Origin of the sequence: Pseudomonas putida (assembly GCF_050990305.1) — a bacterium.
Lineage (GTDB): Bacteria > Pseudomonadota > Gammaproteobacteria > Pseudomonadales > Pseudomonadaceae > Aquipseudomonas > Aquipseudomonas putida_AH.
This window is the reverse complement of the sequence record NZ_CP158817.1, coordinates 2,122,905-2,233,803: the sequence shown is the minus strand read 5'-3', so window position 1 is coordinate 2,233,803 and position 110,899 is coordinate 2,122,905. Positions and strand designations below refer to the sequence as shown.

Sequence of the window (110,899 nt, the reverse complement as noted above, 5' to 3'; positions counted from 1 at the left end):
TCTCAGGGTCGCGTCCGACGATAATGGTGTCGGTGTGGTGCCGGGCGTGGCTCCAGCGCCAGACATGGGGTTCGAACATGAACATGAAGCTCGACAACTGGTAGACCGCATCATTCATCCAACGGGTTTTGAATGCCGTTCCATGACCGGTTTCGTGCCAGCGGGCATTGGACGCCGTGCCATAGAGCAGGCCATAGGCGATGAAGAATGGGACGCAGGCCCAGGAGCCCCAGAACCAGTACCCGCCGAACCCGGTCACGACCATCGCCAGCAACCAGATCGCGGTATCGCGCAAGGCCGGGCCGTCGCGGCGCTGCATCAGTTCCTTCATGCGTTTACGGGAAATGGGCGATTGATACCAGTCCGCCGAGACCAGGCCTTTTTGCGCGGCCTTGGCAGCCTCGGGCCCCGTCAATCGATAATCCCGACGCTGGGGTTTATCGGGGTTTTCACATGCTGCGTTTTGTTCAGGCATTTTATTGTTCTCCGCAAGCTTGATGGTTTGAGGCACCTGCTTCGATGCGCGATCGCATCGTTGGAGAAAAGATAGAGAGCACGCAGATCACCCTCAATCCCTTGAATACATTCCCTATCAAGCTATCATCCAGGCCCATTGAAGCTTGATAGTTTTCTATCAAGGCACCGGGGGCTCGCCATGAACAAAACCAAACGCCCAACCATCGCCACTGTCGCCGAACAGGCTGGCTTGAGTGTCGCCACCGTAGATCGGGTGCTCAATGCCAGGGCCCCGGTGAACCCCGAAACCGCCGAGCAGGTATTCCAGGCCGCCGAGGCGGTGGGGTATTTCGCGGCCCGGCTGATCGGCCAGCGGATCAGGGAACGACGCCCCAGCTATCGCTTCGGCATCCTGTTGCTCGGCACCGCCCAGGCGTTCTATGCCAACGTTGCCGCCGCCATCACCGAGGCGGCGCAGCGCCAGACCGGCGCCAACCTCAGCTGCCAATTCGAGTACGTTTTCGATCGCTCACCCAACGCCATCATTGCCCAGATCGAGCAACTGGCGGTGCAGTGCGATGGCCTGGCCGTGGTCAGCTTCGCTCACCCGCTGATCAACGCCGCCATCGCCCAGATCAGGGAAGCGGGCGTACCCGTGATCGCACTGCTGTCGGACATCCACGAGGCGGCCAATGAGCCTTATGTCGGCCAGGATAATCATGAAGTCGGACGCACCATGGGATGGCTGCTGGCGCACACTTGCGGCGCCCGAAAAGGCAGTGTCGGAGTGCTGCTGGGCGGCCACCGCTTTCTCGGCCATCAGGCGCGGGTGGAAGGGCTGCACAGTTACCTGACGGAGCACGCGCCGGGGTTGAAGCTACTCGAAGCGGTGATCAATCTGGATAACTGTGACGTCACCGAAGAAGCCACGCTGGAACTGCTGGCGCGTCATGACGACTTGCGAGGGTTGTGTGTGGTCGGCGGTGGCGGCGACGGCATCATCAGTGCCCTGTCACAACTGCCCAGGCAACCCTCGCTGTGCAGCATCCTGATGGAATCGACGGAACTCTCGCGCCAAGCCCTCGCCCAGGGAATGATCAGCCTGGTCATCGACTCCCAGCCGCGGTTGCTGGCGGCAGCACTGGTCGACCTGCTGATCGAACTGCAAACCGCGCCGGACTTCGATCCTGCCCGGCATCGAATTCATATTCCGTTGCAGATCGTGACTTCAGAAAATGCACGCGGCTGAGGTGGGAACGTTTTTGCAGCGTTCGATCCGGACAAATCAACAGCGAGAACGCCCGGATCGCTCGCGCCCTTGTTCGGGAACCGCAGGAGTTTGACCATGCCAAAGAGACAACCCGACCCAACTCATGCAAGCGCTGCGGACATTGAGAAATCCATCCAGACCCTGAACAAAATGGCCGAACGTCTATGGGGAGATGGCCGGGAAGCGGAGGCAAAAGCCCTCCTCGATGCCCTGGATGCATTGAACCGGGCACTTGACCGGATCAGGATTGGCGAGAGTCGCAAGACGCTTCATTGAAGAAAGCAGTGGACTCATCGAACAGTGCATTTTTGGCCGACACCTCCTATTCCGGGCAGGCGATTCAGAGCGCTGGATTGTTCAATTCGAGCCGACCTGATGCCCGGCGAATTGTTTTTTGAACCAGTCCGAGAGCATGGCTTTCTCGGAGTAGAGCCTGTCACTTCTGTTAGCACGCCCCGGACGCTGGAGATAGAGCTGATCAATGACCCTGGCGTCGGCTTCGCTCACGATCTGGTCGTTTTGTTTGAGCACGTAATGGAGATCGATGCGCGGCCAGGTGATGTCGCGCATGAAGCGCACCTCATAAGCATTTGGCCTCCAGGGTTCGTAGCGACCGGCCAGGTCGATGTTGCGTATTTCAATTTGCAGCTGCTGGCCGGGTGGCAGGTAGCGCTCGCCGAGCTTTTGCAGGTAGCTGCCCAGCTCTTTCATGACATAAGGATCGGCACCCCGCTCGTAGCCTGGACTGTTCAGACTGGCATCGCTGAATTTTTCGGGGTTCTTGAACACGACTTCGACCGACGACGCTGCGGTGGCTGGTTGCGTTATAAACAGCGTCAGTAGTGCGATTGAAGTCCACGCGGGTATTGGGCGCATGACATCACCTCCAGGTGCAGCGTTTTTCAAGGCTTGCTGCACACTGCTTATTTTACGCCTGAGGTGCTCTTACATGATCTATCGCGCAATGCGTGAACCTCAGCATCCTTAGGCTCTGCGTGCGTACTGCTCTCCTACTTTGAGGCGACTCCGGAACTGGAGATCAGCGAAACCACTGGGACAGTTATGCGCTTTTTTCGCAGGCACAAAAAAGCCGATCTAGTTGATCGGCTTAAATGTCTGCCAACAAAAAAGCCTACCGGTGTATCGCGGGTGAGAACATCACTTATTCCTCTGCACCCATCCAACCACCAACAAAGTGCATCCCGAGACAAAAAAGGCAAAAGCCAAGTAACCGACACTCCGGCCCCACAGTAGTTGGTTCAGGCAAACGCCGAGTCCAACAATCGACATTAGAGCCCCGACGACGAACACGGTGTTTCGTAAAGCCCTTCGCATCATCACCCCCATTCAAATTCTGTTTGTTTAAACCATAGACCTGCTGGAGAACGGCGGGAGAGCAATCTCTATGTCCAATCGAAGCGTGGCACAGATCGCGCCAATCCCTCCACAGTTCATCCGGACCATGGATGCCCCCGGCTACCTCGGTATGTGCCAGGACGTATTCAATAAAACTGTCAGGCCCCACGTCAGGGAGCTCCGCCATTGGAAAACAGGGGGGTTGCCTTTGACAAGCTTGAGTTGGATGCCTGGGAGCACGCCTGCGTCGAAGCCAAGGCCATTGAAAGACCACCAATCAGGACACGCGGCGAGCGTCAAGACGGGCCGAAAGGAGCACGTCAATGGTAAAAAAAGCAATCACCGGCCTCCAGCAAATGCCGAACGGTATCTGGAAGATCGACAAAAGATACCGAGGAGAACGAATTCAAGAGAGTACTGGCACTTGTGACAGCGCCGAAGCGGAGCAGTACCTGATTCACAAGCTGGAGAAACTCCGCCAGCAGAAGGTATATGGCGTTCGACGGGGCAGGTCCTGGCGGGAAGCGGCAACTCGCCCCCTGCTGGAGGTCAAGGATCATGCCTCGATGTGAATTATTCCTGCTGATCTTGGCAACATTTCTTATTGTTGTTTTTCGGTCAAGCGATGGCGGCGTCCCGAGCTTGCAAAGTGCACGCTCGGGGTCATTTAGAACGCAGCGGGTAGCAACGACCTTCAGACATGCACAGAGAATGACAACGGCCCTCTCGTGGAGAACGCGCCGACAGCAGGAAGCTTGGATAAAGCTTCTCGATTAGGCAGGGCCAATAACGCCGAGGAACGCATAGCTTCTGCCTGCTGTAAAAAACGCCTTTGGCCGTATCGCCAAGGGAGTTGGGATCACTATTCAATCGGTTCGTAAGGGAGACCAACATAGTTTTCCGCAATGGTTTTACGGCCGGCTTCGGAGCCGACGAAGTATTCGAGTTCGGTCTGCTGCATACGCTGACTGAAAGCGTCCGTTCCAGGAAACTTGTGCAACATTGAGGTCATCCACCAGGAGAATCGCTCGGCTTTCCATACACGCTTGAGGCAGACCTGAGAGTAGCGCTCAAGCAAGTCGCCTCGACCTTCCCGGTACACCTTGAGAAGAATCTGGTAGAGGGTACTGACGTCACTCGCCGCCAGGTTCAAGCCCTTGGCACCCGTTGGAGGAACGATATGAGCGGCGTCACCTACGAGATACAGATGCCCATATTGCATAGGTTCAACAACGAAGCTTCGTAGCGGCGCGATACTTTTTTCAATCGATGGACCAGTAATCAGTCGTGCAGCAGTTACTTCGGGAAGGCGAGATTTCAGTTCCTCCCAAAAACGCTGATCGGACCAATCTTCGACCTTCTCCTCAGCCCCTACTTGCACGTAGTACCGGGTACGAGTGTGTGAGCGCATGCTGCACAATGCGAAACCCCGTTCGTGGTTCGCGTACATCAACTCTTCGTTGACGGGTGGCGTATCGGCGAGAACACCCAACCATCCGAACGGATAAACCCGCTCGTATTCGGTCAGCACGCCCTGTGGAATGGACTTGCGAGAAACACCATGGTAGCCATCGCACCCGGCGATATGGTCACAATCAAGTCTGAACTGCTCACCATTGTGAGTGAAGGTGACATACGGGTGCGCGCCCTTGAGATCATGCAACTCTACATCGGGGACTTCAAAGAAAGTGGTTGCACCACTGGCCGCTCGTGCAGCCATGAGATCCCGAGTGACCTCTGTTTGACCGTAAATCATCACTGATTTACCGCCAGTCATCTCCTTGAGGTCAATACGTTCGCGCCGACCGTCGAAGACCAATTCAAATCCATCATGAACCAGACCTTCTCGATCCATGCGTTCGCCAACGCCAGCCTCACGAAGAAGATCGGCCATGCCCTGCTCAAGCACTCCAGCCCGAATTCTACTCAATACATATTCTTGAGATTGACGCTCAATGATTATGTTTCCGATGCCTGCTTTTTGAAGTAACTGACCGAGCAGGAGACCTGATGGCCCGCCACCGATAATCGCAACCTGTGTTTTCATTTTATCTTCGACCTTATCTGTCGCAGGGTTTCACCAGCGATAGTCAAAACCACCACTGTGGGAAGAGCACTCGAGATACCTGCTGCCCGTCACTCATTTCGAACCCTGGTCCATTGACGGAAAGACCACGCCTACTCGCTTTGCATAGTTCTGCCAGGCGTCTTTCAATCGCTGTACGGTTTCAGGTTTTTCAGAGGCGATATCGTGGGTTTCACCTCGATCACTTGCGATATCAAACAGCTGCCATTTCAATGGCTCGGGCGGCGCATTAAATCCAACCTGCGGACGAAGCCCGAGCAACTTGAGGCTTCCTTCTCGGTAATAAGCATTACCAAACAGCTCACCGGCCAGAGGTGTATCAGCGTGAGGGCTGGCTTTGCCGGCAAGCATTGGGAGTAGTGATTGTCCGGTAATCGGATTTTTTCCCGGCTCGTCAGGTGTTGAAACTCCCGCGAGTTCGAGAAAGGTTGGAGCAAGGTCATCAACACGGGCTGCGCCGCGCTCGATCCCTTGGCGAGACAGCCCCTTAGGCAGGTGCAAAATCGCAGGAACACTGATTCCACCCTCAGCAGTACTTCCCTTGAACAAATGGAAGGGTGCAGCACTGACTTCCGCCCAGCGCAAGCCATAGTCGATCTGCGACCCGGGCTGGCCGAGGTTGGCGTAGCTGTTGTCTGTGCGCGGACCCGGTGGGTAGAACTGGGCGTGATTTTCACCGGCAGCGCCGTTGTCGGACATGAAAACGATCAACGTATTGTCGTACTGACCACTTTTACGCAGGTAATCGAGCACGCGACCAATGTTGTGGTCGAGGTTATCGACCATAGCCGCGTAGATCTCCATCTTCCGCGCCTCAACACGCTGCTGTTCAGGGCTCAACTGCTGCCAACCCGGCAACGTTGGATTGACCGCAAGCGGGGTCGCAGGCTGGGCGTCTTTCGCGATCACACCGAGACTTTTCATCCGGTCAATACGAGCCAGGCGCACGCTGTCATACCCCTGATCAAAACGTCCACGGTACTTGTCCAGATACTCCTTAGGCGCTTGCAAGGGCCAGTGGGGTGAGGTGTAGGCCGCGTAGGCAAAAAACGGCTTGTCGTTCTTCTGGTTGTTTTGCAGATAGCTGATCAGCTTGTCGGTGTAGTAATCCGAGGAATAGAAATTTTCTGGCAGCTCCACCGCTTTACCGTTTTCACGGTAATGCACCTGCTCGATTTTTGACGGGTCGGCACTGGAGGGTTTGAAGTGTGGAGCACCGCCCTCCAGCAGTGTGAAGGACTGCTCGAAACCCCGTTGATCCGGCCCCTGATCAGCTTCCAGGCCCAGGTGCCATTTGCCGACCATGAGGGTGTTGTACCCGCCCGCTTTCAACAACTCGGCGATCGAGTAAGAACGCTGATTCAGGTACCCCTCATAACCCGGTTTTCCTCGTTGAAACGGCTGCAATGCCTCGGCCATGGTGCCAAGCCCGGCGAGGTGATTGTCGGTACCGGACATCAACATGGAGCGCGTAATGGAGCAGGTTGGCGCGGCGTACATGCTGGTCAGTTGCAATCCTTGATGGGCGAGTTGATCCAGCGTGGGCGTATTGATTTCGCCGCCGTAACTGCCCAGGTCGGAATAACCCAGGTCGTCGGCCAAAATCAGCAGGATATTGGGCTGTTTCGCATCAGCACTGGCCGCCATGGCCAGACTGCTACCCAGAGTCAGAGCGCCGAAAACCAGCGCCAGCGGCATCCGCAAAAGAGGCATGTTTTCTCTCTTATTGTGTGTAATCGAAGATCATTGTTTTTGATACTGGCGCGGTACGTTGATCACTCTTCGAATATCGCGACTGCCCGCACGAATCCCGCCGACGCATGTTTGATCTTGTACGGGAAGCAGGAGACTACGAAGCCTTTGGCCGGCAGGGTTTCGAGGTTGGCCAGTTTTTCCATTTGCCCGTAACCGATATCGCGCCCGGCCTTGTGCCCTTCCCAAATGATCGAGGCGTCACCATCGGCAGCAAAACGCTCTCGGGTGTATTTGAAGGGCGCGTCCCAGCTCCAGGCATCTGTCCCTACGACCCGCACTCCGCGCTCCAGTAGATACAGGGTGGCTTCACGGCCGATTCCAACCCCGGCATCGAGGTAGCCCGGCTGGCCGAACAACTCACCGGCTCGGGTATTGATCAGCACGATGTCCAGGGGCTGCAACACATGTTCGATACGCGCCAACTCGGCTTCGATTTCGGCGGCCGTGACCACATGACCGTCCGCCATATGCCGGAAATCCAGTTTCACGCCTGGTTGCAGGCACCAGTCCAGCGGCAGCTCGTCGATACCGAATGCCGGCTGTCCGCCGTCGGTGGTCGACGCGTAATGCCAGGGCGCATCCATATGCGTTCCGCTGTGGGTGGTGATTTGCAGACGTTCTGCTGCCCACGACTCGTTGCCTGGCATTTGTTCGAGTTGCAGACCCGGGAACATCGCTGCCATCTCAGGCCAGCCTTGTTGATGGTCCATGTAGTCGATCTTCGGCAACAACGGCGGCGGGTCGGTATACGGGTTGTTTTCCAAGGTGACCGAAAGGTCCACCAGACGCCGCTTAGGCTGGGTTGGCTGTGACATGAGCTGTGTCTCCGGTGAGCGGTAAGTGCCGGGGTGTGGCAGGGTTCAGGGAGTTGCGAACCAGCGCGGCAGCATTGCCGTCATGGCTGAAACCAGCCGCACGCGCCTGAGGGGTTTTCAGGGGTGGCATTCGCCCGAACAAAGATTCAAGTGGGGCGTCGATGGCATAGCTGATGAGGCTGCGGCGTTCTTGTCCGTAGCTCGCCGCCAACGCGTCGACAACCTGGGCAATGGACAGATGCAGCACCGGCAATTGCCAAACCCGTTGTGTTCCAGGCAAGGAGCAGTCTATTTCTGCGGCGTGGATCAGGTTGTTCACGCAACAGCGGGAAGACATCCACCAGGCCGTAGCCTCTGGAGAAACAGGGCACACATAGGGTTCGCCGTCGGCAAACGCGCGCAGCAAGTCGCTCATGAATGCCGAGCGCAAGCCATTGGGTTCACGCGGGCGGGCGACGATACCCGGCAACCGCAGTACGCGGCCGTCTACTTCGGCGCGTCGGGCAAGGTCGGTAACGGCGCTTTCCACCATGGCCTTATGAGCGCCGTAAGACAGCTCCGGGCGGAGCTCGGCCTGCTCATTCATTCGCGCCGGCAAATGCCCCCCATACACCGCGACGCTACTGGCGTAAACCAGCACCGGCGGCCGCGTTGCATGGCGCAGTTGGTTGAGCAATTCCAGACTGGCCAGCAGGTTGACCTGATAACCCAACTCGTACTGATCCTCCGCCGCTCCGCCCGCAATACTCACCAGGTGGAAGACCACGTCGATGCCATCGGCCAGGACACGTCGCATCAAGGCTGCATCGGTCACGCTGCCGTAGTGACGGCGCAAGCGCGCGTCGGCCGGTAAATTATTCAGATCGGTGTCCAACACCAACAACGAGCCAATCACTTGCCCACGCAAACTGCCCCGCGCCAGCAAACAACGCACCAACTCACGACCGACAAAACCATTGGCACCGGTAATCAACACACGCATATCTCGCCCCTCAGCCTTGAGCCTGAACGACACGTTGGTCAATCGCACCGAATAACGACTGGCCATCGCTGCCCAAGACATCCATCTGCACGCGATCACCAAAGCGCATGAAGCCGGTTTGCGCGGCACCGTGCTCGATCATCTCGATCGCACGACGCTCGGCAATGCACGCAGAGCCTGCGCTGCGGTCGGTATTGGATACGGTGCCGGAACCGATCAGCGTGCCCGCCCCCAGCTTGCGAGTCAGCGCGGCATGGGCGATCAACTGGCCAAAGCCGAAATTCATCTGCCCACCGTGTGGATGACCGAACCACTGACCGTTCCAGTGGACCTGCAACGGCAAATGCACGCGCCCGTCGCGCCAGGCATCGCCCAGCTCATCCGGGGTGATGGCCAGCGGGGCGAAGCTTGATGAAGGCTTGGCCTGCAAAAAGCCGAAACCGGTGCGCATTTCCCGTGGGGCCAATGCCCGCAAACTCACGTCGTTGATCTGCAGAATCAGCTTGATGTGCTGCATCGCCTGCTCGGGAGAACAGCCCATTGGCACATCGTCCACCAACACGACAAACTCACCTTCGAAGTCGATGCCCTGCTGCTCGCTGGGCAGCACAATGTCGTCGCGCGAGCCAAGGAAATCGTCCCCGGCGCCCTGATACATCAGCGGCGTATGCTCGACGCCATCGATCGGTTCCAGATTGAATGCCTTCTGCATCAAGGCACCATGGCTCAAGAACGCCGAGCCGTCGCACCATTGGTAAGCACGCGGCAAAGGCGCCATGGCCTGGGCGGGATCAAAGGCAAAGGCATCGCTCGCCTGGCCCGCATCCAACTGGTTGGCCAACGCTTTCAGGCGTGGCTCGACGCGCTCCCAGTTCTCTATTGCCTGTTGCAAGGTCTGTGCAATGGAGCTGGCGTCCAGCGCCTGGGACAGGTCCCGCGAAACCACCACCAGTTGGCCGTCGCGGCTGCCGTTTTTCAGAGTCGCGAGTTTCATGCCGATACTCCCTGGCTATTGCTCAACTCAGCAGCAAAGCGTCCATCGAGAAGAATGAAAACCATGCGTGCCATGGCCTCCGTGCGGTTGCTCCAGGCGTGATTGGTGCCGCGTTGCACCACGACGTCGCCGCGCTTGAGGTGCACTTCGTCCTCATCCAGCACCAGCCACACCTCGCCCTCGGTGACGATTCCGTAGTCGAGGGTTTCGGTGCGGTGCATCAGCTTGTGCCGGGCGTTGGCCTGGCCAGTAGCGGCATGGGACTCACCGATTTCGGCAAACACCGCGGCGGCGTTTTCATCGCTGACCTGGTTCTGAACGCTGTCCGGTGGAATATCCACCACGCGAATCACACTGCCCTGTGGCCTGGGACTCAGTTGCAGCGGTTGGCTGCTTGGGTCGCTGGCGTTGTCCAGCGGTGCCGGGCTGGTGCTGCTGTTCCACAGCTCATGAAACACGGTGCCGGGCACTGCCAATAGCGCAAATACATTCGGCGTCGGCCCACTACTGGCCACTATCGCCTGGCCTTGCGCGTTGTGGCCGGTGACCACTCTTTTGAATTCAGGAAGCGCTTGCATGGAAATTCCTCGTTCAGTTTCTGTCGCCGATGGTGGTATCACCGGCAAGAACATTCGCATTCGCCCGCAGGCCACCGAGTCGGGGCACGGCCAGACAAAAGACTGCCACCAACAATTGCAGCCAACCCACGATGGCCAATGCATGGGGTAGCGCAGCGGCGACGCCACCCGTCATGCCAAGCACCGCCAAGGGACTGATGAATTCGCCGGCGAAGATCGCCGCAGTAAAACAACCCGCCGCCCGCCCCCGTTGATGAAAACCGACTTGCGCCATGATCCAGGTGATCAGCGTTGGCAGCATCAAGCCGATGCCCAGGCCATTGATCGTCACAGCGACCACGACCTGTACATGACTGACGGCGTCGGACATCAACAACCCACCGACACCCGCCAGCAAGAAAGCGATTAGCAACATGTGCTGCCCACGCATCCCGCTGAAGAAGCGAAAACTCAGGGCACCGACGAGTACCCCCAATTGATTCGCCCCCATGGTCATGCCGATTTGTTGTGGCGCATCCACGTGCAACAGATTGAGCAAATAGCCCGCCTGCACCGGCACAATGAACAGACTCAAGCCCGCCAGCAGTGCCAGCGCATACATGGGCGTCAACGCGCGCCAGGGAAATTTTTCTTTGTGCGCAGCAGGCTTCAGTGGCGCTATCTGGACGCGAGCCTGGGGTTCCCAAAGCTTCCAGGCCATCAGCGGCAGGAAGATCAAACCCACTGCGTACAACGCAAACGGGGTTCGCCAATCGTTCTGCCCAAGAAAGCCTCCTGCTGCGATAAACACCGCCGCGGACAGCGAGGTGGCAACCATCTGCAAGGCAAACAACCGTTCCCGTTTGGCACCGTTGAAGTAATCGCCTATCAGCGTCGTACAGCAGGTCATGATCCCAGCCTCGGCCAGGCCGATACCTGCGCGAGTGAGTACGATGGCCTGCAACGAGTCGAGCCACAGCGGCAACACGCCGCAAAGCACGTACAACCCCATGCTCATCAGCAGCAATGGCTTGCGCCCGAGACGGTCAGCGATCAACCCGGCAAATGGCGCCAACAGGGCAATCACCAGCGCCGGCAAGGTCAGTACGATGGGGACCAGCACTGTGCTGCCAGCCACGTCGACAAAATGCGCCTGCATGCGCGGCAACACGGGAGCCAGCAGCACTGCGCCCAAGACCGGCAAGCAACTCCCTAGAAGCAGCAACAGCGATTGCACTATTCCGGCTTGCCGGCCAGCATTTTCAACAGTGGATTCAGAGCCCATGGCAACGCTCCCTGGTGCGCAGGTGATGGGTGTCAGCCACCCCAGAGGTTGCAGGCACTGCCAGGTTGATCACGCTCTGCGGTGCAACCGCATCGGTCGCCGAGCGGCGGGCCGGCAACAGGAAGTACGCCAGTGCCGGCAGCAACACCAGGGCGCCGACCATGTTCCAGACGAACATGAAGGCCAGCAGCACACCCATGTCCGCCTGGAACTTGATCGGTGAAAAGATCCAGGTAGCTACGCCGATGGCCAGGGTAATGCCGGTCAGCATCACGACCTTGCCTGTGGAAACCAGGGCGCGGTAATAGGCTTCGGACAGGCTCGCGCCCTGGCGAAGATGGCCGAGCAGAATGCTCATCACGTACAGCGCGTAGTCGACACCGATGCCAACACCCAGGGCGATGACTGGCAGCGTGGCGACTTTCACCCCGATGTTCAGCCAGACCATCAGCGCTTCACAGAGAATGGAAGTGACCATCAGCGGTATCACCGCACAAACCGTCGCGCGCCAGGAGCGGAAGGTGATCAGGCACAGAACTATCACCGCGCTATACACCCAAAACAGCATTTCGCGGTTGGCCTGCTTGACCACAATATTGGTGGCGGCTTCGATGCCGGCATTACCTGCCGCCAGCAGGAACTTAACCTCCTCGGTGTTATTGGCCGCGGCAAACTTCTCCACGTGCTCGACCAGACGCGTCAACGTCTCAGCCTTGTGGTCGGTGAGATAGGCGTACAGCGTCAGCAGGCTGCAGTCTTCGTTGTACAACCCTCGTGGCGCGCTGGCGGTGATCATGTTGAGCATCGCTTGGTTATTTTGCAGCTCGTACCACTTCGGATTGCCTTCGCTGAGGCCGACCAACATGCGGCGGTTGAGCAGTGCCAGGGAGTTGGTTGAATCCACGCCCGGTAGAGAGCGCAGTTGCCAATCCAGGGCGTCGACTTTGGCAAGAATGTCGTAGCGCGCACAGCTGCTGGCCGGGGTTTTCACCATCACCGCGAACAAGTCGCTACTGGCACCGTAATGGCGGGTGAGAAAGGCATCGTCCTGGTTGTAGCGCGAGTCCGCCCGCAACTCCGGCGCACCCGCGTCGAGGTCGCCAATCTTCAGTTGCAGGCTGACCAGAAAACCGACTGCCGCCAGGGCGAGGCTGATAGCGATACACAGGCTCGCCCAACGGCGCCGGGTGAACAGATCCAGAAAGCGCCAGAAAGCATGACGCCGCTGACCGGCCTGCTCGGTCTGTTCGCTTTTAAGGCTCAATTGCGCCGCACGCGGCGTGACGCCGACGTAGGAGAGCAGCACGGGAAGCAGGATCAGATTGGTGAAGATCAGCACCGCCACGCCGATACTGGCGATCACTGCGAGGTCCTGAATGACCTGAATCTTGATCAGCATCAGCACTGCAAAACCCACGGCATCACAGAGCAGTGCCGTCAGCCCGGCCAGGAACAGGCGCCGAAAGGTGAAACGCGCGGCGACCACACGGTGCATGCCACGACCGATGTCCTGCATGATGCCGTTCATTTTCTGCGCACCGTGGCTCATGCCGATGGCAAACACCAAGAACGGCACCAGCACTGAGTACGGGTCCAGTTGATAGTTGAGCAATGGCAGCAACCCCAGCTGCCAGACCACTGCCACCAGCGAGCAAAACACCACCAGCAATGTGCTGCGCAGGCAGCGGGTGTACCAGAAAAGAACGGCAGTGGTGATCAGAATCGCGACAGCAAAAAACAGCAAAATCTGTCGCAAGCCAGCAATCAGGTCACCCACTTTTTTTGCAAATCCGGTGATGTGAATCTCGACGTTTTCGCTTTGATAGGTGCTGCGCAGCGATTCCAGCTGATCGGACAGTGTCGAGTAATTGAGCGGCTGACCATCCGAGGTGTTGGCCAGCAACGGCACGTAGATGATGCTGGATGTCTGGTCCAAAGCGACCAACTGACCGAGCTCGTTGGAGCGTTGCACATTACGCCGCAATGCCTCGAGGTTGGCTTGGGTGCCGCTGTAGTCATCGGGAATCACCGGACCGCCGTCCAGACCGTCTTCGGTCACGGCCACCCAGCGGGTGGCTGGCGTCCATAACGACTTCATGTACGCGCGATCGACACCTGGCAGCAGGTAAAGCTTGTCGCTCAGTGCTTGAAGCGTTTTCAGATACTCAGCGTTGTAAATATCGCCGTGCCGGTTAGCCACCACAATGCGCAAGGCATTTCCCAAGCCGCTAAGCTGCTTCTGGTGCTCAAGGTAATTGGCAATGTAGGGCTGCCGGGTCGGGATCATCTTCTCGAAACTGGCGTTCAACTCGATACGCGTCGCTTGATAACCCAGCACCAGGGTGGTCACCACGCAGACCAGCAACACCCACAGGCGATGGTTGAACAGCGTGCGTTCCACCACTGAACCGGAACGTGGATCGAAACTCGCCAGGCTTGCCTTGGCGTCTTCAAATGACTTCATAACCTCACTCCGAAGCAGTAGCGATTGGCGGCGAAACCCGCGCCAGACCGGTGAAGCCCGCCAGCACCAGCGTGCCGTCTGCGGCCTGAATCACGCTGGCAACAGGCATGCCCAACGGCTGGCCATAAGGCTTGAGCAATGCACCCGGCTGGTGGCTGGTGCGAAACAGTGCGCCGGCTTGATTGACCAGCAGCAACTGGCCGTCATCGGTGCGGATGGCATCACTAAAGGAAATAGGCATCGGAACCGGCGCGGGCTCGAAACTCTCGCCAAGGTCGTTGGAGACAAACGCATTGCCCTTCAAGCCGGCTGCCAACAACGTCCCATCGTCGCGGGTTTGCAGGGCAAAGAAGCTGCCCGCGTAAGGACTTTCGAGCGATGTGAACGACTGACCCGCATCATCGGAGCGTGCGAGATAACCCTGCTCGCCAGCGATAAACCAGTGCTCGCCCTGGCGCGCGATGGCATAGAGGTGCGCCCCCATTGGATTGTCGATATGACCTATCAATGATTGCCAGGTACGGCCTCCGTCGCCGGTCTGGAATGCCAAACCATAGGCACCGACAATCAAACCGTGTTTGTCATCGATGAACTTGAGCGCGAGGAAGGGCTTGTCCGGGCCTTCACTGACAAAACGTTCAGCGGTTTGCACCCGTGCGGCGGCTGCGTCCTGATCGGTCGCGGATACCTGTTGCTCCCTGGCAGCTTGCAACTCAAGCTGAGCGGCACGTTTTCCGTCCAGTTGCACGTTCCAGTGTTCTCCACCATCGTGAGTGACCAGCACGGCACCGGCATGCCCGACGGCCCAACCGGTATTGGCATCCACAAACTGCACGGCCGTCAGGCTGACCGAGACTGGCACCATGGCCTGACGCCAACTCATGCCGTTATCATCGGACAGCAGCACGATGCCCCGCTCCCCCACCGCCACCAGTCGCGCCCCGGCACGGGCCAGGTCCAGCAACACCGCATGTTGCGCCTGCGGTGCCAGCATCGCCGGGGTGTTCAGCGCGTCACCCACCGCAGCGGCCTGCGCCAGGCCCAAGGGCAACGCCAAAGGCAGTGCCATAAGCCATACCAGCCGACCCACCACCTGACAGATTCTGTTCATGACCCACCTCGAAACCTGTGAAATCGGATCACGATCCGAAGACCGTGATCCGGTCTGACTCAACGAACCCCGGCACCCGCCATCGCCGCAGGTGAAAACTCGGAAGCTTTGTAGCGATCCACCAAGCCGTACTGATCAGGCAGCCCGGTGTAGACGTTCTGGATAAACCAGGCGCCTGAGGTCAGGTCGTAGAAGCCCGAGGACAATTGCGCCTGGGCTGGCAGGTCCGGCAGCACTGCCGGCAATGACCACAGTGTCTTGGCCAATTGGCCGTTAGCGTCCCAGCGATCACCCAACATGGCTTGCCAGGTATCCTCGTCGAGGTAGTAACGGCCCTTCGGCAATTGGTGACGCTTGCCCGGCGCCAGGTTCGCTTCCACGACCCAGACTCGGTGCAACTCCCAACGCACAAAGTCCGGATTCATGTGATGCGCAAGGAACAGGTCTTCAGGTTTGCTGGCGGTTTGCACTTTGTTGGTGTTGTAAGGGATGTACATCTCCTGCTTGCCTACCAGCTTCCAGTCAAAGCGGTCCATACGGCCCGAGAACACGCTCAACTCGTCGAATGACATCACCCCGGCGGTTGCCGGTGTCGGTGTGTCGCAGCAAGCGTTCGGCAGTTTGCGAACACGGCGTTGGCCGGTCAGGTAAACGTGCGCCTGGGAAACGTCACCATTGATATTGGTGCGCCCCATGATTTGCTCGCCAGCACGCAGGGGTGGGCCGATGTTGAGCAGACGGAACAGCCAGTAGTCACCGGCGAAGGACTCCGGCGAACCCTCTTGGTAGTAATACGGCATTTCCTGAATGGCCTGGCCGTCGGTGGTCATCACCTGCTTGCCATCGGCGGTCATCAGGTAGTGACGAAAATGCATTGAAACCGAGGTGCCACGCCAGTTCAGCAGGTGGTTCCACATGGCTTCGGCGCCGTTGTTTGGCACCGGGAATGGAATGCCGCCAAAAGCGCCTTGCGGAACGGGGCCGGCACTGCTGTCGACCAACTTGGCGCGCGTGGCGTTTTTCAGCGTGTTGTCATACACCCACTGCGGCGCAGCAGCGGTGCGACGAGTCGGGTAGACATCGATGCGATAGGTTTCCGGGAAACGCTTGAACATCTCCTTGGTGCCGTCGCTGAGTTTGCCGGCGTATTGCGCGAGATTTTTCGAGGTGATGCTGAACAACGGTTTGTCCGCGGCAAACGGGTCGGAGCGCTTGCCACCTTCCTTGTACGAAGGATCAACCTTGGTGTAACCACCGTCCCAGGCGGGAATGGACCCGTCGGCATTGCCGGCGCGTTCGGCACCGAACGGCGTGAGGGATTTGGACAATTTCGCCGCATCTTCAGCCGTGGCGGCCATCGTCAGCTGGCTGCAAATGGCCAGGCTGCCCAGCAGTGCGAAACAAAGGGCTTTGAGCTTGAAGGCACAGGCTTTCTTGTTGTTGGTCATGCGCAAGTCCTCTTAAAACGTGGTCTTGACGGAGAAAGCCAGGTAGTCCCGGTCTTTCAGCGATTGCAGGTAAGTGAACTGGTTGGCAGCGTCGAGGTTGGTGCCCTCGGGGCCGTAGTAATGCGTGTAGGTCAAGCCCGCCGTCACTCGGTCCAGGTAGGTAGCCGTAATGCCGATGTTCATATCGCCGCCGTTATCCGGGCCGAAAGAGCTGACAACCGCCGATTTACCCATCGGGAAATAGCTCAGGCCCACCGGAATGCTGATATCGATGCCTGGGAAAAACTGGCGGTAGGTCGGCGTGTAAACCATCTTCATACCGACTCCATCGCGGGTGGCGTTGGGATCGAGGGCGGAGTGGTTCTTGGTGACACTGAGCAGGCGGCTCCAGGCGACCTCACCGACAAATGTCGATTCCTGCGCGAGGAAGTTCGGGCCGAAGGAGGCCAGGACATTGAGGTTGACGTGGGCAGTGCGGCCGACGGCGTACAACGGATTGCTGTCATTGTCCGCCTCTACGCCCGGCAGCACGGTCTGACCGTTGGAAACCAAAGGCATGTTCCAACGCATCGAGGCTTCACCGGCAAAGCTGTATTCATTGACCGTGGTCGAAAAGCTGGTGCCAAAGGCGCGGATGTCTTCCGGGTAGACCCAGTAGTAATCGCCAATTTGCCCGGTACTGAAGTTCGGTGCCCCGGTGCTGGGGCGCAGATACAACTTGGGCGTCTTGTCGTGGTACTGGATCGCGTAAAGGCCGTATTCAACGGTTTCTGCGTTGTATTTCAACTGCAGGCCGCCTTGCCCCGAACTTCTCGCCTCTTTGTCATTGCCGTGGAAGAAAGCCGCCGGGCTGCCTGGATTGCCACCGAGGAATGCAGGAAATGGCGCACCGACGATCAGGCGTTCGTTGCCTTCACCGATGGTGTCACTGACGGAGAAGTAACTTCCCGCGCCTGGCAGACGGGTCTGTTCCCATTCGAACTGATAGAACGCGCCAAGCGACACGTCATCGGTCATTTGGAAAGTGCCTGACAGCTGGCTGACGGGCATGGTGATTTCCTTGAACTGGGTGTTGGGCACGGACTGGGCTTTCACCACGTCGACCGGTGCCATGCCACCGGCAATGCCGTTGGCACCGAAGAACAGACTCTCACCCCAGATCAGCCCGTGACGACCGGCGCGTACCGATGTAGCGCGATCCGCCACTTCACCGTTCCAGTACACAAAGGCGTCAAGCAATTCGCCATTCCCACCGTGCAGGTGGCGGGTATCATCGGTAAATTCGTCGTACGCCACCGAGCGTGCGTTGGCACGCGTCGGGTCATCGTTATCGTTGTCTTGTTGATATTCAGTGTCGTACCAGGCGGCACCACTGAGGCGTGCGCCGACATTTTTGAACGACATATCCAGTTCGGAAAGGATGTCCATGCGGTTGGAGATCAGGCCTTTATTGAAGGCACGATCACCATCGTCCTGGTTGAGCGCGACCTGGCCCTCAGTCAATTTGTGGCTGGGATTCTGGGTTCGCCATGCAGCGCTGTATTTGACCGTGTTGTCCCAGCGCAGGTTGAAATCGGGGTTGCCGGTGTCCACCTGAAAAGCATGGGCGGCCTGGCTGCACAGCACCAACGCCGCGGCCAAACTGAAACCAAAGGGTGCAGACAAGCTGACCTGGCGGCGCGCGAGCGTCGCAGTCGTGGAGCTAACCATCGCGTTAACCTCTTGTTTTTATAGTGGTAACTGCTGTGGATGAACGGCTGTGTCAGATCAGATAGGTTCAGCCGTGCGCGCGAGCATCTGCTTGACCAGGCCGATGCGATCGAACTCACGGTCGTGCTGCATCTCCTTGTCGCCGGCCAGCACAGAGCTTTCGCTGATGTATTTGCAACGCTCGAAACGACGAGCCATGAAACGCTCGAGCTGCTGCTCGACATCGCCCTCACCGGTCAGCTCTTCACTGAGCACGATGGCATCTTCAATCGCCATGCCGGCGCCCTGGCCAAGGTGAGGTGTCGTGGCATGGGCGGCATCACCGATCAACAGGACGCGACCGCGATACCAAGGCTCGTCGACGAAAATCACTTCCATCGGTTTGTAAACCACCTGACTGCTGTCGGTGATCTGCTCACGCAGTTCGCCGATCAAGCCTGTGAACCCTTGCAAGCGCTGGCGCATTTGCTCGGCCAGGGTGGCCGGGTCCATCCAGGGATTGGACGGTTCGTGGGAGGTGAGGAACAGGTACATCAGATCGCCAGCCAGCGGCACCAGTCCGGCATTGCCATCGGCGCTCTGGTAGTTGGCGAGATGGTCGATTTGCGCAGCGCGTGGAAAGTTGTAGCGCCACACCGACTGACCGGTGAACCTTGGCTTATAGGTGTCGCCAAACAGCAGATCGCGAACCTTGGAAAACAAACCATCGGCGCCCACGACCAGGTCGTAACGACTGCGGTTGCCATCGGTAAACAGCACTTCAACGCTATCGCCCAGATCATTCAGGGATTCCACACTGAGTCCAAGGCGTACGTTGGCGCCCAGTTCCAGAGCGGTTTCACTCAGGACTTTATGCAGTGCCAGACGCGAGATGCCGACGTTCGCCGGATACTCAGGCCCTGCCAGTCGCTGGCCCGGGATACGTGCCAGTTGCTGACCGGCCGGGCCATAAATGGCGACGTCTTCAAAGGCATATGCCGCATCGAGATAACCGTCGAGCACGCCCAGCTTGGCCATCTCACGAACCACATTGCTCTGCTGGATGATACCGACACCGTAAACCGTCCACTGCGACTTGAGTTCGATCAGATCGACCTCTATGCCTTTACGTCGTAGCGCGATGGCTGCACACAAACCACCAATACCACCGCCCACGATCAGAACTTTGTTCACTGCACTCATGGCACTCTCACTTCTTATTCTTGTGTGTCGATGCAGTGCGGGCACTGCGTCGTTGGGTCCAGCTTCCGGGCAAAGCAGGGATTTGACTAATCGCGAGTAGGGATGCGATGTATCGCGCCACGCGATACCTCGTTTTGCCCCTGCGGCATCACCGAGTCAGGCATTTTCAACACCAGCCAGCCCTCCTCCAGATACCACTCCAGCGCCTCTAGCCTCTGGCCCAGACACGGGCCGTAGACGCATTCGCCGGTACTCGGTAAAAACTGCGCACCGTGGGCGTAACAGACAATCAACTGGCCGTCGGCGGAGAGGAAACGGTCTTTTCGGTACTCCAGGCGCACGTCCAGATGCGGACAGCTATTGCGATAAACCCGCACCTGAGCTTGATGCAGCAGTGCAAAAACACTGTCTCTGCCGCGCTGCAACGGATCGAATCCGCGTGCCTGCCCTTCCACCATTTCATCCAGTCGGCACAGGAAAAAGTCACCGTGGCCCATGGCTGAAACTCGCACTCAACCCTGTTTTGGTGGCGGGCCACCGGGCGCCCACTTTTCTTTCGAGGTGAACAGGAACAACTGCGAGTTATCCGCCGAAAGCGGCGCGCGGCGTGCCTCCCAGGCGTCATCGTGCTTGTCCATGTCGGCGTCGTATTCGATGTGGCAACCCAGTGGGCTGTTGAAGTACCAGAACCAATTGGAGCCAAAGAGGTGGCGGCCAGGACCCCAGAAGCTGGTCCAGCCTTTTTGCTCGAAGCGTGTACCGGCCAACAGCACCTCGGTACCGCTGCCCATGTGGAAGGTGAAGTGCTCGCAGCCCTTCATGTGCGGCGGCGTCTGAATCATGAACAGGCAATGATGATCATCGGAGCCCGCCGGGCGCATGAACGGCCCGGCGCCGATAAAGGTGTCGGTGGTTCGAAAGCCCAATCGTTCGGCGTAGAACGCTTCCGCCTTGGCCGCGTCGGGAACGAAATACACCACGTGGGACAAGGTGCGCGGTACGGCGCTCATGTCGGGCGTAATGCCTGGCTGGTTCAACGGGCGTTGCGGCGAATGGCCCGCGGCATTGGTCAAATCATCCGGAGCGCTGTATGGCTTGCGGACAGTGACCTGGAATGCGATTGCAAATCCCATGTCATCGACACTGTGCAACACCCCGTTCTCACGGGTGACCAATCGATCCCGCGCCAACTCGTCCTCAATAGCGTCGAGGTCCGCCGCGCTGGCAACGCCGTAAACGGTCTCCCGAATAGACGGTGCCGGACCAATGGCACCTGGCAAAGTCGGATCGGTCGAACGGCGGATGATCACGGCCGTGCCGTCCAGTGCTTCAAAGCGCCCGCCATTGTTGTCGACGTCAACAGGCGCGAGGCCATAATCACGCAAGCAATCGGTACAGGCTTGGATGTCATCGACGCCAAAGATCAGGGCATCAAGGCCAATGATGTTCATGGCTACCACTCCATTAAAATTATGATCCGGAGACCGCTGCCGAGGGGCTCGAAAGGCCGCCCGACCCTGCTTGGAATCCGGTGGTGGTGTCGGCAAGAGGTCCGACTGCGGCGAAGATTGACGCGAGGCATGAGAGCTGACTAATCGTGTCTCGGGATGCGACCTATCGGTAAACGCGATACCTGAGATCGCTGGTGTCAGGCATCCGGCGGGGTTGACGCGGCGATGTAATCGTCCGAATGTATCGCGAAAATAAATACAACAATGGACGTGCCTGATGCGTTTCAATCATCTGGATTTGAACCTGCTGGTGGCGCTCGACGTGCTGCTTGAAGAGCAGAACATCACTCGCGCTGCCGAACGCCTGCATATGACGCAATCAGCCACCAGCGGTGTGCTGGGTCGCCTGCGAACCTACTTCGAAGACGAACTGCTGGTGCAGGTGGGGCGAAAAATGCAGCCCACGCCTTACGCATTGGAACTGGGCAAACCCGTGCGCGAAGTGCTGTTGACGATTCAATCCTCAATTACCGCCAAACCCGTGTTCGCCCCTGCTGAAAGCAAACGGCATTTCCGTTTGGTGACGTCGGATTACTTGATCAGCGTACTGTTCGCCCAGGTCATTCAGAGGATTCACCAGGAGGCGCCCAACATCACTTTCGAGATGCTTGGCCCTGGCGACAACGCCGCTGAATTGCTGATTCGCGGGGAGGTCGATCTGATGATCGTGCCTGAGCGCTACATCATCGACGGGCATCCATCGCAGCTGCTCTTCGAGGAGGATCACGTCTGCGTGGTGTGGCAAGGCAACACGCAAGTCGGCGACAGCCTGACCCTGGAGCAGTACATGGAAATGGGTCATGTCTCTGTTGGTTTTGGTCGCAGCCGACACATGAGTATCGAAGAGTGGTTCATGAACCAGTACGGTTTCAACCGCCGGATTGAAGTCATTACCAACGACTTCAACACCCTGCCCCAGCTGGTGCTTGGCACCCAACGTATCGCCACCATGCACCAGCGCCTGGCGCGCTTGTACGCCGAGTACCTGCCGCTGCGTATCCTGCCACCACCAGTCAAGATCCCGGTCATGCGCGAGTTCATGCTCTGGCACCGCAGTGTGGATGGTGACCCGATGCATCGCTGGTTGCGCGAGCGCATCATCGAATTCATCCAGCATCTGGACCAGGCTCCCATCGCCGTTCGCGATACCTCCCATCCCGCGTCACGATTGGCCAAATAGTCGGGTCGTCCTTAACGTGCCTTGCAATCACCAAGGCAACCACAAGGACAACAATCATCATGTTCCGCTATTTCCCGACCAACTATGTGTGGAATCTTTCTGTCGACCTGGCCATCGAGATGGGCGCCCGCATGGGCGAAATCGAAGAGATGTGCGCACCGCTGCAAGACGCCGCCAAACAACCCGACGCCGCCGGTACCAAGGCGTTCCGCGAAACCTGGGCGAAGATGGCCGACAAACTCTGTGGCCTGGCCGAAGAAGACGAGGGTAATGGCCGGCTCCTCTCCGCGGGTGAAAAGTACAACCGTGCTGCCACTTACTACCTAACTTGCGAGCGCTTGCAAGCCCACGGCGCGCCAGGCCGTATTGAGCTGTACCAGCGTTTTTTGCAGACCTTCAAACGCGGTATCGAGCTGTCGCAAGAAAACTGTGAGCGGGTTGAAATCCCTTATGAGGGCAAGCACATTTCCGGCCTGCTGGTACGCGCCGAGGGCGTTAATGGCGCTGCACCGATCCTGGTCCAGGTCAATGGCCTGGACTCCACCAAAGAGATGAAATACCGCGTTGGCCTGCCCGCCTGGTTGGCTAAACGCGGCGTTTCGTCGTTGATCATCGATCAACCTGGAACCGGTGAAGCACTGCGCCTGCATCATCTGACTGCCCGTTACGACAGCGAGCACTGGGCCAGTCGCGTGGTCGACTGGCTGGAAACCCGCAGTGATGTGGATGCCAAGCGTATTGGCCTGGAAGGTGTGTCGCTGGGCGGTTACTACTGCCCGCGCGCAGTCGCCTTTGAGCCGCGTTTTGCCTGCGGTGTAGCGTGGGGTGCGAACCATGACTGGCGTGATGTGCAAAAGCGTCGCCTGGAAAAAGAAGGCAGCTTCCCCGTTCCGCACTATTGGTCGCACGTGTGCTGGGTGTGGGGCGCCAAAGATGTCGACGACTTCATGACCATCGCCGAGAACGTGCATCTTGATGGCGTGCTGGATCGGATCAAGGTGCCATTCCTGGTGACCCACGGCGAACAGGACTCGCAGATCCCGCTCAAGTGGGCACATCGTACTTACGAGCAACTGGTCAACAGCCCTAATCGTGAACTGAAAATATTCACCGAACGCGAAGGCGGTGTGCAGCACTCCAGCTTCGACAACAGCATCAACGCCGGGCAATACATCGCTGACTGGGTTGCCGAAAAACTGGGTGGCCGTACGGCCTGACCCTCGCACCACACACAGAAAACGCCGCATAGCCTTTGGGTTATCCGGCGTTTTTGCATTGACGGCCTGACAGTCTTCTCGAACACCGGATCCCTGTAGGAGCGAGCCTGCTCGCGATAAACCCGAGGGCGCCGCTGGGTGTCTGGTTTCACGCGTTATCGTTGACGACCATCGCGAGCAGGCTCGCTCCTACAGGGTATTGACGTCATCAATACACAGACATCGATGCAATCTGTTGGTAGACGCCCCCGCCGCACCCTAGCCTCGTTTCGCATAACAATCAGCGAAGTGAGCTCGCCATGAACGCCCTGCACCTGAAATGCCAAACCCTTTTCGACGGCACCGGTCTGGAAACTCGCCAGCAACAAACCCTGGTGGTCGAAAACGGCCTCTTGAGTTACGTCGGCCCTACAGCGTCAGCGCCTCAGCCTCGTCCGGGGGATACCGTACTAGATGCGGGCGATGACTTTGTCATGCCGGGACTGGTGGATGTGCATACCCACCTGGCGTTCGGCAATGCGCAAAGCGAGGAAGATATTGATATCTGGACCAGCGACGAATTCCGCGCCCTGCGCGGCATGTTTTTCGCGCAGCACGTACTGGCTGCCGGTGTCACCAGCATGGTCTGCCCCGGCGACAGCGGCCAGCTCAGCATCGCCGTACGCAATGCCATCGCGGCAGGCCTGTACGAAGGTCCGCGTATCGCGGCCAGCAGCCGGGTCATTACCAATCGCCAGAGCCTCAACGACTGGTTCCCGAGCCGCGTTGGTGCCCCGGAGTACTTCACCGCGCAACTGGTCACCAGTCGCAGCGACGCACTGGCGGAAATCCGCAAGCAGGCCAAGGACGGCGTAGACCTGATCAAGATCGCGATGGACGGCACACACCGCCGCCCAAATGGCGAAATCATCGCGGCATTCACGGCCGAAGAAACCTGTGAAATGGTTGAGGAAGCGCATCGCCTTGGCTGCAAAGTAGCGACTCACGCCTATGGCCGCGAATCGGTGATGTACGCCGCACGCGCCGGGGTTGATCTGGTGTTCCACGCCTTCTACATGGACGACGCTTGCATCGAAGCCCTGCTCGAAGCCGGCAGCATCCTGGCGCCCACCATGACCTTCCCACAGAACACCGTGGACTTCTGCCAACCCCACGATCCGGCCATCAGTACGGGTTACGCCGGCTACTGCGCACGCACGCTGGAAGTCGGTTCGGCGGTGCTCAAACGCGCCAAGGCCGCCGGGGTGCCTTTCGCCTGTGGCAGCGACAGCGGTTTTGCGGTGACGCCTTACGGTGAGTGGCATGCTCGGGAACTTGAGCTGCTGGTCACCCGGCTGGGCTTTACGCCTGCCGAGGCGCTCTATGCCGCCACCGCGGTGGGCGCACGTTGCATGCCCCGCGGTGAAACCCTTGGTTCTCTGGAGGTAGGCAAACAAGCGGATTTCCTGTTGCTCGACGGTTCGCCGTTGCACGACATCCGCATTCTCCAAGACCGCTCTCGCCTCAAGGCCGTATACAAGGCCGGTCAGCCCGTGCGCATGGAGCGCAGCCCCTACAACCCCAAACAAGTGTCCGATTTCAACTCGCTGAAATGGACTGACCTCTACACCCGCGACCGCGTTTCCCAACTCGGTAAGTGGGCACTATGAGTACCAACAGCATGCATGAACTGAATCTACTGACCGCCACAACCATCGCCGGCAACGCTATGGGTGTTGCACGGGAATCGGGCTTCAAGCCTCTGGCCGTCGCGGTGCTGGATGCCGCTGGCCACCCATTGGCGATCCTGCGCGATGAACACGCCAGTTTTCTTCGCCCACAAATTGCCACCGGCAAGGCACGCGGTTGCCTCGGGATGGGCTTTGGTGGACGTGAGCTGGCGCGGCGCGCGCAAGCGATGCCGGCGTTTTTTGATGCAATCAACAGCCTGACTGGCGGCGAGGTTATTCCCGTGGCGGGTGGTGTACTGATTCGCAATGCTACGGGGCAGATTCTCGGCGCCATCGGCATCAGCGGCGACACCTCGGACAATGACGAACACTGTGCGGTACAGGCCATCGCTCAGGCTGGATTGGTGGCCGATTGCGGTGATCCGGCCACTTGATCAATCTTCTGAAGATCAAGTCGCGCGGCCTGCTCCAGCAAGAGGCCGCGAAACCACCGCATCGCCGGATCATGATCTTGATAGGGATGCCATTGCAGCACTTGAACCGACTCGGGAAACGCCAGCGGGACCGGATGAATACGCAGTGGATAATACCGGGCAAATTGCTCTGCCTGCCGGCGGAAAACCGTGGCGATCCGCGCAGTACCGACGATGAATTCCGGCATCAGTACAAAGCTTTCAAGGGTCACCGCCACGCGCCTTTGAATACCCTGCTCATGCAGGTTCATCGCATCCATCGCCAGATTTCGCCCATCGGAAAACTCACGGACCACGTGGTCGGCAGCGCAGTAATCGGCCAAGGTCAAATGCTCGGCGTACTGCGTTTGCTGTGAGCAGACGATGCAACAGAGCTCGCCAGTCATGATCGGTACTTGGGGGTAAGCAGGGTTCAGCCGGCGCTGAGGCACGATCACACAATCGCTGCGACGATAGTCGAGCGCTTCGCTGACCACATCGCCGTCTCGCGGTACAGGCATGTCCCGCAGACTCAGGCGCACGCCGGGGGCGATGCGCGCCAACTCAAGGCTGACTGCCGGCATCAGTACCCCGGCCACGTAATCGGAAGCCACCACGGTGAAATGCCGCTTGCAGGAGGCTGGGTCGAAACTCACCGGCGCGTCGACTATCTCCCGCGTCAGTGCCAGGGCTTCACGTACCTTGGGAAGCAGTTCCAGTCCCAATGCCGTGGGCTCCAGACGCCGACCGACCTGAACCAGCAAGGGGTCATTGAAATGCTCACGCAAGCGTCCGAGCGCGGAACTGGTCGCCGACTGGCCCAGGCATAATCGTTCGGCTGCCCTACTCACACTGCACTCACTCAGTAGTGCATCCAGTGCAACCAACAGATTCAGGTCCAGGCGTCGATATCGCATGCTATTTCCGTTGCAGATTCATGCAGGAATGTTCGCTGGCACGCTCCCGGTTTCGTGTTCACAACTCAAACAACAAATCCAGATACCTGTCATCGTGCTTGGCGATACCTCCTAGCGAAAGTTGCGATTGGCCTGATTGGTGGTCAGCCCATTATCGTGTCCTGCATGCGCTAATCGATATCCACGACGCATAGATAAAAACAAGAGCGAGGCAGAGGCAGATGGGTACTAATGTGAATGCACCGATCAGTTTGGGGACCAAGGGCAAGCGAGTGGCAATCATCGGCGCGGGCCCAGGAGGCATTGCAGCCGGCGTGGCTCTGACCAAGGCAGGCTTCGACGTCAAGGTTTTCGAAAGGCATCCGGAACTGCGCCCTTTAGGTGGAGCAATCATCCTCAACGCCACCGGGATCGTCATCCTTCGTGGTTTGGGCGTACAGGTCGACGACATATTCGCTGCAGGCCTTCCCGAATTTCGCCGGCACGATGGTCGAGTGCGAGTCAACTTTGATATCGACATGGACCTGATGAAACAAGCCGGGGTTACCGGCTGGCAATCAGGAATGATGCGCAGCGAACTCTACGAGCGCCTGCTGGCAGCGGCTCCTGCCGACATGGTCAATCCCAGCCACACCTTCACCCACTATAAAGAACACAGCGATGGCGTGACGGTGCATTTTGCCGAGGGCCAGAGCTATGAAGCAGATCTGGTGATAGGCGCAGACGGTGTTCAGTCCAAAGTACGTGAGCAGCTTTGGGGGCCTTCAGAGCTTAAACACCTGGGTATCGCCGTATGGCTGGGCTGGTGTGAGCTAACAGGTCCAGAGCGCAAGAAAATCGTTATTCAGCACAACCACTCCTACCAAATGGGCTTTGCACCACTACGGTACAAAGGAAAGGATTGCTTCGAATGGTGGTTTGTGGAGAAGTGCGCTGAAAATCAGGCTGAACCCGCCAACCCGGCAGCCTACGTCCAGGAGCGAATCAAAGACTTTTCCTATCCGGTCCCACAAATTCTCGAGGCTACTGACACCTCGCATAACTTGTTCCGTTGGGTAGTGAAATATCGCGACCCACTCAAGCAATGGTCGAAGGGCCGTTTGACGATCATGGGCGACGCAGCTCACCCGACTTCCCCCTACGCGGCTTACGGTGCGGGCATGGCGATCGAGGATGCATTCTTCCTCGCCAAATACCTGCAAGGGCGCGATCTCAGCAATCTGCTGGCTCTCAATGGCGGGCTCAAGCGCTACGACGATCAACGTGTCGACTACACGAATCAGACCACGGCATTCGCGCGCTTTTTGGGCCGCCTGTACCACGGGGTGCCAGCCCCCTTGAATCGCCTGCGCGATCTGTTCCTGGATCACTCCAGCCTGCCAGGAAAGATGATCAGCAAAGGCGTGACAAGCGAAGCGCAAGCTTTGCTGCGGGCCGTGCTAAGCCCTGTAGATTAAGCCACGTAGATTAAGCCCCGTAGATTGAGTCCTTCGGGCGTCTCGAGGTATCCGCACTCCGGATACCTCGCATCCAGACAAACGATTGGTTAGCTCCCCCTCGCCTTCCTACTCTCGCACTTGCCACCCATCACTGTGCCGTCAGAAGACAGTCATGATTGGGCGGTGGACGTCATTTGAGGAATTACAACGATGCTAGAAGTCATTGTCGGCCATAAAAACAAAGAGGCCGAGGGCATTTACAGTTATGAATTAGTCGCTCTGGATGGAACGTCCTTGCCGCCTTTCAGCGCGGGATCCCATGTGGACGTTCATCTTCCAAACGGTTTGGTGCGCCAATACTCTCTCTGTAACTCCCCCGATGATCATCACCGCTACCAGATTGCCGTACTACTTGATCCTGCCTCCCGCGGTGGCTCGAGCGCCATGCATGACCTCGTTCAAACGGGAAGCAGCCTGAAAATCAGTGAGCCTCGAAACTTGTTCCCTCTGGAAGGCGCCGCAACCAAGTCGATCCTTTTTGCGGGAGGCATAGGCATCACCCCCATTCTTTGCATGGCAGAGCGATTGACTCAGGCAGGCGCGCGTTTCGAACTCCACTACTGTTCCCGCTCCGAAGACCGGACGGCCTTCGTCGAACGCCTTCGCAGCTCACCCTTTTCCGAGCATGTCCATCTCCATTTCGACGATGGTGATTCGGCCCAAAAACTCTCGACTGAAGCTGTCCTGGCCAGTGTTGATCCGCAGGACCACCTGTACGTGTGTGGACCCGGTGGTTTCATGGAGTTTGTGCTCAACGAGGCGCGCAGGTATGGCTGGGCAGAAAATCAGCTCCATCGCGAATATTTCAGCGCTGCCGTTACAGCCAAAGATGATGACGGCAGCTTTGAAGTAAAGCTCGCCAGCAGTGGTACTTCGTACTTCATTCCTGCAGATCGAAGCGTCGCTGAAGTACTCATCGAGGCGGGTATTGATATTCCGTTGTCCTGTGAACAGGGCATTTGCGGAACGTGCATGACCCGAGTCATCCAGGGTATTCCAGACCACCGCGACATGTTCATGACCGAGTCGGAACACGCCGTGAACAATCAATTCACACCCTGCTGCTCGCGCTCCAAAACGCCATTGCTGGTTCTGGATATCTGAACCCATAAACCCCAACGCTCCAACGCTTCTTACCCAGCAGCATTCATTCGCACTGGGTGGGGGCGAAATAATAAAAAAGGAGAACGATCGTGAAAGCAGTGCCTATTCAGCAGTTCGACCCCGAATACGCCTCTGAGCCCGCTGGCTTTCCAAAAGATCAATGGTATGTGGCTGGCTTCTCCTGGGAGCTGACAGACAAGCCCGTCGCTCGAACGCTCCTCAGCCAACCGCTGGTACTTTTCCGTGACAAAGAGGGTAAAGCCTCGGCCCTCGAAGACCGCTGCTGCCACCGCGCACTCCCCCTATCGCTTGGCACACTTGAAGATGGGGCGATTCGCTGCGGCTACCACGGCCTGCTCTTCAATGGCCAAGGCCAGTGCCTGGAGATTCCAGGCCAGGTGAAAGTGCCAGGGCAAGCGCGTGTGCAAGCATTCCATGTGGTTGAGCGCGACCAAATCATCTGGTTGTGGCATGGAAAAAACCCTGCGGACTTACCGTTGAGCCCGCCGCCAGAGTATCCGCATCACTCCAGTGGAAAGTACCTCTTCGGCGGCGACGTGTATCACTACCAGGCACCTTGGCAGCTCATCCACGACAACCTGCTGGACCTCAGTCATCTGGGTTACGTGCATCTGCAGACCATTGGTGGCAATGCGAAGATCCATATGAACGCACAGATGCAAGTGACGGGTGATGAAAGTGCCGTTCGTGTAGTGCGGTACATGCCCGACTCTGAACCGCCACCCACCTACACGGCGGCCTATCCATTCAAAGGTCGGATCGACCGCTGGCAAGAGATCGAATTTCACCTGTCACATCTCTTGATCTGGACAGGCGCGGTTGACGCTGGGAGCGAGCCGGTGACGGACCCAGACCGGGGCGGCTTTCACATGCGAGGGTTTCACGGAATCACCCCGGAAACCGAGACCACCTGCCACTACTTCTGGACGATGGCCACCAACCCGGTTTCGGATCCCGAAGAGACCAAACGTAAAGTCATTGAGCAGACCACCCTCACTTTCGATGAAGACAAGCAAATCATCGAAGCCCAATACGCAAACATGTGCCGCTTCGGCGCGAAACCGATGATTGATATTCACGTCGACGTGGGTCCCAACCGGGCACGACGTATCGTCGATCGACTGATGAAAGACAACCCGTAACCAATAATAAAAACTGTAGGTACGCCCATGTTTGCGAAGAACGCCTGGTATGTCGCCTGTACACCTGATGAGCTAGCCGTGAAGCCGTTAGGCCGACAAATCTGCGGCGAGAAAATTGTTTTCTACTATGGCCATGAAAACGAGGTGATGGCCGTCGAAGACTTTTGCCCCCACCGTGGAGCCCCGCTTTCACTCGGCTTTATCGAAAACGGAAACCTGGTATGTGGCTATCACGGACTGGTTATGGGGGGAGATGGCGTGACCGTCTCCATGCCCGGGCAGCGGGTGCGCGGCTTCCCCTGCAACAAGGCCTATGCAGTCGTCGAGCGCTATGGCTTTGTTTGGGTGTGGCCTGGCGATCAAGCCAAGGCTGATCCAAATCTCATCCATCACCTGGAGTGGGCGGATAGCGACGAATGGGCCTATGGCGGCGGCCTGTATCACATCAATTGTGAATACAGGCTCATGGTCGACAATCTCATGGATCTCACACATGAGACCTACGTCCATGCTTCCAGCATTGGGCAAAAAGAAATCGATGAGGCACCGCCAGTGACCACGGTTGAGGGCGATGTGGTTGTCACGGCCCGACACATGGAGAACATCTCGGCGCCACCGTTCTGGCGCATGGCCTTGCGTGGCAATGGCCTCGCCGACGATGTGCCAGTGGACCGCTGGCAGATCTGCAAATTCACCCCCCCAAGCCACGTGATGATCGAGGTAGGTGTCGCCCACGCGGGCAAAGGTGGCTATCACGCGGCCCCGCAACACAAAGCCGCCAGCATTGTCGTGGACTTCATCACTCCGGAGACGGAAACGTCCATCTGGTATTTCTGGGGCATGGCGAGAAGCTTCAAGCCCGACGACGATGAACTGACAGCGAGTATTCGGGAAGGGCAAGGAAAAATTTTTGCGGAAGACTTGGACATGCTGGAAATGCAGCAGAAAAATCTTATGGATCATCCGGACAGAAAGCTGCTGAAACTCAACATTGACACAGGGGGCGTACAGGCCCGTCGTGTGATTGAGAGGGTTCTTGCGCGCGAGCGTGAAAGTGAAAGCTCTCCATTGATCGCGACTCAAGCCGATTAATTCAACGAATCAGGGTGGCTGCCGGCTGCTCACCAGAAGGAGTCTTTACGCATGAAGCTCGAAATTTAAGCGATTAGTACGCGGATGCTTCGACCGGCTTCTATGTTCATTTTGCAGCAGGCCATCGTGGAAATTCATGTGCTCAGAATTCGAGCATCAGCGGGTCGAGTTCCTACCCCAACAAACGATTAGTAGTCTATGCAGTTGCGTCGCAACGCTCGAAGGCAATCGCAAGGTCGCGTAGCTCGCCTATATCCGTGAGATAGCCGCCTCACCAGGCCTGCTGCAGGCGCCGCACAATTCTTACGAAAAGATCACCTGCTTGGCATCAGCAAACTTGACGCCGTAGGGAACTAGCGGACTGAACGTCCGCTGAACGATTTAGCCAATCTGTTGCATCGAGCGGTTGAATCCACAGCCAAAAGCAGTCATTCAAAACTGTCTACATGAACGTCGATGATTTCGGCATGCGGTGTTCTGTGCACGAGTTGCAGACACCAATGAGGACGATTGTCCTCTGTTGATGCGTCATGCTGGGGAGTCGTCGACGATGATCATTTTTTCTGAGGAGGTAAGTGGCATTTCTTAATTTATATTCACAATTCGGGTCATTAACCGGTCAGATCGCCACAGTAGGACGCCTGCATTTTAGGTCTATCCAAGAGCGACAGCTCTCACTTAAACGTCGCGTGACGTCTTAGGTTGCGATGTCTTCCCTGGAACCTGAAGATGCAGGTGGCATGGACGCGGAACAAGCACACCACCTGAATACCGCTAGATCAGTTAACCATTCGCCGCTCCCGGCCAGCCGGCCTGATGCAAGGCTTTGAGCAGCGTCTTACAATCCAGTCCCGGCACGGTATGGCCGTTGCCTTCGGCGGTGTCAGCGGCTAACAACGCATTGATGATGGCTTCTTCCACCGCTTCGGTGGCGGCCAGAAACAACTCGCTGATGTGATCGTTGTTGACCATGCTTAGGTTGTCGGTGGTCGGCGCGCGCTTACTTTCGTAAGCGGCCGGCGGCACATGATTACCGGTGGAAAAGGCGATGAAGATGTCACCGCTGTGGTCTTCATTACCACCACCAGTGCGGGCGAGACCGAGGCTGGCGCGTTGCGCCAGGCGCGTACATTGGTGTGGCAGCAACGGCGCATCGGTCGCCAGGCAAACGACTATCGAACCCATGCCCGGGTGCGGCAGCGAAGCCTTGAGGAACGGCGAGTCGGCCTGTTCCATGTAGCGTCCGACCGGGTAGCCGTCGACGCGCAATTCGTTACGGATGCCGTGGTTCGCCTGGACGATGGCGCCAACAGTCCAGCCGCCCTGAGTGCTGCTCAGACGCCGCGAAGCGGTACCGATTCCGCCCTTAAATTCGTGGCAGATCATGCCGCTGCCGCCACCGACCGCGCCTTCGATAACGGGCCCACTCACCGCATTACTTAGAGCTTCGGCCACATGCTCGGGTTTCACATGGAAACCGTTGATGTCGTTGAGCAGGCCGTCATAGGTCTCCAGTACCACCGGCATGTTCCAGTAGAGACGGCCGTCATCCGGTTGTTGTTCACGGTCCAGCACAACCAGTGCATCGCGCACCACACCCAGGCTGTGGGTGTTGGTGAAGGCGATGGCACTGGTCAAAAGACCCGCTTCGCGAATCCACTCCAAACCGGTGGCGTCGCCGTTGCCGTTCAACACATGGACGCCCGCAAAGCACGGTTGCTGGCTGGTGGAACCGACACGCGGTTCGATGACCGTTACACCGGTCAGGACATCGCGGCCGTTGGCGGTGCGTCCTCGCACATTACTGTGACCGACCCGTACGCCCGGTACATCGGTGATGGCATTGAGGTGACCGGATTGCAGTTGGCCGAACTGAATGTTCAGGTCGCGGGCGCGTGGCTTCATTGTGTCTTTCATGATCTCTCTCTTGTTTTGTTTTGATTTGTTTCATGACTGGGGCTTGGCCAACCATCAGCAGAACCGAGTCTGCCAATCAATTGCCGGTCTTGACCGTGTTCCACGCGCGGGTTCGAATGCGCTCCATCTTCAGAGGGAGTGGTTCTAGCGGAAATAACGTGTCCAACACTTGCTTGGACGGATACACCCCTGGGTTGTCGCGGATTTTTTTCTCGACAAGCGCGGTGGCATCCTTGTTGGCGTTCGGATAGCTCAGGTAGTTGGATGACTCAGCGATGACTTCAGGACGCAACATATAGTTGATGAAGGCCAATCCTTGCTCCGGATTCGGCGCATCGTTGAGCTGCACCAGACTCTCCACCCACACCGGGGCACCTTCGCGTGGAATGCTGTAGACAAGGTTGCGATGGTTGCCAGCCAGCTCGGAGGCTTTTTGCGCATCGGCGACACCACCCGCCCAGCCCAGCACGACGCAGATGTTGCCATTGGCTAGATCAGAGATGAATTTGGAAGAATCGAAGTAAACGATATAGGGACGAAGTTTCAGCAGCAGTTCCTGGGCTTTTTTGTAATCGTCCGGGTTCTGGCTGTTGTATGGCAGTCCGAGGTAGTGCAATGCGATGGGAATAACCTCGCTTGGGGCGTCCAGCATGGCCACACCACATTGACTGAGTTTGGCCAGATTTTCCTCCTTGAAAATGAGGTCCCAGGAATTGACTGGCGCATCTGGGCCGAGTATCGATTTAACCTTGTCCGCGTCATAGCCTATGCCAGTGGTACCCCACAGATAAGGGGCCGCATAGCTGTTTCCGGGATCGTTGCTCTGCAATTTGGCGAGGATGTCGGGATCGAGATGGGACCAGTTGGGTAACTTTGAGCGATCCATTTTTTTCAGCACACTTGCTTTGATCAGGTTCGGTAGCAGGTCGGCACTGGCAACCACTACGTCATAGCCACTGCGGCCAGCCATCAGTTTGCTTTGCATGACGTCGCTGTTGTCGAACACATCGTACACAGCGCTGATGCCCGCTTCTTTCTGGAAGTCTTTCACCGTGTTCGGGGCAATGTAGTCATACCAGTTGTAGATATGAACACTGTGCTTTTCAGCTTCATCGGCCTCGGCGCAGACCAGGCCGAAACTGAACAGCGAGACCAGCGCGAATTGCATGTAACGAATTGGCTTCATGGGGATGCTCCAGAGCGTTAGTACTGAGTCCAGGGACACGAGCACTGCTCCTGCTAGTTTGTGAATTGTTGTTGTGGCAGGGGCGAGATCGGCGTTAAAGCGGAACAATCGCTGCGGTGTGGTTAAACCCCTCGCGCCTGATTCAGGGGATGAGTAGTTCACGGCGGCCATCACCGTGCTCAATTTGCTCGCCGGTCAGGAGCAGGCGGCGGTCACTGAGGTAGTCATAGTCGTGGCGGGCGGTGCGCAACAGGTCGAGATCCAGCTCCACCACCTGCCGGCACTCTGCGCGCCCCGCTTCAAATAGCGTGCGCCCGAAGGGATCGATTGCTGTACTCCCACCGGCAAAAACGAGGCCTTCATCGCCGTCGCCGACTCGATTTACCATCACCGCAAATGCCTGGTTTTCCTGAGCGCGAGCCATGATCGCGGTGCGGTGGACAGGGCCGTAGGGATCCATGTTTCCGTTAGTGACAAGGATCAACTCGGCACCGAGTTGGCCGAGTGCCCGAGCACTTTCCGGCAACTCAATGTCGTAGCAAATCAGGATGCCGACACGGATGCCCTTCCAGAGCGCAGTGGCATAGCGGTCTCCTGGTTGGAACAGTCCGCGTTCCGACGGCCAAAGGTGAGTCTTGCGATAACTCAAGGCGATCCCTTGTGGGGTTACCAGCAAGGATGTGTTGTAGAAAGTGCCGGAGTCGTTCTCAGCCAGACCAACCACCACTGCGACGTTCCGTTCGCGTACGGCGCGCTGCACGGCCTGCACACTTGGCCCGTTAACGGGTTCGGCGATTTCGGCGAGCTGTTGCGAGTTGGCAAATCCCATCAACTGCGTCTCTGGAAAAATCAGCAGATCGGTATCCACTGCGCAGGTAGCGATGGCCTGTAAGGTACGCTCTAGGTTATAAGCAGTATCGCCATCGCGACCGGTAAGTTGTACAAGCTCAATCTTCATCGGTGATCCTTTCACGTGTATGTGGACTCGCAATCGCCAAACTGAACAGCACCCGCCGGGGCTGAAATGGAGTATGGAGAGCCATAAAACGGAAAGTAATTACTTCGATGGGGTAACCCCGTATGGGTAGAAGCATGAGCATTACATTGCAGGACATGGCCTGGCACCAGGCGATTGGCAGGCTGATAGAAGCACTTGACCGTCCTAATTTCTGGCTGTCCCTGGTGCGTCTGTTGGATAGATACATTCCGGTGGACAGTTGGGTTGTGCTGATTTTCAGCAATGGCCGGCCGCAGGTGCTCGCAGAATGCCCAGGCAAGGACGGCGGGCCGGACCCACTCTTTCAGGATTACCTCAAAGGCCTGTATCTGCTCGACCCCTTTTACCTGGCCAACCGGGAAGCACCGCAGAACGGTTTGTTTTGGCTAGCCGACGTGGCGCCGGAGTGCTTCGAACAAACCGACTACTACCAACGCTACTTCCGTCTCAATGTCGTTGCCGACGAAGTACATATCAACGTCCAGCTCGACGCGGAACGCACCCTCAGCCTGTCGCTGGGAAATGAGTGTCTCTTCAGTGCAGAGCAGACCGCCCTGCTCACGCTCATCCAAACTTGGGTCGCCGCCCTGATGCGTCAGCGCATGGCATTCGAGCGGGAAGCGCTGGAGCAGAACACGTCGCCAACACCAAGCTGGCAGAGCTGGCTGGACTCCACTGACCAGCAGTTGGAAACGCCGCTCTCCGCCCGCGAACTGGAAGTCGGCCGGCTTATGCTCAGCGGCTGCTCGAACAAGGAGATCGCGCGCAAGCTGGCGATTTCCGTGGAGACTGTGAAGGTCCACCGCAAGCACATGTACAGCAAGCTCGGCATTAAATCTCAGTCCGAGCTGTTCTCACTGTTTCTGAACGCGCAGAGCTGAAGCCGTTGTTTCATGATGGCTTCAGTTCCCAAGACAATCGGCTTCGCCGCCACGCCTCCACATCAAGCGAATGCTTACCGGTCTCTCAAAGTCAGGCTTTAGTGCGCAAAACTGAATGACTGCATTGGGTCGCTTTCTGCCGGTCGTGGCCACGAAGCATGCAGGTGAAATCCGATATAAATGAGTGGTCAGATGGAACGCAAATGGATGGTCAGTCTGTCCGATTACCCATCGGAGGATGAGCGATCTGAGAGCGATTTCATAAAATTAATTTCAAGCGGCCCAGAAGCAGCCCAAACGGTATACGGAGACTGGTTAATTTCAGGCAACTTCGCTAACTCAAGTCTGAAAATGTCCAAGCGCTACATTGAGCGCACCGCTGACATGCTTCAGCTCCGATGTCGACGCCTGCAGCGATAGGCTTTGTCGCGAACTCTCTTCAGCTACCTCGCGTACTCTTGTCATACTGTTGTTGACCTCATCCGCCACCACGCTCTGTTGCTCAGCCGCCGTGGCGATCTGCTGGTTCATTCGCTCGATGGTCGCCACTGCCTTGGTAATGCGCTGCAACGCGACAGATGCCTGCCCCGCCAATCCTGCAGACTCGTCGGTTAAAACTCGGTTCTCCTGCAGCCGTGTGGCCGCCTGCTGCGCAACACTGCACAATCGATCAATGAGCGATTTGATCTCACCGGCAGAAGCCTGAGTACGTTTCGCTAACCCCCGCACCTCATCTGCGACTACTGCAAAACCTCGGCCGTGATCACCGGCACGCGCGGCTTCAATAGAAGCATTCAGCGCGAGCAGATTGGTTTGCTCGGCTACTCCTTGAATGACGTCCAGAACTCCGGTGATTGCTGAGCATTCGCCAAGCAGTTCGTGCATCACTTCAGCACACCCATTCATCTCTTGAGCCAGGAACTCGGCTCTATTGGCTGCCCGCTGCACCAACAGATTGCCATCCTGCGCCTGCTCGTTGGCGATAAGCACCGCATCGTTGGCTTCGGACGTATTTCGTGCCACCTCTCGTGCCGTGGCGCTCATCTGCTGCATAGACGCTACCGCAACTTCAGTCTCTTTACGTTGCTGCTCGACTCCTGCATGGGTATGGGAAATCACCATGGAAAGGCTACTCGTAGTGCCGTTCAACTGCTCAACACCTAGGCCGATGCGCTTTACCAATCCGCGCAAGCTGTCAATCATCCCTTCGAAGGCGTGCAATAGCAGGCCAAGCTCATCCTTACGCTCTATGGGCTGAAGAGCACCTGCCAGATCACCGTCAGCAATGCGCCGAGCCCAAGCCACCGCCTCTTGCAGCGGGTGCAAAATTAAGTGACGAATTAGCAAACTGGAGCCAATACCCAAGCTCAGCGCTAACAGAGTAATGATACCGAGTTGCCGGCTGGCACTGCTTCCGTCATGAGATATCGCCCTGCTCTGCTCCTGTTCCAGAGTGGACAGCAACTCACCAAGATGCTCGCTTTGCTCCTGCATACCGACCGAAGATTGGGCGATTACGTCTCGGCTGGTGGCGAACTGAACAAATGCCTGCCGATAATCTGCCAGCGCCTCACGCGCGTTTTTAAGAGATACCTGACCGTCCTTCCCCACTCTCAGCGCCAAAGTATCGATAGCAGCGAGTACATCACTCATTCCCATTTCCCAGTCGGAACGGCGGCTTTGGTCATCTTCCAGGCTATAAGCAAGCTCGCTATCCCTCACTTGCGCCAGTTTGTCACGCAATGCAGCGCTCTGCTCGAGTAAGGCAAACTGGTCTACTGCCGACCCGCCCTGCACATCAGTCCCAGCATTGAGCGCGTCAAGCTGATCAAGAAACACAGCGTTAAAGCTTTCTGCAGCGACACGCGCCACCCGCTGCATACGCATGCGGGCGTTGTGTACCTGGCGTAAAGAGTTTGCATACTGCTCGAATTGCCCGAGGTAAGTTTGCGCTGCCGAGGCGATCTCCTGACGAGCGGAATTGCTGTCGCCAGACAGTTCCTCATGCAGTTGCTCGGCAGTCATACGCACTTGCTTGGCAGCACGCTCATCCAAAACTAGCGCGAAGTCCTTTTCAGCGATACGCGCCTGCAGAACTCGCACCTGTACTTGCAAATCACCACGTAAGCGTTCGCTGTGCTGCTGCAAAGTTGCTATGGAGCTAAATGCCGTCACCGCGACACCAGCGGTTAGGAACAGAACCAGGCCAAAACCGACCCAAAGTTTGGCTCCTACAGAGAGGTTGGCCAATGAACTATTCAACTTGCTCATATCATGCCCCGTGAGCGGAAACACGGAGCAACAGGCACCGAGCGTCAATGTTGGCAGGTGTAAATAGGTTGGGAGCAGAAAACGCAAGCGGCAGTGTTAGCGAGAGCTTCATAAGACAGCCTTATTTATTTTTATGATGAGCGCACGCACGCTAGCGAACGTACAAGCCTCCTCGCCAATCGCTTTTACAGCTTTCAGGTATCGCGATGCGCAATGGACAATGAATAGCTCTCTACTGATCATTGATGCGACTTATGCTGATCAGTTCCACAGTAGCGCAGGCAGCAACCAGGCCCTCTGAGGGCTGACATCCAAAGACGATGATCAATCTTTTATCATGGAGGTAAGCTTGCTGGTTTCGTTTGAGCCCTGTCGGAGGGGGGACTCACTTTAATGGGTGGGCAAGGCTCCAGCGGCCACCAAGCCTTCATTCAATACTGATTAAAGCGATTTCGAGGCCCAAAAAAGATGGCCAGAAGACAAGCAGAACTTCGGAATATGCCTGACACCTCAATCAATTCCAAGATCGAGGCAATACAGTAGGCACAGCTAATTTTGACGCCCACACGTAAACTTGAACCCCGTGCGCGGCAAATTTTCGAGATGATTATGAGTATGCACCCAGTGACCATGTGGGGCGCCTATGATCTGCATTTGGCAACCGATTTGGCTGAGATCAATGCCCAGATCGAGTGGACTCAAGAGGTGTTAGTCGTTGAGGGTGATGTGCTAACCACTCGACTCGGAACGCCAATCATCAACCCTCGGGCGACCCACTGCGGCAACCTCAAACGCCAGGCGGTGACCTTTTTGCGGGCGCTGGGACTGTCAGCAGGTCAACGGCACTTGGGCGATGAGCCAAACCGTAAACGGGCGAGCAAGCATATGGATTTTCAACAGGCCGCACGCGATGCAGAAGACGATCCCCTCCTGGCATGACCATGAAGCATGTTTACCCCCGTGTTTACCCCTAATCCATAAATGAAAAAGCCCAACCTTTTCAGATTGGGCTAAGTCATTGAAAAATATGGTCGAGACGGAGTGATTCGAACACTCGACCCCTAGCACTCCATGTTGGGGACTGTAGCGAGTTAAGCTATTGTTTTACAACGGATACAACTCATTCTGAGAGCGGCAAAACATCCGCTTTTTTGAGATTTTGCAAACGGAAATACGCGGCCTCCAGAGGAGGTTTTGCGCACTTTCCCCGGCCCTCTGCCGACAACGATCCGTCCTGGAACGTCACCTCCCCACTCCTCTACAGATTCATACTTGAATAGCCCGATTGCGTACCACTCCTCCACCTCAGGCAGTGGTCCCGGGCGGCCTCCACGCACTCCAGCATTTCGGAAAACTGATCATCATCGATCTCACCACGCCGGCGAGCTGCGAATGCCATCTCGCTGAGCACGCCGCAATCGCGGGACAAGCCGTCATTGGTTCACTACCTCGCTTTAGAACCAGCCACTATTATCCTCCAGCTCCCCCCGACACTGCTTGAGCTGTGCGCCGTAGACCTTCGACTGCTGCTCAACCTTGCGTGCCACTTGCATCAGCCAGGGTTTGCTGCGGAAGGTGCCCCGGCTAAAACCACCGCGGCCTTCGTGATAGGCAAGATACTGGTTGTAGGTGTCCCACTTGGAGATGCCCAGCTGCTTTTGGGTACTGGCGGTGTACCACCCGATGAACATGATCGCGTCGTCGAAGTTATCTCGCGAGCCGCCATTGCCGGAGCCATCCTTGTATTCACTCCAGACTGGATCTTGGGCTTGTGCATAACCGTAGGCAGAGCTGACACGGCCCCAGGGAATTACCCACAGCAAGTAATCACGAGGTGGCAATGCATCGTGAACGAAGCTGCTTTCTTGCTTCATGATTGCCATCGCCACATGTTGCGGCGTGCCGTATTGCTGTTGCATCTCCAGCGAGTCTTCATACCAGTCGGGGTATTCGCGGAAGATATTGCACAGGTTGTTTTGATCTTTAGGTGGCGCAGTGGCGCAACCTGCCATGATCACGCACATCAGCATCAACGCCCAGAGTCGCCCTTGTTTCATCCATCGCCCCAGCAAAAAATGAGGGCTTATTGTGCCCTTCAAATACACGCAGAGCCTGACTCGAAGCAGCTTGCGGTGAAAAGGGCGTGATGGTGTCAGATTTTCTCAACCTCTGGTAGGTAGCGGCGCTGCGGCGAGGAGTGCCCCCCCTGAGCACCCCGTAGTCCTGTCACAGGGGTATATCTTTATCTGCGACAGGTATGAGTATGTGTATCACTACGGAGAGATATTCGTGGCATCACGTACTTTTACGCACAACGGCAAAACGTTTAACGCCAACCGATTCGCGTGGACCGGTCCTGACAATCTTGAAGAGGAAACAGGCGTGAAAAATCAAGGAGTCACGCAAAATTCACGCACATGAAAAAGGCCAATGCTGTGAACATTGGCCTAAGTCATTGAAAAATATGGTCGGGACGGAGTGATTCGAACACTCGACCCCTAGCACCCCATGCATGCAAGGGCCCTAAAAAGCTATACGGAACAGTCCTTTGGAACGGCGCCCACTGCAATCGATGCCGTACCGTGCTTTACCGTGATTCACGTTTCCCCGCAAAAGTCCCTACAGGCTTTCGATCAGAAAGCCCCTGTCCTGGCGTTCTGCCGACCGTTAACAACCCTTTGAATGCAATGCTACGCTTTCCTTACAACCGAGGACTCGCGATGCCAAACTCGGACCTGCTCCCTTCCCTGCTTTTCAAGATCAACGAGAACCAGCTCGCCCTCGAGGCGGCGATCATGGAATGGTCAGAATGGGTCGAGAGCCATGGCGGAACCGAAGTTGCCGACAACGTACGAGGCGCCATGGTCGCAATCGATCGCAATGAAGAGTTCATCAAGATGACGCTCGCAGTGATGATGACACCGGAGTGACAACAATCGGCTGTGGATTCAACCGGTCGATGCAACAGATTGGCAGAAATCGGTCAAAGGTAGTCTTTCGGTTGCACCATGATCATCGACAGATACCCTTGGCCATTATGTGCAAGAAGTTACGCACTCAAATATGGATAGATCGCAATGCTGCTCCGCTTAGATGAGCAGCAGTGCGATCATTCGGTCAAGGTTTTTACTTTTTTACCGCCGACGCAATCAAGAGGCCGAACGCACCGTACCTTGCGATACGTTGGTTGGTTGCAGCTTGAACGCATAGAACAACACAGTCAGCAGCACCAGGAATGCAGGCCCTACGTACAACGCAATACGGGTGTCCGGGAAGTAAGCCATCAGGCCAACCACAAGCCCCAGAAACGCCAGCGCGAGGTACGAGCTAACCGGGTAAAACCACATGCGATACTTGAGCCCTGCGCATTCAGCCGAGCTCAGACCTTTTCGGAACTTGAGCTGGGCCAACAGGATCATCGCCCAGGTCCAAATCGCACCGAAAGTCGCGATGGCGGTGACCCAGACAAAGACCTTTTCCGGCACCAGGTAGTTCAGCAGTACACCCAACAGCAATGCACCGATCGACAGCAGCAAGGCACGACGAGGTACGCCGTTGCTTGAGGTCTTGGCGAAGCCGGCGGGGGCTTGGTTATTCTGCGCCAAGCTGTAGAGCATGCGCCCGGTACTGAAGATGCCGCCATTGCAGGATGACAGCGCGGCCGTGATCACCACGAAGTTGATGATGCCGGCAGCGGTCTTGATGCCCAGACGTTCAAACGTCATCACGAACGGACTGCCCTGGGTGCCGATTTCGTTCCACGGATAGATCGACAGGATCACGAACAACGCACCGACGTAGAACAGCAGAATGCGCCAGAACACCGAGCCGATAGCATTCGGGATGGTCTTCTGCGGGTTCTTCGCTTCACCGGCGGTCAGGCCGATCATCTCCACCCCCAGGTAGGCAAACATCACCATTTGCAGGGACATCAGCACACCCTGCACGCCATTGGGCATGAAGCCACCGTGAGCCCACAGGTTGGAAATCCCCAGCGCGACACCATCGTTGCCGAAGCCGAAGGCAATGATGCCGATACCACCCAGTACCATGGCGATGATGGTGACAATCTTGATCAGGGCGAACCAGAATTCGAACTCACCGAACGCCTTGACGGCGATCAGGTTGATCGAACCCATGCTGACCAACGCCGCCAGCGCCCAGATCCAGCGCGGCACATCGGGGAACCAGATACCCATGTAAACCGCCACGGCGGTAATTTCCGCGACGCAGGTTACCAGCCACAGGAACCAGTAGTTCCAGCCGGTGAGAAAGCCCGCCAACGGGCCAAGGTAGTCTTGTGCGTAACGGCTGAACGAGCCCGCCACTGGGTTGTGCACAGCCATCTCACCCAGGGCACGCATGATCACCAGAATCGCCAAACCGCCGATGATGTAAGACAGCATAATTGCCGGGCCGGCCATTTCAATGGCCTTGGCCGAACCAAGGAACAGGCCAACACCGATACAGGCGCCGAGGGCCATCAAACGAATATGCCGTTCACCTAGTTCGCGCTTGAGCGGACCAGCTTGAGCGATCTCTCCGTGAGGCAGTTGGTTGTCAGCGAGCATAGGAATACAACCTCGTCTTATTATTGGATATGAACCACCGAGTACTAGAAGCTCTGACGGATAGCCAGGGCTAACTCAACCGGATCCACCTTTTGGCGGCGGCCCGTCTTGCAGGACAAGACCTACAAGATCGGCGGGACGTAAAGTATAAATAGCCAGCCTCAGGGTATTTCACTGTATAAGCCACTAACTTCAGAGATAAATATCGATAAAATTCGCATTCCACGAGGTTTACCACCTGGATTTTACCTCTTTATCAAGCAAAAAATGGCGCCGAATATTGCACGGTAATGTGGTGTAGCATCACGCCCCAAGCGACTTCGACCTTTCCTTTACAATGGCTCTACTCCAATACTTTTAACCATTTAAAACGGCTGCCAGCTTCCCGCATCACGCAAATGCCACTAGAACGACCTCCGTCGCCACGGCATAGCGTCTGACAAGTGGAAACTGCTTGAGGTGGTCCGAAAAACCCACATGGCTGGCCAAACCCGGGAGGTAATAGCGTCAGAAACGTTATGGGTATTGGCTGACCGAGGTTACTTCAAAAGCGAAGACATCCTGGCTTGTCACGATGCAGATATCACTGCCCATTTTGAGGTAAGCGTCCGGCTAACACACCTTGGGGCGACACTATTCGCTGGAAAGAAATTGATTAACGATCATCTCGACCGCTTGCACTGAAGAGGTCAGGGCTGTGTCTATGCAAAACGGAGCTTCGTCCCACGGCTCATATTCATGGCCCAGCACAGATTCCCAGGTTGGTGGCGTCAGCTCGGGAATATCAACTGTCCTTGTTTCTACCCGGCACTGATGTTCATTTGTATCGGAGCAAATCACTTGGATATTTACTAATCGAACGCCAGAGCTTGAGGCGATATCGCTCCACGTGATTCGGCTTTCTATTACAGGGTTGAAGCAATCAACGATGACGGTGCGGCCTATACGAAGATTGCTTAGCGCAAGCTCATTAGCGACCATGTAGCCACTACGCCCCACATCTTGTGCAAGAGCACCAGAGTTTCGAATCGCTTGCTCAATCGTATCAATCCGTAGATACACGGCACCTGTCGTAGCAGCGAGATCCTTGGCGATGGTCGTTTTTCCGGTGCCAGGAAGGCCGCTGAAATCGATTAGCATTTTATGTCCTTCGGTTCATGACTTAGCCCTGCTTCTCGTTAGTGAGGTAAGCCGCCACCTATGTCAAAAAAATCAATCAGAAAGTTGCTTCGTTCTCCAGCGGATCAAATCCACATTGCAGGAACTTGAAATATCTCCAGAGCCTGAGCCTCCCATCAACGAGTCGCCTTGCCATTGGCATTGTGCATCCTTGAACTTCTCGAAAGCATTCTGAGAAGCGAGCAGTGAGGCAAGGGCTTTGGCTGTCGCACTCGAATCTATCTCCTTTGTTATAGCTTCCAGTTTTTTGTAGGCAATATTCATTTGCGATGTAGCTTCACGAGTCTTAAGTGCAAGGCAAGGCTGCAACGCTGTCCGGGGCTTATCGCCAATGGCGTCGAAGCATTCGTCCAATGCTTCAGCTTGAGCATCGCTGTTCACTGGGTTGTTTATTGTGGTGGTCGCCGTGGCTGCAATATTGACCGCGCCGTCTATGATTGGATTCATATCTGATTTTACGGGTGCTTGAGCGAATGCCGTACCCATTGAAAATGAAGTCGCTACAACAATCGAAGAAACGAGTACTCTCATTTTGTCCATCCTTTAGCATGATTTTTCGAGGAGAGAAGTAGTTTTTATAATCGACTGATAGTTTGCTACGCACACAGTCTCAGTCACATTTGAGATTTAGTAACGCCCTGTTTGACCGTATTCAAGAGAGTTGTTCACTGCTAAAAAACCTGTATACCTCGAAGGGCTGCGCCGCCAGAAGTGGTCGCTAATTGCTTTTCAGCAAACCCGCTCAGATATGTTCCAAGCCCCGTCGTCAAACGTTGATTGATAGACTAATTTCGGCCCCTACGTTTGCGGTTTAGTTCCTTACTATATTGGTCACCACGGCCACTTACTAACCACTCCCGGCTAACACCGATCCGTTTTGCCAGCAACGACAACGATTGACTCGTTGGCATCGACTCCGCATTAAGCCAACAGCGTGGCGCATAATCACTTACGCCGACAAGCCCCGCCAAATAGCTAAGGCGTTCGGTTTCCTCAATGCCGCGCTCAGCCAACACCCCATTCAATCGGCATGAAAATGACAGGCGAATCTCCAAAAGTTTACCCACTTAAATAGACTTCCCAAAAAGTGCGTGAGCAAACCAGTGAGGGTAAAACTCAAGCTCAAACTTTAAACCAGGCCGTGATACGGACCGGCAGTTGGCCACATTGGGGCGACAAATTCGGCGGGCTAGAAAATCATCGATGGTCGCTTGGGTATCTCCGACAGCGCGGACTTTGCCTGGAGCATGGAACTGCTCAAGCGCTGAGCTCATTGCTACCCGCCCAATTATCAATCGGATCCTCCTGCCCCCGGCCCTTCTATTGAATTTAATTTGCTGCTGACTCGATCAACAATACGTTATATCGTATCACTTAATCCTTTATCCCACTTTTCACTAATTGAATCAATCGCGCAATCATTCACTCGTCATTTTTTTGGCGGCTGCACCAAATTGACCTAATTGGGAGATGTCACTAGCTCAACTGGCCTTTGGCATAGGCCTGGCAGGCAGCTAGTGCGATCAGTCCTTGGTCGCCGACGCCATGCTAATTTTCCCCGAGAGATCACAGAACGCGACCAAGCGTTAAGGATCGCCACCCGAATAGATATAGGACCTGTCCGAAAGTGACGCAGGGCTCGTCTTGCTTGCAGGTCGGAATTGCCCGCCCCTGAACTAGCCCGCCCTTTTCAGCGACCCTAACGCTAAGTCGGGAAGTAGCAGGTCCAAGGGCAGAACTGCCACTGACGAGTGCTATCTGCCGAGCAACAGCCGGGCGTTGCACCGTGATCCGTTAAAAAAAGTACCTAAACGGCTTTTTTCCACAGGTAGAGCCTTGTGGAAGCTGTGCGTACTCGGCAGTGTCCGTCCAAGTCAAAAGGTACAACGCCGAAAAGATCGCCCGTTTATGCTAATCGCATGACCGATCGCGCCCACCTGCTTTAGGCACTTATGTCGATAATGGAGCCATCACTTCTTGAGGAGTTCTCCTCGTGACACCAAGAGCTCAAAAAAGCCCGCCCAGTGCGGGCTTCGCTGCATCTGGGGCTTCACAAGTTGCTGAAGGCTGTTGTGGATTCATATGGATTCATACAGCGCTCAGCGACATTTCAGCAACATCCCTTCTCCGGCGTCCTGCCAACTACAAACCTTCCCTACGAAAGAACCTTCAACGCACGCTGATAGATCGACAACCGGTCGGCCTGGCCATTCAGCCCACCGTTGATGCGCCGGGTGATCTTTTCGAAGTCACCGGCATCGGCCAGGGTGTTCAGCCCTTTGGCGGCCCAGAACCACGCCGCCGACATCGCGGCATGCTGCGGCAGCTCCAGCAGCTCTGGCTGATTGACCAGGTCGACGCCCATCGCTTCGCCACAGGCGGCGTAGTTCGCCCGGCCAGTGATCTGGATCAGGCCGCGCCCGCGATACTTGAAACCATCGCCGGTCACGATGTTGCCTAGGTCTTTCCGGCCTTCATATCCGCGCTGGGCCGGGGTTGGTCCCCAGATCTCGCGGACGTAGACCAACTGGCCGGATTCGTGGCCGATCTGAGCGATGAACGCGGCAATGCGTTCGCGCCGACAATCTGGAAACGTTGCATGGCGGTGTTGAGGACAGGAACAAAAACGCCGACTTTGGTGCCGGCGTTCGGAAGAGTCTGCAGCAGTTGCTGCGATGTGATGGGCATACTTTTCTCCAGGCAAAAAAAAATACCCGCTCAGTGGCGGGGTACGGTGTTCGTCGAAGATCAGGCCGGGGCTACTGGCCAATCAATCGTGGCGGGATAGCCTAACTGCTCGGGCACCCGATTCAGCGCGACGCGATATTTTTTCCAGGCCTTCCACAGCAGAACTTCAGCATCTGTGGCCTCATCGATATCCACGGCATCCTGAAGCGGTGCAATGGCTTTATCGGCGACGGTTCGACATTTCGCATTCTCTGCTAAGGCGTCAACGAGCACTTGGTCATTCGCGGCCTGCTCTTTCATTGCTCTGGTGATCAGCTGACTCCAGTCGATGTTTGTGCTCATGCTTCGGCCTCCTGGATATCTGGCTCGGGGATCGGTGTTGGCTGCGGCAATATCACAGGCCCATCAGGAACGCTGAGCGAAGGCTCGGGGAATGCCAGCTCCTGGCTACAATTCGCAGGCAGAGGAAGAATTAGCGTTAGCTCAAGAACGCCGGCTACATTATCGACCTGTCCAGCGAACCACTCTGAAGATATAGCGGAAGCAGGAAGCGAGTCGCCATCGACCATCTGGGAGAAATCGAAAAGCTTGCCATTTATATTCAGTGCAGAGCCGGCGCGCGATACTTTAAGCGTGCCGTCTAGGCGCACCGGAGAAAGTTTAATAATCATCAGAACCACCTCCCGATAGCGAGCACATCGATGTAACCAGCGCCGTAAGATCCGGCGGAAAGAAGCTGGTAGTTTCCCCAGCTATTTTGTGTTGGGCTTGTGTAGCAGCCAGACCACATAGCGTTTACGTTGCCCGATGCGATGTAACCCGAATGCACGACTTTTGGAGCTTCGATGAACCCAGCCGGATATGGACCAGCACCGAATGCTCCACTGCCAAAAATCCCTCCAATAGGAGTGCTGGAGATATCTGTCGCGATCCGCTTCCAGCAAATCTGCGTCCCGTCTGCATATCGAACGTAGTCACCGTTTGAGTTGTTGCCTCGCTCGATGATTGCGCCAGATGGAACTCCACCCGACTGCGATGTCGTGCCGACAGCGTTTGACTTTCCGTATGCGCCTGCAGCCTGCAGAGCAGACAGAAGCGCGGCAATAGTCGCGACCCCCGTTCCTCCTTGTGCGACGCTAAGCGCATTGGTTAATCCGGCTAGCGATGTGATGTCGTTGTTCGAGCCAGACTTAGCGGCCCCAATGCCGGATCGCGCTCCAGCCTGGTCAGTCCCGCCAGTCCCGCCTTTGGTTACGGGCAATATGTCGTAGTTGCCGGTGGTTCCCAGTGCGGCCAATTTGGCACCGTACTGGTTTACCAGCGATCGTAGAGCGTCGGCCGAGTCTTTGACGTAGCCCTGCATCGGCGCCAGAGCGTAGATGCCGGCGGCATTGCTCGCACCCTGGTAGTTCGGCGAGATCGCCAAGGCCGTGTCGCTGGCGATGTTGGTCACTTCATACCAGGCGCCATCCGGCCCGCGAAAGGCATCGCCGACACGGGCGTTCGAAATAAATGCAGTGTTCGTGCCGATCACCGCATTGGAGTTTTGGACGACAGAAACCGTCCCGGTTTTGTACCAGAGCATAAATCATCTCCAGAAAATTTGAGCCTCAGGCCAGCAATTTGGCGCAGAGGAAAGGACGGTGCCCTTGGTCAGTCCAAGCCGTTGTGGCGAGGCTGTACATGAGGATGCGGCTATTGGCGTAATCGACGCCAAGCGCACAGCCGCCACCGGTTGAGGCGTTGTGGCAGTTCATAGCAAAGGGATTAAGGGATATGTATTCGCCTGCCCCAAGCAGTCTGCCGATGCTCCAGACGTAACGGCGTCCAACGGACAATTCCTCAGAGCCTAGGTAGGTCCAGTTTCCTGCGGCGAAGGTCACCACTACTGCCGGGGCCCCGCTGTCGTACACAAGCTTACCGCTCGGCCCCCACAAGGGCCTGAATCGGAAGCAGTGCCACGAAGCCATCGACAATCAGTTCGACGCTGCTCCTGCGACTGCTCAAAGATTACGACATCGATTATCCGAAGATGAAGCCGGCCTTTCGATGAGGCGCATCAACAACCAGGTGCGCCAGCGCCGACGGCAGACATGGCTGGATCTACCAGCCCACGGAATTGAAGAGGCAGGCCATGGCCGAGGAACAGCAAGAACTGACACCGGAAGCCATCAAGCAGCGCAAGAAGCGCGAGAAGGCAGCGGCCAAGAACGCAGCGCTGGGCATCGAGAAGTTCATGGTTGAGGTGGCTGGGGTGTTCAAGCCGGATCTGCAAAAAGTGATGAAAACCCACGGCATTAACAACCAGCAGGACATTCACCAACGGCTGCTGATCAACCTGATCGCCGCCGATTTTGAGACGCAGGCGAAGATGCTTCGCTGTGTCACGAACCCTTTTGCTATTACCGATGAGGTGTCACGCGAATTCCACAATCAAAGCCTGCGCGAACTGCGCAAAGACCCAGGTGACGAATACTTAGCGCCGAGTTGATTAGCCAGGCAGCTTGTCTCAGGGAACGAGCAACGCCTCATGGATTTCAATGGTGGGAATATCGGTGAGCTTACGCTTTTCCGTCAGCCAGTACCTCATTCGATTCACATCGAAAATCTGCCCCTGCTCCATGAGTGTTAAAACCAGCGCTCTGGAAATACGGTAGTGCCCACATGAAGGGCAATTGCGCTCTTCAAAGTCATCACCAACCTGGTAGCTTTCAGCAGTTCCGGCACAAATCAGGCAGCTCATGGCCACCTCCTTATTATTTTTATGAGGATAAGGTCTGCCAGATTCTGACTGCCAACCTTCGGAACTCGATGGACCTACGTTCTGCTAACTGGTTCACGCTGCCCCAATAAATTGCTCACTGTCGCATCCGGTCACGGAGGGCGGCGCCTGACTGGAGATAACCCATGCAAGCAGTCATCTATGCGGGCCTGCGTAACGGCGCCTGTGATCAGCAGATCCACGATGCGCTCATTTACAAGCATGTTTCTGAGGTCGCGGAGGAATTCAAACTCTCGCCGAACACCGTCCGAGCAGCCGCCAAGCGAATTGAAAAGGCTGTTGTGTTTGATTTGAAGCTGTTAGGGGGGGGCAGCCAATGGCGATCGAACAAGTCGCTGCGGACTGCTTTCGCAAGGCAGCCCTCGGCGCATACCGAAGCTATCACGGCACTTTCCGTAATCTTGAGCTGCCCTGCTGGGTGATTACCGACGGCACCCAGAAAATCGAGGTAACTGAACTTCGCAAGATCGATACCGGCGAAGTTTCGATCTAGCGCACCTGGTGCAGAATGGCCGGCTCATCTCCGTAGGCAATCACCCGCCAGCGCGCAAGCTCGGCGATCAGGCGCAGTCCTAGGCGAGCCTCAGTCTCAAGCCTGTCCTCAGGAAGGCTGAGCAACCGCACTACCTCTTCGCCGATCAGCCGTATCGCCTCCACATCGGTTTTTGAACTCATCGCAGTCACCGTCGGGTTTGCACCAGGTGCAAATCATCATCCCAATTTACGAATCACGCCAGTCGGCGAGGATCCCATATGCTCACAGCAGTTGACTTGTTCGCCGGTTTTGGCGGTTGGACAAAGGGCGGCCGCAACGCCGGCCTGAAGGTTCTTTGGGCTGCAAACCACTGGCCCGAGGCGGTCGAGTGGCACCCGAAACAACCCGGACACAATCCATGCGTGCCAAGACTTGCACCAGGCTGACTGGTCGCAGGTGCCGAAGCACGATGTGATGCTTGCCTCGCCATGTTGTCAAGGGCATACCAAGGCACGCGGTAAGGAGTCAGGTACTCCAAAGCATGACAACTCGCGCTCGACTGCCTGGGCACCGGTCGCCAATGCCGAGGTCAACCGGCCTGAATTCGCCGTGATCGAGAATGTTCCGGAGTTCATGGACTGGATTTTATATCCTGCGTGGGCCGACGCGATGCAGCGCCTGGGTTACGCATTGGCCCCGCACATCGTTGATTGCGCTGACCTCGGCGTCCCACAACACCGAGTAAGGCTGTTCATGGTCTGCTCACGCAGCAAGGCGCCGCTACATCTGCAACTGCCACGCTATCAGCACGTTCCGGCCAGCGAGATTATCGACTTCAACGCTGGCAAGTGGTCGCCAATCAATAAGCCGGGCCGTGCGACGTCGACGCTGACCCGTGTGAAGAATGGTCGCGAGCGCTTCGGCGACCGGTTCGTGATGCCGAATTACAGATCAGGTTCCGGCCTCACCGGCCGCAGCCTTGATCGACCGATAGGCACCATAACCACACTGGACCGCTGGGCAGTGGTAGACGGCGACATGATGCGTATGCTCCGCGCCGATGAAGCAATGGCTGCGCAGTCCTTCCCTGCTGACACCCTGCGACCGGATAACCACCGGCTGACCATGCACATGACTGGCAATGCGGTACCACCGCTGGCAGGGCAGCGAATCATCGAGGCACTGAAAGCCGCCGCCTAACTCCCTTCCCCTTCAAAGTCAGCCGCTATAGCGGCAAAGGAACAGTCATGCCTGAAGAAACGGTTTTGATCCAGCCTGTTGTCGTGGAACGGGATGAAGACGGCTGGTGGGATCATCCCGATATGCCCGACTTCGATGAAGACTACGCGGCCTTCAAGGCATGGATCGCGGAGCAGCACCTTGTGCTGCAGCAGTGGCATATGGACGCGGATATCGACGGCCATCACCCGTATGACGACGGTAAGTGTCACTGCCTCGGCTGGAATCCGGTTGCGCCTGGGCCAGAGTGGTTCCTCCTCGGGATATTCGATACCGAAGACGGACCTTGCGTGAGCTGGGCACGCCGCGAGGTGATGCCATGACCCGTGACGAGGCTCGATCCTTGTTCGAGAGTGCAAAGCTCGATTATTCGGTGATTACCCCGAAAAGCATTCAACGGCTACGCACGTTGATAAATCTTCGCATGAAGGAAAGCGGATGCATGCGAGGGGTTTTCCGCTGTCGTCAGCGCGCCGTAGTCCGTGAAGGCTATGCCGAGATCAAATGCAAGGCGTCCTACTTCGACGACAGGGAGGCAGTCACCTTCAACCGTGACGGATTTATCGGGTTCGCCGGCTGGGCGGATGACAAAAACATTCAGCCGGTTCTGGCTGGCTTCACTGATTGGGTTAGAGAGGTGACCCCATGATCGCCCTCGCCTGGTTCGCCTACGTGTATTGCTACAAGGGGCCGCGGTGATGATCGTCAGAATCGGATTTAACCCCGACAACCTGAAGGTAGAAGACGAAGCCTGGCCAGCCTTCAATGCTGGCGGCCTCACCCTCAAAATTTGGGCGCTTTACAAAAAGCACTTCGTCACCTCCCAACACTTCCACGAATCCTTAATACAGATGGCCGAGCTGTTTGAGCGGATGCTCGACATCGATGACCACGAAGTTCGGCCATACATGAACATCGACGAGTTCATGGGTTACCTCGGTGCCTGCGGGATTTACGGAACGGTGGTCGGGCCACGCCACAAAGAAATGGCCGAATGGGTGGTCAGGTACTGGGACTATTTCAATCTATCTACCCAGCGATCAGTGATGCTCCAGTTCAAGGTTGTGAAAGAAGTCGATGAGACTTTGACCGTATTCGGCTTCGGCCAGGCCACCACCGCCTAACCCCTACCCCACACAAGAGCCTGCCGGTGAACGGCGGGCGAGGATTCGTATGTCCGATTTTCAAACCGAAACCACGCCCACCGCCCGCAAGCATCACAAATGCTGTGAGTGCTATGGCGTTATTGGCCCGGGTCAGAAATACCAACTCATCACCGGCAGCTGGGATGGCGACATGGATGCCTTCAAAACCTGCATGCCCTGCATTGAGGCGCGTACCTGGGCCACCGCACAACCTGAATGGTGTGGCGACGGCGAACACCTCTACTACTTCGGTCGCCTCGATGAAGACCTGTCCGAGCTTGCGCCAGAGATCAGGTCAGAGGATGGCCGTCGATTCCGTGCATACCGACTGCAGGTGTTGATGACCCGGCGCCGTAACGCAGGCCGGGCGAACCGAGCAGCGGCATAAACCATCACCACCAACCGCCCCTTGGGCAAGGAAGTGCGCCATGACCATCACGAAGATCATCAAGGGCCCGCACCGCTTCGGCGGATTTTGGTGGGTGATCGCCGACTGCGGCGGAAAGATCCAACACATCTGCCGACGTACCGAACAACAGGCTCGCGAAATAGCCCCTGGGCAGGACAGCGTGACCATTCACTGAACACTCTGCCGCCGGCGGCGGCACGGAGACAGCTATGTCCAATCGAAGCGCGGCACAGGTCGCGCCAATCCTCCCGCGCTTTATCCGCGCCGGCGAGGCCTACGGATATCTCGGCATGTGCCGGGATGAGTTCAACAAGACGGTCAGGCCGAACGTGCGCGAATTCCCGATCGGGAAACAGGGTATCGGGTTCGACCGGCTTGAGCTTGACCAGTGGGCAGACGCTTACGTCGAGTCCATGGCAATTGAAAAAGCGGCGAATCAGGACAACAATCAGCCCCGCAGTGGGCGCCAAGGAGGTAATAAATGGCGCGAAAAACGATCTCCGGTCTCTACGAGAGAAACGGAATCTGGCACATCGACAAGGTCGTCAGAGGTAACCGACTTCAGGAAAGCACTGGAGCAAGCGAAAGGCAGGAAGCGGAGCAGTACCTGATTCACCGACTGGAAAAGCTCAGACAGGAAAAGGTCTACGGCGTGCGCCAGGTGCGAACCTGGCGTGAGGCAGCCACGCGATTCCTGGTTGAATTTAAGGATCAGGCGTCGATCGGCCTGTCCGCATCACACATTGAACAGCTGGACCCGTACATCGGGGATCTGCCGATCACCCATATAGATGACGGAACCCTGGCTGCTTTCAAGCGGGACAGGCAGAAGCCGACGAAGAACGAAAAGGGAAAGGTGAAGCCAGGCGTCTCAAACCGGACGGTCAACATCGCCTTACAGCGAATCGTACGGATCTTGAACCTGTGCCACAGGAAGTGGCGAGACGCAGAGAAACGGCCATGGCTGGATAGTGTGCCGATGATCTCGATGCTGGAGGAAAGGAAGTCGAGCAGGAAGCCCTACCCAATGTCATGGGCAGAGCAGTCGATGCTGTTCGCGGAAATCCCTGACCACCTGCTGAGGATGTCGCTCTACAAGGTGAACACGGGTTGCCGGGAACAGGAAGTCTGCAAGCTTCAATGGGATTGGGAAATCCGGGTACCGGAACTGGGAACGAGCGAGTTCCTGATCCCTGCTGACTTCGGCGGAAGGAGCGAAAAGTCTGGTGTGAAGAATGGCGACGAGAGGCTGGTGGTGCTGAACAAGGTGGCGATGTCGGTCATCGATGGGCAGCGCGGGCTGCATTCGAAGTATGTCTTTCCGTATGGGCAGCCGGACGAACACGGTCCGACTCCGATGCACCGGATGAATGACACAGCATGGAAGAAGGCCAGGGTGAGAGCGGCGGCGAAGTGGGAAATGGAGCACAAGTCACCGGCACACCCTGGGTTCAGATCGATCAGGATTCACGACCTCAAGCACACCTTTGGCAGAAGGCTACGTGCAGCGGGCGTGACACTGGAAGATCGGAAGGCGCTCTTGGGGCACAAGAATGGCAGCGTTACGAGCCACTATTCTACCGCAGAGCTTGAGCAGTTGATTGAGGCGGCAAACAAAGTATCAGCGACCGATTCGAGAGGACCGGCACTGACCATCTTGAGGAGGAAAACGGGATGCCCCCCCGCAAAAGTCCCTACGCATGAAAAAGCCGAACTGGTGAGAGTTCGGCTAAGTCATTGAAAAATATGGTCGGGACGGAGTGATTCGAACACTCGACCCCTAGCACCCCATGTTGGGGACTGTAGCCAGCTAAGTTATTGTTTTAAAACGAATAGAGCCAATTGTAGGTTCGGCAAAAAATCCGCTTTTTTGTAGTTTTGCAAACGAAAACACGCGGCCTCCAGCGGAGGTTTTGCGCACCTTTCTCCGGCGTCGAGCCAACTCATCCTGCACCTTAATCAAGGTACTTAATCACGGCGAACTTGGAGCTTGCACGATCGCCATGTCGATTAGATTCGCCATTCCAAATGACTGCATTGCCGCCTACCTCCTTGACCTTTAGAGCGACCGCGCCTTTCAAACCGTTCATGGTTACCGGATTGGCTAAACGAACATCATTGATAACTCCGAGCATCTTGAATTTTCGAGGCGGCTCCCCGTTTGTCCAAAAATCGATCCCATCAATGGTTTCTTTTGCACCACCCTGTCCTTCAAAGGTTCCGTTCTTCGATTCATACGGTTGAAAATCTGTAGTCGAGTAAAGGGAGCACCCAGAAACTAACGCGGCGGCAATCATTGCTACGAGGAAAAGCTTTTTCATTGGACGACCTTCTGGCGGTGGCATTGGCGCTCAACTTCCCAGTATGGCCAAAAATCACCCTAATGCTTGTGCATGGGGACCAGGAAACTAACTCAGGCTCTGGACTGGCCGGATAAACTTAGGCACCACTATGTCAAGGTGACCCAGAAACCTAGGCAAGCAATTGATACATAAGGAAAAATAGGTGATGTTAAAGAGGTGCAAAACCGCCACATCACCCTATAAAAATCAATAACTTAGCGTTGTATACTCCTACAGTAGCCTCCCTTCCCCGGCGTTCTGCCGACTGAACACAACCCCTCCTTTATATAGCCCGCTCAGTGAAATGGATGCACCGGACCACCGAGCACGCGAAACTTGTACTGCTGAACCGCCCCCATAAGCCATTCCGCCGTCAGACGCAGCCGCTCAACCTCCTCGGTTGGCAGGACGCCCTTCGCCTCATCGTACTTGAACACTGCTCACAGGGGGTGCTGCATCAATGGCACACCTGCAGAAATCTTCCCGCTAAGTCCTTCACTCACCAGCTCCTCCCACTATTTGATCAAGGTAGTATAGGCCGACTCAAAGACCAGGCTGGCTATCCTGGCTCGGCCAACGCTTTCGTCAGCCCCCCGATCGGGCATCAGCCTGTGCGAGCAGATCCGATAACACCATGGCGGCACGGTACCTTTATGGGAACCTCGACGCGCACGTGTGACCCTTCGACTAAATTCCGATTGCTAGGTTCAGCTAGTTTGAAGTGCCTAGCTAGTCTAGTATGTGCAAAAACTCCCTATATCAGAGCGCCACACTAGAAATGCGTATAACACAGGATAGTTTAAAAAAAATAATTTTCGGATCAATCGTCGCCATTCTGATAGCCATCATTCTTTTACCGTACTCAAAAAACGGTTTCTGGGCGGACGACGCCTTGAATAGCCAGACGTGGGGAATGATCAATCGATTCGATTCCAGCGTAATTGAATTTTCAAATATTGTTATTCAGGCATGGTTTGATAAATACGGTAGAATTCTTTTACCTTGGCCTTTCATTTACAGTTTTTTCTATATACTCAAAAGCGAACTTGCTGTCAGGCTGGCGGACATGGCAATGTTCATCACCCATGTAAGCCTTACAACTCTACTACTGCGTAGAATTGGAGTATCTTGGCGGACAATCGGCTTATTTATTTTGTCTTTATTGGCTTTACTGCAAATACGGGACTCGTGGGATCCATTGGCAGCATTCGCCGGCTTTAGCCAAGGCGTTGGGATCCTCCTTACGTCATCCCTCCTGATGCTTCACAAGTGGCACAAAACTAAATCCGTAGCATGGCTAGCCGCGTCTTCGTTAATAGCCGTTCTATCAATGACTTTCTATGAGACCAATATCGTCTACGCCCCGATTGCAATCGTGACAATACTTACCTCTAACCACTCAAGAAAAATTCGTAACACAGCCATAGTCTTCGTGCCATTGCTCATATTCATGACTGTAAGTCTCTATGTGAAGCAAATTGCCCTGACCCCTTATGCAGGCTCTGAAGTTGGAAGCTTAAGCGCTGTACCCGAGACATTCCTCAAACAGCTATTCGGGACGCTCCCATGGAGTTTTTACTTATCCGCAGGAAAAAACGAGTACCCTCCACACGAGCTTTTCAATGCAGCTTCCACAAGTACGCTCGCATGGGGAGTTATGCTCTTGTGGTCAGCTATAGCAATCATAGTGCTTAGGCGTGAACACACTAAACAGCCTGGGATGCTCATGTCTATTTTCGCAGCAGGTGTTCTTCTACTTTTGCCACCAGTGCTTATTTCTATCTCAGCCAAGTATCAATCAGGCTTGACCTGGGGGCACGCACACATTCCAGTCTATTACCAATGCTTCGGACTTGCGTTTCTTCTTGCAGCCGCTGTAGATCAGCTCGCACGGGGGGCAATGGCAAATTTGGCGATGGCCTGCGTTCCATTGGTTGGGCTTGGAGTTGCACTGAACTGGACGATGAACATGCACCAGTCGGCAGTGTGGGACTCCGTGCTGAGGGAGCCACGTGACTCCTTGGTTTCCGCCATGCAGAACGGTCTCTTCGATGAGGTCCGCGACGGCGATGTAGTACTGGTAGAAGGTCAACCAATGCATATAAACGGCAATCTGATATACCAAACCATCGAAAAGAATTTTTCTATTCCCAACGAGGCTGCGGTTTCAAAGTGGTTTGTGTCCCCGCCCAGGGCCGATGCTAAGGTTTATCGCTTAGTACGTAACCCAGCAGCCAACAATCAGTGGCAAGTGGTGGCACAATAATTCAGGGGTGCCTGAATACCGTTCAGCCCGCCCTGCGCGGGCTTCTACTCTCGAAATACGAAAACAACCCCATTCATTATTTAGCCTCGCTCAATTCCGACAAGCAGGCCCGAGTTATATATTGCTGCAGTGCTTTCAAGGCTGCCCGGTCGGCAATGATCCCGGCGCGGATATCGAAAACAGCTGATCCAGCAGTTGCAGTGAGTTCGACAGTTCCTGCATCGCCCAGGTCGGAGGCGCCGGCGGTAGCGGGCACATCCCAGCTACTGGCGCGACAACTTCCCGCTATGCGCAGCCGGCGAGCAGAGTCAGCAGCAGCGCGGCGAAGCCTTTCATTCTCGGCAAGGTCATTGGTCTTTTCCTTCTGGGCTTTCTGGTCGAGGTCGGCGAGCGCTTGTTCGGCCGCCTGTTGTTTCTCCAGCGCCTGACGGGCTTGCGCGGTACCGGCATTGGCGATTTTGGCGAGGTCAGCTTGCCGATTCGCTGCATTGGTGGCGATGATCTGGCCGTAGCTATTAGCCTGCCACATCCAGGCGCCGGCGGTACCGATCAGTACCGTGGCTATATAAGGAAGGATTCGCAGCAGAACCTTCATGCCAGCACCTCGGTGGCCTTCTCCAAGATCTTCAGTCGGTCAGCTTGGCCGTTGAGCCCGCCATTGATACGCCGAGTAATCTTTTCGAAATCACCGGCATCCGCCAGGGAGTTCAGCCCCTTCGTTGCCCAGAACCATGCCGCCGACAGGCAAGCGTACTGTGGCTGTTCCAACAGTTCCGGCTGATTGACCAGGTCCAGTCCCAGGGCTTCACCGCAGGCCGCGTAGTTCGCCCGGCCGGTGATCTGAATCAGACCCCGGCCACGGTACTTGAAGCCGTCACCGGCTATGGTATTGCCCAGGTCTTTCCGACCTTCGTACCCGCGCTGCGCCGGGGTAGGCCCCCAAATCTCACGGACGTAGCGCAGCTGGCCCGACTCATGACCGATCTGAGCAATGAATGCGGAAACCCGTTTGCTGCCAACGATCTGGTACCGCTGCATGGCTGTGTTGAGGGTAGGTACAAAAACGCCGGCTTTGGCGCCGGCGTTGGGGAGGATCTGAAGGAGTTGCTGCGATGTGATAGGCATCGATCATGCTCCAGATGCAGAAGACCCCGGGCATGCCGGGGTCTTGGTGTAGTGGGAGGCGCCGCCTATTCGAACGCCAATCCAGAACAGCGAGGCTCGCCAGCGCGCCACCCCTTCAGCGCGCAAGGCACGATAGAAAATGGCGTCGGCTTGCTTGCGACTGACGGCGCCGGTCGCGTATAGCCAGTCATGCACCGTAGCCGCGTAGTTGCCGTAGCCGGACACCAGCGCGAATAGTGCGAACAGGAAGGCATTGTGCAGAACCTTGATACTGGCGAAGTCCGTCGAGAAACCGGCCGGCACCGTGATGACGCGCTGGCTCTCATCGGCCAGCACCAACTCATCAAGGAGAATGTGCGTCCACTTGCCGATTTGCTCAGTTTTCAAGGTGGTAGTGAAACGGCTCATACCGGCCAACCCTCGTTGAGCATGGCTGTAGTGAAGGTGCCGTCGCCAACCGCTACCAGAAGATCGGCTTCACGATCGAAGCAGGCCTGGACAAAGTCCGCGACTGCATCGGCCATCACCAATACCTGGGCAGACGGCAGGTCAACGAACCCTTCCGGGGTTTTCCAGCGCAAGGTGTAGGCCGGGTTGCGCATGGCCTTGATGGCGGAACCATTAATCAAGGTCTTGGCGCGGTCGTCGGTATTGATGGCCATGCCGTCAACGGTGATGCCTGACGTTTCGACCTCGTAGCGCCGCTCAGCGATGCGCGCTACTTGCTGTTCCGCCGTCAACGGCATTTCCGCGTAAGGGCTGATAGCGCCGTGTGCGCCCGATATTAGAGATGCATACAGCTCGCGACCGAATTCATTATCGTCTTCTGGCGAGGCGGTAAAAGGTATCCAGCCAAGGTCTCCGTGCTCGACTTCGCAATCGATTGTGCCACGCTGATTGTAACGAGGGTTTCGAATATCCATTAGGAGATCCTCAGAAAGAGGGATGCATAACCTGCCGATGGACTTGCCCCTACAAAACCGGACACCAACTCCCCGTTAAATTGATGCCGCTGCCAAGCGCCTGAACTCCCTCGGTGAGCGATAGTTCAAAGCGCTGTGCGGATGCTGCTCATTGTAATGCTCGAAGGCAATTGCCAGGTTACGCAGCGCCGTTTCTCGATCCGGCTTGGGCATATGCGCTACGTAATCACGCTTGATTGTCTTTACGAAGCTCTCGGCCATGCCGTTGCTCTGTGGACTGCGCACTGGAGTGGTCACCGGCTGCAAGCCAATCTGCCGAGCAAACAGGCGTGTCTGTTCGGCGGTGTACGCCGAGCCGTTGTCGCTGAGCCATTGCACCGGTGTGGCGGGCAGTTGATCACCGAAGCGCTTTTCCACGCTTTCCAGCATCAGGTCGCGGATATCATCGCCGCTGTACCCGGTCGGGCTTGCGACCCAGCCGATGGCTTCGCGATCACAGCAGTCCAGGGCGAAGGTTACGCTCAGTTTGGCGCCGTCCTCGCAACGGAACTCAAAGCCGTCCGAGCACCAACGTGTATCGCTGGTTTGCACCGCAATACGGCCTTCGTGTCGACGCGGCACGCCGGGTTGTTTGATCCGGCGTTCAAGCAGCAGGTTGTGATCACGCATCACCCGGTAAACCCGCTTCACGTTGATCGCGGGTAGCGACTGGCTTTCACGGGCGCGACGCAGCAATCCCCAGACTCGACGGTAGCCATAGCTGGGCAGCTCACTGACCTGTCGCTGGATTTCAACTACCAGCTCAGCGTCGTTCACAGGTCTGATTCGCCGTGCTTTGGGCGATACCGATTGCTTGATTCGAACCGTTAATTGCGAGCGCGCCACACCGAGACATTCGCTGACCAGCTTCACTGGTCGTCCCCCGGCAACAAGGGTGAGTGCGCAATCCATTTTCGCGACTGGGCGATCTCCACGGCCTCTTTGAGGATTTCTGCTTCCATCGTTTTCTTGCCCAGCATCCGTTGCAGTTCACGGATCTGCTTGAGCGCATCGCTCAGCTCAGAGGCCGGCACCACGGCTTCACCGGCGCTGACTGCCGACAGGCTGCCGTCCTGATACAGCTTGCGCCACAGGAACAGCTGATTGGCATTGATGCCGTTGCGCCGAGCGACGACCGACACACTTTGCCCTGGCTCAAGGCTCTCGCGAACCATGGCCAGCTTTTGCTCTGGGCTCCAGCGGCGCCGCCGCTCCTGACCCAAAAGCTCCCCACTCTTATAGTTGCTGTTAGTCATAAACATAACCGTTTGCCTATCCCTTATCGTAAGGGGGAAACGGTGTCCTGTCTTTCATGGGGCTCGTTCATATCACTTCTTTAACCAATTCATCCAAGGCTGCAATTTCCTTTTCGCCGTAACCAGCCTTCCGTAATACCCCACTTCAACGAATCACGCCAGCCGGCGAGGCACGAAGAGTCGCGCTGGTGGAAGGTCACAATACGGGGTGGAGCAGAATTTCTCCTGTTCAGTGCGCTCTGCACAGAGAATTTGCGCAACGTCACTGACGTTCTGCAGTAAATACAAGGTAATTCGCTGCCCCTTGGCAACGGCGTCCGACATGCGCAAATGAACTGCTCGGAAAGCGTCGGGCTTGCCCTTTCGGTAAGGCCTCCCGGCCAAATGATTTACGACATTCCGCCGGTATTGAGTTAGCGGTCGACTCGCACCGCGCTCACTTTTTCCGACGTACCTATAAAGCACTTGGCCATTTTCATCCTCAATCTGCCACAAGTAGAGCAGCGGCTTGGTTTCATCGACGCCGCAGGTGAATACTTCGAAGTCCATTGCCGTTAGAGATTGTTCAGATCGCCCATAGGCAAGATCACGCCACCGCGCGAGGTCAGCAATAAGGCGAAGTCCTTCCCTAACCTCGGGCTCAAGCTTTTCCTCTGGAAGGCTGAGCAGCCGCACCACCTCTTCACCAATAAGTCGAATCGCTTCCACATCGGTTTTCGCACTCATCGCAACCACCATCAGGTTTGCGCCAGGTGCAAATCATTATCCCAATTTACGAATCACGCCAGCCGGCGAGGCAATCGGCTGTCTGGAGCAGTTATGAGTCCCTATCTGATCACGGGCCCGGCCCAGATCGGCATCAGTGGTGGCCGTACCAGCGCCCACATGGTCTACAAAATCCTCGAAGCGCACGGCGGTACTTTGCCGCCGGACGTGCACCTGTTCTTCCAGAACACCGGAAAAGAGCGTGAGGAGACACTGATCTTCATCGATCAAATCGCCAGGCGCTGGAACGTGAGCATCGTTTGGATGGAGTGGTGCCGCGTTTATGGCCAGCCGGATGACGCTCCCTGGTACCGGCTGGTGGACTTCGAAACAGCCAGTCGCAACGGCGAACCGTTCACGATGATGCTCGTGTACTACGCCGCGTACCGGAAGGCCGAAAAGAACCTGCCGCCGGTGCTGCCGAATTTCTCTAACAATATGTGCACCGCCTACCTGAAGGTGAAGATCGGCGAGAAGCACATGAGAGTCCTTGGCTACACCGAATGGGATTGTGTGGTCGGCATTCGCTACGACGAGCCGAAACGATATCACCGCATGATGGCCGCCAATGATCGCGGCGGCACCCGCTGGGACAACCTATGCCCCTCCTACACCGCTGGCGTCACGAAAGAGGATGTAGCGAACTTCTGGGCGTCGCAGCCTTTCGACCTGGGCATGGATTCAGATTTCGGCAACTGCGACCTGTGTTGGAAGAAGAACGAAGGGAAGCTCATCAAAACCATCATGCAAGACCCGTCTCGGGTCATCTGGTGGTCAGGTACGGAAGAACGGTTCGGCCAGGTATTCAGGCAGGATCGAGCCGACTACAAGACGATGGGCTGGTCTGCCGAGCAGCGCTCTCGGCAGACCGACCTCGATTTTGACTACCTCGTAGAAGATATCGACTGCTTCTGTGGTGACTAATGAATAGTCAAAAATATCGCTTAATTTTATTCTTCAAAGAAATAAAGAACGATGATGGGCCATGAAGGCTTGTAAGCTTATCCCGAAGGCGAGCAATTATATTTTCATCGAGCGAGCATTGAAACTCATCTCCGATTGAGGTGGACACCACAAATCGAATAGAACGTAGTTCCGATATCCAATCAACTTCAAAATTTGATGAAATTCTGGTGTACCAGTCGTCCCCACCAGCAATTGGAAATCGCCAATCAGCTGATTCGCCATGCGCGAGCTTTATGGGAAGCGCACTGCTTATTTCCCGGCTAAACATCTGCATGAACAGCTTCTTTTTTCGCCGGCGGCCCATACGCCACCCAATGGACACGACGTTGAATTCCCTATCACCTACATTCACTACTCGCAGTTGCACATAGTTTCCCTGCTCGGCTTGCCGCTCCAAATCTAGATCAACCATAACTATTGAGTTTGCTGACAACTTAGCTCTCGGCCTAGATCCGCTTCTTGCCAAATAAAGTGATACAGCAACCGCACTTATTGTACCAATTGCGGCAAGCCAATTAGCAAATCCGTTAATTATCTCCCACTGGCCTTTAGATAACCCAAGGAAAACAACATCCATTTTGTGCACCTGCTCTCGCATCAAGTTGAAACCGATAATGCCATCCTATTGAGGTTACCTCCATGCTCGATTTATTCTGGCGCCTGGTCGCCAAGTTGCTCACGCGCCCGGCATGGGTCAGCAAGCACTGCACTGCACTGCACTGCACTGCAACGTTCTACCGCGTGTGCAACGTCGTCGAGTACCAGCTTACCGCAAAGGATTTGTCGGATCGGGTGACGCCATGATCACCCTCGCCTGGTTCGCCTACGTCTACTGCGACAAGGGGCCGCGCCGATAAGGGCTCACCCCGCCAGCTACCTTCAGGGGAGAAAGCGTGTGCGCAACTGGCGAGGCGAACCAATAAACCATAGTTCAGCCATACAGACCGCCTAATACCCCCCATCTGATTTCAACAATCCTCCCCTACCCCCACCTTCTGCCGCCACGCGGCATTGAGCACTCCATGAAAAAAGAACTGATCAAGATCAGCGAGTTTCAGCGCCGACGCTGGGGCGAAGGCGGCACGCCGCAATGCCCGCAGGCTATCCGCAACCACATCCGGAACGGAATGGTACCCGGCGAGCAGATCGGAAAACTCTGGTACGTTGACTGGGCCGCATTCAGCCGCTCGAAAGGCAACGATCTGGTCGCAATGGTATTGAAAGGAGCAGCATGATGGTGCCACGGCCGCGCAACCCTGCTAACAAGGGACTGCCGCAGAACCTGTACTACGACGCGCGGCGCTCGACCTATCGCTATCGGCGGCCTACCGACGGGAAGTGGTTTCCGTTCGGCGCCGATCGGCTCAAAGCAATTGACGCAGCGAAACAGCTGAACCTTGAGTTTATGCGCGGCGCCGACCTTGTTGGTGCTGTGATGAACAACGCCTCGGAGGCATTTACCGGATTCCTCGATATCTACGAACGCGACGTCCTGCCACCCCGCGAGCTGGCCAAGGGTACCCTGGGCTTGTACGCGGTGCACTTCCGGCGCTTTCGGAAGCACTTCGAAGGCAAGGCCGTAGACCAGATCACGATCCGCATGATCGCTGAGATGCTGGATGCCCTCACCCCGCGCACGGCCAACCAGTGTCGGGCCCTACTGGTCGACATTTTCAACCACGCCGCAGCCAAAGGGCTGTGCCCGGACAATCCGGCCGCCAGCACCATCAATCGCATCGAGAAGAAGCAACGCAAGCGCCACACCGTGGAGGGTCTGAAAGCCATCAGGGAGAAAGCGCCAGCCTGGCTGCAGAACGCAATAGACCTGGCCCTGATCACCGCCCAGCGCCGAACCGACATCCTCGATATGCGCTTCGACGGCGTTCGCGAGGGCTACCTCTATCTGGTGCAAAAGAAAACGGCCAAGGCCAGTGATGCAGCTTGGATTCGCTTTCGTGTGACGCCAGAGCTACAGGCTGTCATCAGCCGCTGTCGTGATGACACCGCATCACCATACCTGGTGCACCGGAAGCCTGATCGCCTGAAACAGAAACAGGCGCAGACCAAGGACCACTGGACGAAGGTTGAAGAACGTTATTTGACGCGAGCGTTCAAGGAAGCTAGGGAGGCAGCGGAATGCTACAAGGGATGGAAGGAGGAAGAGATGCCGGGCTTCCATGAAGTGCGAGCGCTGTCGCTGCACTTGTACAAGAAAGCCGGAAAGGATGGGCAGAAGATCGCTGGGCACGCGAGCGAGGACATGACTAAAAACTACCAGCGGGACCACGCGGAAGTCATCTGGTCCGAGGCGATTCCAGACCTGAATATCAGCGAAATCACCGGGTAGTTTTGCGCCAGTTTTGCGCGGGTTTTGCGCAGACACAAAAAAGCCGATCTAGATGATCGGCTTAAGTGTCTGATTTTACTCAGGAATAATGGTCGGGACGGAGTGATTCGAACACTCGACCCCTAGCACCCCATGCTAGTGCGCTACCGGACTGCGCTACGCCCCGACTAGGCGTGAAACCTGTTCCACTTCTCGAGGAACGCTCAAGAATATATCGCAAGCTTTTGAAAACTGGAAGTATTTAAAGCAGGAATTTTATTTCTTGAGGACCACCAGAACATCTTCGAGCTCTGCGATCATCTGGCGAATCATTTGTTTGTATTGCGTGGTGTCGTCTTTGGCTTCATCACCGGACAAACGCAGACGTGCGCCGCCGATGGTGAACCCTTGATCGTAAAGAAGCGCGCGGATCTGCCGGATCATCAGCACATCCTGGCGCTGATAATACCGGCGGTTTCCGCGGCGTTTGACGGGGTTGAGTTGAGGAAACTCCTGCTCCCAATAGCGCAGCACGTGTGGTTTTACCGCACACAGCTCGCTGACTTCACCAATGGTGAAGTAGCGTTTGCCTGGGATGACGGGAAGCTCGTCGTTATGACTTGGTTCCAGCATAAGCCTCAACTCGGGCCTTCAACTTCTGCCCTGGACGAAAGGTGACCACACGGCGAGCCGTGATCGGGATTTCTTCACCCGTTTTCGGGTTGCGGCCAGGCCGCTGGCGTTTGTCCCGAAGGTCGAAATTGCCGAAACCGGACAATTTGACCTGCTCGTTGTCTTCAAGAGCATGCCTGATTTCCTCGAAAAACAGTTCGACCAATTCCTTGGCTTCCCGCTTGTTCAGGCCCAGCTCTTCATACAGACGTTCCGCCATCTCAGCTTTCGTCAAAGCCCCCATACGTCACTTCCTTAACGTGGCGTCCAACCTTTGTTCGAGCGAGGTGAGGATGTTTTGCGTCGTGGAATTCACCTCATCGTCATTAAGAGTGCGCGATGGATGCTGCCAGGTCAAGCCAACTGCGAGGCTTTTTCTATCAGGATCAATGCCTTTACCCTGATACACGTCAAATAGCCTGAGGTCTGTCAGCCATTCGCCTGCATTTTCACGGATTACGTCCAGTACAGCCGAGGCCGCAACGTCTTTGTGCGCAATCAGTGCCAGGTCACGACGCACTTCAGGAAAGCGCGATAACTCGTGGAATTTAGGCATTTTGCCCAACGCGACTTCCGCCAGAACCAGCTCGAACACGAACACTGGACGATCCAGGCCCAAGGTTTTCGACAGTTCCGGGTGAATGGCGCCAACGAAACCAACCAGTCGCCCTTCACGTTCGATGCGCGCGGTTTGACCCGGGTGCAGCGCTGGGTGCTTGCCTGGCACGAAAGTGAATGCATCCAATGCACCGGCAAAGCCCAGCACCGCTTCCACATCGGCCTTGACGTCGAAGAAGTCGACGACATCGCGACCTTGTGCCCAGCCTTCCGGCAGACGGCTACCACACACCACACCTGCCAGCATTGGCTCTTGCTTCAAGCCTTCGAGCTGACCGACGAAGCGCAGGCCGCTTTCGAACAGACGCACGCGGTCCTGCTGACGGTTCAAGTTATGCTGGAGCGCCTTGACCAGACCTGGCCACAACGACGAACGCATGGCGGCCATGTCGTTGGAAATCGGATTGGCCAACAGCAACGGCTCGACACCTGGATTAAACAGCTCGAACTGTTTCGGGTCGATGAAGCTGTAGGTAATCGCCTCCTGATAACCACGGGCGACCAGCAGACGGCGAAGTTCCGGCAGTTCGCTGCGGGCCTCGGCCTTGGCTTGTGGCGCCAGGCGCGCTTGCGGGTAACGGACCGGCAAACGGTTGTAGCCATACAGACGGGCCAGTTCTTCGATCAGGTCGACTTCCAGACTGATATCGAAGCGATGGCTTGGCACTTCGACACGCCACTGCCCTGCTCCATCGGCAGAAACGTTCAGGCCCAGGCCGCTGAGCAGACGCTCGACTTCGGCCGGATCCATTTCCATGCCCAGCATCTGAGTGATGCGCTGGGCACGCAGGGTCACCGGTGCGATCGACGGCAGGTGCTGTTCGCTGACGGTCTCGATGATCGGGCCGGCTTCGCCGCCGGTGACTTCCAGCAGCAGGCCAGTGGCGCGCTCCATGGCTTCACGGGCCAGTTGCCAGTCCACACCACGCTCGTAGCGGTGCGATGCGTCGGTGTGCAGGCCATAGGAACGAGCCTTGCCAGCGACTGCGATCTGATCGAAGAACGCACTTTCCAAGAAAATATCGCGAGTGGTCGCGGTATCGACGCCACTGTGTTCGCCACCCATGACGCCGGCGATGGCCAAGGCGCGGGTATGGTCGGCAATCACCAGCGTATCGCTGCGCAGGCTGACTTCCTGACCGTCGAGCAGCACCAGCTTCTCGCCTTCTTCAGCCATGCGCACACGGATGCCGCCGTTGATTTCAGCGAGATCGAAAGCGTGCAGCGGTTGACCCAGCTCCAACATTACATAGTTGGTGATGTCGACAGCCGCATCAATGCTGCGCACGTCGGCACGGCGCAGGCGCTCGACCATCCACAGCGGCGTAGGTTTGGATAGGTCGACATTACGGATCACACGCCCCAGGTAACGCGGGCACGCAGCCGGCGCCAGCACTTCAACCGGACGCACTTCATCGTGTACGGCTGGGACGGAGGCAACCACTGGACGAGTGACTGGTGCGGCATACAGTGCGCCGACTTCACGGGCCAGGCCTGCCAACGACAGGCAGTCACCGCGGTTCGGGGTCAGATCGACCTCGATGATGGCGTCGTCCAGATTCAGGTATTCACGAATGTCCTGACCTACTGGCGCGTCGGCCGGCAGTTCCATCAGGCCATCGTTGCCCTCACCCACTTGCAGCTCGGCCTGGGAGCACAGCATGCCGTTGGACTCAACGCCACGCAGCTTGGCTTTCTTGATTTTGAAGTCGCCCGGCAGTTCGGCACCAAGGGTGGCGAACGGGATCTTCAGGCCTGGGCGCACGTTTGGCGCACCGCACACGACCTGGAAGGTCTCCGAGCCATTGCTGACCTGGCAAACGCGCAGCTTGTCAGCGTCCGGGTGCTGCTCGGTGCTCAGCACCTCGCCCACGATCACGCCACTGAATACACCGGCGGCCGGCGTAACGCTATCGACCTCAAGACCGGCCATCGACAAACGAGCAACCAGCTCGTCGCGACTTACCTGCGGGCTTACCCAGCCACGCAGCCATTGTTCACTGAATTTCATCCTGCTCTCCTAAGAATTCGTTACGACTAGCGAAATTGCGCGAGGAACCGCAAGTCGTTGTCGAAGAACAGACGCAAGTCGTTCACGCCGTAACGCAGCATGGCCAGACGCTCGACGCCCATGCCGAAGGCAAAGCCCGAAAACTCTTCCGGGTCGATCCCGGACATGCGCAACACGTTCGGGTGAACCATGCCGCAGCCCATGACTTCCAGCCAGCCGGTCTGCTTGCAGACGCGGCAGCCTTTACCGCTGCACATCACGCACTCCATGTCGACTTCGGCGGACGGCTCGGTGAACGGGAAGTACGAAGGACGGAAACGCACGGCGAGTTCTTTTTCGAAGAAAACGCGCAGGAACTCTTCGATGGTCCCTTTCAGGTCGGCGAAGTTGATATCGCGATCAACCAGCAGGCCTTCAACCTGATGGAACATCGGGGAATGAGTGATATCGGAGTCGCTGCGGTACACACGGCCTGGGCAGACAATGCGGATCGGCGGCTGTTTCGATTCCATGGTGCGGACCTGTACCGGCGAGGTATGGGTGCGCAACAGCATGTTTGCATTGAAATAGAAGGTGTCATGCATCGACCGGGCCGGGTGATGGCCTGGGATGTTGAGCGCCTCGAAATTGTGATAGTCGTCTTCGACCTCAGGGCCTTCGGCGATGCCGTAGCCGATGTGAGTGAAGAACTGCTCGATACGTTCCAGAGTCCGGGTAACCGGATGCAGACCGCCTGAGGTCTGGCCGCGACCAGGCAGGGTCACGTCAATGGATTCGGCGGCGAGCTTGGCCGCAAGATCGGCCTCCTCGAACAACGCCTTGCGCGCATTGAGAACCTCTGTGACACGCTCCTTGGCAACGTTGATCAGCGCACCGACTTGCGGACGCTCTTCTGCCGGCAAATTCCCCAGGGTCTTCATCACCTGAGTCAATTCGCCCTTTTTACCAAGGTAGTGAACCCGGATTTGCTCCAGGGCATTGATATCTTCAGCGCTTTGCACAGCCTCTAGTGCTTGAGAGACGAGCGCGTCCAGGTTTTCCATGTACAGACTCCAGATACAAAATAGGGGAAGAGCTTGAAGGCTCTTCCCCTATTTATGACGTTTAACACCTGGCCCCACAAAGGTGAGGCCGGGTGACTGTCGGGGGTACTTAAGCCAAGGTGGCTTTAGCTTTCTCGACAATCGCAGCAAACGCCGCTTTTTCGTTCACTGCCAGATCAGCCAGAACCTTACGGTCGATCTCGATGGACGCTTTTTTCAGGCCGGCGATGAAACGGCTGTAGGACAGACCGTTGATACGAGCACCAGCGTTGATACGAGCGATCCACAGAGCGCGGAACTGACGTTTTTTCTGACGACGGTCACGGTAGGCGTATTGGCCTGCCTTGATTACCGCTTGCTTGGCAACACGGAATACGCGGGAGCGTGCGCCGTAGTAGCCTTTAGCAAGTTTCAGAATTTTTTTGTGACGCTTACGGGCAATGACGCCACGCTTTACACGAGCCATGAGTTACTTCCTCTATTCTTGACTAAAATTAACGAAGGCGCAGCATGCGCTCGACTTTTGCCACGTCAGACGGATGCAGCAAGCTGCTACCGCGCAGTTGACGCTTACGCTTGGTCGACATTTTGGTCAGGATGTGGCTCTTGAAAGCGTGCTTGTGCTTGATACCGTTAGCAGTTTTCAGAAACCGCTTAGCAGCACCACTTTTGGTCTTCATTTTTGGCATGTTCGGATACTCCGCATTCAGTTGATAAACATAATCAGAAGGCCTGCCGTGCCCTGTTGATTACTTCTTCTTTTTCGGGGCGATGACCATGATCAGCTGGCGTCCTTCCATCTTAGGATGCTGTTCGACCGAACCGTACTCTTGCAAGTCAACTTCAACTCGCTTGAGGAGTTCCATCCCCAGCTCCTGGTGGGCCATCTCACGGCCGCGGAATCGCAAGGATACCTTGGCCCTGTCCCCGTCACTCAGGAAACGTACCAGGTTGCGCAGTTTTACCTGGTAATCCCCTTCCTCCGTCCCTGGACGAAACTTGATTTCTTTTACCTGAATCTGCTTCTGGTTTTTCTTCGCCGCCGCAATCTGCTTCTTCTTTTCGAAGATCGATTTGCCGTAGTCCATCACCCGGCAAACAGGCGGGACGGCGTCGGCGGAGATTTCTACCAGATCAAGCTTGGCTTCTTCAGCAATACGAAGCGCTTCATCAATCGAGACGATGCCAATCTGCTCGCCGTCAGCGCCAATTAACCGAACCTCGCGTGCCGAGATATTCTCGTTGATCGGGGCTTTCGGTGCAGTTCGTTTATCTTGTCTCATTTCACGCTTAATAATAATTACTCCGAATCTGGGCGACCACGCCGGGAAACCGCTTGCGCGAGAAACTCAGCGAACTGGGCGACGGGCATCGAGCCCAGGTCAGCACCTTCACGAGTACGCACAGCGACAGTCTGCATCTCGACTTCCTTATCCCCAATAACCAAGAGATATGGAACCTTGAGCAAAGTATGCTCGCGGATTTTAAAGCCGATCTTTTCATTTCTCAAGTCAGACTTGGCACGAAACCCGCTTTCGTTGAGAGTTTTTTCGACCTGGGCGACAAAATCTGCCTGTTTATCAGTGATATTCATGATCACTGCCTGGGTCGGCGCCAGCCACGCAGGGAACGCACCTTCGTAGTGCTCGATCAGAATTCCGACGAAACGCTCGAAGGAGCCCAGGATCGCACGGTGCAACATCACCGGATGCTTACGGCTGTTGTCTTCGGAGACGAATTCGGCGCCCAGACGGACAGGCAGGTTAAAATCGAGCTGCAAGGTACCACATTGCCAGACGCGACCGAGGCAATCTTTCAGCGAGAATTCGATTTTCGGACCATAGAACGCGCCCTCGCCCGGCTGCAGATCGTACGGCAGGCCCGCACTATCAAGGGCTGCGGCCAACGCGGCTTCAGCGCGATCCCACAATTCGTCGGAACCAACGCGTTTTTCCGGACGAGTGGACAGCTTCATTTCGATGTCTTTGAAGCCGAAGTCGGCGTAGACATCCATGGTCAGCTTGATAAACGCAGCGGACTCGGCCTGCATCTGCTCTTCGGTGCAGAAGATGTGGGCGTCATCCTGAGTGAACGCACGCACGCGCATGATGCCGTGCAGCGCACCCGATGGCTCGTTACGGTGGCACGCACCGAACTCAGCCAGACGCATAGGCAACTCGCGGTAGCTCTTCAGGCCCTGGTTGAACACCTGCACGTGGCAAGGGCAGTTCATGGGCTTGATGGCGTAGTCGCGGTTTTCCGACTGCGTGGTGAACATGTTGTCGGCGTAGTTGGCCCAGTGCCCGGATTTCTCCCACAGGCTACGGTCAACGACCTGAGGCGTCTTGATCTCCAGATAGCCGTTGTCGCGCTGCACTTTGCGCATGTACTGCTCGAGCACCTGGTACAGGGTCCAGCCGTTCGGGTGCCAGAACACCATGCCCGGCGACTCTTCCTGGGTATGGAACAGGCCCAGGCGCTTGCCGATTTTGCGGTGATCGCGCTTCTCGGCCTCTTCGATACGCTGGATGTAGGCAGCCAGTTGTTTCTTGTCGGCCCACGCGGTGCCGTAAACGCGCTGCAATTGCTCGTTCTTGGCGTCACCGCGCCAGTAGGCGCCAGACAACTTGGTCAGTTTGAAGGACTTCAGGAAGCGGGTGTTCGGCACGTGCGGACCACGGCACATGTCGACGTATTCTTCGTGATAGTACAGGCCCATGGCCTGCTCGTTCGGCATGTCCTCGACCAGGCGCAACTTATAGTCTTCGCCACGGGACTGGAACACTTCGATCACTTCGGCGCGCGGAGTGACTTTCTTGATCACGTCGTAATCTTTCTCGATCAGCTGCTGCATGCGCTGTTCGATGGCAGCCAGGTCGTCCGGGGTGAAAGGACGCTCATAGGCGATGTCGTAATAGAAACCTTCGTCGATCACCGGACCGATGACCATTTTGGCGGTCGGGTACAACTGCTTGACCGCGTGCCCCACCAGGTGGGCGCAAGAGTGGCGAATGATCTCCAGCCCCTCTTCATCCTTTGGCGTGATGATTTGCAGCGTAGCGTCGCTGTCGATGATGTCGCTGGCATCAGCCAGCTTGCCATTGACCTTGCCGGCCAAAGTGGCCTTGGCCAAACCTGCACCAATGGATGCGGCGACCTCGGCGATGGAAACCGGGTGATCAAATGAGCGTTGACTGCCGTCGGGAAGAGTAATAGTTGGCATGGCGCCTCCTCTCCTAGTGGTGACCCCTACCAAAGGTCACGTGGGTTGGGATGAGCCAGTACAAGATCCGATCCAGGCCATTCAATGACGAACGCCTGCCTTACAGCGGCAGGAGCCTTGCGGCCAACCGGAAACCGAACCAGAGTGACTGGGATTCAAATCAGGATTAATTCGGCATTTGCCGCACACGGGACTGAAGGTCGACCGATGCCTGCTAGCGCTCGAGCCAGGCATGCTAGCACAGATGGTGAGTCGTGGCGTTGCAGAGGTTTTCTGTCGGGGCAAATCCAGTGTATTTATGCCAGAGTGCTGAACTCAATCCCCGTTTCCCCCCTCAGATAACAAGACATTGACCCACAAGGAGCATCCCGGCATGCGTCTGAATCGTTTGTTCGCTGTAGTCGCCCCCATCGTCCTGCTGTTGCCGTTAGCTGCACACGCCGATTGGCCCAAGGGCCTGCGCGAGAAATACATGGCGCAGTGCGTTCCTGCGGCCGCTCAAAGTATCGGTGAAGCCGCGGCCAAAGCCCACTGCGCGTGTGGCGCCGACGCACTCAAATCGTACCCGGCCAGCGACATTCAATCGCTGATGGACAACAAAGCCAGCCCAGAATTTCAACAACAGGCCCTGACCCAGATTTCCAAGTGCAAAGCCCAAAATCCGGCAAAAAAATAAGCCTGACAATGCGCTAAAAAGTGTTTTCAGCCGATGAATGGCCTGTAAAAAGCGCTTTTACCTACGATTCATGCAGGTTTTACAGCTTTTTTTATCGTCTTTACTTTCGGCTGAAAGCCTTTTAAACCGGGGCTTTCAGCCATAATAGGCAACAAAGAATGTGCGGCTATCGGGCAAACAGCAACCGCGGGGGGCTCCCAAAGCGAACATTTCGACTATGATACCCGGGTGTGCCCAGTTGGCCTGAGCAGCACAGTACTACTGAAAATATATGTTTCTTGGAGATACACCATGTCTAATCGCCAAACCGGCACCGTTAAATGGTTCAACGATGAAAAAGGCTTCGGCTTCATCACTCCTCAAGGTGGCGGTGACGACCTGTTCGTACACTTCAAAGCTATCGAAAGCGACGGTTTCAAAAGCCTGAAAGAAGGCCAAACCGTTTCCTTCGTGGCTGAGAAAGGCCAAAAGGGTATGCAAGCTGCTCAAGTTCGCCCAGAGTAATTTCCAGGCGCACTAAAAAAACCCCGTCCATGTGACGGGGTTTTTTATGGTTAACGCAAAAGCCTGGCCGATCAGCCGCAGTTGACACGCGTGACGACCCGATTGGCGTCGGTATTCAGGTTCAAGCGGTCGGACCGGTACTCCAGCGTCACCATATCGTTAGGCTGCAGGAATCGAGCATTCTGTGCACCGGCACGTGTACGCGCCTGCTCGAGCAACTCGGGCGAAGCCTGTTTGCCAATGGTGAATTCGGCCGCTTTGGCCTCACAACGGCTGTGACCTGTGTCAGTCGTCGTTACAGGGTCTGTTGCCGATTCAGTACTGGCAGTGCTGCAACCGGCCAGCAGGGCAGCACCCAACAAAGCACCCAATGACGCGAGCTTCCAAGGCATGAAGCCTCCTTTTTTCGAGAGATAAGCTGAGATCGTGCGACCGCCATTCCGGCGATTGGTTTCACAAGGACAACAAGTGACCTGTCCTTTCTGCGCAAACAAACGGCAAGTTTGCCTGAGCATCGCCCTGCTCTTCACCCTTCAATCGTGTCTGAATATGAGCGGCGCTCAATAGACGTCGATGTAGTCGAAAGCCGGTTTCGGCCAGTTCTGCTTCAGCGCATTGAAAATTTGCATGACCCAAACCTCTTCACTGGCCGCGACCAGCCCGACGTAGCCGGAACCCTTGGCCCAAGTTTCCAGACGAAACAGCAAGCCGTCGATATCAGTGCCACCCACGATCCCCGATGAAATATAGGCAATGCCGCCCTTGGTCACACGCAATTGCGTATGTTCATCGTCGCTGGCCGATGCCAACAGCTGACGTACGGCTTCAAGGGTCAAGCCGTCAGGGGTGTTCAAATCGATCTGCACAGCGTTGTCCTTCAAAGGCTTTCAAAAACCAAGTGTCGCATAGCCTCCCATTCATGCCTAAGTCGGAGTGTCAAAGGCGCCGCAAAATGGTTAACTCGACGCTCCCGATCTCCCCAACTGCGCGAGCGCCCTCATGACCATCGTAAGCATCGACGCCGACATCAAAGCCAGATGGCCAGAAGGCCACAGCTCCTACAGCCCTGGTAGCCTGGAGGAGCTCGCAATCATCGCTATCGACCTGCTGGTCAAGGAACTGGGCACCGAGGCGGCCCAATCCTTCATCGAGCAGATTTTCGAAAAGTACCCGACAAACCACGGCACAGAGCAATCGACACAAGAGTAATACCCTGCACAGGCACTGACTTGAGGACTATTTCAGGCGAGCCAGTCGCTCGGTCAGCAGATCGAAGAAACCCTGGTCGTCGGCGCTTTCAACCCAGAAGGTATTCTTCGGCGACTTGAGGCAGTCATACCAGTCGACGATGGTCTGGCCAAAGGTCGGTCCTTCGCGACTGTCGATCACCACATTGACCGCACGCCCACTGAACAACTGCGGTTTGAGCAGATAGGCGATGACCGCGGCATCGTGCACCGGGCCACCCGGCAGACCGTAGTGCTCCATATCGGCCTTGATGTATTCATTCAGAATATCAACCACCCGCCTGCTGGCATCGTTGTTCAATGCGGCGATCTGCTGCATGCGCGTGTCGCTGGTGAGGATCTCGTGGGTCACATCCAACGGCAGATAGGTCAGTTTTACACCACTGTTGAGTACCACTTGCGCCGCTTGCGGATCGGCGAACAGGTTGAACTCGGCCACCGGTGTGATGTTGCCACCGTTGAAATGCGCACCGCCCATGACCACCACTTCCTTGATGCCTTGAACAATCTCCGGCTCCCGGATCAGTGCCAGGGCCAGGTTAGTCTGTGGCCCCAGCATGGCAATGGTGATGCTGTGTCGCTTGGCCGTCATCAGGGTATCGATCAGGTACTCGACTGCGTTGCCCTCGGCGAGCCCTTTCCTGGGCTCATACACGGCAATGCCCGACAACCCTTCCTTGCCATGAATGTCCTCGGCATAGATAGGTTTGCGCACCAGCGGTTCACTCGCGCCAGCATAGACCGGTATCTCCTCGCGCCCAGCCCACTCGCGGGCCAGCCTCGCATTACGCGATGTCTTTTCCAATCGCACATTGCCGGCGACAGTGGTCAATGCGCGGACGTTCAATTCCTGCGGCGATGCCAACGCAAACAGCAGGGCAACCACATCGTCGGCACCCGGGTCAGTATCGATGATCAGGTCGATCTTTTGCGCCGCGTGAGCGCCGGTTGCGGTAATCATGGACAAAAGCAGCAGGCTCCGAGCAGTTGGAAATAACGTAAAAGGAACGAGTTAGAAGGTCACTCCGGCAATCAGTACGACATTGCAGTACGGCTGACATTCGCCAGTCCTTACAATCGCCCGAGCCTGCCCGCTAAGAATCTTGAATTGCTCATGACTGAGCCATTCACGCGGCCCCAATGCCCCCTCGGAATTCAAACCGTCCAGGCTCGACAGGACCGATGGATTTTTTTCCTGGATTTCACAGGCCAGCACATGGCTTTCGACCTGCATTTCGCTGAGCACAACCTTTAAGGTGCTGACGAAATCCGGAATACCTCTCGTCAAGGCCAGATCGATCAGCTCTACACCAGGCGGCACTGGCAGCCCCGCATCGCCGATCACCACTTTGTCACCATGACCAAGGGAGGCGATCAAACGCGACAGTGCAACATTGAGCAACGGTGTCTTTTTCATGATGCCTTGAACGCCTGGACTTCTGACAAGTGGGGAATCGAAGGTTGCGCGCCAGCCCGCGTGACCGATAGCGCGGCGGCGACCTGACCAAAACGGATCGCTTCGGCTTCGCTTTTTCCGCCCGCCAAGGCGGCGGCAAAACCACCGACGAACGTATCACCGGCCGCCGTGGTGTCGACAGCCTTCACGGCCGGGGCAGAAAAATGCTCAAAACCCTGACCATTGGCGAACAGCGATCCTTGGGCACCGAGGGTGATGATGACCTTGCCGGCGCCCATCTCGATCAGGCGAGTCGCCGCGACCTGCGCGGTTTGCCGAGAGTCCACCGGCAAACCGCTCAATGCCGAGGCTTCGCTCTCGTTGGGAATCAGATAATCGATGTTCGCGTACCAATCTGGAGGCAATGGACGACTGGCCGGCGCCGGATTGAGGATCACGGTCTTGCCCAGTTCCCGACCGCGCTTGAGCGCATGCCCCACTGTGGCATCCGGTACTTCCAACTGGCAGATGATCACGTCGGCAGCCTGCAGGACCAAATCAAAACAACCAATCAGTGCTGGCGTCAGCGCACCGTTGGCACCGGCAACAATAACGATCGCATTCTGGCTATTGTCGTCGACCACAATTAGCGCCACACCACTGGCCCCATCCACAGCGCTGACGGCCTGACAATCGATCTGCTCGGCCAGCAAGGCACCCCGCAGCGTCTCACCGTAGGCATCCCGCCCCACGCAGCCAACCATCGAAACCTGCGCACCCAGTCGAGCGGCAGCCACGGCCTGATTCGCCCCCTTGCCACCGGATACCGTGGTGAACGAATGGCCGATCAACGTTTCTCCACCCCGTGGCAAGCGCGGCGCCCGGGTCACCAGGTCCATGTTCAAGCTGCCTATAACCACTACTTTTGCTGGCATACATTGCTACTCATTCATTCGGCTTCAGCGGTATTCGGCAAAGTTACCCGCCAACGGCGCGGTCGATTCCCTCATGACAATGCTGGGTGTCACGATCCGTTGTTCGGTCAGCAAGTCCGGCTTGGCGATTCTTCTGAGCAGGACTTCGGCGGCCATCTCGCCAAGCTGCAAAATGGATTGGCCGACGGTCGTCAACGCGGGATAGACATAGCGGCTCATCTGAATATCATCGAAGCCGATCACCGATAGTTCCGACGGCACTCGTACGTTGCGCTCGGCTGCAGCGCGCAGTACGCCAATACCGATCATGTCGTTGGCAGCGAAAATGGCGCTGGGCGGATCGCGGTCCAGCAAGATCGCAGCGGCGTTGTAACCACCGGTGCTTGTGAAGTCACTTTCCAGCATGCGCTCATCTGGCACTTCAATGCCCGCATCCTTCAGCGCCCGACGGAAACCGGCCAGACGCATTTGCGCCACACTGGTGGACGCCGGTCCACTGATCGTGGCGATGTCGCGGTGCCCCAACTCCAGCAGGTGTCGAGTCGCCAGGTAGGCACCGTATTCATGATCGATGCGCACCAGGTCCGAATCGACTCCTTCCAGTGCGCGATCGACGATCACCATCGGTGTACGCACACCTGCCAGCCCCTGCGCCAACCCGCTATCACCGCCCGCCGATGCGACGATCAGGCCGTCGATGCGTTTTTCCAGCAACACGCGCAGGTAGCCGCGCTGCTTGCCCGGGTTATCGTCCGAATTGCAGAGGATCACGCAGTAACCATTGCGCTCGCAGTAATCCTCGATGCCCCGGGCCAGCTCAGCGAAATAAGGATTGAGGCTGTTGGGTACCAGCAAACCGATGGTGGCCGTGGTCTTGGCCTTGAGGGATCGGGCCACGGCGCTGGGTACATAGTCCAGCGTCTTGATCGCCGCCTCGACCTTGATCCGCACCTCTTCGCTGACCGGCCGGGTCTTGTTCACCACGTGGGAAACCGTGGTGTAGGAAATTCCCGCGAGTGCTGCCACATCTTTGATCGTTGCCATGACTCAGGCCCGCCGACTTGCACGTTGACTGCGATAGGTGTCGAGCACGACCGCGACCACGATCACCGCACCGGTGATAATGCGCTTGGTCGGCTCGGTTGCGCCAATCTGCGCGAGGCCAGCGGCCAGCACGGAAATGATCAACACGCCGAAGAACGTACTGATGACCGAGCCACGCCCTCCCATGAGACTGGTGCCACCAATCACCACCGCAGCAATCACTTGCAACTCCAGGCCGGAGCCAGCGTTCGGGTCCGCCGCTTCCAGGCGCGAAATCTGAAACAGCGCGGCAATCCCGGCTAGCAAGCCCATCAAGCTGAAAACCAGGATTTTGTAGGGTTTGGGGTTGATCCCCGCCAGGCGTACTGCTTCTTCGTTGGTACCGATGCCTATCAGGTAGCGACCGAACACAGTGCGGGTCAACACAGCCTGGGCGATGAATATGATCAGCAAGGCAATGATAAACGACGGCGAAACCCCGAAGGCGATCGGGTTCGACAACCAGGCGAAGGCATCGCCGATGTAGGCCGTGCGCGAGCCGGTCATCTGATACGCCACACCCCGGGCCATTTCCAGCACGCCGAGGGACACGATGAACGACGGAATGCGCCACGCCACGGTGATCGAGCCAGTGATGGTCCCGGCCAGTGCGGCGGCCGCCATGCCGAGCAACGCAGCCGGCAGAACACCCCAGCCCCAACCGAGAATCGCCACGCTGACCGTTGAGGCCGCGAGCGCCAGCACAGAGCCCACCGACAGATCGATGCCGCCGATGATCAATACGAACGTCATACCCACCGCCAGAACCATCAGGTCCGGAATCTGGTTGGCCAATGTGCTGAACGTGTCGTAAGAGAGGAAATGGCTACTCAGGAACGAGAACAGTACAACCATCGCCAGCAACGCACCGGCCAGGCCCAAGTAAGTACCCAGGCCATAGAAGTTGCCGCTGCGTTTGCCGGCTAAAGATGCGGTTTTCATGGAAAATCCCTAGGCGCTGCCTCATTGAGCAGCGCATCACGTTTTTGGTAGCCCGCAAATGCGGCTGCAAGCAAGTCATCCTGAGTCCAGCGGTCACGCTCGAAAGTATCGATCAGGCGTCCTGCCGATAACACGCCGATCCGGTCGCAGATCAGCATCAACTCGCGCAAGTCGCTGGAGACCACCACCAGCGCCTTGCCTTGGCGAGTCAGTTCACCGAGCAGCGCATAGATGTCGAACTTGGCACCGACGTCGATACCCCGGGTCGGTTCGTCGAACAGCAGCACAGAGCAATCACGTTCTAGCCAACGACCGATGACCACTTTCTGCTGGTTACCACCGGATAGCTCGCTGACCAATTGTGTCGGGCCGGCGCTGCGGATGCGCATGGCATCAATCTGACGCTGGGCCAGGGAGGCTTCGTCGCCATTGCTGACGAACCCGCCACTGGAAATGGCCGGCATGTTGCCCAGCGCGATGTTGGCACTGATCGACTGCGTCAACAGCAGCCCTTCACCTTTGCGATCTTCGGTGATCAGGGCGATGCCATGACCGACGGCATCCACCGGAGAACGGATACTGACAACCTGTGCCGGTGAACCCAGCGCAACCGTGCCACTGTCGGCGGTATCCGCGCCGAAGATCAGGCGCAGCAATTCAGTGCGACCTGCCCCGATCAAACCGGAAATACCGAAGATCTCGCCGGCGCGCACTTCGAAGGACACATCGCGAACCTTGTCAGCGCGGGTCAAGCCCTTGACCGTCAGCGCTGGAGCGCCGATGTTGCGCGCCCCCATGTCAATGTGTTCGCCAAGCTCACGACCGACCATCAAGGTGACCAGTTGCTCGCTGTCGTAATTGGCCATCGGCTCGACGCACACCAGGTTGCCGTCACGCAACACCGCAATGCGCTGGGCTATCCGGGCCAATTCTTCGAGGCGATGGGAGATATAGATGATCGATACGCCACGGGCCTGCAGGCGGGTGATCTGCTCGAACAACATCTCGACTTCACGGACGGTGAGCATCGCTGTGGGTTCATCGAGAATCAGGACGTGGCAATCGCCGATCAGGTTGCGGGCGATCTCCACCATTTGCTGGTGACCGATGCCAAGCTCACCGACCAGGGTATCCGGATCGATCGCATCAAGCCCGACCTGGGCCATGGCTTCGATTGCAGCCTTGCGCAATCGCTTGCGGCTGATCCAGCCGCCATTGCTCGGCAAATTATCGAGAAACAGATTTTCCGCCACCGACAGGGTCGGCAGCAGATTCAATTCCTGCATGACCATGCGGATACCCAGGGCTTCGGCCTGGGCCCGGCTGCCGGGGCGATAATCGTGCCCCTGAAATTGCATCTGACCCGTGGTTGGCGCAACCAGCCCACCAATGATCTTCGATAGCGTGCTTTTACCTGCACCGTTCTCACCGGTCAGTGCCAGCACTTCACCGCGCATGAGCGTCAGGTCGATGCCGGTCAGGACCGGTTGGGCGTAGGTCTTGCCGATACCGCTGACCGAAAGGACAGCGTTCGGAGGGCGAACGGGCATAAAAATCTCCATGCGCTCGCCCGGACAGGCGAGCACCGTTGAGTCGCCAGATGATTACTGGGTAACCAGCTCTACCGGAGTCTCGATCACACCGTTGGCGCTGTCGACCTTCTCGCCCTTGATGATTTTCAGCGCAGACTCAATGCCGAACACAGCTTGCTTGGCGGCAAACTGATCGGCTGTGGCCAGCACGCGGCCGTCCTTGAGCATCGGCTTGATGGCATTGATGTTGTCGTAACCGACCACTTGCACCTTGCCGGCCTTGCCCGCGGCGCGCACTGCAGACACTACGCCGACCGCCATGCTGTCGTTACCGGCCAGCAGGGCCTTGATCTGCGGGTATTCGCTGAGCATGGCGGAAGCTACCTGGTTGCCCTTGTTGATTTCCCAATCACCGGACTGAACCGACACCACCTTGATCTGCGCGGCCTCCATTGCATCCTTGAAACCGGCAGTACGGGCCTGGGCGTTGGTGGTCGTGGACACGCCCTCGATAATGCCCACTTCGTCACCGGCCTTGAGCTGCTTGGCCAGGTACTCACCCACCAGGCGCGCGCCTTTGCGGTTATCCGGGCCCACGAACGGAACGCTGATGTTTTTGCTTTTGAGCACTGACGGATCAAGCTGATTGTCGATGTTGATCACGGTGATACCGGCATCGACCGCTTTTTTGATCACTGGCACCATGGCCTTGGAGTCAGCCGGTGCGATGACCAAGGCATCGACTTTGGAGACGATCATTTGCTCGACAATACGGATCTGATTGGCAGTATCCGTTTCGTCCTTGATACCGTTGGAGATCAGTTCAAATTCGCCGGAGTGGTCTTTCTGGTAAGCCTTGGCGCCGTCTTCCATGGTCAGGAAGAATTCGTTGGCCAGGGATTTCATGACCAGCGCAACCTTGGGTTTTTCCGCAGATTCGGCGAAGGCCGAAGAGACAGGCAGCGCGACGCAGGCGGCAGCCAGCATAGCGACAGCAAGAAGACGTCCAGCAAATGGCAGCTTCATGGGTTCACTCCGATCTTATGATTATTTTGAGCAACACTTGCGCCGGCGTAAGCTGCTTGGTACTCGTTGATGGTTTTTGTCCAACATGAGCACATCGCAAACGTTTGCGTTGATCGAACTATGCGAACCTTGCCAAAATTTGTCAACGACCGAAAACCCCATTGATGGGGCCATCGGGTTGAGAGGCGTAGATCTTTTTTTATCATGCCGTCGTACTGATCACACTTCCTGTGCCGGCGGCCTTGGTTAGCTCCTTCACCAAGGCTGCGGTCACTTGCGACAGCGCTGCCGAGGTATCGGCAATCTGGCTCTGAATCGCCATCACCGCCGTCGCCTTGGCTTCGGGCGTTGGAAACTCTGCTGCTTGCGTGGCGGCCAATTGCCTCTGTTGTTCACGCAGTTGCTGCTGCAGCTCTTGCATCCGCTTGAGCAGCGTCTTGACCGCGACGCTTTGAGTGCTCTCGTTTTCGGCTTCAGAACCAGGAACGCCTCCAACGGCCTTTTCCTCGCCCGCCACCTGGCCCAACGGATGCTGCGCGGTATCAGACGCCGCTTCATTCAATGTTTCGACGGTTGCGGGTGGTTTACCGCCAATATTGATCGTGTATGTATTTGGAAAACCGACCGTCAACGACATGTGAACTCCCTGTAAAAAGATTCCTGAAGGAAGGATCGACCTGCGTAACGGATTCTTTAGCGCAGATTCACGATCCTGCCTTCGGTGAGCCGAACGCAAAAATGACAGATATTCGGAAATCCGGACATTCCTGATCGCGCCTCACTACACAAATTGTTTAAATATCTAAACAAATCAGTGAGTTGAGCGTTTTTCTCGACGCAAAACATGACTGGTACAGATCCTGCTCTTCTCCCGCACCCCGAGCCATCAGATTCGTTTGGGGTGCTTCTAGATGAACCTGCATCAGCACCGTCACCACTAGAGAGAAAAATAATGACATCTGCTTTGAAAACCTTTGTCCCGGGCGCCTTGGCCCTCCTGCTGCTCCTGCCCACCGCCCTTCAGGCCAAAGAAGTTGAAACCCAACAAAAACTGGCAAACGTGGTGATCCTGGCCACCGGCGGCACCATTGCCGGCGCGGGCGCCAGCGCCGCCAACAGTGCGACCTACCAAGCGGCGAAAGTCGGCGTGGACAGACTGATTGCCGGCGTTCCGGAACTGAGCCAATTGGCCAATGTTCGTGGTGAACAGGTCATGCAGATCGCGTCCGAAAGCATCACTAACGACAACCTGCTGCAATTGGGTCGCCGCGTGGCCGAACTGGCCGACAGTGATGACGTCGATGGCATCGTGATTACACATGGCACCGACACTCTGGAAGAAACCGCCTACTTCCTGAACCTGGTGGAAAAAACCGACAAACCCATCATCGTGGTCGGCTCCATGCGCCCGGGTACCGCGATGTCGGCCGACGGCATGCTGAACCTGTATAACGCCGTGGCTGTGGCCAGTAGCAAAGAAGCACGCGGCAAAGGCGTGTTGGTGACCATGAATGATGAGATCCAGTCGGGCCGTGATGTCAGCAAAATGATCAACATCAAGACCGAGGCATTCAAAAGCGCCTGGGGCCCACTCGGGATGGTGGTTGAAGGAAAATCCTACTGGTTCCGCCTGCCAGCCAAGCGCCACACCATGGGCTCCGAGTTCGACATCAAGAACATCAAGAGCCTGCCTGACGTGGAAATCGCCTATTCCTACGGCAACGTCAACGACACGGCTTACAAGGCACTGGCACAGTCGGGCGCCAAAGCCATCATCCACGCCGGCACCGGCAATGGCTCGGTCTCTTCGCGGGTCGTTCCAAGCCTGCAAGCCCTGCGCAAGGATGGCGTGCAGATCATTCGCTCTTCCCACGTCAACGCCGGCGGCTTCGTACTGCGTAACGCAGAACAGCCTGACGACAAATACGATTGGGTTGTCGCCCACGACCTGAATCCGCAAAAGGCTCGCATCCTGGCCATGGTCGCCCTGACCAAGACCAACGACAGCAAAGAGCTGCAACGGATGTTCTGGGAATACTGAGTCGCCCTCATTCAAGCGATTCCGATCGCACAGCGTTTTCACCACTCGCCAGCCCTGGCGAGTGGACTCCAACACCCTCCTGATAAAAATCCCACCCCCAAATGGAAAAATTTGCGGTCAGAGGATTCTCTTGAATTTTAAGCAGTTGCGAAAAAGCCTATAGTTAAATACTGTATGCACGTACAGCTTAATAAGGATAATTCCGTGGACAACTCCTCCGCCTTACCTGACGCCTATGTCCGCATGGGCCTGCGCGTTCAGAAAATCATCAACTCCCCCACCGCTCAGAAGGCCAAGGCAGCCTTGATTTTCCGTCTTCCGGACGAACCCATGGATGAGTGGGAGCGCTTGCTCGAAGAGATCGACGAGAACGACAACGTCACCCTCGCCTATCGCGACGACGGCGGTGTGCAGATTTTCTGGGTAGTGCCGAAGGAAGACTGAGTCAATGAGTGTCCGTTGTTTTGCTTTGCTGTTCCTGCTGTTCGCCGTGAGCGCCCAGGCCGACGCGCCGCGCACTTTCAGCGAAGCCAAGAAAGTGGCTGCAAAGCTGTACGCCCCACAATCCACCGAGTTCTATTGCGGCTGTAAATATACGGGCAATCGGGTGAACCTGGCCGCTTGCGGTTATGTGCCGCGTAAAGATGCCAAGCGCGCTGCCCGCATTGAGTGGGAGCACATTGTGCCGGCCTGGCAGATTGGTCATCAGCGCCAGTGTTGGCAGGAAGGCGGACGCAAGAACTGTACGCGCTACGACCCCATTTACCAGAAGGCTGAAGCGGACCTGCATAACCTGGTACCCAGCATCGGCGAGGTGAACGGCGACCGCAGCAACTTCAGTTTCGGCTGGCTGCCGGAACAATCGGGTCAATATGGCTCGTGCCTGACTCAAATCGATTTCAAGGCAAAGAAGGTCATGCCGCGCCCTTCCATTCGCGGCATGATCGCCCGGACATATTTCTATATGAGCAAGCAGTACGGTTTGCGCCTGTCGAAACAGGATCGGCAACTGTATGAAGCCTGGGACAAAACCTACCCGGTTCAAGCCTGGGAGCGTCAGCGCAATCAGAGCGTGGCCTGCGTCATGGGGCGCGGCAACGAGTTTGTCGGGCCTGTTAACCTGAAAACCTGCGGCTGACCGTCTGCTGAATACACAAAGGCCTCGGGTTGAAATCCCGAGGCCTTTGTATTTCTAGACAACGACTTTGTTATTGAGCGACCGGATGCTCTAGAACCAATAGCTCTATGTTCTGCTTCTTCGCCCGGGTGATGGCTGCAGCCACTTCCGCCTGCTTGGCCTCGGCTTCAGCTTTGGAGTTGAACGGCCCCATCAATACGCGGACCTTACCGTTTTCGCGGACGACATTGGACATGAAGTTATGCTCGATCAACCAGCCGCTGAGGTCGCTGACGGCTTGAGGTGTTTCACCTCGTATTTCCAGATCCCATTGCGGCCCTGTTGCCTGCGCAGGAACGGCGGCTGTTGCAGGCGCAGGCTTTGGCGCCTCGGCCCGCTTGCCTTCACCGCATCCCACCAGCGCCAGTATCGCCATTACCAAGACCATTTTGCGCACTGCGATTCCCTCAGAATGCTTAAAGCGAGGATTTTAACACTCATGAATACTTCCCGAGTGCCGCAAAATGGGCGCAAAACAACGAGAATGATGGTTGCGGCCTCTGTATAGTTACGCCTTGGGAATTAATGCTGCATCTGCACGTCAGAAAGAGGCACCCAAACCGTGAAACTTCGCACTAATCTATACATACCACCGACCTCTGCACTGTCCGAATCAGGTGCCCCACAAAGCAATCAAGGAGAAGACCATGCTGATACTCACCCGCAAAGTCGGTGAAAGCATAAACATTGGTGATGACATTACGATCACCATCCTCGGCGTTAGCGGCCAGCAAGTCAGGATTGGCATCAACGCCCCGAAAGATGTTGCCGTGCATCGCGAAGAAATTTATCAGCGCATTCAGGCTGGCCTGACCGCCCCGGCCAAACCGCAAACCCCTGAATCCTGATGCAGTCGGTAGCCAGCCCGTTCGCTCCGGAACGATGGCTGGCTAAAGATTCATGTGTCGCGACGCCCTCCTTTCACGCATCAACCCTCCACCGCGTAACACTGGCGCCCAATCGCACTGCCTAGCCGAACGTAATACCGCGCGCCATGCCACTGGCCGCGATAACCATCAGCAACACCAGCCCCCCTTCGAGATGACTGATCCGCGCAAACAGTGTCGCGCGTCCAGTGTTGATTGCCTGACCACGGGCCAACGCCACTCGCCACTTGATCAACGTCAGCATCGGCGCCACTTCAAGCAGCAAAATCAGCACGAAAAGCGTCATCTTGAGGTGGAACAACGGTTGATGCAGGTAATAATCCGTGCCTTTTTCGTATCCGCCAAAAGCCCGCATCCCACCCGTGACCAGCAGAATGAGCGCGCAAACGCCCCAGAGATTGTCCGCGATCAACACGCTGCGAGCTTCCCCCACGTTTTTGGCTAAGCGCCGAAAATTCGTGCCTCGCGTCAGCACCGCCCAGAATCCCAGGCCAAACGCCAATAGGTGAAGCGCCGCAAAAAGCCAGTGAGCCAGCATCGAGAAACTCCTGTCAGGATCAAATTGATCAAGCCTGTCAGTAGTAGCTCATCAATCGCTGTATTGCATATGCCCAATGACCAGCAACTGCGCGGGTTCGACTCAGGCAGACTTTCCCACAGGTCGGATAAGACATGGCATTTAAGGGACCAACTAGACTCCAATACGCCAGTGCGAAATGTCCTTGCAAACGCACTACCCCAACCGCATTCCCCCCACCGCATTGAACCGAGTAAATAAAATCATGTGTAAATCATGTGATTCAAACTCTGCTTCAAACAACAATGAGCGTCGTCGCTTTCTTCGCCTTGCCGGATTAGGAGCCGGCGCGCTGTTACTCGCCGGAACCTTGCCCGATCAAATCCTTCAAGCAGCCGAAAAAACCTCAACGCCCCCCAAACCGAAAAACGTCATCAGCCCGGACGAGGCGCTGAAAAGACTGATAGCAGGCAATGAACGCTATGTCAGCGGCAACTCGCAAACGCACGACTTCAAGGACGAACGTGAAGCTCTGGTCTCAGGCCAGAACCCGTTCGTGGCCGTCCTAAGCTGTTCCGACTCGCGCATCGCCCCCGAATATGCATTTGACACCGCGCGGGGTGACCTTTTCGCTATCCGCGTCGCCGGTAACTTCGTCACGCAGGAAGGCCTCGCGAGCCTCGAATACGGGGTCGCTGTGCTTGGCGCACCGTTGATTCTGGTCTTGGGGCATGAGAGCTGTGGTGCCATCGAGGCCGGCATCAAAGCCGTCAAGGATCATACGGTCTTCCCCGGGCAAATCCCGAAGCTGACAGACGCGCTCAAGCCGTCAATCGAGCAAGTGATCAAACAGCCCGGGGACCTGGTGGCCAACGCTACAGCGCAAAATGTGAAAAATTCGGTCGAACGCCTCAAGCAAGCCACCCCACTGCTAACCGACGCGCTCGGCAGCGGCAAGTTGAAAATAGTGGGAGGTGTTTATCGTCTGGCAACCGGGAAGGTCGAACTGATTGCCTGAGGCATGGGTGAACAGGGCCTAGATGCACAGAGCCCAGCGCAATGGCTGGGCTCTGTTCACTTTCTGGTGTCCATCATTTTGTCGGCAAGGGCCTTGGCCCTCTCGATCAATAAATTCTGCCTGTCTTCATGGGTAGCGCCACCGACAACGGGTGCGGTCAGATTGCTTTCGGCAATCAGCGCGGCGCAGAAGTATTGATCCCAAACGGCTTGGCTGTCGGACGATGGCTTGCTTACAGGGTCGGAGATCATGATCGACTCCTTTGGATGAGATAGCGCATACCATTCTACGCCTGAATGGCGATGTGACGGCGGTGATTCAGCCATCAGGTCGGTGACATGCATATCAGGCTAGAGGATCCATCTGAGAAGCACGTGAGATGCAATCCACGGGGACGCTTCCACCACCGTCCACTGAAGCAAGAGGCAAACAGACAGATAAGCCGCAAGGAACTTGATCATCGCTCGCCTCCCCATTCAACACTCTCCCGCTCAAAAATCAGCGAAACGCGTGGACATTTACGGGTTGGACGCAATTAGGCGCCGACAGTTCAATGACAAATAGAATTGGTTTTCATTCGAAGGCATTGAGCCGACATTCTTTCATGAATGAATGGGCTCTGTGGGCAACGTAGGTGCCGTCAAACCCCTGGAAACTCAACCGTCTTGATCGAACTGATCGAGATAATCGACGTCATCATCCACGTCGTGCTCATCGTCATAAATCGCCTGAGCATCTGCCTCGGCGAATGACTCTATGTCATGGAATTCGAGATCGAGCAGGTGGTCATGCTCGGGCTCGGGAATATCAATCTCATCGGTCATTTGTGTTTCCTGCGTCGACTACACTGCGCGAAGGGCTTCTGTACAAGCACCAAACGCCAGGCAACAAAAAAGGGCCCACCTTTCGGTGAGCCCTTCTAGACCGCCCAGCAGAGCGGATTTTGTTTGGTAGGCGCGATTGGACTCGAACCAACGACCCCCACCATGTCAAGGTGGTGCTCTAACCAACTGAGCTACGTGCCTGCTGTGAGGCGGCATTCTACGGAATTCCGGAGGGGTGTCAACACCTTTTTTTGAGCTAACCCTATGAATATGCAAAATATTTAATTTTGTGGTCGCAAAGAAGATTTTCCGGTGGCTGGCGGGAGATTTTCAACTCGGGTAGGATCGATGCACTCGTAAAATATATTAAACAGAGGCAGCAGGATGGCGAACACTCCCTACCCAGAGTCCTACTACGCCGCATCGGCCAATGCGACGCCTTCGCGCCCAGCTTTACAGGATGACGTTGAGACGGATGTCTGTGTGATCGGTGCCGGGTATACCGGCCTTTCCTCAGCCTTGTTCCTGCTGGAGAACGGTTTCCGGGTGACGGTGCTGGAAGCGGCGAAGGTGGGGTTTGGCGCGTCGGGGCGCAATGGTGGCCAGATCGTCAACAGTTATAGCCGCGATATCGATGTGATCGAACGCAGCGTCGGACCCAAGCAGGCTCAACTGTTGGGCCAGATGGCGTTCGAGGGCGGGCGGATCATTCGGGAGCGGGTTGCCAAGTACAACATCCAGTGCGATCTGAAGGACGGTGGCGTGTTCGCCGCCATCACCGCCAAGCAGATGGGCCACCTGGAATCCCAAAAGCGCCTGTGGGAGCGCTTCGGTCATACGCAACTTGAGTTGCTGGACCAACGACGGATCCGTGAAGTAGTGGCTTGCGATCAATACGTCGGTGGCATGCTCGACATGAGTGGCGGGCATATTCACCCGCTCAATCTGGCGCTGGGCGAAGCGGCGGCGGTTGAGTCACTGGGTGGCACGATTTATGAGCAATCGCCTGCGGTGCGGATCGAGCGCGGCGCAAACCCGGTCGTGCACACGCCACAGGGTAAGGTTCGGGCAAAGTTCATCATCGTGGCTGGCAATGCGTACTTGGGTAATCTGGTGCCGGAATTGGCCGCCAAGTCGATGCCTTGCGGCACACAGGTCATCACTACAGAACCCTTGGGCGATGCGTTGGCGAAAAGCCTGCTGCCTCAGGATTACTGCGTCGAGGACTGCAACTATTTACTGGACTACTACCGCCTGAGCGGCGATAAACGCCTGATTTTCGGCGGTGGCGTGGTGTATGGCGCACGGGACCCGGCAAACATCGAGGCGATCATCCGACCGAAGATGCTCAAGGCGTTCCCGCAGCTCAAGGACGTGAAAATCGATTACGCCTGGACCGGCAATTTCCTGCTGACCCTGTCACGCCTGCCGCAAGTTGGGCGCCTGGGCGACAATATCTATTACTCACAAGGCTGCAGCGGCCATGGCGTGACCTACACGCACTTGGCGGGCAAGGTGCTGGCTGAAGCGCTACGTGGCCAGGCTGAGCGTTTCGACGCGTTCGCCGACCTGCCTCACTACCCGTTCCCGGGCGGGCAATTGCTGCGCACGCCGTTTGCGGCATTGGGTGCCTGGTATTACGGATTGCGGGACAAGTTTGGGTACTGATTCAGATCAAAATCAAAAGATCGCAGCCTTCGGCAGCTCCTACAGTAAAACGTGGTCAATGTAGGAGCTGCCGAAGGCTGCGATCTTTTAGAGTTAAACCCGATCTCGCGGGATGCCACTACGAATCCGCAAGATATCAGCCAGTACCGCCAAGGCAATTTCCGCCGGCGTCTTGCTGCCCAGGTTCAGGCCAATCGGCGCATGAATCCGCGCTAACTCCCCCTCCCCCAAACCGCCAATACGCCGCAAACGCTCGAAGCGCTTTTGCGAAGTTTGCACCGAGCCCATCACACCGATGTAAAACGCCTCGGTGCGCACCGCTTCCATCATCGCCAGATCATCAATGCGTGGATCGTGGGTCAACGCGACCACTGCTGTGTCACTGTGGCAGCCACCATCAGCGATAAACACCGACGGCAGCTGGCGGCGAATCTCCACATTGTCCAGCACTACGCCCTCGAGCACTTCATCTCGCGGATCGCAAAGAATCACCTCGAACCCCAGACCCACGGCGAACTCCGCGCAGGCCTGCGCCACGCTGGAATACCCAGCCAGCAGCAAGCGCTGCGCCGCGCCGATGCGTAACCGTACGCGATCGATTTCACGCTCGACGCGCACACCCTGTTCGCGATCATCAAACAGACTGCGCACACCGCTGGCCAGATCGACTTCACGGATCAACCGCCGTCGACCCAACAGTGCCGACTCCAGTTCGCGCAAATGCGCCTGTACGTCGCAATCAGGCTCAAGCTTTTCGACCAGCACATCGAGCACGCCGCCACAGGGCAGACTGACCCGCGAGCGCGGGTCATCGCCTTCGCCGTAGCGCACAACGCTGACCGCCTGCTCAAATGCACCTTCGGCGACGCGCTCCAGGAAGTCTTCCTCGACACAGCCGCCGGACAGTGAACCGATCCACTGCCCGTCAGCATTCACCGCCAGCAGCGAGCCCGGAGCACGTGGCGCGGAACCATAGGTCGCGAGCACGGTGCACAGCCAGACACATTGCCCGGCTGTCGACCACTCCAGTGCCCGACGCACCACTTGCAGATCCAGATGCTGCATGTCAGTGCGCCTTGTGCTCGAGCGGCGGCGCATCGGCTCGCAGCTTCTGCACGTCGTTCACCGCCAGGTCACCCGCTTGACCGCCCCACCCTTGGCGCAGGTAGTTCAGCAAGTCGGTGAGTTGCTCATGACTGAGCTTCTCGGCAAAACCGGGCATGGGTTGCATGTGTTCGAACCCGGCAAACTTCTGCTCACCGATACCATCGTCAATCACCCGCACCAGGTTGCGTGGATCTTCCAGGCGCAGTGTGGTGTTGCCGCGCATGGCCACGGCGATGTGCGGCTTGCCTTCGCCATCAACCGCGTGGCAACCGGCGCAGACGTTCAAATATTCCTGACGGCCGCGCTGGGCGCTCGCACTGAGCGTGTCCAGCGGCACATCAGTCAGCACTTTCGCCGCCGGTGGCTGATCGCCGAGCAGGAAGGTCGCCATGGCCGCCAGATCCGGGTCATTGAGGCCTTGGGTGCTGTTGTGGAACACCGGGAACATCTCGTTGAACATCGTGCCCTGGGCACTCATGCCGTGCTTGAGGAACGAGCTCAAGTCCTGATGATTCCAGCCGCGAGCGGCCAGGTCAGTGGCCAGCAAACTTGGCGCCAGATAGCCATTGAGCAAACCGCCGGTCATGCGCTTGTCCTGTTGCATCGCGCCCGTGACATTACGTGGCGTATGGCATTCGCCGCAGTGACCGAGCACGTCGACCATGTACTGGCCGCGCTTCCAGGCTTCGCTTTTACCTTCGGTCGACGCCAGCTTCACGTCTTTGCCGTACATCATGTTCCAAGCGATCAGGCCCGGACGAACGTTGAACGGGAAGCTCAGACTGGTCACCGGGGCCGCGCGCTCAATGGGCTCGAAGGTTTTCAGATACGCATGAATCGCGTCGGAATCTTCTCGCGGCATCAGGTGATACGAGGTGTACGGCATCGCCGGGTACAGGTTGGCGCCATCGCGACGCTTGCCTTCGGTCAACGCAGCGAAGAACTCGTCATCGTTGTACAAACCGATACCGTGCTCTTTGCTCGGGGTGATGTTGGTGCCGTAGATCGTGCCGAATGGCGAGACGATCGGCAGACCGCCGGCAAAGGGCGCGCCACCCGGTGCGGTATGGCAGGCCATGCAGTCGGCGGCGCGGGCGAGGTATTCGCCGCGCTTGACCTGATCATCCGCCTGCGCCAACAACACCGGCGCAGCCAAACCAACCGCCAATGCCAGGCGGGTCAATAGATGCTTCATGCTTAACCTTCCTTGACCAGGCCGAGATCCGTCAGCACGTTGCGCGTGGCGTTGTAGTAACGCACGTACCCGGTGCAACGGCAGATGTGGTGACCGAGGCTGTCTTCGATGACTTTTTCCAGCTGGCTTTTGACGGTCGGCTGACGCTGCAGCTTTTCCACCAACACGGTCGCTGCATTGACGAAACCTGGCGCGCAGTAGCTGCACTGGAAGGCGAACTCGTCAACGAAACGCTGCTGGATCGGGTTCAGTTCGGTGACCTTGCCCTGCTCGTCGCGGGTCGCATGACCTTCGATGGTCCGTACTTTCTTGCCTTCGAAATAGTGCGCGCCGGTGATGCAGGTGCGCACTTCTTCGCTGGTGCCGTCCGGGTTGTCGACGATCACCACGCAGGCGTGACAGATGCCCTGGCCACAGCCCAGGCGAGAACCGGTGAGGTTCTTGTATTCGTGCAGGTAGTCGATCATCGGCAGGTCATCAGGGATGTCCACCGGGCCGACGGTTTGACCGTTGAGGGTCAGTTGAAGCGGACGGTTAGCCATTGAGGGCCTCCTTGATGCGTGCAGAAGTGATAGGCAGGTCGCGGACACGCTTGCCGATGGCATGGGCCACGGCGTTGCCGATGGCGCCGACCACCGGAATCATCACCACCTCGGCGATGCCTTTGGACGGGTCGCTCGGGGACAGCGGCGGCAGGATTTCAGACGTCTGTTTCCAGACCGCCACGTTGCGTGCCATTGGCAGACGGTAACGGTTGAAGTTCCAGTCACCCTCCCCCGGACCGCCTTCGTACAGCGGCATGTCTTCCATCAGCGCATGACCAATACCCATGGCTGTACCGCCTTCGATCTGGCCCTTGACCAGCTCCGGCACCAGCACCCGCCCGCACTCGACCCACGAGTGATGGTTGAGCACTTCGACTTCCGCCGAGCCCTTGTTCACTTTCAATTCCACCAGGGTTGCCACGGGGCTGTAGTAAGTCACTGCCGCGTTGTTCAACTGGGTTGGTGGGTAGGCAATGTTCTGCCGATCCAGCAGATGGAAACCGGCGCTGGTCATCTGCGCCAGCTTCGCCTTTGGTGCACCCTCGCCGTACTTGACCGCCAGACCATCTAGCGGCAGACGCTCGCGAACGCCGTCGATGCTGAACTCGGCCTCGGCCCAGCTCCAGCGGTTGAAACCGTGCACCGTGGCGCCGGTGACCAGACCACGCTCGTGAGCACGCTTGGCCAGCATCGCAAACGGCAGCGGCTCCATGCCGTTGGCGGTGAGCTTGCCGTCGACCCAGTGGGCGTCTTCGCGGCGCACTACGTAAGGGTTGGCCTGGCCGCCGTACGGGCCTTGTCGCCAGATTTCCAGCGCTGCCGGCCACAAGCCGTGGTTGAACAGAACACGTGCCGCTTCACGGGTGGCGTGGCTGAAGTAGTAGGCGGAGTTGGTCGCCGACGAAGCCGACGCGATCTTGCCGACCCAACGCGGGTTGCGCAGGAAGCCATCCTGTTCGGCCTGGCTCATGATGTAAGGGTTGCCGCCGGTGATCAGCTGCATTTCCTTCCACTCGGTTTCACCGGTTTTCACTTCGTGCGCTGGCAGACCGAGGAAATCGGCCACGACCATTGCTTGCGAGGTGGACATCCCGGTGCCGATTTCGATGCCGATGTGACGCAGGTTGATACGACCGTCAGCGGTGATTTCGATGCTGGCCATCGGCGCTTCGGAACCGGTGCCGAAGTCTTTCTGGCAGATGGCGAAACCGATACCGTACCAGTTGTCCGGGTCGGCCGCTTCACGCTGCTTCTTGATGGCGTCGCGGTTTTTCCAGGTTTCGTGAACAGCCGCCTTGTCGAGAATCTCATGCAGACGCAAGGCACCCGCAGGCACCGCGCCCTGGGTGTTTTTCATACCCGAACGCAGGGCATTTTTGCGACGCAGTTCGATGGCGTCGACACCCAGGCGATCGGCGATTTCATCGACCATCATCTCGGTGGAAGCCATGCTCTGCAGGGTGCCGTAGCCACGCATCGATCCAGCCTCTACGGCGCGGGAATGGTAAGCGGTGACCTGCAGGTCGTTCTGCGGCATGTAATAGATCGACTGTGCTGCGGTGGCGCCAACCGCCGCCACCGAAGGGCTGTAGTTGACACGCCCACCGCCGTCGACGCTCATCTCGGCGCGGAAAATCTTGAAGCTGTGATCCGTCTTGTCCACCGCCAGTTGGTAGCGGATATCGAATGGGTGACGCTTGATTCCGCTCTGGAACTGCTCGTAGCGGTCGTTGGCCAGACGCACCGGCACACCGGCGCCGTACAGCGCAGCGAGGGCTGCGTAGTAGACGAAAATGTTGTGGTCCTTGGAACCGTAACCCACGGTGTAACCCGGGTGCATGTTGAGGTTGGCCAGGCCGAAACGCGATGGCGCGATCATCTTAGCGGTCTCGGTCGCGGCTTCCAGCGGGCACTGGGTGGCTACGACAAAGTGCAGGGTCTTGGTCGCAGGGTCGTACCAGCCGTTGCCGTTGTCCGGTTCCATCGCTGCCGGTTCGATCGACGGGGTCTTGTAGCGTTCGTCGAACACCAGCCAGTTGTCCGGCGGGGTGTCGATCTCTTTCTTCATGCGGTCGGCGTAAAAAAGGCCCCGCTCGGTCAGGTTGCCATGCAGGTTCGGCTGGGAATTCCACACCGGCCGACGGTTTTTCAGCATCGGGAACAGGATCGAGTCCTTGAGGCTGGCGAATTCATCTTCGTCCGCCGAGGTCGCACCGCCGACACGTACGTAACGGAAGCTGCCGTAGGGATCGCCTTCGTAGAACGGCACCTGGGCACCGTAACGAATCGCCTTGTCGTTGAACTTGAGTTGGGCCTTGGCCTTGCGGAAACGCTCGAAGTCGTTCCAGATCAGGATCGCCACCGGATGACCGATGAACATCGGCACCTTGCCAGCCGGCAACAGTGGATCGGGGGCGTGCTCTTCCGGGAAAACGATGCCGTCCTTGACCAGGTCTTCGGCGGTGACGATGCGGTCAGGCTGCAACTCGGCGCCCAGCCACGACAAGTCATAACCGTCATAGATGCGGTCGGCCTTGATGGTTTTGAGCAACATGGCGTGGCCTTGCTGCTGTGGCCAGCCCGGCATGTCCTTGGCGCGAATGTCGCGAGCAAAGACCTTGCTGCCGCAGACCTTGGACAAGGCATCGTTACGGGCGCGCGCCTTGCCGTTGTTGCCAAGCCATTGCTCGGACGGAACGGTCACACTGTTTTCCATCAGGGCTGCCAGCGCCTGGCTGCTCAGCGGTGTGAGCGTCACGCTCACACCCGCCACCAGCCCGCCCTGAAGGAACGAGCGCCGGGATATTTCACGGTTGGACATGGATCATCCTCTGGGCGGTTATGGGAGCCGCCCTTCTGGTTATGTACTGGAATTCTTGAGTCTTGCAGAAGCCCTTCTTGACGGTTCAAGGGCTGAAATGAGCGTGCAAAGCTGACTGAAGGGTTAAGTTTATAGGCTTATGCGCTTGCGGCAAACAGCAGAAACAAAAAAATTGACCAAAGAATCAAAATTTTACGGCTTTGCTTCGCTGAGGCAGCTCTTCCTGTAGGAGCGAGTTCACTCGCGATGGAGGTCAACGATGACGCGCTCGGACTGATTAAACGGGGCGTCACAACGTTTTTCGCGAGCAAGCTCGCTCCTACAGAAATCGTCTGCCGGGAAAAGGAGAAGGGAAAAAAAACCAAATTCCAGAAACAAAAAACCCCGGTCTTTCGACCAGGGTCTTTGCTATCGATCCGAAGCAAGCGCTGATGGCTTTCTTCGTGCTTCAAGGCGTTCAGTGGTCCTTGATGCAGATATGGCGCAGCGGACGGGACTCGAACCCGCGACCCCCGGCGTGACAGGCCGGTATTCTAACCGACTGAACTACCGCTGCGTATCGCTGTGGACTTGCGTCCAGGTAACTCGCTTGATTGAAAGCTTCGGTGCTTTTCAATCACGAACCGGCTTAAACCGATTCGTTAAATATGGCGCAGCGGACGGGACTCGAACCCGCGACCCCCGGCGTGACAGGCCGGTATTCTAACCGACTGAACTACCGCTGCGCGTCGGTGGAGGCATTTCTGCTTCCATCTTGCTTTCGCAAGACTCTCGGAAGTGGTGGGTGATGACGGGATCGAACCGCCGACATTCTGCTTGTAAGGCAGACGCTCTCCCAGCTGAGCTAATCACCCGTTTGCATCTCCGAGGCCGCGAAATTTACGCAGGTAGCGAACCTAAGTCAATAGCAGGATTGAAGTTTTTCTGAAAAAGACAAAATTCTTTCAATCGATACAGCATCGACAACCGTCAGACCGCTTTCCCGAGCAAGCCCGCTCCCACATTTGACTGCATCGTTGAAGATGTACGCGGACAAATGTGGGTGTGAGCTTGCTCGCGAAGGCGGTGGCACATTCACCACCGCTCGGTGTCAATGCCCGACTACTCGCTGTAAATCATCTTCTTGGTCATGCCACCATCCACTACGAACTCCTGACCCGTGACGAAACCGGCATTCTTCGACAGCAGCCAGGCCACCATCGACGCCACGTCCTCGACCGTCCCTACCCTACCCGCCGGATGCTGGGCATGATCGGCGTCAGTCAGCGGCTCAGCGCGGCGCACCGAAGGGTCGCGCGCATCGATCCAGCCAGGACTGACCGCGTTGACGCGAATCTCCGGCCCAAGGCTGATGGCCAACGCATGGGTCAGCGCCAACAGGCCACCCTTACTCGCCGCGTAGGCCTCGGTATCAGGTTCAGACTGCCCGGCGCGGGTCGAGGTCAGATTGACGATTGCTCCGCTGTGCGCGCGCAAATACGGCGCACAGTGCTTGGCCAAGAGCATCGGCCCAGTGAGATTGACCGCCAACACCCGATTCCAGTCATCCAGATCGAGACTTTCCAGGGTGATGTTGTGCGGATCGGCAACCGCAGCGTTGCACACCAACGCATCGAGGCGCCCGAACTGCCCCAGCACCTCGGCAACGCCCAATGCCACCTGCCCTTCGCTCGCCACGTCCATGGCGACGAACCAGGCGTTTTCACCCAGTACCTTCGCCACTTTCGATCCGCGCACCCGATCCACGTCCGTCAGCACCACTTGCCAGCCTTCGCTGATCAGCCAGGCGGAAATGCCGAGCCCGATGCCCCGCGCAGCACCGGTGACCAGCGCCACACGGCCATTGGAAGCGGCTGGCGTGGACAACTCGATCACAAGGCAGCCAACCCGCGCGCCAGGTCGGCTTGCAGATCCGCCACGTCTTCCAGACCGACCGCGATGCGAATCAGGCTGTCACGAATGCCCGCGGCCTCACGCTCTTGCGGCGCCAGACGGCCGTGAGAGGTGGTGCTTGGGTGCGTAATGGTGGTTTTGCTGTCGCCCAGGTTGGCGGTAATCGAAATCAGTCGGGTCGCATCGATAAAACGCCAGGCACCCTCTTTGCCGCCCTTGACCTCGAAACTCACCACCGCGCCAAAGCCCTTCTGCTGACGCCGCGCCAACTCGTGCTGCGGATGGCTCTTGAGGCCCGCGTAATGGACTTTCTCGATTCCATCCTGCTGCTCCAGCCATTCGGCCAGCTCCTGGGCATTGGCACAATGTGCCTTCATGCGCAGGTTGAGGGTCTCCAGGCCCTTGAGGAAGATCCAGGCGTTGAACGGGCTCAGGGTAGGTCCGGCGGTACGCAGGAACCCAACCACTTCTTTCATTTGCTCGCTGCGACCGGCCACGACACCACCCATGCAACGGCCCTGACCGTCGATGAACTTGGTGGCCGAATGCACGACGACATCCGCGCCCATTTTCAGCGGTTGCTGTAACGCCGGAGTGCAGAAGCAGTTATCAACCACCAGCATCGCGCCCTTGGCGTGGGCGATTTTCGCCAATTCGGCGATATCCACCAGTTCGGCCAAGGGGTTGGACGGCGATTCGACGAACAGCAATTTGGTGTTGGGCTTGATCGCCGCATCCCAGCCGGACAAGTCTGCCAGAGGCACGTAATCGACTTCGACGCCAAAGCGCTTGAAGTACTTTTCGAACAGGCTGATGGTCGAACCGAACACGCTGCGCGACACCAGCACGTGATCACCGGCGCTGCACAGGCTCATCACGACCGCCATGATCGCGGCCATGCCGGTAGCCGTCGCAACGGCTTGCTCGGCACCTTCCAGGGCGGCAATGCGCTCTTCGAATGCGCGCACGGTAGGGTTGGTGTAGCGCGAGTAGACGTTACCCGGCACTTCCCCGGCAAAACGCGCGGCCGCGTCGGCGGCGGTGCGGAACACATAGCTGGAAGTGAAGAACATCGGATCACCGTGCTCGCCTTCCGGCGTACGGTGCTGACCGGCACGTACGGCCAGGGTATCGAACGCTACGCCTTCGAGGTCGCTGTCCAACCGACCGGCATCCCAATCCTGACTCATGCTGTCACTCCTTTCCCTATTCTCGTCAATTAAAAGCCAGATACAAAACCGGCCCCTCAGGGCCGGTAGAAAATCAGTTGTTGTACAGATCGATGATCGCACTGACCGCCTGGGTCTTGACCTTCGAGGCATCGTTTCGTGCCTGTTCGATCTTGTTCAGGTAGGCCTCGTCGACGTCGCCGGTCACGTACTGGCCGTCGAACACCGCACAATCGAACTTTTCGATCTTGATCTTGCCGCCACCGACCGCTTCGATCAAGTCAGGCAAGTCCTGATAGATCAGCCAGTCGGCGCCAATCAGATCCGCCACGTCCTGGGTCGAACGGTTGTGGGCGATCAGTTCGTGGGCGCTCGGCATGTCGATGCCATACACGTTCGGGAAGCGCACGGCCGGAGCGGCGGAGCAGAAGTAAACGTTCTTGGCGCCCGCTTCCCGTGCCATCTGGATGATCTGCTTGCAGGTGGTACCGCGAACGATGGAGTCGTCCACCAGCATCACGTTCTTGCCGCGGAATTCCAGCTCGATCGCATTGAGCTTCTGGCGTACGGATTTTTTCCGCGCAGCCTGACCCGGCATGATGAAGGTACGACCGATGTAACGGTTCTTCACGAAGCCTTCGCGGAATTTCACGCCCAGGTGATTCGCCAGCTCCAGGGCCGCAGTACGGCTGGTGTCCGGAATTGGAATGACCACATCGATATCGTGATCAGGACGCTCGCGCAGAATTTTCTCGGCCAGTTTCTCGCCCATGCGCAGACGGGCCTTGTACACCGACACACCGTCGATGATCGAGTCCGGACGCGCCAGGTAGACGTGTTCGAAGATGCATGGAGTCAAGGACGGGTTGGTCGCGCACTGACGAGTGTGCAGCTTGCCGTCTTCAGTGATGTAGACCGCTTCACCCGGTGCCAGGTCGCGAATCAGGGTGAAACCGAGCACGTCCAGGGACACGCTTTCTGAAGCGATCATGTACTCGACGCCTTCGTCGGTATGACGCTGGCCGAACACGATCGGGCGGATGCCGTGTGGATCGCGGAAGCCGACAATGCCGTAACCGGTGATCATTGCCACGACCGCGTAACCACCGACGCAACGGTTGTGGACGTCAGTGACGGCCGCAAACACGTCTTCTTCGGTTGGCTGCAACTTGCCACGCTGGGCCAGTTCGTGCGCAAACACGTTGAGCAGCACTTCCGAATCGGAGCTGGTGTTGACGTGGCGCAGGTCGGATTCGTAAATCTCCTTGGCCAGCTGTTCAACGTTGGTCAGGTTACCGTTATGCGCCAGGGTGATGCCGTATGGCGAGTTGACGTAAAACGGTTGAGCTTCGGCCGAGGTCGAGCTGCCTGCGGTCGGGTAGCGCACATGGCCGATACCCATGTGGCCGACCAGACGCTGCATGTGACGCTGTTGGAACACGTCACGCACCAGGCCATTGTCCTTGCGCAGGAATAACCGGCCATCATGGCTGGTCACGATACCGGCAGCGTCCTGGCCGCGGTGCTGGAGGACGGTTAGCGCGTCATACAGCGCCTGATTGACGTTCGACTTACCGACGATACCGACGATGCCACACATGCGACGCAACCCCTACTTAATGGATCTGAACTGAGCACCACTCACTGAGGCGTTTTGGCCATCGGCAAGAGTTGCTCCTTGAACGGTATATCAGCGGGTACGCTGATTCCGCTGGCTAGCCACTGACTGCTCCACCCGAGGATCAGGTTTTTGGACCAATCGGCGACCAATAGAAATTTTGGCACGAGCTGGGACTGTTTCCACCACTCGTCCTGCTGTACCGGCCCCAGGCTCAACAGCCCGACCGCCACGACCACCAGCAACACGCCACGCGCGCCGCCGAAAGCCATGCCGAGGAATCGATCAGTCCCGGACAGCCCGGTGACGCGTACCAATTCGCTGATAAGATAATTGACCATTGCGCCGACGATTAATGTGGCGACAAACATTATTGCGCAACCCGTGATCACACGGGCTGATGGTGTCTGGATGTATCCGGCGAGGTACTCGGACAATGAGCCACCAAACATCCAGGCAACGACCCCTGCGATGATCCAAGTCACCAGCGACAGTGCTTCTTTGACGAAGCCGCGGCTCAGACTGATCAATGCGGAGATGGCGACGATTGCAACGATCGTCCAGTCAACCCAGGTAAATGGCACAGTGCAGCCTACAGACGGATAAGGCGGCGCATTTTAGCAGAGCCCATGCGTGTCGGTAAGCTGCGATTGTCAGTGCATTTCAAATCAGGGCGATAGATTTAGCCGCGCTCTGGCTGAAAGCGCACCACAAACCCCTTGAGGTTCTGCTGGCGGTTCAATAAGTCGCGCAGTCGATCGGCCTCGGCGCGCTCGATCAGCGGCCCGACAAACACCCGATTCTTGCCGTCGGCAGAGCGGATATAGGCGTTGTAGCCCTGACTGCGCAGGGTTTTCTGCAGTTTTTCCGCACTTTCACGATTGGCCAGACTGGCCAGCTGCACCGACCAACTGACCGACAGGCCATTGGCGTCGACACGACTTTGAGTGGTGTCTGGCTTGCCCGGCGCAGCCGTGATGGGTTGGGCTGGCGCTGTTGCAGGCTTGGCCGCCAGTGCGGGCGCCGGAGCAGGCGGTGGCGTGACGGGCTTGGCAGTAGGCGCTGGCACCGCAGGCACAGCAGGAACAGACGGTGCTGCAGGCACGTCCTGAGCGATCTCGTCATCGCCCGGCACTGGCTCCTGAGGCAAGGTTTGCGGCTCTGGCACCACCACCGGCTCAACCTGTACTTGCGGCATCGCCGGTGCTTGCGGCGCAGCCGGGGCCTCGACCGTTACCTGGCGCTGCTCGTCCTGACGAGAAAACAGCATCGGCAAGAAAATCACCGCCAGCGCCACCAGGACGAGGGCGCCTACCATGCGCTGCTTGTAAGCCTTATCCAGCAATGCCATTTGCCGCTTCCTCCGTGGAGCACCGGGCCAGCCAATCCAAGGCCTCGGCGACACAATAAAATGATCCGAACAACAAAATTTCGTCGTCGCTCGTCGCCAGCGCGCACTGCCCTTCCAGGGCAGACGCCACGCTGTCATAGGACGTTACCGAAGCTCCGCGCTTGAGCAACGCCCCATGCAGTTCGGCCACTGGCCGTGCCCGCGGAGAGTCCAGCGGTGCGACAGCCCAGTGCCCGACACTGGCACTCAACTGCTCAATAACACCTTCCAGATCCTTGTCCGCCAGCAACCCGAACACCGCCAGGCGCTTACCCACTGGCGGTCGACTGGCCAGGCGCCGCGCCAGGTACTCTGCTGCATGGGGATTATGCCCCACGTCCAGCAACAGATTAATTCGCTTGCCCTGCCAATCAAACTGCCGGCGATCGAGACGCCCGACCACCCGCGTTGCTTGAAGTGCCTGGATAATCTGCGCATCGTCCCACGGCAAGCCGAGCAGCAGGTAGGCCTGCAACGCCAGCGCCGCGTTTTCCATCGGCAGATCGAGCAACGGCAAATCATGCAATTCGACCACTCGGCCCTGCGCATCGGCGCCGCGCCATTGCCAGTTGTGATCGGTTACACCCAGATCGAAATCGCGCCCACGCAGGAAAAACGGGCAACTGAGCTCGCGCGCCTTATCCAGCAAGGGTTGAGGAGGATTCAGATCGCCACAGAGTGCGGGCGCACCCTGACGGAAAATGCCGGCCTTTTCAAAGGCCACGGACTCACGGGTATCACCCAGATAATCCGCATGGTCAACGCCGATACTGGTGACCAGCGCCATGTCGGCATCCACCACATTGACGGTGTCCAGGCGCCCGCCCAGACCAACCTCCAGCACCACGGCATCGAGTCCCGACTGTTGAAACAGCCAGAACGCCGCCAGGGTGCCCATTTCGAAATAGGTCAGGGAAGTGTCACCGCGCCCCGCCTCCACTGCAGCGAAGGCCCGGCACAGCTCGGCGTCAGTGGCTTCGACGCCATTGACTTGCACCCGTTCGTTGTAACGCAGCAGGTGCGGGGAATTGTAGACACCGACTTTCAGGCCCTGTGCCCGCAGCAATGACGCTACGAAAGCACAGGTAGAGCCCTTGCCGTTAGTGCCGGTGACCGTGATCACCCGAGGCGCCGGCTTGCCCAGTCCCATGCGGGACGCTACCTGTTGCGAGCGCTCAAGGCCCATGTCGATGGCCGAGGGGTGCAACTGCTCAAGGTAGGCGAGCCACTCGCCAAGGGTACGTTCGGTCATAGGCTGGCTGGCACCGGTGGAACGACGATCGGTTCGATTGGCGCGGCAACGAATTTCGGCGTCGGCAGACCCATCATTTGCGCCAGCAGGTTACCCAGGCGTGGACGCAATTCCTGACGGTGAATGATCATATCGATCGCACCGTGCTCCAGCAGGAACTCACTGCGCTGGAAGCCTTCTGGCAGTTTTTCGCGCACGGTCTGCTCGATGACGCGTGGACCGGCAAAGCCGATCAGAGCCTTGGGCTCGCCAACAATCACGTCGCCCAGCATCGCCAGACTGGCGGAAACACCACCGTAGACCGGATCGGTCAGCACGGAGATGAACGGAATGCCCTCTTCACGCAGACGCGCCAGCACTGCGGAGGTCTTGGCCATCTGCATCAGGGAGATCAATGCTTCCTGCATCCGCGCACCGCCGGAGGCGGAGAAACAGATCATCGGGCAACGCTTTTCCAGCGCATAGTTGGCGGCGCGCACGAAGCGCTCGCCGACGATTGCACCCATCGAACCGCCCATGAAGTTGAACTCGAACGCCGACACCACGACAGGCATGCCCAGCAAGGTGCCGCTCATGGAAATCAGTGCGTCTTTTTCGCCGGTCTGCTTTTGCGCCGCCGTCAGGCGATCCTTGTACTTCTTGCCGTCACGAAACTTCAGACGGTCAACCGGCTCCAGGTCCGCACCCAATTCGGCGCGACCTTCGGCATCCAGGAAAATGTCGATACGGGCGCGGGCGCCGATACGCATGTGGTGATTGCACTTGGGGCAAACGTCCAGGGTCTTTTCCAGCTCGGGACGATACAGCACAGCCTCGCAAGACGGGCATTTGTGCCAAAGACCTTCAGGCACCGAGCTCTTCTTGACCTCGGAACGCATGATCGAAGGGATCAGTTTGTCTACTAACCAGTTGCTCATGCTTTATTTCTCCAGTACCGGCGGCCCGAACACTCTGGTTCGCAGCCCCGCGTATGCCCTAACGCTAAATTCATGTGTGCGGCGATGTTTGATCAATGGCCGGGTCAAAAGCGTGACCTGCGTACCACCCATCAATCCTCAGCCGTTTTGTACAGTGCAGTGGACGGCGGCAGTCTGCCAGCCGTCACATCAACCGCGTGCCGCCTTGATGAACGCTTTGATCTTGGCGTGATCCTTGACGCCCTTGCTCGCCTCTACTCCGCCACTGACATCCACTGCATAGGGTCGAACCCGCGCAACCGCTTCGGCGACGTTATCCGGCGTCAGGCCACCTGCCAGGATGATCGGTTTGCTCAAGCCTTGTGGTATCAATGACCAGTCGAACGCTTCGCCGGTTCCGCCGGGAACCCCTTCGACATAGGCATCGAGCAGGATACCGCTGGCACTCGGGTAGGCATTGCAAGCCGCAGCGATGTCGTCCCCGGCCTTGACCCGCAACGCCTTGATGTACGGGCGATGCCAACTTTCGCAATCTTCAGCGCTTTCATCGCCATGGAACTGCAGCAGGTCCAGCGGTACGGCGTCGAGGATTTCCCCCAGCTCGCACCGACTGGCATTGACGAACAAGCCCACGGTGGTGACGAATGGCGGCAGCGCCCCGATGATCGCGCGCGCCTGCTGGAACGTAACCGCCCGCGGGCTCTTGGCGTAAAACACGAATCCGATGGCATCGGCCCCGGCGTCGACCGCTGCCAACGCATCTTCTATGCGGGTAATCCCGCAAATCTTGCTGCGAACGGCTGACATGTCGATAAAACCCCACGGCAAATCCGAGAAAGTCCCGGATGGTAACAAAAGCGCTCGAGGGCGTCAGCCGTCAAGTTCGGAGAAACCGGTGAGGAAGTGCGGACCGATATATCGCTCAGGCAATTGGAACTCGTCACGGTACTCCACCTGGACCAGATACAGGCCAAACGGGTGTGCCGTTACCCCGCCTGAACGGCGAATCCGGCTCTCCAGCACTTCCTTCATCCACTCCACCGGGCGCTCGCCGGCACCAATGGTCATGAGCACGCCGGCGATATTGCGCACCATGTGGTGCAAGAAGGCGTTGGCCCGAATATCCAGCACGATCATCTTGCCGTGGCGGGTGACGCGCAGGTGATGCAGTTCCTTGATCGGCGACTTGGCCTGGCATTGGCCGGCGCGGAAGGCGCTGAAGTCGTGAATACCCACTAGATACTGAGCCGCTTCGGCCATGCGCTCGACGTCCAGCGGGCGGTGGTTCCAGGTGATTTCTTCGTTCAGGTGCGCCGGACGGATCTGATCGTTGTAGATCACATAGCGGTAGCGCCGGGCGATGGCCTTGAACCGCGCGTGAAAGTGCGCCGGCATGACTTTGGCCCAACTGACACTGATGTCGTGCGGCAAGTTGATGTTGGCGCCCATGACCCAGGCTTTCATCGAACGCTCGACCTGGGTGTCGAAATGCACCACTTGTCCGCAGGCATGCACCCCGGCATCTGTACGCCCGGCACACAATAGCGAAACCGGTGAATCAGCGACTTTGGACAGCGCGTTTTCGAGGGTTTCCTGAACGGTGAGCACGCCGGAGGCCTGACGCTGCCAGCCACGGTAACGCGAGCCTTTGTATTCAACGCCCAACGCGACTCGGAAAAAGCCGTCGGCCGCCATTTCGGCGGCCGGATTATCTATATTTGCCAAGGAAAACAGCCTGCTGATGTACGCAATGGCGGGCATTATAAGGCTGTGGGGCGGGGATGCCAGTGCAATCTGTGATGACCTGTTCGCGGGCAAGCCTCGCTCCTACAGGGATCGATAGGCAACTCCAAACACTGTAGGAGCGAGGCTTGCCCGCGATGACGGCCTCACAAACACCATCGCACCTTGCCAAAAACAAAAACGGCAGCCTCATCGGCTGCCGTTTATTTACAACACGCCACTCAAGCCAGACGCGAAAGCATTTCCTTGGCTTCGTTCTTCTGGCCATCGTCGCCTTCGGTCACCACCTCATTGAGGATGTCCCGGGCACCATCGGTGTCGCCCATGTCGATGTAGGCCTGAGCCAGATCGAGTTTGGTCGCGACCTCGTCGGTGCCGGACAGGAAATCGAATTCCGGTTCGTCGTCCACAGTCGCCAGAGCGTCGTCCACGGTAAAAGTGGGTTCACTGATGCTTTGGGACAAGCGCTCCAGCTCGGCGTTGACATCATCCAGCTCCGCGGCGAACGCATTCGGGGCTTCAGGGGCGCCCATCTCGTCGGCCAGGGACAGATCGAAATCAGCCGGCAACTCCAAATCATCGGGCACTACATCAGGGGTTGCCGAGGTTTGGGCAACGGGTAGATCCTTGAAGTCGTCGTCCAGGTCCAGCAGGAAGTCGTCTTCGGCCAGGGTCGCTGGCTCAGCTTCGCCACCAAGGTCCATGTCCAGATCGAAATCCGACAGATCGTCGAGGTTTTGCTTGATCTCAGTCTGCTGCTGCAGAACGGAATCGAAGCTCAAATCGTCGTCCAGCGGGAATTCTTCCAGATCGTCGAGGGTCACTGCTTCCGGCTCAGGCTCCGGTTGAGGTGCTGGCGCAACGGCTACAGGCGCAATGTTCTCCAGGTCATCCAGACTCAAATCGAAAGAACTGTCCAGATCGTCTTCGACCGGCGCGGGAGCTTGCGGCTCGTCCGGGATCGCAACAACGGGCTCCGGTTGCGGCGCCGGCATCTCGGCTGCTGGCGTGATGTTATCCAAATCATCCAGGCTCAGATCGAAGGCGCTGTCGAAATCGTCTTCGGCCGGCGCAGGCGCTTGCGGCTCATCCAGCAGCAGATCCTTGACGAATTGCGCATCCAGCTCGGCTGCGACGGCAGCCGCAGCGATACCGCCAGCAGCGACCAGTGCCATGGCTGGGAAACGGCTTTTCAGCTTTTCAACCTGGGCGAAATTGTCGCCATTGGCCACCAGCTGACGCTCCTGAACCACGAATGCATCGCGGTCACCCTGCAAACCGTAGACTTCCATCAGCTTCAGGCGCACATCGCTGCGCTGCGGCTCTTGCTTGACGCCCTCTTCCAGCAACGCGGCGGCCTGATTCAGACGACCTGCGGCGATATGTGACTGGGCCTGGCCCAATACGTCGTCGGAGCGCTCAGCGGCCGGTGCCACCAGGGGCGCGGCGATCGGGGGCGTAACGACAACCGGAGCAATCACCGGGGCCGGTGCTGGAGCAGGTGGCGGCACGTTCGCGAGCTTCACGCTTGGCGGTGGAACTTCCAGACCTTCGAAACTGCTTTCCGGCAGATCGAGATCGGCAGAGAACGCCTGCTCCTCAGCCAGCGCGCGGGCCATGCGCAGATGTTTTTCGGCTTCCTGTTGGGCTTTACGGCGACGAGCCAGCAATAGCAGCAACAGCAGCAACACGACTGCCCCGCCACCCGCCAGGCCCAACAGCCACGGATTGGTCAGCAACTCGTTGAATGTCTGCTCGTTGGATACCGCTGGCGCGGGCTCGGCGGGTTGCTCAGCCGAGGCCGGCGCTGCAGCCTCAGGTGCTGCAGCAGCCGGTGTTGCGGGCACGGGTTCGGCAGGCGTCGCTGCCGGGCTGGCCGCCAATTCAGCGGTGATCGCCGGAGCGGTCGCGGAAGGAGCAGCAGCCGGTGCACCCTCGGCGCCTTCGGCCTGCAGCTTGGCCAGTTGGTTGTTTTTCAGTTCAATCAGGCGTTGCAGCTTGTCCAACTGACTTTGCAGATCGGCCATGCGGCTTTTCAGTTCTGCATTGTCACGGCGGGTCGTGTCGAGGCTTTCCTGGGTAACGGCCAGCTTGTTGCTCAGGGCCTTGGCATCACCTGCCGCGCCCTTGCCACGGGCCTTGCCTACCTCCGCGGAAACAAGGCTCAGATTGTCCCGACCGGCTTGCGTCGACACCGCCTCGCCGCGGCCGCGGTTAGTGGCGTCGAGCTGCTGTTGGCCCGAGCCAGGCTTGGCGACATAGCGCCGCCCCTGACGCCAGGCGGTGTTCTGAGCAGCGACTTCGGCAATGGCCTTGGGTTGCGGCAAGCTGGTGCTTTGCGCCTGATCCGGCAGGCGCAACACCTGCCCGGTTTTCAGGCGGTTGATATTGCCGTCGATAAAGGCATCCGGGTTCAGCGCCTGGATGGCCAGCATGGTTTGTTGAATCGACCCGCCATTTCGCGCTTTTGCGGCAATTTCCCACAGGGTGTCGCGCGGTGTGGTGGTGTACTGGGATGGCTTGGTCGCGCCAGTGACCGGCGTTGTGCCCTGGGTCGGAGCCGGTTGCGCAGCCGCTTCGGCGGCTTGCGGCGAGAACTTGGATGGATCAAGCAGCACGCTGTAATCGCGCAGCAGACGACCGTTGGGCCACATCACCTGAACCAGGAATTTCACCATCGGTTCGGACAGGGGCTTGCTGGAAGTCACGCGCAAGATGCTTTTGCCGCTGGCATTGAGCACCGGGGTGAAGGTCAGGTCGTCGAGAAACGCCTGGCGATCGACACCGGCCTTGGCGAAGTCCTCAGGCGAAGCCAGGCTCGGCACCACTTCGGCAGCGGTGAGTTCCTTGACGTCGAGCAACTCGATTTCCGCCACTAACGGCTGGTTCGCCGTCGACTTCAGGGTCAATTCCCCGAGCCCGAGGGCATGCGCCATACCGGAGGACAGCGCCGAGGCGGCCGCTATTGCTAACACCAGTTTGCGAACTTGAACCATAGCTCATCCTTAGTTTGAACATTCCTCGGCCAGCGAGAAGGTATTGATTGCCGCTGCCGTGAGGCATTGCGCGCGGCGGCGAAGGGTCGTCGCGCGCGATCGTTTCGTGCATGCCCCGGAAAGCCCCGCAGGGTGGCTCGCCTTCAGCATTCCGCGCAAGCATGGTGCTCACCCGGAACCGTTCGAAAATTTGTCGCCAAGTATCTTTTACAGCAGGTCTTTTATCAACAATTCAGCCAGCTGCACAGCATTGAGCGCGGCGCCTTTGCGTACGTTATCTGACGTCACCCACACATTTAGTTCCGACAGGTCGTCGATACCATGGCGAACCCGACCGACGTAGACCACATCCTGCCCGACCGCATCGCCGACCGGAGTCGGGTAATCGCCAGCGTCGACCAGCTCGATACCGGGAGCATCTTCCAGCGCAGCGTTGACCTTGGCCAGGTCGATTTCGCCTGCCGATTGCAAGGTCACGCTAAAGCTATCGCCAAAAAACACCGGGGCTTGAATGCAAGTGACGGAAATTTTCAACGACGGCAGCGCCAGGACCTGACGCAGTTCACGCACCAAGCGCTTTTCCAGCAGCGTGTGGCCTTGTTCGTCCGGTTTGCCGACTTCAGCCAGCAGGTTGAACGCCATCTGCCGATCAAAGAACTTCGGCTCCAGCGGACGCATGTTGAGTAGTTCGGCGGTTTGCCTCGCCAGCTCGGTCACCGCTTCGCGCCCCTGCGCAGACACTGCCAGGCTCGCCGTCAGGCTGATGCGCTGCAAATCGAGTAACCCCATTAGCGGTGCAAGCACCACGGCCAGCGTGGTGGCCGAAGGGCTCGGGCTGCTGATCTGAAACGGTTTTTTCAGGCCTGCCAATACCTGTGCATTGGCTTCCGGCACCACCTGCGGCGCCTGATCGGCCGGCAGGCCTCCGGACAGATCGATGATCGAACAACCTGCCGCCGTGGCGCGAGCAGCGAAGCTCAAGGTCACCGCCGGACCGGCGGCAAAAAACACAAGCTGCACCTTGGCGAAGTCGAATTCATCGACTTCCCGCACCCGCACATTCTTGCCGCGAAACGGCACCGAACTGCCGGCGGATTCGCTGCTGGCCAGCAGGTGCAGATTACCGACCGGAAAGTCGCGCTCTTCGAGAATCTGCACGAGCGTTTCGCCAACAGTACCGGTGGCGCCGATCACGGCAATATCAAAGGACTGGCTCATGGTTTTACCTCTGGCGAAACGGGGGGAGCGGCACTTTAACGGGTGGTGGGCAGTTCGGCAATTTAGAGCAAAAGATCGCAGCCTTCGGCAACTCCTACAAAATCGGGTTTTCCCCCCTGTAGGAGCTGCCGCAGGCTGCGATCTTTTCCGCCCCCAAGAAAAAACCCGCACCTCTTTCAAGGCGCGGGTTCTTTCATTACTTCAGTCGATCAACGCTCAAGCAGGATCCGCAGCATGCGACGCAGCGGCTCGGCCGCGCCCCACAGCAGCTGGTCGCCGACGGTGAAGGCGCCGAGGAACTGCGAACCCATGTTCAGCTTGCGCAGACGGCCAACCGGGATGTTCAGGGTGCCGGTGACCTTGTTCGGGCTCAGCTCCTGCATGCTGATATCACGGTTGTTCGGCACCAGCTTGACCCAAGGGTTGTGCTGGCTGATCAAGCCTTCGATATCGGCCATCGGCACGTCTTTGTTCAGCTTGATGGTCAGCGCCTGGCTGTGGCAACGCATGGCGCCGATGCGTACGCAGATGCCATCCACCGGGATCGGGCTCTTGAAGCGACCGAGGATCTTGTTGGTCTCGGCCTGGGCTTTCCACTCTTCGCGGCTCTGGCCGTTCGGCAGTTCCTTGTCGATCCACGGGATCAGGCTGCCGGCCAGCGGTACGCCGAAGTTCTCGGTCGGGTACGCGTCGCTGCGCATGGCTTCGGCAACACGACGGTCGATGTCGAGGATGGCGCTGGCCGGGTCGGCCAGTTGATCGGCGACAGCAGCGTGGGTCGCGCCCATTTGCTTGATCAGTTCACGCATGTTCTGCGCGCCGGCACCGGAGGCCGCCTGATAGGTCATGGCGCTCATCCACTCCACCAGACCGGCTTCGAACAGACCGCCCAGGCCCATCAGCATCAAGCTGACGGTGCAGTTGCCGCCGATGTAGTTCTTGGTGCCCGCATCGAGCTGCTGGTCGATGAC

112 protein-coding genes, 5 tRNA genes and 5 pseudogenes (2 of these 122 only partly in view) are annotated in these 110,899 nt (G+C 57.3%); 38 read left to right on the top strand and 84 right to left on the bottom strand.

What is annotated here, in order from left to right; translation table 11 throughout:
* On the bottom strand, positions 1-475 hold the start of the coding sequence (locus tag ABTV22_RS10390) for a fatty acid desaturase family protein (RefSeq protein WP_433739904.1). Its footprint begins 638 nt before the window's first position; 475 of the gene's 1,113 nt are visible here — the first part of the coding sequence; the start codon lies at positions 473-475; the stop codon falls past the left edge of the window.
* A 180-nt stretch (positions 476-655) separates the two neighbouring features.
* Here ABTV22_RS10390 and ABTV22_RS10385 point away from each other — a divergent pair, with 180 nt between their 5' ends.
* Both ABTV22_RS10385 and ABTV22_RS10380 read left to right on the top strand, forming a co-directional pair.
* Positions 656-1,705, top strand: a complete 1,050-nt coding sequence (locus ABTV22_RS10385) for a LacI family DNA-binding transcriptional regulator (protein ID WP_433739902.1) — start codon at positions 656-658, stop codon at positions 1,703-1,705.
* Positions 1,706-1,801: 96 nt separating this feature from the next.
* Positions 1,802-2,002 carry a hypothetical protein gene (locus tag ABTV22_RS10380; RefSeq protein WP_433739900.1) on the top strand — a complete coding sequence of 67 codons (201 nt, stop codon included), beginning with the start codon at positions 1,802-1,804 and terminating at the stop codon, positions 2,000-2,002.
* 81 nt (positions 2,003-2,083) lie between these two features.
* Here the strand turns inward: ABTV22_RS10380 and ABTV22_RS10375 are convergent, their stop codons facing one another.
* Entirely contained in the window at positions 2,084-2,602 is a 519-nt protein-coding gene (locus ABTV22_RS10375; protein ID WP_433741359.1) for a DUF3016 domain-containing protein, read from the bottom strand.
* A gap of 803 nt (positions 2,603-3,405) precedes the next feature.
* Between ABTV22_RS10375 and ABTV22_RS10370 the strand changes: the two are divergent.
* Positions 3,406-3,651, top strand: a pseudogene (locus ABTV22_RS10370) (tyrosine-type recombinase/integrase); the annotation flags it as partial.
* A gap of 293 nt (positions 3,652-3,944) precedes the next feature.
* Here the strand turns inward: ABTV22_RS10370 and pobA are convergent.
* The 14 genes from pobA to ABTV22_RS10300 form a co-directional block, all read right to left on the bottom strand.
* Positions 3,945-5,129 carry a 4-hydroxybenzoate 3-monooxygenase gene (pobA, locus tag ABTV22_RS10365; RefSeq protein ID WP_433739898.1) on the bottom strand — a complete coding sequence of 395 codons (1,185 nt, stop codon included), beginning with the start codon at positions 5,127-5,129 and terminating at the stop codon, positions 3,945-3,947.
* Between the two features lie 93 nt (positions 5,130-5,222).
* The gene (locus ABTV22_RS10360; RefSeq protein WP_433739896.1) at positions 5,223-6,881 is read right to left on the bottom strand and encodes an arylsulfatase; all 1,659 of its coding nucleotides are present in this window, start codon (positions 6,879-6,881) and stop codon (positions 5,223-5,225) included.
* 62 nt (positions 6,882-6,943) lie between these two features.
* Positions 6,944-7,738, bottom strand: coding sequence for a cyclase family protein (locus ABTV22_RS10355; RefSeq protein ID WP_433739894.1), 795 nt, complete (start codon positions 7,736-7,738; stop codon positions 6,944-6,946).
* Positions 7,716-8,720 carry an NAD-dependent epimerase/dehydratase family protein gene (locus tag ABTV22_RS10350; protein WP_433739892.1) on the bottom strand — a complete coding sequence of 335 codons (1,005 nt, stop codon included), beginning with the start codon at positions 8,718-8,720 and terminating at the stop codon, positions 7,716-7,718. The genes ABTV22_RS10355 and ABTV22_RS10350 overlap by 23 nt, the downstream gene beginning before the upstream one ends.
* Positions 8,721-8,730: 10 nt before the next feature.
* On the bottom strand, positions 8,731-9,714 hold the full coding sequence (locus ABTV22_RS10345; protein WP_433739890.1) for a fumarylacetoacetate hydrolase family protein: 984 nt from the start codon (positions 9,712-9,714) through the stop codon (positions 8,731-8,733).
* On the bottom strand, positions 9,711-10,292 hold the full coding sequence (locus ABTV22_RS10340; RefSeq protein ID WP_433739888.1) for a cupin domain-containing protein: 582 nt from the start codon (positions 10,290-10,292) through the stop codon (positions 9,711-9,713). Before ABTV22_RS10340 ends, ABTV22_RS10345 begins: the two co-directional genes overlap by 4 nt.
* 13 nt (positions 10,293-10,305) lie before the next feature.
* On the bottom strand, positions 10,306-11,556 hold the full coding sequence (locus ABTV22_RS10335) for an MFS transporter (protein WP_433739886.1): 1,251 nt from the start codon (positions 11,554-11,556) through the stop codon (positions 10,306-10,308).
* The gene (locus tag ABTV22_RS10330; RefSeq protein WP_433739884.1) at positions 11,546-14,020 is read right to left on the bottom strand and encodes an efflux RND transporter permease subunit; all 2,475 of its coding nucleotides are present in this window, start codon (positions 14,018-14,020) and stop codon (positions 11,546-11,548) included. The genes ABTV22_RS10335 and ABTV22_RS10330 overlap by 11 nt, the downstream gene beginning before the upstream one ends.
* A 4-nt stretch (positions 14,021-14,024) precedes the next feature.
* Positions 14,025-15,131: a WD40/YVTN/BNR-like repeat-containing protein gene (locus ABTV22_RS10325; RefSeq protein WP_433739882.1), complete on the bottom strand. Its 1,107-nt coding sequence runs from the start codon at positions 15,129-15,131 to the stop codon at positions 14,025-14,027.
* A gap of 59 nt (positions 15,132-15,190) precedes the next feature.
* Positions 15,191-16,579 carry a DUF1329 domain-containing protein gene (locus tag ABTV22_RS10320; protein ID WP_433739880.1) on the bottom strand — a complete coding sequence of 463 codons (1,389 nt, stop codon included), beginning with the start codon at positions 16,577-16,579 and terminating at the stop codon, positions 15,191-15,193.
* Positions 16,580-16,591: 12 nt separating this feature from the next.
* Entirely contained in the window at positions 16,592-18,289 is a 1,698-nt protein-coding gene (locus ABTV22_RS10315) for a DUF1302 domain-containing protein (RefSeq protein ID WP_433739878.1), read from the bottom strand.
* A 57-nt stretch (positions 18,290-18,346) separates the two neighbouring features.
* Entirely contained in the window at positions 18,347-19,471 is a 1,125-nt protein-coding gene (locus tag ABTV22_RS10310) for an FAD-dependent oxidoreductase (protein ID WP_433739876.1), read from the bottom strand.
* An 86-nt stretch (positions 19,472-19,557) separates the two neighbouring features.
* On the bottom strand, positions 19,558-19,968 hold the full coding sequence (locus tag ABTV22_RS10305; protein WP_433739874.1) for a Rieske (2Fe-2S) protein: 411 nt from the start codon (positions 19,966-19,968) through the stop codon (positions 19,558-19,560).
* A gap of 15 nt (positions 19,969-19,983) precedes the next feature.
* Positions 19,984-20,922 (bottom strand): VOC family protein, encoded by a 939-nt coding sequence (locus tag ABTV22_RS10300; protein WP_433739872.1) that lies wholly within the window; start codon positions 20,920-20,922, stop codon positions 19,984-19,986.
* Positions 20,923-21,199: 277 nt separating this feature from the next.
* Between ABTV22_RS10300 and ABTV22_RS10295 the strand changes: the two genes are divergently transcribed.
* The 4 genes from ABTV22_RS10295 to ABTV22_RS10280 all read left to right on the top strand — a co-directional run bounded on the left by ABTV22_RS10295 (position 21,200) and on the right by ABTV22_RS10280 (position 25,483).
* On the top strand, positions 21,200-22,162 hold the full coding sequence (locus ABTV22_RS10295; RefSeq protein WP_433739870.1) for a LysR family transcriptional regulator: 963 nt from the start codon (positions 21,200-21,202) through the stop codon (positions 22,160-22,162).
* A 59-nt stretch (positions 22,163-22,221) separates the two neighbouring features.
* Positions 22,222-23,379: an alpha/beta hydrolase family protein gene (locus tag ABTV22_RS10290; RefSeq protein ID WP_433739868.1), complete on the top strand. Its 1,158-nt coding sequence runs from the start codon at positions 22,222-22,224 to the stop codon at positions 23,377-23,379.
* A 299-nt stretch (positions 23,380-23,678) separates the two neighbouring features.
* The gene (locus ABTV22_RS10285) at positions 23,679-25,028 is read left to right on the top strand and encodes an amidohydrolase family protein (protein WP_433739866.1); all 1,350 of its coding nucleotides are present in this window, start codon (positions 23,679-23,681) and stop codon (positions 25,026-25,028) included.
* A gap of 11 nt (positions 25,029-25,039) precedes the next feature.
* Positions 25,040-25,483 carry a GlcG/HbpS family heme-binding protein gene (locus tag ABTV22_RS10280; protein WP_433741358.1) on the top strand — a complete coding sequence of 148 codons (444 nt, stop codon included), beginning with the start codon at positions 25,040-25,042 and terminating at the stop codon, positions 25,481-25,483.
* Here the strand turns inward: ABTV22_RS10280 and ABTV22_RS10275 are convergent.
* The gene (locus ABTV22_RS10275; RefSeq protein ID WP_433739864.1) at positions 25,441-26,418 is read right to left on the bottom strand and encodes a LysR family transcriptional regulator; all 978 of its coding nucleotides are present in this window, start codon (positions 26,416-26,418) and stop codon (positions 25,441-25,443) included. The two genes, ABTV22_RS10280 and ABTV22_RS10275, sit on opposite strands and share 43 nt — an antisense overlap.
* Positions 26,419-26,639: 221 nt before the next feature.
* Between ABTV22_RS10275 and ABTV22_RS10270 the strand changes: the two genes are divergently transcribed.
* The 4 genes from ABTV22_RS10270 (at position 26,640) to ABTV22_RS10255 (ending at position 31,276) form a co-directional block, all read left to right on the top strand.
* The gene (locus ABTV22_RS10270) at positions 26,640-27,875 is read left to right on the top strand and encodes an FAD-dependent oxidoreductase (protein WP_433739862.1); all 1,236 of its coding nucleotides are present in this window, start codon (positions 26,640-26,642) and stop codon (positions 27,873-27,875) included.
* Positions 27,876-28,067: 192 nt separating this feature from the next.
* Positions 28,068-29,021: a PDR/VanB family oxidoreductase gene (locus tag ABTV22_RS10265; protein WP_433739860.1), complete on the top strand. Its 954-nt coding sequence runs from the start codon at positions 28,068-28,070 to the stop codon at positions 29,019-29,021.
* A gap of 89 nt (positions 29,022-29,110) precedes the next feature.
* Positions 29,111-30,184: a Rieske 2Fe-2S domain-containing protein gene (locus ABTV22_RS10260; protein WP_433739858.1), complete on the top strand. Its 1,074-nt coding sequence runs from the start codon at positions 29,111-29,113 to the stop codon at positions 30,182-30,184.
* 27 nt (positions 30,185-30,211) lie between these two features.
* Positions 30,212-31,276, top strand: a complete 1,065-nt coding sequence (locus ABTV22_RS10255) for a Rieske 2Fe-2S domain-containing protein (protein WP_433739856.1) — start codon at positions 30,212-30,214, stop codon at positions 31,274-31,276.
* Positions 31,277-32,059: 783 nt separating this feature from the next.
* On the opposite strand, the gene ABTV22_RS10250 is transcribed toward ABTV22_RS10255, so the two are convergent.
* The 3 genes from ABTV22_RS10250 to ABTV22_RS10240 form a co-directional block, all read right to left on the bottom strand.
* Complete coding sequence (locus ABTV22_RS10250) at positions 32,060-33,181, bottom strand: P1 family peptidase (protein ID WP_433741357.1); 1,122 nt, start codon at positions 33,179-33,181, stop codon at positions 32,060-32,062.
* A gap of 88 nt (positions 33,182-33,269) precedes the next feature.
* Positions 33,270-34,379, bottom strand: a complete 1,110-nt coding sequence (locus ABTV22_RS10245; protein WP_433741356.1) for a polyamine ABC transporter substrate-binding protein — start codon at positions 34,377-34,379, stop codon at positions 33,270-33,272.
* Between the two features lie 142 nt (positions 34,380-34,521).
* Positions 34,522-35,337, bottom strand: a complete 816-nt coding sequence (locus ABTV22_RS10240; protein ID WP_433739854.1) for a carbon-nitrogen hydrolase family protein — start codon at positions 35,335-35,337, stop codon at positions 34,522-34,524.
* Between the two features lie 134 nt (positions 35,338-35,471).
* Between ABTV22_RS10240 and ABTV22_RS10235 the strand changes: the two genes are divergently transcribed.
* Positions 35,472-36,257 (top strand): response regulator transcription factor, encoded by a 786-nt coding sequence (locus ABTV22_RS10235; RefSeq protein ID WP_433739852.1) that lies wholly within the window; start codon positions 35,472-35,474, stop codon positions 36,255-36,257.
* 339 nt (positions 36,258-36,596) lie between these two features.
* Here ABTV22_RS10235 and ABTV22_RS10230 read toward each other — a convergent pair whose 3' ends face one another.
* The gene (locus ABTV22_RS10230) at positions 36,597-37,301 is read right to left on the bottom strand and encodes a methyl-accepting chemotaxis protein (RefSeq protein ID WP_433741355.1); all 705 of its coding nucleotides are present in this window, start codon (positions 37,299-37,301) and stop codon (positions 36,597-36,599) included.
* Between the two features lie 201 nt (positions 37,302-37,502).
* Positions 37,503-37,751, bottom strand: a pseudogene (locus tag ABTV22_RS10225) (methyl-accepting chemotaxis protein); the annotation flags it as partial.
* Positions 37,752-39,143: 1,392 nt separating this feature from the next.
* On the opposite strand from ABTV22_RS10225, the gene ABTV22_RS10220 reads away from it, so the two are divergent.
* The gene (locus tag ABTV22_RS10220; protein WP_433739850.1) at positions 39,144-39,467 is read left to right on the top strand and encodes a hypothetical protein; all 324 of its coding nucleotides are present in this window, start codon (positions 39,144-39,146) and stop codon (positions 39,465-39,467) included.
* Positions 39,468-39,982: 515 nt separating this feature from the next.
* On the opposite strand, the gene ABTV22_RS10215 is transcribed toward ABTV22_RS10220, so the two are convergent.
* Positions 39,983-40,585 carry a hypothetical protein gene (locus tag ABTV22_RS10215; RefSeq protein ID WP_433739848.1) on the bottom strand — a complete coding sequence of 201 codons (603 nt, stop codon included), beginning with the start codon at positions 40,583-40,585 and terminating at the stop codon, positions 39,983-39,985.
* A gap of 663 nt (positions 40,586-41,248) precedes the next feature.
* Between ABTV22_RS10215 and ABTV22_RS10210 the strand changes: the two genes are divergently transcribed.
* Positions 41,249-41,458 (top strand): hypothetical protein, encoded by a 210-nt coding sequence (locus ABTV22_RS10210; RefSeq protein WP_433739846.1) that lies wholly within the window; start codon positions 41,249-41,251, stop codon positions 41,456-41,458.
* Positions 41,459-41,677: 219 nt separating this feature from the next.
* Here ABTV22_RS10210 and ABTV22_RS10205 read toward each other — a convergent pair whose 3' ends face one another.
* The 7 genes and pseudogenes from ABTV22_RS10205 to ABTV22_RS10175 form a co-directional block, all read right to left on the bottom strand.
* On the bottom strand, positions 41,678-43,099 hold the full coding sequence (locus ABTV22_RS10205; protein WP_433739844.1) for an amino acid permease: 1,422 nt from the start codon (positions 43,097-43,099) through the stop codon (positions 41,678-41,680).
* A 633-nt stretch (positions 43,100-43,732) separates the two neighbouring features.
* Positions 43,733-44,239 carry an AAA family ATPase gene (locus ABTV22_RS10200; RefSeq protein ID WP_433739842.1) on the bottom strand — a complete coding sequence of 169 codons (507 nt, stop codon included), beginning with the start codon at positions 44,237-44,239 and terminating at the stop codon, positions 43,733-43,735.
* Between the two features lie 72 nt (positions 44,240-44,311).
* A complete protein-coding gene (gene umoC / locus ABTV22_RS10195; protein ID WP_433739840.1) occupies positions 44,312-44,809 on the bottom strand; it encodes a UmoC family flagellar biogenesis regulator in 498 nt (165 codons plus the stop codon).
* A gap of 1,624 nt (positions 44,810-46,433) precedes the next feature.
* Positions 46,434-46,966, bottom strand: a pseudogene (locus ABTV22_RS10190) (glycoside hydrolase family 19 protein).
* Positions 46,967-47,026: 60 nt separating this feature from the next.
* Positions 47,027-47,308, bottom strand: coding sequence for a tail fiber assembly protein (locus tag ABTV22_RS10185; RefSeq protein WP_433739838.1), 282 nt, complete (start codon positions 47,306-47,308; stop codon positions 47,027-47,029).
* Positions 47,305-47,637: a hypothetical protein gene (locus ABTV22_RS10180; protein WP_433739837.1), complete on the bottom strand. Its 333-nt coding sequence runs from the start codon at positions 47,635-47,637 to the stop codon at positions 47,305-47,307. Before ABTV22_RS10180 ends, ABTV22_RS10185 begins: the two co-directional genes overlap by 4 nt.
* A complete protein-coding gene (locus ABTV22_RS10175) occupies positions 47,637-48,551 on the bottom strand; it encodes a phage tail protein (RefSeq protein ID WP_433739835.1) in 915 nt (304 codons plus the stop codon). The genes ABTV22_RS10180 and ABTV22_RS10175 overlap by 1 nt, the downstream gene beginning before the upstream one ends.
* A gap of 549 nt (positions 48,552-49,100) precedes the next feature.
* On the opposite strand from ABTV22_RS10175, the gene ABTV22_RS10170 reads away from it, so the two are divergent.
* Positions 49,101-49,457 (top strand): hypothetical protein, encoded by a 357-nt coding sequence (locus tag ABTV22_RS10170; RefSeq protein ID WP_433739833.1) that lies wholly within the window; start codon positions 49,101-49,103, stop codon positions 49,455-49,457.
* Positions 49,458-49,475: 18 nt separating this feature from the next.
* Here the strand turns inward: ABTV22_RS10170 and ABTV22_RS10165 are convergent, their stop codons facing one another.
* Complete coding sequence (locus ABTV22_RS10165) at positions 49,476-49,709, bottom strand: hypothetical protein (protein WP_433739831.1); 234 nt, start codon at positions 49,707-49,709, stop codon at positions 49,476-49,478.
* Between the two features lie 164 nt (positions 49,710-49,873).
* Between ABTV22_RS10165 and ABTV22_RS10160 the strand changes: the two genes are divergently transcribed.
* On the top strand, positions 49,874-50,170 hold the full coding sequence (locus ABTV22_RS10160) for a hypothetical protein (RefSeq protein ID WP_433739829.1): 297 nt from the start codon (positions 49,874-49,876) through the stop codon (positions 50,168-50,170).
* A gap of 67 nt (positions 50,171-50,237) precedes the next feature.
* On the opposite strand, the gene ABTV22_RS10155 is transcribed toward ABTV22_RS10160, so the two are convergent.
* Positions 50,238-50,423: a hypothetical protein gene (locus ABTV22_RS10155; protein ID WP_433739827.1), complete on the bottom strand. Its 186-nt coding sequence runs from the start codon at positions 50,421-50,423 to the stop codon at positions 50,238-50,240.
* Positions 50,424-50,501: 78 nt separating this feature from the next.
* Between ABTV22_RS10155 and ABTV22_RS10150 the strand changes: the two are divergent.
* The 8 genes and pseudogenes from ABTV22_RS10150 to ABTV22_RS10115 all read left to right on the top strand — a co-directional run.
* A pseudogene (locus ABTV22_RS10150) lies at positions 50,502-51,423 on the top strand (DNA cytosine methyltransferase).
* A gap of 47 nt (positions 51,424-51,470) precedes the next feature.
* Complete coding sequence (locus tag ABTV22_RS10145; RefSeq protein WP_433739825.1) at positions 51,471-51,785, top strand: hypothetical protein; 315 nt, start codon at positions 51,471-51,473, stop codon at positions 51,783-51,785.
* On the top strand, positions 51,782-52,111 hold the full coding sequence (locus tag ABTV22_RS10140; protein ID WP_433739823.1) for a hypothetical protein: 330 nt from the start codon (positions 51,782-51,784) through the stop codon (positions 52,109-52,111). Before ABTV22_RS10145 ends, ABTV22_RS10140 begins: the two co-directional genes overlap by 4 nt.
* 49 nt (positions 52,112-52,160) lie before the next feature.
* Entirely contained in the window at positions 52,161-52,586 is a 426-nt protein-coding gene (locus tag ABTV22_RS10135; protein ID WP_433739821.1) for a hypothetical protein, read from the top strand.
* Positions 52,587-52,635: 49 nt separating this feature from the next.
* Positions 52,636-52,995, top strand: coding sequence for a hypothetical protein (locus tag ABTV22_RS10130; RefSeq protein WP_433739819.1), 360 nt, complete (start codon positions 52,636-52,638; stop codon positions 52,993-52,995).
* A 40-nt stretch (positions 52,996-53,035) separates the two neighbouring features.
* Entirely contained in the window at positions 53,036-53,191 is a 156-nt protein-coding gene (locus ABTV22_RS10125; protein WP_433739817.1) for a hypothetical protein, read from the top strand.
* 34 nt (positions 53,192-53,225) lie between these two features.
* Positions 53,226-53,627: a hypothetical protein gene (locus ABTV22_RS10120; protein ID WP_433739815.1), complete on the top strand. Its 402-nt coding sequence runs from the start codon at positions 53,226-53,228 to the stop codon at positions 53,625-53,627.
* Positions 53,513-54,691 (top strand): annotated as a pseudogene (locus tag ABTV22_RS10115) (tyrosine-type recombinase/integrase); the annotation flags it as partial. The gene ABTV22_RS10120 and the pseudogene ABTV22_RS10115, both read left to right, overlap by 115 nt.
* Before the next feature lie 280 nt (positions 54,692-54,971).
* Here the strand turns inward: ABTV22_RS10115 and ABTV22_RS10110 are convergent.
* The gene (locus ABTV22_RS10110) at positions 54,972-55,337 is read right to left on the bottom strand and encodes a hypothetical protein (protein WP_433739814.1); all 366 of its coding nucleotides are present in this window, start codon (positions 55,335-55,337) and stop codon (positions 54,972-54,974) included.
* A 799-nt stretch (positions 55,338-56,136) separates the two neighbouring features.
* On the opposite strand from ABTV22_RS10110, the gene ABTV22_RS10105 reads away from it, so the two are divergent.
* Positions 56,137-57,624 carry a hypothetical protein gene (locus ABTV22_RS10105; RefSeq protein WP_433739813.1) on the top strand — a complete coding sequence of 496 codons (1,488 nt, stop codon included), beginning with the start codon at positions 56,137-56,139 and terminating at the stop codon, positions 57,622-57,624.
* Between the two features lie 76 nt (positions 57,625-57,700).
* On the opposite strand, the gene ABTV22_RS10100 is transcribed toward ABTV22_RS10105, so the two are convergent.
* The 6 genes from ABTV22_RS10100 to ABTV22_RS10075 form a co-directional block, all read right to left on the bottom strand.
* On the bottom strand, positions 57,701-58,219 hold the full coding sequence (locus ABTV22_RS10100; protein ID WP_433739811.1) for a lysis system i-spanin subunit Rz: 519 nt from the start codon (positions 58,217-58,219) through the stop codon (positions 57,701-57,703).
* On the bottom strand, positions 58,216-58,749 hold the full coding sequence (locus tag ABTV22_RS10095; protein WP_433739810.1) for a glycoside hydrolase family 19 protein: 534 nt from the start codon (positions 58,747-58,749) through the stop codon (positions 58,216-58,218). Before ABTV22_RS10095 ends, ABTV22_RS10100 begins: the two co-directional genes overlap by 4 nt.
* Positions 58,750-58,752: 3 nt before the next feature.
* A complete protein-coding gene (locus ABTV22_RS10090) occupies positions 58,753-59,157 on the bottom strand; it encodes a DUF1353 domain-containing protein (RefSeq protein ID WP_433739808.1) in 405 nt (134 codons plus the stop codon).
* Positions 59,154-59,672 carry a DUF4376 domain-containing protein gene (locus ABTV22_RS10085; protein WP_433739806.1) on the bottom strand — a complete coding sequence of 173 codons (519 nt, stop codon included), beginning with the start codon at positions 59,670-59,672 and terminating at the stop codon, positions 59,154-59,156. The genes ABTV22_RS10090 and ABTV22_RS10085 overlap by 4 nt, the downstream gene beginning before the upstream one ends.
* A 75-nt stretch (positions 59,673-59,747) precedes the next feature.
* Positions 59,748-60,967 (bottom strand): IS3 family transposase gene (locus ABTV22_RS10080; protein WP_433735520.1). Its coding sequence is split into 2 segments (ribosomal slippage): positions 59,748-60,622 and positions 60,622-60,967, totalling 1,221 coding nucleotides; the frame shifts between segments, so codons are not numbered across the junction.
* 153 nt (positions 60,968-61,120) lie between these two features.
* Complete coding sequence (locus ABTV22_RS10075; protein ID WP_433739805.1) at positions 61,121-61,693, bottom strand: hypothetical protein; 573 nt, start codon at positions 61,691-61,693, stop codon at positions 61,121-61,123.
* Positions 61,694-61,786: 93 nt separating this feature from the next.
* Between ABTV22_RS10075 and ABTV22_RS10070 the strand changes: the two genes are divergently transcribed.
* Positions 61,787-62,656, top strand: a complete 870-nt coding sequence (locus tag ABTV22_RS10070) for a hypothetical protein (protein ID WP_433739803.1) — start codon at positions 61,787-61,789, stop codon at positions 62,654-62,656.
* A 7-nt stretch (positions 62,657-62,663) separates the two neighbouring features.
* Here ABTV22_RS10070 and ABTV22_RS10065 read toward each other — a convergent pair whose 3' ends face one another.
* A complete protein-coding gene (locus tag ABTV22_RS10065; protein ID WP_433739801.1) occupies positions 62,664-63,275 on the bottom strand; it encodes a hypothetical protein in 612 nt (203 codons plus the stop codon).
* Positions 63,276-63,337: 62 nt separating this feature from the next.
* Between ABTV22_RS10065 and ABTV22_RS10060 the strand changes: the two genes are divergently transcribed.
* The 3 genes from ABTV22_RS10060 to ABTV22_RS10050 all read left to right on the top strand — a co-directional run bounded on the left by ABTV22_RS10060 (position 63,338) and on the right by ABTV22_RS10050 (position 65,045).
* On the top strand, positions 63,338-63,502 hold the full coding sequence (locus ABTV22_RS10060) for a hypothetical protein (RefSeq protein WP_433739799.1): 165 nt from the start codon (positions 63,338-63,340) through the stop codon (positions 63,500-63,502).
* 218 nt (positions 63,503-63,720) lie between these two features.
* On the top strand, positions 63,721-63,933 hold the full coding sequence (locus ABTV22_RS10055; RefSeq protein ID WP_433739797.1) for a hypothetical protein: 213 nt from the start codon (positions 63,721-63,723) through the stop codon (positions 63,931-63,933).
* Entirely contained in the window at positions 63,933-65,045 is a 1,113-nt protein-coding gene (locus tag ABTV22_RS10050) for a tyrosine-type recombinase/integrase (RefSeq protein ID WP_433741354.1), read from the top strand. Before ABTV22_RS10055 ends, ABTV22_RS10050 begins: the two co-directional genes overlap by 1 nt.
* 89 nt (positions 65,046-65,134) lie before the next feature.
* Here the strand turns inward: ABTV22_RS10050 and ABTV22_RS10045 are convergent.
* From ABTV22_RS10045 to thrS, 9 genes are all read right to left on the bottom strand, one after another.
* Positions 65,135-65,211: transfer RNA gene (locus ABTV22_RS10045), tRNA-Pro, on the bottom strand.
* An 89-nt stretch (positions 65,212-65,300) separates the two neighbouring features.
* Positions 65,301-65,657 (bottom strand): MerR family transcriptional regulator, encoded by a 357-nt coding sequence (locus ABTV22_RS10040; RefSeq protein ID WP_003179985.1) that lies wholly within the window; start codon positions 65,655-65,657, stop codon positions 65,301-65,303.
* The gene (gene ihfA, locus ABTV22_RS10035; RefSeq protein WP_002553164.1) at positions 65,638-65,940 is read right to left on the bottom strand and encodes an integration host factor subunit alpha; all 303 of its coding nucleotides are present in this window, start codon (positions 65,938-65,940) and stop codon (positions 65,638-65,640) included. The genes ABTV22_RS10040 and ihfA overlap by 20 nt, the downstream gene beginning before the upstream one ends.
* Before the next feature lie 3 nt (positions 65,941-65,943).
* Complete coding sequence (gene pheT, locus ABTV22_RS10030; protein WP_433739795.1) at positions 65,944-68,325, bottom strand: phenylalanine--tRNA ligase subunit beta; 2,382 nt, start codon at positions 68,323-68,325, stop codon at positions 65,944-65,946.
* Between the two features lie 26 nt (positions 68,326-68,351).
* Entirely contained in the window at positions 68,352-69,368 is a 1,017-nt protein-coding gene (gene pheS, locus ABTV22_RS10025) for a phenylalanine--tRNA ligase subunit alpha (protein ID WP_007940232.1), read from the bottom strand.
* A gap of 109 nt (positions 69,369-69,477) precedes the next feature.
* Positions 69,478-69,834 (bottom strand): 50S ribosomal protein L20, encoded by a 357-nt coding sequence (rplT, locus tag ABTV22_RS10020; RefSeq protein ID WP_007905879.1) that lies wholly within the window; start codon positions 69,832-69,834, stop codon positions 69,478-69,480.
* A 28-nt stretch (positions 69,835-69,862) separates the two neighbouring features.
* Positions 69,863-70,057 carry a 50S ribosomal protein L35 gene (rpmI, locus tag ABTV22_RS10015; protein WP_002553160.1) on the bottom strand — a complete coding sequence of 65 codons (195 nt, stop codon included), beginning with the start codon at positions 70,055-70,057 and terminating at the stop codon, positions 69,863-69,865.
* 60 nt (positions 70,058-70,117) lie between these two features.
* Positions 70,118-70,669 (bottom strand): translation initiation factor IF-3, encoded by a 552-nt coding sequence (gene infC / locus ABTV22_RS10010; RefSeq protein ID WP_433741353.1) that lies wholly within the window; start codon positions 70,667-70,669, stop codon positions 70,118-70,120.
* Positions 70,669-72,591, bottom strand: coding sequence for a threonine--tRNA ligase (gene thrS, locus ABTV22_RS10005; RefSeq protein ID WP_433739792.1), 1,923 nt, complete (start codon positions 72,589-72,591; stop codon positions 70,669-70,671). Before thrS ends, infC begins: the two co-directional genes overlap by 1 nt.
* A 373-nt stretch (positions 72,592-72,964) precedes the next feature.
* Here thrS and ABTV22_RS10000 point away from each other — a divergent pair, with 373 nt between their 5' ends.
* Both ABTV22_RS10000 and ABTV22_RS09995 read left to right on the top strand, forming a co-directional pair.
* Positions 72,965-73,267 (top strand): hypothetical protein, encoded by a 303-nt coding sequence (locus ABTV22_RS10000; RefSeq protein WP_433739791.1) that lies wholly within the window; start codon positions 72,965-72,967, stop codon positions 73,265-73,267.
* Positions 73,268-73,558: 291 nt separating this feature from the next.
* Entirely contained in the window at positions 73,559-73,771 is a 213-nt protein-coding gene (locus ABTV22_RS09995; RefSeq protein ID WP_003179963.1) for a cold-shock protein, read from the top strand.
* A gap of 71 nt (positions 73,772-73,842) precedes the next feature.
* Here ABTV22_RS09995 and ABTV22_RS09990 read toward each other — a convergent pair whose 3' ends face one another.
* Together ABTV22_RS09990 and ABTV22_RS09985 are read right to left on the bottom strand one after the other, a co-directional pair.
* On the bottom strand, positions 73,843-74,163 hold the full coding sequence (locus ABTV22_RS09990) for an I78 family peptidase inhibitor (RefSeq protein ID WP_433739789.1): 321 nt from the start codon (positions 74,161-74,163) through the stop codon (positions 73,843-73,845).
* A 168-nt stretch (positions 74,164-74,331) separates the two neighbouring features.
* Positions 74,332-74,637 carry a hypothetical protein gene (locus ABTV22_RS09985; protein WP_433739788.1) on the bottom strand — a complete coding sequence of 102 codons (306 nt, stop codon included), beginning with the start codon at positions 74,635-74,637 and terminating at the stop codon, positions 74,332-74,334.
* Positions 74,638-74,770: 133 nt separating this feature from the next.
* Between ABTV22_RS09985 and ABTV22_RS09980 the strand changes: the two genes are divergently transcribed.
* Positions 74,771-74,980 carry a hypothetical protein gene (locus ABTV22_RS09980; RefSeq protein ID WP_433739786.1) on the top strand — a complete coding sequence of 70 codons (210 nt, stop codon included), beginning with the start codon at positions 74,771-74,773 and terminating at the stop codon, positions 74,978-74,980.
* A gap of 27 nt (positions 74,981-75,007) precedes the next feature.
* On the opposite strand, the gene ABTV22_RS09975 is transcribed toward ABTV22_RS09980, so the two are convergent.
* From ABTV22_RS09975 to ABTV22_RS09940, 8 genes are all read right to left on the bottom strand, one after another.
* Positions 75,008-75,979, bottom strand: a complete 972-nt coding sequence (locus ABTV22_RS09975; protein ID WP_433739784.1) for a nucleoside hydrolase — start codon at positions 75,977-75,979, stop codon at positions 75,008-75,010.
* A 51-nt stretch (positions 75,980-76,030) separates the two neighbouring features.
* Positions 76,031-76,435 (bottom strand): D-ribose pyranase, encoded by a 405-nt coding sequence (gene rbsD, locus ABTV22_RS09970; RefSeq protein WP_433739782.1) that lies wholly within the window; start codon positions 76,433-76,435, stop codon positions 76,031-76,033.
* On the bottom strand, positions 76,432-77,349 hold the full coding sequence (gene rbsK / locus ABTV22_RS09965; RefSeq protein WP_433739780.1) for a ribokinase: 918 nt from the start codon (positions 77,347-77,349) through the stop codon (positions 76,432-76,434). Before rbsK ends, rbsD begins: the two co-directional genes overlap by 4 nt.
* Positions 77,350-77,373: 24 nt before the next feature.
* Entirely contained in the window at positions 77,374-78,393 is a 1,020-nt protein-coding gene (locus ABTV22_RS09960) for a LacI family DNA-binding transcriptional regulator (protein WP_433739778.1), read from the bottom strand.
* 3 nt (positions 78,394-78,396) lie between these two features.
* Positions 78,397-79,374, bottom strand: a complete 978-nt coding sequence (locus ABTV22_RS09955) for an ABC transporter permease (protein ID WP_433739776.1) — start codon at positions 79,372-79,374, stop codon at positions 78,397-78,399.
* A complete protein-coding gene (locus ABTV22_RS09950) occupies positions 79,371-80,924 on the bottom strand; it encodes a sugar ABC transporter ATP-binding protein (RefSeq protein WP_433739774.1) in 1,554 nt (517 codons plus the stop codon). Before ABTV22_RS09950 ends, ABTV22_RS09955 begins: the two co-directional genes overlap by 4 nt.
* Before the next feature lie 54 nt (positions 80,925-80,978).
* On the bottom strand, positions 80,979-81,932 hold the full coding sequence (locus ABTV22_RS09945; protein ID WP_433739772.1) for a sugar ABC transporter substrate-binding protein: 954 nt from the start codon (positions 81,930-81,932) through the stop codon (positions 80,979-80,981).
* Between the two features lie 202 nt (positions 81,933-82,134).
* Positions 82,135-82,569 (bottom strand): hypothetical protein, encoded by a 435-nt coding sequence (locus tag ABTV22_RS09940; RefSeq protein WP_433739770.1) that lies wholly within the window; start codon positions 82,567-82,569, stop codon positions 82,135-82,137.
* 315 nt (positions 82,570-82,884) lie between these two features.
* On the opposite strand from ABTV22_RS09940, the gene ABTV22_RS09935 reads away from it, so the two are divergent.
* From ABTV22_RS09935 to ABTV22_RS09925, 3 genes are all read left to right on the top strand, one after another.
* On the top strand, positions 82,885-83,973 hold the full coding sequence (locus ABTV22_RS09935) for an asparaginase (RefSeq protein ID WP_433739769.1): 1,089 nt from the start codon (positions 82,885-82,887) through the stop codon (positions 83,971-83,973).
* Positions 83,974-84,147: 174 nt separating this feature from the next.
* Positions 84,148-84,417 carry a DUF1654 domain-containing protein gene (locus ABTV22_RS09930; RefSeq protein ID WP_433739767.1) on the top strand — a complete coding sequence of 90 codons (270 nt, stop codon included), beginning with the start codon at positions 84,148-84,150 and terminating at the stop codon, positions 84,415-84,417.
* Positions 84,418-84,421: 4 nt separating this feature from the next.
* Positions 84,422-85,111: an endonuclease gene (locus ABTV22_RS09925; protein WP_433739765.1), complete on the top strand. Its 690-nt coding sequence runs from the start codon at positions 84,422-84,424 to the stop codon at positions 85,109-85,111.
* A gap of 70 nt (positions 85,112-85,181) precedes the next feature.
* On the opposite strand, the gene ABTV22_RS09920 is transcribed toward ABTV22_RS09925, so the two are convergent.
* A complete protein-coding gene (locus ABTV22_RS09920) occupies positions 85,182-85,547 on the bottom strand; it encodes an SPOR domain-containing protein (RefSeq protein ID WP_433739763.1) in 366 nt (121 codons plus the stop codon).
* A 250-nt stretch (positions 85,548-85,797) separates the two neighbouring features.
* Between ABTV22_RS09920 and csrA the strand changes: the two genes are divergently transcribed.
* A complete protein-coding gene (gene csrA / locus ABTV22_RS09915) occupies positions 85,798-85,998 on the top strand; it encodes a carbon storage regulator CsrA (protein WP_128608931.1) in 201 nt (66 codons plus the stop codon).
* A 121-nt stretch (positions 85,999-86,119) separates the two neighbouring features.
* Here the strand turns inward: csrA and ABTV22_RS09910 are convergent, their stop codons facing one another.
* Positions 86,120-86,575 (bottom strand): DUF2214 family protein, encoded by a 456-nt coding sequence (locus ABTV22_RS09910; RefSeq protein WP_433739761.1) that lies wholly within the window; start codon positions 86,573-86,575, stop codon positions 86,120-86,122.
* A 244-nt stretch (positions 86,576-86,819) separates the two neighbouring features.
* Here ABTV22_RS09910 and ABTV22_RS09905 point away from each other — a divergent pair, with 244 nt between their 5' ends.
* A complete protein-coding gene (locus ABTV22_RS09905; RefSeq protein ID WP_433741352.1) occupies positions 86,820-87,572 on the top strand; it encodes a carbonic anhydrase in 753 nt (250 codons plus the stop codon).
* 56 nt (positions 87,573-87,628) lie between these two features.
* On the opposite strand, the gene ABTV22_RS09900 is transcribed toward ABTV22_RS09905, so the two are convergent.
* The 3 genes from ABTV22_RS09900 to ABTV22_RS09890 form a co-directional block, all read right to left on the bottom strand.
* A complete protein-coding gene (locus ABTV22_RS09900; protein WP_433739759.1) occupies positions 87,629-87,823 on the bottom strand; it encodes a hypothetical protein in 195 nt (64 codons plus the stop codon).
* A 405-nt stretch (positions 87,824-88,228) separates the two neighbouring features.
* Positions 88,229-88,396: a hypothetical protein gene (locus ABTV22_RS09895; protein WP_433739757.1), complete on the bottom strand. Its 168-nt coding sequence runs from the start codon at positions 88,394-88,396 to the stop codon at positions 88,229-88,231.
* Positions 88,397-88,520: 124 nt separating this feature from the next.
* A tRNA-Val gene (locus ABTV22_RS09890) sits at positions 88,521-88,597 on the bottom strand.
* A gap of 183 nt (positions 88,598-88,780) precedes the next feature.
* Here ABTV22_RS09890 and ABTV22_RS09885 point away from each other — a divergent pair.
* Positions 88,781-90,064 (top strand): NAD(P)/FAD-dependent oxidoreductase, encoded by a 1,284-nt coding sequence (locus tag ABTV22_RS09885; RefSeq protein WP_433739756.1) that lies wholly within the window; start codon positions 88,781-88,783, stop codon positions 90,062-90,064.
* A gap of 93 nt (positions 90,065-90,157) precedes the next feature.
* Here the strand turns inward: ABTV22_RS09885 and ABTV22_RS09880 are convergent, their stop codons facing one another.
* The 20 genes from ABTV22_RS09880 to asd all read right to left on the bottom strand — a co-directional run.
* Positions 90,158-91,129, bottom strand: coding sequence for an XdhC family protein (locus ABTV22_RS09880; protein WP_433739754.1), 972 nt, complete (start codon positions 91,127-91,129; stop codon positions 90,158-90,160).
* Between the two features lies 1 nt (position 91,130).
* Positions 91,131-92,366 carry a c-type cytochrome gene (locus ABTV22_RS09875; RefSeq protein WP_433739752.1) on the bottom strand — a complete coding sequence of 412 codons (1,236 nt, stop codon included), beginning with the start codon at positions 92,364-92,366 and terminating at the stop codon, positions 91,131-91,133.
* A 2-nt stretch (positions 92,367-92,368) separates the two neighbouring features.
* Entirely contained in the window at positions 92,369-92,908 is a 540-nt protein-coding gene (locus ABTV22_RS09870; protein ID WP_150771093.1) for a (2Fe-2S)-binding protein, read from the bottom strand.
* Positions 92,901-95,732 (bottom strand): xanthine dehydrogenase family protein molybdopterin-binding subunit, encoded by a 2,832-nt coding sequence (locus ABTV22_RS09865; protein WP_433739751.1) that lies wholly within the window; start codon positions 95,730-95,732, stop codon positions 92,901-92,903. The genes ABTV22_RS09870 and ABTV22_RS09865 overlap by 8 nt, the downstream gene beginning before the upstream one ends.
* Before the next feature lie 137 nt (positions 95,733-95,869).
* On the bottom strand, positions 95,870-96,184 hold the full coding sequence (locus ABTV22_RS09860) for a hypothetical protein (protein WP_433739749.1): 315 nt from the start codon (positions 96,182-96,184) through the stop codon (positions 95,870-95,872).
* A gap of 27 nt (positions 96,185-96,211) precedes the next feature.
* Positions 96,212-96,288, bottom strand: a tRNA-Asp gene (locus tag ABTV22_RS09855).
* A 92-nt stretch (positions 96,289-96,380) separates the two neighbouring features.
* Positions 96,381-96,457, bottom strand: a tRNA-Asp gene (locus tag ABTV22_RS09850).
* A 53-nt stretch (positions 96,458-96,510) separates the two neighbouring features.
* Positions 96,511-96,586 (bottom strand) — tRNA-Val (locus ABTV22_RS09845).
* Between the two features lie 247 nt (positions 96,587-96,833).
* Positions 96,834-97,607 (bottom strand): SDR family oxidoreductase, encoded by a 774-nt coding sequence (locus ABTV22_RS09840; RefSeq protein WP_433739747.1) that lies wholly within the window; start codon positions 97,605-97,607, stop codon positions 96,834-96,836.
* Positions 97,604-98,815 (bottom strand): O-succinylhomoserine sulfhydrylase, encoded by a 1,212-nt coding sequence (locus ABTV22_RS09835; protein WP_433739745.1) that lies wholly within the window; start codon positions 98,813-98,815, stop codon positions 97,604-97,606. Before ABTV22_RS09835 ends, ABTV22_RS09840 begins: the two co-directional genes overlap by 4 nt.
* 73 nt (positions 98,816-98,888) lie before the next feature.
* Positions 98,889-100,394, bottom strand: a complete 1,506-nt coding sequence (gene purF, locus ABTV22_RS09830) for an amidophosphoribosyltransferase (protein ID WP_207264065.1) — start codon at positions 100,392-100,394, stop codon at positions 98,889-98,891.
* A 41-nt stretch (positions 100,395-100,435) separates the two neighbouring features.
* Positions 100,436-100,996, bottom strand: a complete 561-nt coding sequence (locus ABTV22_RS09825) for a CvpA family protein (RefSeq protein ID WP_433739744.1) — start codon at positions 100,994-100,996, stop codon at positions 100,436-100,438.
* A gap of 98 nt (positions 100,997-101,094) precedes the next feature.
* Positions 101,095-101,763, bottom strand: coding sequence for an SPOR domain-containing protein (locus tag ABTV22_RS09820; RefSeq protein ID WP_433739742.1), 669 nt, complete (start codon positions 101,761-101,763; stop codon positions 101,095-101,097).
* Positions 101,747-103,054: a bifunctional tetrahydrofolate synthase/dihydrofolate synthase gene (folC, locus tag ABTV22_RS09815; RefSeq protein ID WP_433739740.1), complete on the bottom strand. Its 1,308-nt coding sequence runs from the start codon at positions 103,052-103,054 to the stop codon at positions 101,747-101,749. Before folC ends, ABTV22_RS09820 begins: the two co-directional genes overlap by 17 nt.
* The gene (accD, locus tag ABTV22_RS09810) at positions 103,051-103,971 is read right to left on the bottom strand and encodes an acetyl-CoA carboxylase, carboxyltransferase subunit beta (RefSeq protein WP_433739738.1); all 921 of its coding nucleotides are present in this window, start codon (positions 103,969-103,971) and stop codon (positions 103,051-103,053) included. Before accD ends, folC begins: the two co-directional genes overlap by 4 nt.
* Before the next feature lie 189 nt (positions 103,972-104,160).
* The gene (locus ABTV22_RS09805) at positions 104,161-104,778 is read right to left on the bottom strand and encodes a phosphoribosylanthranilate isomerase (RefSeq protein ID WP_433739736.1); all 618 of its coding nucleotides are present in this window, start codon (positions 104,776-104,778) and stop codon (positions 104,161-104,163) included.
* Between the two features lie 63 nt (positions 104,779-104,841).
* Entirely contained in the window at positions 104,842-105,666 is an 825-nt protein-coding gene (gene truA / locus ABTV22_RS09800; protein WP_433741351.1) for a tRNA pseudouridine(38-40) synthase TruA, read from the bottom strand.
* A gap of 269 nt (positions 105,667-105,935) precedes the next feature.
* Positions 105,936-108,710, bottom strand: a complete 2,775-nt coding sequence (locus ABTV22_RS09795; RefSeq protein WP_433739734.1) for a FimV/HubP family polar landmark protein — start codon at positions 108,708-108,710, stop codon at positions 105,936-105,938.
* Between the two features lie 207 nt (positions 108,711-108,917).
* Positions 108,918-109,928, bottom strand: coding sequence for an aspartate-semialdehyde dehydrogenase (locus tag ABTV22_RS09790; RefSeq protein ID WP_433739732.1), 1,011 nt, complete (start codon positions 109,926-109,928; stop codon positions 108,918-108,920).
* 209 nt (positions 109,929-110,137) lie between these two features.
* Positions 110,138-110,899 carry the 3' portion of an aspartate-semialdehyde dehydrogenase gene (gene asd / locus ABTV22_RS09785; RefSeq protein ID WP_433739730.1) on the bottom strand. 351 nt of this gene lie beyond the right edge of the window, so the window shows 762 of its 1,113 coding nt (coding positions 352-1,113); its start codon lies beyond the right edge, outside the window; it ends in the stop codon at positions 110,138-110,140.

What these genes read in the sequence shown, in the direction of transcription:
- ABTV22_RS10385 (WP_433739902.1), top strand. Translation starts at nt 656, where the DNA reads ATGAACAAAACCAAACGCCCAACCATCGCCACTGTCGCCGAACAGGCT.
- ABTV22_RS10380 (WP_433739900.1), top strand. Translation starts at nt 1,802, where the DNA reads ATGCCAAAGAGACAACCCGACCCAACTCATGCAAGCGCTGCGGACATT.
- ABTV22_RS10375 (WP_433741359.1), bottom strand. Translation starts at nt 2,602, where the DNA reads ATGCGCCCAATACCCGCGTGGACTTCAATCGCACTACTGACGCTGTTT.
- pobA (WP_433739898.1), bottom strand. Translation starts at nt 5,129, where the DNA reads ATGAAAACACAGGTTGCGATTATCGGTGGCGGGCCATCAGGTCTCCTG.
- ABTV22_RS10360 (WP_433739896.1), bottom strand. Translation starts at nt 6,881, where the DNA reads ATGCCTCTTTTGCGGATGCCGCTGGCGCTGGTTTTCGGCGCTCTGACT.
- ABTV22_RS10355 (WP_433739894.1), bottom strand. Translation starts at nt 7,738, where the DNA reads ATGTCACAGCCAACCCAGCCTAAGCGGCGTCTGGTGGACCTTTCGGTC.
- ABTV22_RS10350 (WP_433739892.1), bottom strand. Translation starts at nt 8,720, where the DNA reads ATGCGTGTGTTGATTACCGGTGCCAATGGTTTTGTCGGTCGTGAGTTG.
- ABTV22_RS10345 (WP_433739890.1), bottom strand. Translation starts at nt 9,714, where the DNA reads ATGAAACTCGCGACTCTGAAAAACGGCAGCCGCGACGGCCAACTGGTG.
- ABTV22_RS10340 (WP_433739888.1), bottom strand. Translation starts at nt 10,292, where the DNA reads ATGCAAGCGCTTCCTGAATTCAAAAGAGTGGTCACCGGCCACAACGCG.
- ABTV22_RS10335 (WP_433739886.1), bottom strand. Translation starts at nt 11,556, where the DNA reads ATGGGCTCTGAATCCACTGTTGAAAATGCTGGCCGGCAAGCCGGAATA.
- ABTV22_RS10330 (WP_433739884.1), bottom strand. Translation starts at nt 14,020, where the DNA reads ATGAAGTCATTTGAAGACGCCAAGGCAAGCCTGGCGAGTTTCGATCCA.
- ABTV22_RS10325 (WP_433739882.1), bottom strand. Translation starts at nt 15,131, where the DNA reads ATGAACAGAATCTGTCAGGTGGTGGGTCGGCTGGTATGGCTTATGGCA.
- ABTV22_RS10320 (WP_433739880.1), bottom strand. Translation starts at nt 16,579, where the DNA reads ATGACCAACAACAAGAAAGCCTGTGCCTTCAAGCTCAAAGCCCTTTGT.
- ABTV22_RS10315 (WP_433739878.1), bottom strand. Translation starts at nt 18,289, where the DNA reads ATGGTTAGCTCCACGACTGCGACGCTCGCGCGCCGCCAGGTCAGCTTG.
- ABTV22_RS10310 (WP_433739876.1), bottom strand. Translation starts at nt 19,471, where the DNA reads ATGAGTGCAGTGAACAAAGTTCTGATCGTGGGCGGTGGTATTGGTGGT.
- ABTV22_RS10305 (WP_433739874.1), bottom strand. Translation starts at nt 19,968, where the DNA reads ATGGGCCACGGTGACTTTTTCCTGTGCCGACTGGATGAAATGGTGGAA.
- ABTV22_RS10300 (WP_433739872.1), bottom strand. Translation starts at nt 20,922, where the DNA reads ATGAACATCATTGGCCTTGATGCCCTGATCTTTGGCGTCGATGACATC.
- ABTV22_RS10295 (WP_433739870.1), top strand. Translation starts at nt 21,200, where the DNA reads ATGCGTTTCAATCATCTGGATTTGAACCTGCTGGTGGCGCTCGACGTG.
- ABTV22_RS10290 (WP_433739868.1), top strand. Translation starts at nt 22,222, where the DNA reads ATGTTCCGCTATTTCCCGACCAACTATGTGTGGAATCTTTCTGTCGAC.
- ABTV22_RS10285 (WP_433739866.1), top strand. Translation starts at nt 23,679, where the DNA reads ATGAACGCCCTGCACCTGAAATGCCAAACCCTTTTCGACGGCACCGGT.
- ABTV22_RS10280 (WP_433741358.1), top strand. Translation starts at nt 25,040, where the DNA reads ATGCATGAACTGAATCTACTGACCGCCACAACCATCGCCGGCAACGCT.
- ABTV22_RS10275 (WP_433739864.1), bottom strand. Translation starts at nt 26,418, where the DNA reads ATGCGATATCGACGCCTGGACCTGAATCTGTTGGTTGCACTGGATGCA.
- ABTV22_RS10270 (WP_433739862.1), top strand. Translation starts at nt 26,640, where the DNA reads ATGGGTACTAATGTGAATGCACCGATCAGTTTGGGGACCAAGGGCAAG.
- ABTV22_RS10265 (WP_433739860.1), top strand. Translation starts at nt 28,068, where the DNA reads ATGCTAGAAGTCATTGTCGGCCATAAAAACAAAGAGGCCGAGGGCATT.
- ABTV22_RS10255 (WP_433739856.1), top strand. Translation starts at nt 30,212, where the DNA reads ATGTTTGCGAAGAACGCCTGGTATGTCGCCTGTACACCTGATGAGCTA.
- ABTV22_RS10250 (WP_433741357.1), bottom strand. Translation starts at nt 33,181, where the DNA reads ATGAAGCCACGCGCCCGCGACCTGAACATTCAGTTCGGCCAACTGCAA.
- ABTV22_RS10245 (WP_433741356.1), bottom strand. Translation starts at nt 34,379, where the DNA reads ATGAAGCCAATTCGTTACATGCAATTCGCGCTGGTCTCGCTGTTCAGT.
- ABTV22_RS10240 (WP_433739854.1), bottom strand. Translation starts at nt 35,337, where the DNA reads ATGAAGATTGAGCTTGTACAACTTACCGGTCGCGATGGCGATACTGCT.
- ABTV22_RS10235 (WP_433739852.1), top strand. Translation starts at nt 35,472, where the DNA reads ATGAGCATTACATTGCAGGACATGGCCTGGCACCAGGCGATTGGCAGG.
- ABTV22_RS10230 (WP_433741355.1), bottom strand. Translation starts at nt 37,301, where the DNA reads ATGAGCGCCACGGCACGAGAGGTGGCACGAAATACGTCCGAAGCCAAC.
- ABTV22_RS10220 (WP_433739850.1), top strand. Translation starts at nt 39,144, where the DNA reads ATGCACCCAGTGACCATGTGGGGCGCCTATGATCTGCATTTGGCAACC.
- ABTV22_RS10215 (WP_433739848.1), bottom strand. Translation starts at nt 40,585, where the DNA reads ATGAAACAAGGGCGACTCTGGGCGTTGATGCTGATGTGCGTGATCATG.
- ABTV22_RS10210 (WP_433739846.1), top strand. Translation starts at nt 41,249, where the DNA reads ATGCCAAACTCGGACCTGCTCCCTTCCCTGCTTTTCAAGATCAACGAG.
- ABTV22_RS10205 (WP_433739844.1), bottom strand. Translation starts at nt 43,099, where the DNA reads ATGCTCGCTGACAACCAACTGCCTCACGGAGAGATCGCTCAAGCTGGT.
- ABTV22_RS10200 (WP_433739842.1), bottom strand. Translation starts at nt 44,239, where the DNA reads ATGCTAATCGATTTCAGCGGCCTTCCTGGCACCGGAAAAACGACCATC.
- umoC (WP_433739840.1), bottom strand. Translation starts at nt 44,809, where the DNA reads ATGAGAGTACTCGTTTCTTCGATTGTTGTAGCGACTTCATTTTCAATG.
- ABTV22_RS10185 (WP_433739838.1), bottom strand. Translation starts at nt 47,308, where the DNA reads ATGAGCACAAACATCGACTGGAGTCAGCTGATCACCAGAGCAATGAAA.
- ABTV22_RS10180 (WP_433739837.1), bottom strand. Translation starts at nt 47,637, where the DNA reads ATGATTATTAAACTTTCTCCGGTGCGCCTAGACGGCACGCTTAAAGTA.
- ABTV22_RS10175 (WP_433739835.1), bottom strand. Translation starts at nt 48,551, where the DNA reads ATGCTCTGGTACAAAACCGGGACGGTTTCTGTCGTCCAAAACTCCAAT.
- ABTV22_RS10170 (WP_433739833.1), top strand. Translation starts at nt 49,101, where the DNA reads ATGGCCGAGGAACAGCAAGAACTGACACCGGAAGCCATCAAGCAGCGC.
- ABTV22_RS10165 (WP_433739831.1), bottom strand. Translation starts at nt 49,709, where the DNA reads ATGAGCTGCCTGATTTGTGCCGGAACTGCTGAAAGCTACCAGGTTGGT.
- ABTV22_RS10160 (WP_433739829.1), top strand. Translation starts at nt 49,874, where the DNA reads ATGCAAGCAGTCATCTATGCGGGCCTGCGTAACGGCGCCTGTGATCAG.
- ABTV22_RS10155 (WP_433739827.1), bottom strand. Translation starts at nt 50,423, where the DNA reads ATGAGTTCAAAAACCGATGTGGAGGCGATACGGCTGATCGGCGAAGAG.
- ABTV22_RS10145 (WP_433739825.1), top strand. Translation starts at nt 51,471, where the DNA reads ATGCCTGAAGAAACGGTTTTGATCCAGCCTGTTGTCGTGGAACGGGAT.
- ABTV22_RS10140 (WP_433739823.1), top strand. Translation starts at nt 51,782, where the DNA reads ATGACCCGTGACGAGGCTCGATCCTTGTTCGAGAGTGCAAAGCTCGAT.
- ABTV22_RS10135 (WP_433739821.1), top strand. Translation starts at nt 52,161, where the DNA reads ATGATCGTCAGAATCGGATTTAACCCCGACAACCTGAAGGTAGAAGAC.
- ABTV22_RS10130 (WP_433739819.1), top strand. Translation starts at nt 52,636, where the DNA reads ATGTCCGATTTTCAAACCGAAACCACGCCCACCGCCCGCAAGCATCAC.
- ABTV22_RS10125 (WP_433739817.1), top strand. Translation starts at nt 53,036, where the DNA reads ATGACCATCACGAAGATCATCAAGGGCCCGCACCGCTTCGGCGGATTT.
- ABTV22_RS10120 (WP_433739815.1), top strand. Translation starts at nt 53,226, where the DNA reads ATGTCCAATCGAAGCGCGGCACAGGTCGCGCCAATCCTCCCGCGCTTT.
- ABTV22_RS10110 (WP_433739814.1), bottom strand. Translation starts at nt 55,337, where the DNA reads ATGAAAAAGCTTTTCCTCGTAGCAATGATTGCCGCCGCGTTAGTTTCT.
- ABTV22_RS10105 (WP_433739813.1), top strand. Translation starts at nt 56,137, where the DNA reads ATGCGTATAACACAGGATAGTTTAAAAAAAATAATTTTCGGATCAATC.
- ABTV22_RS10100 (WP_433739811.1), bottom strand. Translation starts at nt 58,219, where the DNA reads ATGAAGGTTCTGCTGCGAATCCTTCCTTATATAGCCACGGTACTGATC.
- ABTV22_RS10095 (WP_433739810.1), bottom strand. Translation starts at nt 58,749, where the DNA reads ATGCCTATCACATCGCAGCAACTCCTTCAGATCCTCCCCAACGCCGGC.
- ABTV22_RS10090 (WP_433739808.1), bottom strand. Translation starts at nt 59,157, where the DNA reads ATGAGCCGTTTCACTACCACCTTGAAAACTGAGCAAATCGGCAAGTGG.
- ABTV22_RS10085 (WP_433739806.1), bottom strand. Translation starts at nt 59,672, where the DNA reads ATGGATATTCGAAACCCTCGTTACAATCAGCGTGGCACAATCGATTGC.
- ABTV22_RS10075 (WP_433739805.1), bottom strand. Translation starts at nt 61,693, where the DNA reads ATGAGTGCGAAAACCGATGTGGAAGCGATTCGACTTATTGGTGAAGAG.
- ABTV22_RS10070 (WP_433739803.1), top strand. Translation starts at nt 61,787, where the DNA reads ATGAGTCCCTATCTGATCACGGGCCCGGCCCAGATCGGCATCAGTGGT.
- ABTV22_RS10065 (WP_433739801.1), bottom strand. Translation starts at nt 63,275, where the DNA reads ATGGATGTTGTTTTCCTTGGGTTATCTAAAGGCCAGTGGGAGATAATT.
- ABTV22_RS10060 (WP_433739799.1), top strand. Translation starts at nt 63,338, where the DNA reads ATGCTCGATTTATTCTGGCGCCTGGTCGCCAAGTTGCTCACGCGCCCG.
- ABTV22_RS10055 (WP_433739797.1), top strand. Translation starts at nt 63,721, where the DNA reads ATGAAAAAAGAACTGATCAAGATCAGCGAGTTTCAGCGCCGACGCTGG.
- ABTV22_RS10050 (WP_433741354.1), top strand. Translation starts at nt 63,933, where the DNA reads ATGGTGCCACGGCCGCGCAACCCTGCTAACAAGGGACTGCCGCAGAAC.
- ABTV22_RS10040 (WP_003179985.1), bottom strand. Translation starts at nt 65,657, where the DNA reads ATGCTGGAACCAAGTCATAACGACGAGCTTCCCGTCATCCCAGGCAAA.
- ihfA (WP_002553164.1), bottom strand. Translation starts at nt 65,940, where the DNA reads ATGGGGGCTTTGACGAAAGCTGAGATGGCGGAACGTCTGTATGAAGAG.
- pheT (WP_433739795.1), bottom strand. Translation starts at nt 68,325, where the DNA reads ATGAAATTCAGTGAACAATGGCTGCGTGGCTGGGTAAGCCCGCAGGTA.
- pheS (WP_007940232.1), bottom strand. Translation starts at nt 69,368, where the DNA reads ATGGAAAACCTGGACGCGCTCGTCTCTCAAGCACTAGAGGCTGTGCAA.
- rplT (WP_007905879.1), bottom strand. Translation starts at nt 69,834, where the DNA reads ATGGCTCGTGTAAAGCGTGGCGTCATTGCCCGTAAGCGTCACAAAAAA.
- rpmI (WP_002553160.1), bottom strand. Translation starts at nt 70,057, where the DNA reads ATGCCAAAAATGAAGACCAAAAGTGGTGCTGCTAAGCGGTTTCTGAAA.
- thrS (WP_433739792.1), bottom strand. Translation starts at nt 72,591, where the DNA reads ATGCCAACTATTACTCTTCCCGACGGCAGTCAACGCTCATTTGATCAC.
- ABTV22_RS10000 (WP_433739791.1), top strand. Translation starts at nt 72,965, where the DNA reads ATGCGTCTGAATCGTTTGTTCGCTGTAGTCGCCCCCATCGTCCTGCTG.
- ABTV22_RS09995 (WP_003179963.1), top strand. Translation starts at nt 73,559, where the DNA reads ATGTCTAATCGCCAAACCGGCACCGTTAAATGGTTCAACGATGAAAAA.
- ABTV22_RS09990 (WP_433739789.1), bottom strand. Translation starts at nt 74,163, where the DNA reads ATGCCTTGGAAGCTCGCGTCATTGGGTGCTTTGTTGGGTGCTGCCCTG.
- ABTV22_RS09980 (WP_433739786.1), top strand. Translation starts at nt 74,771, where the DNA reads ATGACCATCGTAAGCATCGACGCCGACATCAAAGCCAGATGGCCAGAA.
- ABTV22_RS09975 (WP_433739784.1), bottom strand. Translation starts at nt 75,979, where the DNA reads ATGATTACCGCAACCGGCGCTCACGCGGCGCAAAAGATCGACCTGATC.
- rbsD (WP_433739782.1), bottom strand. Translation starts at nt 76,435, where the DNA reads ATGAAAAAGACACCGTTGCTCAATGTTGCACTGTCGCGTTTGATCGCC.
- rbsK (WP_433739780.1), bottom strand. Translation starts at nt 77,349, where the DNA reads ATGCCAGCAAAAGTAGTGGTTATAGGCAGCTTGAACATGGACCTGGTG.
- ABTV22_RS09960 (WP_433739778.1), bottom strand. Translation starts at nt 78,393, where the DNA reads ATGGCAACGATCAAAGATGTGGCAGCACTCGCGGGAATTTCCTACACC.
- ABTV22_RS09955 (WP_433739776.1), bottom strand. Translation starts at nt 79,374, where the DNA reads ATGAAAACCGCATCTTTAGCCGGCAAACGCAGCGGCAACTTCTATGGC.
- ABTV22_RS09950 (WP_433739774.1), bottom strand. Translation starts at nt 80,924, where the DNA reads ATGCCCGTTCGCCCTCCGAACGCTGTCCTTTCGGTCAGCGGTATCGGC.
- ABTV22_RS09945 (WP_433739772.1), bottom strand. Translation starts at nt 81,932, where the DNA reads ATGAAGCTGCCATTTGCTGGACGTCTTCTTGCTGTCGCTATGCTGGCT.
- ABTV22_RS09940 (WP_433739770.1), bottom strand. Translation starts at nt 82,569, where the DNA reads ATGTCGTTGACGGTCGGTTTTCCAAATACATACACGATCAATATTGGC.
- ABTV22_RS09935 (WP_433739769.1), top strand. Translation starts at nt 82,885, where the DNA reads ATGACATCTGCTTTGAAAACCTTTGTCCCGGGCGCCTTGGCCCTCCTG.
- ABTV22_RS09930 (WP_433739767.1), top strand. Translation starts at nt 84,148, where the DNA reads ATGCACGTACAGCTTAATAAGGATAATTCCGTGGACAACTCCTCCGCC.
- ABTV22_RS09925 (WP_433739765.1), top strand. Translation starts at nt 84,422, where the DNA reads ATGAGTGTCCGTTGTTTTGCTTTGCTGTTCCTGCTGTTCGCCGTGAGC.
- csrA (WP_128608931.1), top strand. Translation starts at nt 85,798, where the DNA reads ATGCTGATACTCACCCGCAAAGTCGGTGAAAGCATAAACATTGGTGAT.
- ABTV22_RS09910 (WP_433739761.1), bottom strand. Translation starts at nt 86,575, where the DNA reads ATGCTGGCTCACTGGCTTTTTGCGGCGCTTCACCTATTGGCGTTTGGC.
- ABTV22_RS09905 (WP_433741352.1), top strand. Translation starts at nt 86,820, where the DNA reads ATGTGTAAATCATGTGATTCAAACTCTGCTTCAAACAACAATGAGCGT.
- ABTV22_RS09900 (WP_433739759.1), bottom strand. Translation starts at nt 87,823, where the DNA reads ATGATCTCCGACCCTGTAAGCAAGCCATCGTCCGACAGCCAAGCCGTT.
- ABTV22_RS09895 (WP_433739757.1), bottom strand. Translation starts at nt 88,396, where the DNA reads ATGACCGATGAGATTGATATTCCCGAGCCCGAGCATGACCACCTGCTC.
- ABTV22_RS09885 (WP_433739756.1), top strand. Translation starts at nt 88,781, where the DNA reads ATGGCGAACACTCCCTACCCAGAGTCCTACTACGCCGCATCGGCCAAT.
- ABTV22_RS09880 (WP_433739754.1), bottom strand. Translation starts at nt 91,129, where the DNA reads ATGCAGCATCTGGATCTGCAAGTGGTGCGTCGGGCACTGGAGTGGTCG.
- ABTV22_RS09875 (WP_433739752.1), bottom strand. Translation starts at nt 92,366, where the DNA reads ATGAAGCATCTATTGACCCGCCTGGCATTGGCGGTTGGTTTGGCTGCG.
- ABTV22_RS09870 (WP_150771093.1), bottom strand. Translation starts at nt 92,908, where the DNA reads ATGGCTAACCGTCCGCTTCAACTGACCCTCAACGGTCAAACCGTCGGC.
- ABTV22_RS09865 (WP_433739751.1), bottom strand. Translation starts at nt 95,732, where the DNA reads ATGTCCAACCGTGAAATATCCCGGCGCTCGTTCCTTCAGGGCGGGCTG.
- ABTV22_RS09835 (WP_433739745.1), bottom strand. Translation starts at nt 98,815, where the DNA reads ATGAGTCAGGATTGGGATGCCGGTCGGTTGGACAGCGACCTCGAAGGC.
- purF (WP_207264065.1), bottom strand. Translation starts at nt 100,394, where the DNA reads ATGTGTGGCATCGTCGGTATCGTCGGTAAGTCGAACGTCAATCAGGCG.
- ABTV22_RS09820 (WP_433739742.1), bottom strand. Translation starts at nt 101,763, where the DNA reads ATGGCATTGCTGGATAAGGCTTACAAGCAGCGCATGGTAGGCGCCCTC.
- folC (WP_433739740.1), bottom strand. Translation starts at nt 103,054, where the DNA reads ATGACCGAACGTACCCTTGGCGAGTGGCTCGCCTACCTTGAGCAGTTG.
- accD (WP_433739738.1), bottom strand. Translation starts at nt 103,971, where the DNA reads ATGAGCAACTGGTTAGTAGACAAACTGATCCCTTCGATCATGCGTTCC.
- ABTV22_RS09805 (WP_433739736.1), bottom strand. Translation starts at nt 104,778, where the DNA reads ATGTCAGCCGTTCGCAGCAAGATTTGCGGGATTACCCGCATAGAAGAT.
- truA (WP_433741351.1), bottom strand. Translation starts at nt 105,666, where the DNA reads ATGGCGGCCGACGGCTTTTTCCGAGTCGCGTTGGGCGTTGAATACAAA.
- ABTV22_RS09795 (WP_433739734.1), bottom strand. Translation starts at nt 108,710, where the DNA reads ATGGTTCAAGTTCGCAAACTGGTGTTAGCAATAGCGGCCGCCTCGGCG.
- ABTV22_RS09790 (WP_433739732.1), bottom strand. Translation starts at nt 109,928, where the DNA reads ATGAGCCAGTCCTTTGATATTGCCGTGATCGGCGCCACCGGTACTGTT.